This window comes from Brachybacterium netajii (SeqCode) (assembly GCF_054114245.1).
The window spans coordinates 1-109,357 of the sequence record NZ_JBSYXB010000009.1 but is presented as its reverse complement, the minus strand read 5'-3'; the positions used below and the strand labels follow the sequence as shown (position 1 = coordinate 109,357).

General features: G+C 72.5%; 112 protein-coding genes, 5 pseudogenes and 1 other annotated feature (1 of these 118 cut by a window edge). Of the genes and pseudogenes, 66 read left to right on the top strand and 51 right to left on the bottom strand.

Annotated features, from left to right (window positions below):
* Together pheT and pheS are read right to left on the bottom strand one after the other, a co-directional pair.
* A protein-coding gene (gene pheT, locus ACXET9_RS14455) for a phenylalanine--tRNA ligase subunit beta (protein ID WP_457887385.1) crosses the window boundary here: on the bottom strand, positions 1-1,420 show its 5' portion. It extends 1,181 nt beyond the left edge of the window; only the first 1,420 of its 2,601 coding nucleotides appear in the window; its start codon is at positions 1,418-1,420; its stop codon lies beyond the left edge, outside the window.
* 1 nt (position 1,421) lies between these two features.
* Positions 1,422-2,549 (bottom strand): phenylalanine--tRNA ligase subunit alpha, encoded by a 1,128-nt coding sequence (gene pheS, locus ACXET9_RS14450; protein ID WP_457887384.1) that lies wholly within the window; start codon positions 2,547-2,549, stop codon positions 1,422-1,424.
* Positions 2,550-2,783: 234 nt separating this feature from the next.
* Between pheS and ACXET9_RS14445 the strand changes: the two genes are divergently transcribed.
* Both ACXET9_RS14445 and ACXET9_RS14440 read left to right on the top strand, forming a co-directional pair.
* Complete coding sequence (locus ACXET9_RS14445; protein ID WP_457887383.1) at positions 2,784-3,884, top strand: S-(hydroxymethyl)mycothiol dehydrogenase; 1,101 nt, start codon at positions 2,784-2,786, stop codon at positions 3,882-3,884.
* Positions 3,881-4,501 (top strand): MBL fold metallo-hydrolase, encoded by a 621-nt coding sequence (locus ACXET9_RS14440; RefSeq protein ID WP_457887382.1) that lies wholly within the window; start codon positions 3,881-3,883, stop codon positions 4,499-4,501. The genes ACXET9_RS14445 and ACXET9_RS14440 overlap by 4 nt, the downstream gene beginning before the upstream one ends.
* A 114-nt stretch (positions 4,502-4,615) precedes the next feature.
* Here ACXET9_RS14440 and ACXET9_RS14435 read toward each other — a convergent pair whose 3' ends face one another.
* Both ACXET9_RS14435 and ACXET9_RS14430 read right to left on the bottom strand, forming a co-directional pair.
* Complete coding sequence (locus ACXET9_RS14435; RefSeq protein ID WP_457887381.1) at positions 4,616-5,644, bottom strand: hypothetical protein; 1,029 nt, start codon at positions 5,642-5,644, stop codon at positions 4,616-4,618.
* A gap of 46 nt (positions 5,645-5,690) precedes the next feature.
* Positions 5,691-6,344, bottom strand: coding sequence for a DUF6318 family protein (locus ACXET9_RS14430; RefSeq protein ID WP_457887380.1), 654 nt, complete (start codon positions 6,342-6,344; stop codon positions 5,691-5,693).
* Between the two features lie 107 nt (positions 6,345-6,451).
* On the opposite strand from ACXET9_RS14430, the gene ACXET9_RS14425 reads away from it, so the two are divergent.
* Complete coding sequence (locus ACXET9_RS14425) at positions 6,452-8,251, top strand: DUF222 domain-containing protein (RefSeq protein ID WP_457887379.1); 1,800 nt, start codon at positions 6,452-6,454, stop codon at positions 8,249-8,251.
* Here the strand turns inward: ACXET9_RS14425 and ACXET9_RS14420 are convergent.
* The 5 genes from ACXET9_RS14420 to infC all read right to left on the bottom strand — a co-directional run bounded on the left by ACXET9_RS14420 (position 8,167) and on the right by infC (position 12,392).
* Positions 8,167-10,203, bottom strand: a complete 2,037-nt coding sequence (locus tag ACXET9_RS14420) for a cytochrome c oxidase assembly protein (protein WP_457887378.1) — start codon at positions 10,201-10,203, stop codon at positions 8,167-8,169. The two genes, ACXET9_RS14425 and ACXET9_RS14420, sit on opposite strands and share 85 nt — an antisense overlap.
* Positions 10,200-11,072, bottom strand: a complete 873-nt coding sequence (locus ACXET9_RS14415) for a TrmH family RNA methyltransferase (protein WP_457887377.1) — start codon at positions 11,070-11,072, stop codon at positions 10,200-10,202. Before ACXET9_RS14415 ends, ACXET9_RS14420 begins: the two co-directional genes overlap by 4 nt.
* 16 nt (positions 11,073-11,088) lie before the next feature.
* The gene (gene rplT / locus ACXET9_RS14410; protein ID WP_457887376.1) at positions 11,089-11,469 is read right to left on the bottom strand and encodes a 50S ribosomal protein L20; all 381 of its coding nucleotides are present in this window, start codon (positions 11,467-11,469) and stop codon (positions 11,089-11,091) included.
* A 61-nt stretch (positions 11,470-11,530) separates the two neighbouring features.
* Positions 11,531-11,725 carry a 50S ribosomal protein L35 gene (gene rpmI, locus ACXET9_RS14405; RefSeq protein WP_457887375.1) on the bottom strand — a complete coding sequence of 65 codons (195 nt, stop codon included), beginning with the start codon at positions 11,723-11,725 and terminating at the stop codon, positions 11,531-11,533.
* A 58-nt stretch (positions 11,726-11,783) separates the two neighbouring features.
* Positions 11,784-12,392 (bottom strand): translation initiation factor IF-3, encoded by a 609-nt coding sequence (gene infC / locus ACXET9_RS14400; protein ID WP_457887396.1) that lies wholly within the window; start codon positions 12,390-12,392, stop codon positions 11,784-11,786.
* 356 nt (positions 12,393-12,748) lie between these two features.
* On the opposite strand from infC, the gene ACXET9_RS14395 reads away from it, so the two are divergent.
* A complete protein-coding gene (locus ACXET9_RS14395; protein ID WP_457887374.1) occupies positions 12,749-13,561 on the top strand; it encodes a hypothetical protein in 813 nt (270 codons plus the stop codon).
* Positions 13,562-13,607: 46 nt separating this feature from the next.
* A complete protein-coding gene (locus ACXET9_RS14390) occupies positions 13,608-14,015 on the top strand; it encodes a DUF1844 domain-containing protein (RefSeq protein WP_457887373.1) in 408 nt (135 codons plus the stop codon).
* A 67-nt stretch (positions 14,016-14,082) separates the two neighbouring features.
* Here ACXET9_RS14390 and ACXET9_RS14385 read toward each other — a convergent pair whose 3' ends face one another.
* From ACXET9_RS14385 to ACXET9_RS14355, 7 genes are all read right to left on the bottom strand, one after another.
* Entirely contained in the window at positions 14,083-14,901 is an 819-nt protein-coding gene (locus tag ACXET9_RS14385) for an SseB family protein (RefSeq protein ID WP_457887372.1), read from the bottom strand.
* 4 nt (positions 14,902-14,905) lie between these two features.
* Entirely contained in the window at positions 14,906-15,640 is a 735-nt protein-coding gene (priA, locus tag ACXET9_RS14380; protein ID WP_457887371.1) for a bifunctional 1-(5-phosphoribosyl)-5-((5-phosphoribosylamino)methylideneamino)imidazole-4-carboxamide isomerase/phosphoribosylanthranilate isomerase PriA, read from the bottom strand.
* A 79-nt stretch (positions 15,641-15,719) separates the two neighbouring features.
* Entirely contained in the window at positions 15,720-15,878 is a 159-nt protein-coding gene (locus tag ACXET9_RS14375; RefSeq protein ID WP_457887370.1) for a hypothetical protein, read from the bottom strand.
* On the bottom strand, positions 15,875-16,582 hold the full coding sequence (gene hisH / locus ACXET9_RS14370) for an imidazole glycerol phosphate synthase subunit HisH (RefSeq protein WP_457887369.1): 708 nt from the start codon (positions 16,580-16,582) through the stop codon (positions 15,875-15,877). Before hisH ends, ACXET9_RS14375 begins: the two co-directional genes overlap by 4 nt.
* Positions 16,579-17,181: a hypothetical protein gene (locus tag ACXET9_RS14365; protein WP_457887368.1), complete on the bottom strand. Its 603-nt coding sequence runs from the start codon at positions 17,179-17,181 to the stop codon at positions 16,579-16,581. Before ACXET9_RS14365 ends, hisH begins: the two co-directional genes overlap by 4 nt.
* Positions 17,178-17,831 carry an imidazoleglycerol-phosphate dehydratase HisB gene (gene hisB / locus ACXET9_RS14360; protein WP_457887367.1) on the bottom strand — a complete coding sequence of 218 codons (654 nt, stop codon included), beginning with the start codon at positions 17,829-17,831 and terminating at the stop codon, positions 17,178-17,180. The genes ACXET9_RS14365 and hisB overlap by 4 nt, the downstream gene beginning before the upstream one ends.
* The gene (locus tag ACXET9_RS14355; RefSeq protein WP_457887366.1) at positions 17,828-18,976 is read right to left on the bottom strand and encodes a histidinol-phosphate transaminase; all 1,149 of its coding nucleotides are present in this window, start codon (positions 18,974-18,976) and stop codon (positions 17,828-17,830) included. The genes hisB and ACXET9_RS14355 overlap by 4 nt, the downstream gene beginning before the upstream one ends.
* 146 nt (positions 18,977-19,122) lie before the next feature.
* Between ACXET9_RS14355 and ACXET9_RS14350 the strand changes: the two genes are divergently transcribed.
* On the top strand, positions 19,123-19,710 hold the full coding sequence (locus ACXET9_RS14350) for a DUF3054 domain-containing protein (protein ID WP_457887365.1): 588 nt from the start codon (positions 19,123-19,125) through the stop codon (positions 19,708-19,710).
* A gap of 19 nt (positions 19,711-19,729) precedes the next feature.
* Here the strand turns inward: ACXET9_RS14350 and hisD are convergent, their stop codons facing one another.
* Positions 19,730-21,067: a histidinol dehydrogenase gene (hisD, locus tag ACXET9_RS14345; protein ID WP_457887364.1), complete on the bottom strand. Its 1,338-nt coding sequence runs from the start codon at positions 21,065-21,067 to the stop codon at positions 19,730-19,732.
* Positions 21,068-21,335: 268 nt separating this feature from the next.
* Here hisD and ACXET9_RS14340 point away from each other — a divergent pair, with 268 nt between their 5' ends.
* Entirely contained in the window at positions 21,336-23,564 is a 2,229-nt protein-coding gene (locus tag ACXET9_RS14340; RefSeq protein ID WP_457887363.1) for an NADP-dependent isocitrate dehydrogenase, read from the top strand.
* Positions 23,565-23,670: 106 nt separating this feature from the next.
* Complete coding sequence (locus ACXET9_RS14335; protein WP_457887362.1) at positions 23,671-24,471, top strand: alpha/beta fold hydrolase; 801 nt, start codon at positions 23,671-23,673, stop codon at positions 24,469-24,471.
* Positions 24,472-24,498: 27 nt separating this feature from the next.
* Here ACXET9_RS14335 and ACXET9_RS14330 read toward each other — a convergent pair whose 3' ends face one another.
* The 5 genes from ACXET9_RS14330 to ACXET9_RS14310 all read right to left on the bottom strand — a co-directional run bounded on the left by ACXET9_RS14330 (position 24,499) and on the right by ACXET9_RS14310 (position 29,017).
* On the bottom strand, positions 24,499-25,350 hold the full coding sequence (locus ACXET9_RS14330) for a sulfite exporter TauE/SafE family protein (protein WP_457887361.1): 852 nt from the start codon (positions 25,348-25,350) through the stop codon (positions 24,499-24,501).
* Between the two features lie 151 nt (positions 25,351-25,501).
* Complete coding sequence (locus tag ACXET9_RS14325; RefSeq protein WP_457887360.1) at positions 25,502-26,800, bottom strand: globin domain-containing protein; 1,299 nt, start codon at positions 26,798-26,800, stop codon at positions 25,502-25,504.
* Between the two features lie 185 nt (positions 26,801-26,985).
* Positions 26,986-27,381, bottom strand: a complete 396-nt coding sequence (locus tag ACXET9_RS14320; protein ID WP_457887359.1) for a DUF488 domain-containing protein — start codon at positions 27,379-27,381, stop codon at positions 26,986-26,988.
* 151 nt (positions 27,382-27,532) lie between these two features.
* Entirely contained in the window at positions 27,533-28,030 is a 498-nt protein-coding gene (gene tpx, locus ACXET9_RS14315; protein ID WP_457887358.1) for a thiol peroxidase, read from the bottom strand.
* Positions 28,031-28,114: 84 nt separating this feature from the next.
* On the bottom strand, positions 28,115-29,017 hold the full coding sequence (locus ACXET9_RS14310) for a PPK2 family polyphosphate kinase (RefSeq protein WP_457887357.1): 903 nt from the start codon (positions 29,015-29,017) through the stop codon (positions 28,115-28,117).
* Positions 29,018-29,216: 199 nt separating this feature from the next.
* Here ACXET9_RS14310 and ACXET9_RS14305 point away from each other — a divergent pair, with 199 nt between their 5' ends.
* Together ACXET9_RS14305 and ACXET9_RS14300 are read left to right on the top strand one after the other, a co-directional pair.
* Positions 29,217-31,685: a phosphoketolase family protein gene (locus ACXET9_RS14305; RefSeq protein WP_457887356.1), complete on the top strand. Its 2,469-nt coding sequence runs from the start codon at positions 29,217-29,219 to the stop codon at positions 31,683-31,685.
* 24 nt (positions 31,686-31,709) lie between these two features.
* A complete protein-coding gene (locus ACXET9_RS14300) occupies positions 31,710-32,012 on the top strand; it encodes an acylphosphatase (protein WP_457887355.1) in 303 nt (100 codons plus the stop codon).
* 47 nt (positions 32,013-32,059) lie between these two features.
* Here ACXET9_RS14300 and ACXET9_RS14295 read toward each other — a convergent pair whose 3' ends face one another.
* The gene (locus ACXET9_RS14295) at positions 32,060-33,244 is read right to left on the bottom strand and encodes an MFS transporter (RefSeq protein ID WP_457887354.1); all 1,185 of its coding nucleotides are present in this window, start codon (positions 33,242-33,244) and stop codon (positions 32,060-32,062) included.
* Positions 33,245-33,449: 205 nt separating this feature from the next.
* On the opposite strand from ACXET9_RS14295, the gene ACXET9_RS14290 reads away from it, so the two are divergent.
* Positions 33,450-34,457 (top strand): DUF808 domain-containing protein, encoded by a 1,008-nt coding sequence (locus ACXET9_RS14290; RefSeq protein WP_457887353.1) that lies wholly within the window; start codon positions 33,450-33,452, stop codon positions 34,455-34,457.
* Positions 34,458-34,477: 20 nt separating this feature from the next.
* Here ACXET9_RS14290 and ACXET9_RS14285 read toward each other — a convergent pair whose 3' ends face one another.
* Together ACXET9_RS14285 and ACXET9_RS14280 are read right to left on the bottom strand one after the other, a co-directional pair.
* Positions 34,478-35,155, bottom strand: a complete 678-nt coding sequence (locus tag ACXET9_RS14285; protein ID WP_457887352.1) for an NAD(P)H-binding protein — start codon at positions 35,153-35,155, stop codon at positions 34,478-34,480.
* Between the two features lie 119 nt (positions 35,156-35,274).
* Positions 35,275-35,808 (bottom strand): phosphoribosyltransferase, encoded by a 534-nt coding sequence (locus ACXET9_RS14280; RefSeq protein ID WP_457887351.1) that lies wholly within the window; start codon positions 35,806-35,808, stop codon positions 35,275-35,277.
* Between the two features lie 394 nt (positions 35,809-36,202).
* On the opposite strand from ACXET9_RS14280, the gene ACXET9_RS14275 reads away from it, so the two are divergent.
* Genes ACXET9_RS14275 through ACXET9_RS14260 form a run of 4 tightly spaced genes read left to right on the top strand, consistent with a single transcriptional unit; the run spans position 36,203 to position 40,801 of the window.
* Positions 36,203-36,964: a DeoR/GlpR family DNA-binding transcription regulator gene (locus tag ACXET9_RS14275; protein ID WP_457887350.1), complete on the top strand. Its 762-nt coding sequence runs from the start codon at positions 36,203-36,205 to the stop codon at positions 36,962-36,964.
* A complete protein-coding gene (locus ACXET9_RS14270) occupies positions 36,961-37,926 on the top strand; it encodes a 1-phosphofructokinase family hexose kinase (RefSeq protein ID WP_457887349.1) in 966 nt (321 codons plus the stop codon). Before ACXET9_RS14275 ends, ACXET9_RS14270 begins: the two co-directional genes overlap by 4 nt.
* A 32-nt stretch (positions 37,927-37,958) precedes the next feature.
* Positions 37,959-40,007 (top strand): PTS fructose transporter subunit IIABC, encoded by a 2,049-nt coding sequence (locus ACXET9_RS14265; RefSeq protein WP_457887348.1) that lies wholly within the window; start codon positions 37,959-37,961, stop codon positions 40,005-40,007.
* A 20-nt stretch (positions 40,008-40,027) separates the two neighbouring features.
* The gene (locus ACXET9_RS14260) at positions 40,028-40,801 is read left to right on the top strand and encodes a YwaF family protein (protein WP_457887347.1); all 774 of its coding nucleotides are present in this window, start codon (positions 40,028-40,030) and stop codon (positions 40,799-40,801) included.
* Here the strand turns inward: ACXET9_RS14260 and ACXET9_RS14255 are convergent.
* The gene (locus tag ACXET9_RS14255; RefSeq protein WP_457887346.1) at positions 40,749-44,108 is read right to left on the bottom strand and encodes a GH92 family glycosyl hydrolase; all 3,360 of its coding nucleotides are present in this window, start codon (positions 44,106-44,108) and stop codon (positions 40,749-40,751) included. The genes ACXET9_RS14260 and ACXET9_RS14255 overlap by 53 nt on opposite strands.
* Positions 44,109-44,215: 107 nt before the next feature.
* Between ACXET9_RS14255 and ACXET9_RS14250 the strand changes: the two genes are divergently transcribed.
* The 16 genes and pseudogenes from ACXET9_RS14250 (at position 44,216) to ACXET9_RS14175 (ending at position 60,199) form a co-directional block, all read left to right on the top strand.
* Positions 44,216-44,743 carry a hypothetical protein gene (locus ACXET9_RS14250; RefSeq protein ID WP_457887345.1) on the top strand — a complete coding sequence of 176 codons (528 nt, stop codon included), beginning with the start codon at positions 44,216-44,218 and terminating at the stop codon, positions 44,741-44,743.
* 10 nt (positions 44,744-44,753) lie between these two features.
* On the top strand, positions 44,754-45,428 hold the full coding sequence (locus ACXET9_RS14245; RefSeq protein WP_457887344.1) for a mismatch-specific DNA-glycosylase: 675 nt from the start codon (positions 44,754-44,756) through the stop codon (positions 45,426-45,428).
* Complete coding sequence (locus ACXET9_RS14240; protein WP_457887343.1) at positions 45,425-46,270, top strand: AraC family transcriptional regulator; 846 nt, start codon at positions 45,425-45,427, stop codon at positions 46,268-46,270. Before ACXET9_RS14245 ends, ACXET9_RS14240 begins: the two co-directional genes overlap by 4 nt.
* Positions 46,271-46,539: 269 nt before the next feature.
* The gene (locus tag ACXET9_RS14235; RefSeq protein ID WP_457887342.1) at positions 46,540-47,601 is read left to right on the top strand and encodes an ABC transporter substrate-binding protein; all 1,062 of its coding nucleotides are present in this window, start codon (positions 46,540-46,542) and stop codon (positions 47,599-47,601) included.
* Positions 47,598-48,680: a FecCD family ABC transporter permease gene (locus ACXET9_RS14230; protein ID WP_457887341.1), complete on the top strand. Its 1,083-nt coding sequence runs from the start codon at positions 47,598-47,600 to the stop codon at positions 48,678-48,680. The genes ACXET9_RS14235 and ACXET9_RS14230 overlap by 4 nt, the downstream gene beginning before the upstream one ends.
* Complete coding sequence (locus ACXET9_RS14225) at positions 48,677-49,795, top strand: FecCD family ABC transporter permease (protein WP_457887340.1); 1,119 nt, start codon at positions 48,677-48,679, stop codon at positions 49,793-49,795. The genes ACXET9_RS14230 and ACXET9_RS14225 overlap by 4 nt, the downstream gene beginning before the upstream one ends.
* Entirely contained in the window at positions 49,792-50,598 is an 807-nt protein-coding gene (locus ACXET9_RS14220) for an ABC transporter ATP-binding protein (protein ID WP_457887339.1), read from the top strand. The genes ACXET9_RS14225 and ACXET9_RS14220 overlap by 4 nt, the downstream gene beginning before the upstream one ends.
* 133 nt (positions 50,599-50,731) lie before the next feature.
* Complete coding sequence (locus ACXET9_RS14215; RefSeq protein ID WP_457887338.1) at positions 50,732-51,862, top strand: baeRF2 domain-containing protein; 1,131 nt, start codon at positions 50,732-50,734, stop codon at positions 51,860-51,862.
* A 263-nt stretch (positions 51,863-52,125) separates the two neighbouring features.
* Positions 52,126-53,178, top strand: coding sequence for a TerC/Alx family metal homeostasis membrane protein (locus ACXET9_RS14210; protein WP_457887337.1), 1,053 nt, complete (start codon positions 52,126-52,128; stop codon positions 53,176-53,178).
* An 82-nt stretch (positions 53,179-53,260) separates the two neighbouring features.
* Positions 53,261-53,947 (top strand): annotated as a pseudogene (locus ACXET9_RS14205) (ATP-binding cassette domain-containing protein); the annotation flags it as partial.
* A 26-nt stretch (positions 53,948-53,973) separates the two neighbouring features.
* Positions 53,974-54,771 (top strand): dihydrodipicolinate synthase family protein, encoded by a 798-nt coding sequence (locus ACXET9_RS14200; protein ID WP_457887336.1) that lies wholly within the window; start codon positions 53,974-53,976, stop codon positions 54,769-54,771.
* A 135-nt stretch (positions 54,772-54,906) separates the two neighbouring features.
* A pseudogene (locus ACXET9_RS14195) lies at positions 54,907-55,350 on the top strand (ROK family protein); the annotation flags it as partial.
* A 168-nt stretch (positions 55,351-55,518) separates the two neighbouring features.
* A pseudogene (locus ACXET9_RS14190) lies at positions 55,519-56,218 on the top strand (N-acetylmannosamine-6-phosphate 2-epimerase).
* 224 nt (positions 56,219-56,442) lie between these two features.
* Entirely contained in the window at positions 56,443-57,342 is a 900-nt protein-coding gene (locus ACXET9_RS14185) for a macrolide 2'-phosphotransferase (protein ID WP_457887335.1), read from the top strand.
* A gap of 234 nt (positions 57,343-57,576) precedes the next feature.
* Positions 57,577-58,584 carry a transglycosylase family protein gene (locus ACXET9_RS14180; protein ID WP_457887334.1) on the top strand — a complete coding sequence of 336 codons (1,008 nt, stop codon included), beginning with the start codon at positions 57,577-57,579 and terminating at the stop codon, positions 58,582-58,584.
* A 181-nt stretch (positions 58,585-58,765) separates the two neighbouring features.
* Positions 58,766-60,199, top strand: a complete 1,434-nt coding sequence (locus ACXET9_RS14175) for a hypothetical protein (RefSeq protein ID WP_457887333.1) — start codon at positions 58,766-58,768, stop codon at positions 60,197-60,199.
* Here the strand turns inward: ACXET9_RS14175 and ACXET9_RS14170 are convergent.
* On the bottom strand, positions 60,178-61,470 hold the full coding sequence (locus ACXET9_RS14170; RefSeq protein ID WP_457887332.1) for a condensation domain-containing protein: 1,293 nt from the start codon (positions 61,468-61,470) through the stop codon (positions 60,178-60,180). The genes ACXET9_RS14175 and ACXET9_RS14170 overlap by 22 nt on opposite strands.
* Positions 61,471-61,488: 18 nt before the next feature.
* On the opposite strand from ACXET9_RS14170, the gene ACXET9_RS14165 reads away from it, so the two are divergent.
* The gene (locus tag ACXET9_RS14165) at positions 61,489-62,283 is read left to right on the top strand and encodes an alpha/beta fold hydrolase (RefSeq protein WP_457887331.1); all 795 of its coding nucleotides are present in this window, start codon (positions 61,489-61,491) and stop codon (positions 62,281-62,283) included.
* Here ACXET9_RS14165 and ACXET9_RS14160 read toward each other — a convergent pair.
* Together ACXET9_RS14160 and ACXET9_RS14155 are read right to left on the bottom strand one after the other, a co-directional pair.
* The gene (locus tag ACXET9_RS14160) at positions 62,270-62,749 is read right to left on the bottom strand and encodes a PTS sugar transporter subunit IIA (RefSeq protein WP_457887330.1); all 480 of its coding nucleotides are present in this window, start codon (positions 62,747-62,749) and stop codon (positions 62,270-62,272) included. The two genes, ACXET9_RS14165 and ACXET9_RS14160, sit on opposite strands and share 14 nt — an antisense overlap.
* 113 nt (positions 62,750-62,862) lie before the next feature.
* On the bottom strand, positions 62,863-63,924 hold the full coding sequence (locus ACXET9_RS14155; RefSeq protein WP_457887329.1) for a tellurite resistance/C4-dicarboxylate transporter family protein: 1,062 nt from the start codon (positions 63,922-63,924) through the stop codon (positions 62,863-62,865).
* A gap of 107 nt (positions 63,925-64,031) precedes the next feature.
* Here ACXET9_RS14155 and ACXET9_RS14150 point away from each other — a divergent pair, with 107 nt between their 5' ends.
* Together ACXET9_RS14150 and ACXET9_RS14145 are read left to right on the top strand one after the other, a co-directional pair.
* Positions 64,032-64,832: a helix-turn-helix transcriptional regulator gene (locus ACXET9_RS14150; protein WP_457887328.1), complete on the top strand. Its 801-nt coding sequence runs from the start codon at positions 64,032-64,034 to the stop codon at positions 64,830-64,832.
* A gap of 147 nt (positions 64,833-64,979) precedes the next feature.
* Positions 64,980-65,777 (top strand): VOC family protein, encoded by a 798-nt coding sequence (locus ACXET9_RS14145; RefSeq protein WP_457887327.1) that lies wholly within the window; start codon positions 64,980-64,982, stop codon positions 65,775-65,777.
* A 25-nt stretch (positions 65,778-65,802) separates the two neighbouring features.
* Here ACXET9_RS14145 and ACXET9_RS14140 read toward each other — a convergent pair whose 3' ends face one another.
* Both ACXET9_RS14140 and ACXET9_RS14135 read right to left on the bottom strand, forming a co-directional pair.
* Entirely contained in the window at positions 65,803-68,289 is a 2,487-nt protein-coding gene (locus ACXET9_RS14140; protein WP_457887326.1) for a multicopper oxidase domain-containing protein, read from the bottom strand.
* A gap of 71 nt (positions 68,290-68,360) precedes the next feature.
* The gene (locus ACXET9_RS14135) at positions 68,361-69,065 is read right to left on the bottom strand and encodes a helix-turn-helix transcriptional regulator (RefSeq protein ID WP_457887325.1); all 705 of its coding nucleotides are present in this window, start codon (positions 69,063-69,065) and stop codon (positions 68,361-68,363) included.
* Between the two features lie 88 nt (positions 69,066-69,153).
* Between ACXET9_RS14135 and ACXET9_RS14130 the strand changes: the two genes are divergently transcribed.
* From ACXET9_RS14130 to ACXET9_RS14120, 3 genes are all read left to right on the top strand, one after another.
* The gene (locus ACXET9_RS14130; protein ID WP_457887324.1) at positions 69,154-69,468 is read left to right on the top strand and encodes a DUF2249 domain-containing protein; all 315 of its coding nucleotides are present in this window, start codon (positions 69,154-69,156) and stop codon (positions 69,466-69,468) included.
* Positions 69,469-69,618: 150 nt separating this feature from the next.
* Positions 69,619-71,295: an HNH endonuclease signature motif containing protein gene (locus ACXET9_RS14125; RefSeq protein WP_457887323.1), complete on the top strand. Its 1,677-nt coding sequence runs from the start codon at positions 69,619-69,621 to the stop codon at positions 71,293-71,295.
* 338 nt (positions 71,296-71,633) lie between these two features.
* Complete coding sequence (locus tag ACXET9_RS14120) at positions 71,634-73,094, top strand: MFS transporter (RefSeq protein WP_457887322.1); 1,461 nt, start codon at positions 71,634-71,636, stop codon at positions 73,092-73,094.
* 90 nt (positions 73,095-73,184) lie between these two features.
* On the opposite strand, the gene ACXET9_RS14115 is transcribed toward ACXET9_RS14120, so the two are convergent.
* Positions 73,185-74,834 (bottom strand): ABC-F family ATP-binding cassette domain-containing protein, encoded by a 1,650-nt coding sequence (locus ACXET9_RS14115; protein ID WP_457887321.1) that lies wholly within the window; start codon positions 74,832-74,834, stop codon positions 73,185-73,187.
* 41 nt (positions 74,835-74,875) lie between these two features.
* Positions 74,876-75,706, bottom strand: a complete 831-nt coding sequence (locus ACXET9_RS14110; RefSeq protein WP_457887320.1) for a hypothetical protein — start codon at positions 75,704-75,706, stop codon at positions 74,876-74,878.
* Between the two features lie 217 nt (positions 75,707-75,923).
* On the opposite strand from ACXET9_RS14110, the gene arfB reads away from it, so the two are divergent.
* Together arfB and ACXET9_RS14100 are read left to right on the top strand one after the other, a co-directional pair.
* The gene (arfB, locus tag ACXET9_RS14105; protein WP_457887319.1) at positions 75,924-76,373 is read left to right on the top strand and encodes an alternative ribosome rescue aminoacyl-tRNA hydrolase ArfB; all 450 of its coding nucleotides are present in this window, start codon (positions 75,924-75,926) and stop codon (positions 76,371-76,373) included.
* Between the two features lie 51 nt (positions 76,374-76,424).
* Positions 76,425-77,021, top strand: coding sequence for a 1-acyl-sn-glycerol-3-phosphate acyltransferase (locus ACXET9_RS14100; RefSeq protein WP_457887318.1), 597 nt, complete (start codon positions 76,425-76,427; stop codon positions 77,019-77,021).
* On the opposite strand, the gene ACXET9_RS14095 is transcribed toward ACXET9_RS14100, so the two are convergent.
* Positions 77,018-77,812, bottom strand: a complete 795-nt coding sequence (locus tag ACXET9_RS14095) for a phosphatase PAP2 family protein (protein ID WP_457887317.1) — start codon at positions 77,810-77,812, stop codon at positions 77,018-77,020. The two genes, ACXET9_RS14100 and ACXET9_RS14095, sit on opposite strands and share 4 nt — an antisense overlap.
* Before the next feature lie 125 nt (positions 77,813-77,937).
* The gene (locus ACXET9_RS14090) at positions 77,938-79,245 is read right to left on the bottom strand and encodes an MFS transporter (RefSeq protein WP_457887316.1); all 1,308 of its coding nucleotides are present in this window, start codon (positions 79,243-79,245) and stop codon (positions 77,938-77,940) included.
* Positions 79,246-79,437: 192 nt separating this feature from the next.
* On the opposite strand from ACXET9_RS14090, the gene ACXET9_RS14085 reads away from it, so the two are divergent.
* The 9 genes from ACXET9_RS14085 to ACXET9_RS14045 all read left to right on the top strand — a co-directional run bounded on the left by ACXET9_RS14085 (position 79,438) and on the right by ACXET9_RS14045 (position 87,809).
* Positions 79,438-79,902: a MarR family winged helix-turn-helix transcriptional regulator gene (locus ACXET9_RS14085; protein ID WP_457887315.1), complete on the top strand. Its 465-nt coding sequence runs from the start codon at positions 79,438-79,440 to the stop codon at positions 79,900-79,902.
* A 50-nt stretch (positions 79,903-79,952) separates the two neighbouring features.
* A complete protein-coding gene (locus ACXET9_RS14080; protein WP_457887314.1) occupies positions 79,953-80,633 on the top strand; it encodes a TetR/AcrR family transcriptional regulator in 681 nt (226 codons plus the stop codon).
* Positions 80,634-80,820: 187 nt separating this feature from the next.
* Complete coding sequence (locus tag ACXET9_RS14075; protein ID WP_457887313.1) at positions 80,821-81,297, top strand: VOC family protein; 477 nt, start codon at positions 80,821-80,823, stop codon at positions 81,295-81,297.
* Between the two features lie 28 nt (positions 81,298-81,325).
* The gene (locus tag ACXET9_RS14070; RefSeq protein WP_457887312.1) at positions 81,326-81,808 is read left to right on the top strand and encodes a phage tail protein; all 483 of its coding nucleotides are present in this window, start codon (positions 81,326-81,328) and stop codon (positions 81,806-81,808) included.
* A gap of 186 nt (positions 81,809-81,994) precedes the next feature.
* Positions 81,995-84,172: a choline BCCT transporter BetT gene (betT, locus tag ACXET9_RS14065; protein WP_457887311.1), complete on the top strand. Its 2,178-nt coding sequence runs from the start codon at positions 81,995-81,997 to the stop codon at positions 84,170-84,172.
* Positions 84,165-85,646, top strand: coding sequence for an aldehyde dehydrogenase family protein (locus ACXET9_RS14060; protein ID WP_457887309.1), 1,482 nt, complete (start codon positions 84,165-84,167; stop codon positions 85,644-85,646). Before betT ends, ACXET9_RS14060 begins: the two co-directional genes overlap by 8 nt.
* 53 nt (positions 85,647-85,699) lie before the next feature.
* Positions 85,700-87,319 (top strand): GMC family oxidoreductase, encoded by a 1,620-nt coding sequence (locus tag ACXET9_RS14055; protein ID WP_457887308.1) that lies wholly within the window; start codon positions 85,700-85,702, stop codon positions 87,317-87,319.
* 104 nt (positions 87,320-87,423) lie between these two features.
* Positions 87,424-87,603 carry a hypothetical protein gene (locus ACXET9_RS14050; protein ID WP_457887307.1) on the top strand — a complete coding sequence of 60 codons (180 nt, stop codon included), beginning with the start codon at positions 87,424-87,426 and terminating at the stop codon, positions 87,601-87,603.
* A 50-nt stretch (positions 87,604-87,653) separates the two neighbouring features.
* Positions 87,654-87,809, top strand: coding sequence for a hypothetical protein (locus ACXET9_RS14045; RefSeq protein WP_457887306.1), 156 nt, complete (start codon positions 87,654-87,656; stop codon positions 87,807-87,809).
* 96 nt (positions 87,810-87,905) lie between these two features.
* On the opposite strand, the gene ACXET9_RS14040 is transcribed toward ACXET9_RS14045, so the two are convergent.
* The 4 genes from ACXET9_RS14040 to ACXET9_RS14025 form a co-directional block, all read right to left on the bottom strand.
* Positions 87,906-88,067, bottom strand: a complete 162-nt coding sequence (locus tag ACXET9_RS14040) for a carboxymuconolactone decarboxylase family protein (RefSeq protein ID WP_457887305.1) — start codon at positions 88,065-88,067, stop codon at positions 87,906-87,908.
* 111 nt (positions 88,068-88,178) lie between these two features.
* The gene (locus tag ACXET9_RS14035) at positions 88,179-88,457 is read right to left on the bottom strand and encodes a VOC family protein (RefSeq protein ID WP_457887304.1); all 279 of its coding nucleotides are present in this window, start codon (positions 88,455-88,457) and stop codon (positions 88,179-88,181) included.
* Positions 88,458-88,528: 71 nt separating this feature from the next.
* Positions 88,529-88,813: a putative quinol monooxygenase gene (locus tag ACXET9_RS14030; protein ID WP_457887303.1), complete on the bottom strand. Its 285-nt coding sequence runs from the start codon at positions 88,811-88,813 to the stop codon at positions 88,529-88,531.
* 101 nt (positions 88,814-88,914) lie between these two features.
* Positions 88,915-89,589: a cation transporter gene (locus ACXET9_RS14025; protein ID WP_457887302.1), complete on the bottom strand. Its 675-nt coding sequence runs from the start codon at positions 89,587-89,589 to the stop codon at positions 88,915-88,917.
* Positions 89,590-89,710: 121 nt separating this feature from the next.
* Between ACXET9_RS14025 and ACXET9_RS14020 the strand changes: the two genes are divergently transcribed.
* From ACXET9_RS14020 to ACXET9_RS13995, 6 genes and pseudogenes are all read left to right on the top strand, one after another.
* Positions 89,711-90,100: a barstar family protein gene (locus ACXET9_RS14020; RefSeq protein WP_457887301.1), complete on the top strand. Its 390-nt coding sequence runs from the start codon at positions 89,711-89,713 to the stop codon at positions 90,098-90,100.
* Between the two features lie 210 nt (positions 90,101-90,310).
* Positions 90,311-90,445, top strand: a pseudogene (locus ACXET9_RS14015) (hypothetical protein); the annotation flags it as partial.
* Positions 90,446-90,546: 101 nt separating this feature from the next.
* On the top strand, positions 90,547-90,798 hold the full coding sequence (locus ACXET9_RS14010) for a hypothetical protein (RefSeq protein WP_457887300.1): 252 nt from the start codon (positions 90,547-90,549) through the stop codon (positions 90,796-90,798).
* 225 nt (positions 90,799-91,023) lie between these two features.
* Positions 91,024-91,659 (top strand): hypothetical protein, encoded by a 636-nt coding sequence (locus tag ACXET9_RS14005; RefSeq protein ID WP_457887298.1) that lies wholly within the window; start codon positions 91,024-91,026, stop codon positions 91,657-91,659.
* The gene (locus ACXET9_RS14000; RefSeq protein ID WP_457887296.1) at positions 91,656-92,093 is read left to right on the top strand and encodes a hypothetical protein; all 438 of its coding nucleotides are present in this window, start codon (positions 91,656-91,658) and stop codon (positions 92,091-92,093) included. Before ACXET9_RS14005 ends, ACXET9_RS14000 begins: the two co-directional genes overlap by 4 nt.
* A complete protein-coding gene (locus ACXET9_RS13995; RefSeq protein WP_457887295.1) occupies positions 92,090-92,401 on the top strand; it encodes a winged helix-turn-helix domain-containing protein in 312 nt (103 codons plus the stop codon). The genes ACXET9_RS14000 and ACXET9_RS13995 overlap by 4 nt, the downstream gene beginning before the upstream one ends.
* 73 nt (positions 92,402-92,474) lie before the next feature.
* On the opposite strand, the gene ACXET9_RS13990 is transcribed toward ACXET9_RS13995, so the two are convergent.
* Together ACXET9_RS13990 and ACXET9_RS13985 are read right to left on the bottom strand one after the other, a co-directional pair.
* Positions 92,475-93,032, bottom strand: a complete 558-nt coding sequence (locus ACXET9_RS13990) for a hypothetical protein (protein ID WP_457887294.1) — start codon at positions 93,030-93,032, stop codon at positions 92,475-92,477.
* A 9-nt stretch (positions 93,033-93,041) separates the two neighbouring features.
* Positions 93,042-93,821, bottom strand: a complete 780-nt coding sequence (locus ACXET9_RS13985; protein ID WP_457887293.1) for a phosphotransferase — start codon at positions 93,819-93,821, stop codon at positions 93,042-93,044.
* 265 nt (positions 93,822-94,086) lie between these two features.
* Between ACXET9_RS13985 and ACXET9_RS13980 the strand changes: the two genes are divergently transcribed.
* Both ACXET9_RS13980 and ACXET9_RS13975 read left to right on the top strand, forming a co-directional pair.
* On the top strand, positions 94,087-95,325 hold the full coding sequence (locus ACXET9_RS13980; protein WP_457887292.1) for a hypothetical protein: 1,239 nt from the start codon (positions 94,087-94,089) through the stop codon (positions 95,323-95,325).
* Positions 95,326-95,406: 81 nt separating this feature from the next.
* Complete coding sequence (locus tag ACXET9_RS13975) at positions 95,407-96,063, top strand: dihydrofolate reductase family protein (protein WP_457887291.1); 657 nt, start codon at positions 95,407-95,409, stop codon at positions 96,061-96,063.
* A 90-nt stretch (positions 96,064-96,153) separates the two neighbouring features.
* Here the strand turns inward: ACXET9_RS13975 and ACXET9_RS13970 are convergent, their stop codons facing one another.
* A complete protein-coding gene (locus ACXET9_RS13970; RefSeq protein WP_457887289.1) occupies positions 96,154-96,450 on the bottom strand; it encodes an immunity protein Imm33 domain-containing protein in 297 nt (98 codons plus the stop codon).
* Between the two features lie 205 nt (positions 96,451-96,655).
* Between ACXET9_RS13970 and ACXET9_RS13965 the strand changes: the two genes are divergently transcribed.
* From ACXET9_RS13965 to ACXET9_RS13940, 6 genes are all read left to right on the top strand, one after another.
* Entirely contained in the window at positions 96,656-97,201 is a 546-nt protein-coding gene (locus ACXET9_RS13965) for a hypothetical protein (RefSeq protein WP_457887288.1), read from the top strand.
* 176 nt (positions 97,202-97,377) lie between these two features.
* The gene (locus tag ACXET9_RS13960) at positions 97,378-98,298 is read left to right on the top strand and encodes an alpha/beta fold hydrolase (protein ID WP_457887287.1); all 921 of its coding nucleotides are present in this window, start codon (positions 97,378-97,380) and stop codon (positions 98,296-98,298) included.
* A 36-nt stretch (positions 98,299-98,334) separates the two neighbouring features.
* Positions 98,335-99,042, top strand: a complete 708-nt coding sequence (locus tag ACXET9_RS13955; protein ID WP_457887286.1) for a histidine phosphatase family protein — start codon at positions 98,335-98,337, stop codon at positions 99,040-99,042.
* A gap of 9 nt (positions 99,043-99,051) precedes the next feature.
* Positions 99,052-99,624 carry a DUF3090 domain-containing protein gene (locus ACXET9_RS13950; protein ID WP_457887285.1) on the top strand — a complete coding sequence of 191 codons (573 nt, stop codon included), beginning with the start codon at positions 99,052-99,054 and terminating at the stop codon, positions 99,622-99,624.
* Positions 99,624-100,391 (top strand): SCO1664 family protein, encoded by a 768-nt coding sequence (locus ACXET9_RS13945; RefSeq protein ID WP_457887284.1) that lies wholly within the window; start codon positions 99,624-99,626, stop codon positions 100,389-100,391. The genes ACXET9_RS13950 and ACXET9_RS13945 overlap by 1 nt, the downstream gene beginning before the upstream one ends.
* A 62-nt stretch (positions 100,392-100,453) precedes the next feature.
* Entirely contained in the window at positions 100,454-100,795 is a 342-nt protein-coding gene (locus ACXET9_RS13940; protein WP_457887283.1) for a YciI family protein, read from the top strand.
* A 138-nt stretch (positions 100,796-100,933) separates the two neighbouring features.
* Here the strand turns inward: ACXET9_RS13940 and ACXET9_RS13935 are convergent, their stop codons facing one another.
* Positions 100,934-101,128 (bottom strand): hypothetical protein, encoded by a 195-nt coding sequence (locus tag ACXET9_RS13935; RefSeq protein WP_457887281.1) that lies wholly within the window; start codon positions 101,126-101,128, stop codon positions 100,934-100,936.
* A gap of 194 nt (positions 101,129-101,322) precedes the next feature.
* Here ACXET9_RS13935 and ACXET9_RS13930 point away from each other — a divergent pair, with 194 nt between their 5' ends.
* Positions 101,323-101,673 carry a hypothetical protein gene (locus ACXET9_RS13930; RefSeq protein ID WP_457887280.1) on the top strand — a complete coding sequence of 117 codons (351 nt, stop codon included), beginning with the start codon at positions 101,323-101,325 and terminating at the stop codon, positions 101,671-101,673.
* 27 nt (positions 101,674-101,700) lie between these two features.
* Here the strand turns inward: ACXET9_RS13930 and ACXET9_RS13925 are convergent, their stop codons facing one another.
* On the bottom strand, positions 101,701-102,132 hold the full coding sequence (locus ACXET9_RS13925) for a GNAT family N-acetyltransferase (RefSeq protein ID WP_457887395.1): 432 nt from the start codon (positions 102,130-102,132) through the stop codon (positions 101,701-101,703).
* A gap of 159 nt (positions 102,133-102,291) precedes the next feature.
* On the opposite strand from ACXET9_RS13925, the gene ACXET9_RS13920 reads away from it, so the two are divergent.
* A complete protein-coding gene (locus ACXET9_RS13920) occupies positions 102,292-102,585 on the top strand; it encodes a DUF4287 domain-containing protein (protein WP_457887279.1) in 294 nt (97 codons plus the stop codon).
* Positions 102,586-102,624: 39 nt separating this feature from the next.
* Here ACXET9_RS13920 and ACXET9_RS13915 read toward each other — a convergent pair whose 3' ends face one another.
* Together ACXET9_RS13915 and ACXET9_RS13910 are read right to left on the bottom strand one after the other, a co-directional pair.
* Positions 102,625-103,146 (bottom strand): AAA family ATPase, encoded by a 522-nt coding sequence (locus ACXET9_RS13915; protein ID WP_457887278.1) that lies wholly within the window; start codon positions 103,144-103,146, stop codon positions 102,625-102,627.
* 175 nt (positions 103,147-103,321) lie between these two features.
* Positions 103,322-103,960 (bottom strand): winged helix-turn-helix transcriptional regulator, encoded by a 639-nt coding sequence (locus tag ACXET9_RS13910; RefSeq protein WP_457887277.1) that lies wholly within the window; start codon positions 103,958-103,960, stop codon positions 103,322-103,324.
* Positions 103,961-104,043: 83 nt separating this feature from the next.
* Here ACXET9_RS13910 and ACXET9_RS13905 point away from each other — a divergent pair, with 83 nt between their 5' ends.
* Together ACXET9_RS13905 and ACXET9_RS13900 are read left to right on the top strand one after the other, a co-directional pair.
* Positions 104,044-104,883 (top strand): alpha/beta fold hydrolase, encoded by an 840-nt coding sequence (locus tag ACXET9_RS13905; protein WP_457887275.1) that lies wholly within the window; start codon positions 104,044-104,046, stop codon positions 104,881-104,883.
* A gap of 128 nt (positions 104,884-105,011) precedes the next feature.
* Positions 105,012-105,920, top strand: coding sequence for an alpha/beta hydrolase (locus tag ACXET9_RS13900; RefSeq protein ID WP_457887274.1), 909 nt, complete (start codon positions 105,012-105,014; stop codon positions 105,918-105,920).
* Between the two features lie 92 nt (positions 105,921-106,012).
* Here the strand turns inward: ACXET9_RS13900 and ACXET9_RS13895 are convergent.
* The 5 genes and pseudogenes from ACXET9_RS13895 to ACXET9_RS13875 form a co-directional block, all read right to left on the bottom strand.
* Positions 106,013-106,210 (bottom strand): annotated as a pseudogene (locus tag ACXET9_RS13895) (AAA family ATPase); the annotation flags it as partial.
* Positions 106,211-106,428: 218 nt separating this feature from the next.
* Positions 106,429-107,301 carry a carbohydrate kinase family protein gene (locus tag ACXET9_RS13890; protein ID WP_457887273.1) on the bottom strand — a complete coding sequence of 291 codons (873 nt, stop codon included), beginning with the start codon at positions 107,299-107,301 and terminating at the stop codon, positions 106,429-106,431.
* A gap of 4 nt (positions 107,302-107,305) precedes the next feature.
* Entirely contained in the window at positions 107,306-107,641 is a 336-nt protein-coding gene (locus ACXET9_RS13885; RefSeq protein WP_457887272.1) for a hypothetical protein, read from the bottom strand.
* 230 nt (positions 107,642-107,871) lie between these two features.
* On the bottom strand, positions 107,872-108,075 hold the full coding sequence (locus tag ACXET9_RS13880) for a hypothetical protein (RefSeq protein WP_457887271.1): 204 nt from the start codon (positions 108,073-108,075) through the stop codon (positions 107,872-107,874).
* A gap of 59 nt (positions 108,076-108,134) precedes the next feature.
* A protein-coding gene (locus ACXET9_RS13875; protein WP_457887270.1) for an IS3 family transposase occupies positions 108,135-109,357 on the bottom strand; the annotation gives its coding sequence in 2 pieces (ribosomal slippage) (positions 108,135-109,096 and positions 109,096-109,357; 1,224 coding nt annotated over the 2 pieces). This gene is flagged as partial in the annotation.
* Positions 108,975-109,103: a sequence feature (AL1L pseudoknot), on the bottom strand. Its footprint overlaps the gene before it by 129 nt.

The following is a 109,357-nucleotide window of genomic DNA, read 5'->3' as shown; positions in this document are numbered from 1 at the left end:
CGATGGTCTCGAGGGCGCCGCGGACCTGGTCCTCGGTGTACGCGATGCCGACGACGCGCTCGGCGTCGGCGACGGGGAAGCGGATCGGCTCGCGCTCGGCGACCGCGCCCTCGTCCGTCCAGCGCTCGGAGATCGTGCCGCCGCCGTGCTCGACGATCAGCTCGGCCGCTCGGCGGACCGCCGCGGGCGGGAGCTGCGGGTCGACGCCGCGCTCGAAGCGCTTGGAGGCCTCCGAGGGCAGACGGTGACGGCGCGCGGTGCGGGCGATCGAGATCTGCTGGAAGGTCGCGGCCTCGAGGATGATGCTCGTGGTCGCGTCCGTGACCTCGGTGTCGGCGCCGCCCATGACGCCGGCGATGCCCAGCACGCGATCGCCGTCGGGACCGCCGCAGTCGGCGATCAGGAGGTCCTCGGGATGGAGGGTGCGCTCGACGTCGTCGAGGGTCGTGAGGGTCTCGCCGGCGCGCGCGCGGCGCACGACGATCGGCGCGACGATCTTCTCGGCGTCGTAGGCGTGCAGCGGCTGCCCGAGGTCGAGCATCACGTAGTTCGTGACGTCGACGATCAGCGAGATCGGGCGCATGCCCGCGAGGGTCAGGCGACGGGCCATCCAGCGCGGGGTCTGCGCCGTCGGATCCACGCCGCTGACCTCGAGCGCTACGAAGCGCGTGCAGCCCTCGCCGCCGCGGATCGGGGCGTCGTCGCGCAGCTGGACCGGCACCCCGGCGCCCGTCGGCGCGGGGACCGCGACGGCTGCGACCGGATCGGCGAAGGCCGCGCCCGTCGCATGCGCGTACTCGCGGGCGACGCCGCGCATCGAGAAGCAGTAGCCGCGGTCCGGGGTCACGTTGATCTCGACGACCTCGTCGCCGAGGCCCAGCAGCGCGATCGCGTCGTCGCCCGGCTCCGCCGTCAAGCCCTCGGCGTGCCCGCGGCCGATCACGATGATGCCGTCCTCGCCGGCCGGATCCGCACCCAGGTCCAGCTCCTCGCCGGAGCAGATCATGCCGTCGGACTTGTGCCCGTAGGTCTTGCGGGCGGCGATCGCGAAGTCGCCCGGCAGCACGGTGCCCGGCAGCGAGACGACGACCAGATCGCCCTCGACGAAGTTGTGGGCGCCGCAGATGATGCCGCGGCTCGGGCGCTCCTCGCCGGGCTGCGGATCCTTCGGATCGTCGAGCTCGTGGTTGTGCTCGGGGCCGACGTCGACGCGGCACCAGTTGATGGTCTTGCCGTTCTTCTGCGGCTCCTTGACCAGATCCAGCACGCGGCCGACGACGAGCGGTCCCGTCACCTGCGCGCCATGGATCGCCTCCTCCTCGAGGCCGATGCGGGAGAGGTCGGTGGCGATCTGCAGGGCGGACTGCTCCGCGTCGATCTCGACGTGCTCGCCGAGCCACGTCAGGGGAATGCGGGGCATCTCAGATCTCCGTCCCGTAGTGCTGGGAGAAGCGGACGTCGCCCTCCACGATGTCGTGCATGTCGGGCACGCCGTTGCGCAGCATGAGGATCCGCTCGATCCCCAGGCCGAAGGCGAAGCCCTGGTACTCCTCCGGATCCACGCCGGCCGAGCGCAGCACGGCCGGGTTGACCATGCCGCAGCCGCCCATCTCGATCCAGCCGGTGCCGCCGCACACCCGGCAGGCCGGGTCCGCGTCGTGGTCGAGCCCGAGGCGGGCGTCGCAGGCGAAGCAGCGGAAGTCCATCTCCGCGCTCGGCTCCGTGAACGGGAAGTAGCTCGGGCGCAGGCGCGTGATCGGGGTGCCGCCGAACAGGGCGGCCGCGATCGCGTCGAGGGTCCCGACGAGGTTCGCCATCGTCAGGCCCTTGTCGATCGCGAGGCCCTCCACCTGCGAGAACACCGGAGTGTGGGTCGCGTCGAGCTCATCGGTGCGGTACACGGTCCCGGGGCACGCGATGTACAGCGGCACGCCGCGCTCGAGGAGCGCGCGGGCCTGCACCGGCGAGGTGTGCGTGCGCAGCACCTGACCGGAGCCCTCGCCGCCGTCCGGACCGGCGACGTAGAAGGTGTCCTGCATCTGGCGCGCGGGATGATCCGCGTCGAAGTTCAGGGCGTCGAAGTTGAACCACTCCGCCTCGATCTCCGGGCCCTCGGCGATCTCCCAGCCCATCGCGACGAACACATCGGAGATGCGGTCCTGCAGCGTCGTCAGCGGATGGGCGGCGCCGCGCGGACGGCGGTCCGTCGGGAGCGTCACGTCGACGGTCTCGGCGGCCAGCGCGGCCTCCTCCTCGGCGGCGGCGAGCTCCTTCTGGCGGGCGCCGAGCGCCTGCTGGACGCGGCCCTTGCCATGGCCCACCAGCTTGCCGGCCGCAGCCTTCTGCTCCTTGGGGAGGTCCTTGATGGCGCGGTTCGCCGTCGACAGGACGCTCGCATCGCCGACATGGGCGATGCGGACGGCCTTCAGCTCATCGGTCGTCGCGGCGGCGGCGATCGCGACCAGCGCGGCGTCGACGGCGGCGGTGATCGCCGCCTCGTCGATCTCGGGCGTCCCGGCGGCGCCGGGGGCGGGTGATGTCTCGGACACAGGTATCGCTTTCGTCCTCGCGGTCAGGGGGTGCTGCAGGGGTGCCGCGGCGCGCTCTCGACAGCGGCGCGGCCACCGCGACCCATTCTAGGAGGGTCCCGTCGAGCCCCGGACTCCCCTGGGGATCCCGGCCCGCCGCGCGGAGGCCCGCCCGATCCGCCCCGAGCCGTTCGGGAGACCCCTAGGCTGGTCTTCAGGCCGGTACGGTCCTCTCGTCGTCCCTAAGGAGTTCCCATGCCCACCACGGTGAAGGGCGTCGTCGCCCTCGCTGAGAAGCAGCCCGCCGAGCTCGTGGACGTCGTCGTCCCCGACCCCGGTCCGCACGACGTCATCGTCACGATCGACTCCTGCGGGGTCTGCCACACCGACCTCGCCTACCGCGACGGCGGCATCACCGACGAGTTCCCCTTCCTCCTCGGCCACGAGGCCGCAGGGCGCGTCGCCGAGATCGGCGAGGCCGTCACCCACGTCGAGGTCGGCGACTACGTCGTCCTGAACTGGCGAGCCGTCTGCGGCGAATGCCGCGCCTGCCGCAAGGGCGTCCCGCAGTACTGCTTCGCCACGCACAACGCGTCCAAGAAGATGACTCTCGCCGACGGCACCGAGCTCGTGCCCGCCCTCGGCATCGGCGCCTTCATCGAGCGCACCATCGTCCACGAGGGCCAGTGCACCAAGGTCTCCGAGGACGCCCCGGCGGAGGTCGTCGGCCTCCTCGGCTGCGGCGTCATGGCCGGCCTCGGCGCCGCCATGAACACCGGCCAGGTCCAGCGCGGCGAGACCGTCGCCGTCATCGGCCTCGGCGGCGTCGGCTGCGCCGCGATCGCGGGCGCGAAGCTCGCAGGCGCCACCACCATCATCGGCCTCGACCTCGACGAGAAGAAGTTCGCGGCGGCGACCGACCTCGGCGCCACCCACACGGTCTCCACCGCCGGCCTCTCCCCGCAGGAGGCGGCCGCGAAGATCCAGGAGCTCACCGGGGGCGTCGGCGCCGACGTCGTGGTCGACGCCGTCGGCATCCCGCAGACCTACGAGACCGCGTTCTACGGCCGCGACCTCGCCGGCCGCGTCGTCCTCGTCGGCGTGCCCCGCCCCGGTGTCGAGCTGACGCTCCCCCTGCTCGACGTGTTCGGCCGCGGCGGCGCGCTGAAGTCCTCCTGGTACGGCGACTGCCTGCCCGAGCGGGACTTCCCCTATCTCACCGACCTCTATCTCCAGGGCCGCCTCCCCCTCGACCGGTTCGTCACCGGGCACACCGACCTCGCCGGTGTCGACGAGGCCCTCTCCTCCCTCCACGACGGCACCACCCTGCGCACCGTGGCGGTGATCAGCCGATGACCGCCCGCGTCGATCACGCCGTCGCCGCCGGCACCTTCAGCCTCGATGGGGAGACCTTCGACGTCGAGAACAACATCTGGGTGCTCGGCGACGACGAGCAGTGCGTCGTCTTCGACGCCCCTCATGACGTGGAGGCGGTCACGGCTCTCGTCGGCGACCGTGAGTGCGTCGGCATCCTCCTGACCCATGCCCACGACGACCATGTGCGCATGGCGCCGGAGCTGGCTGAGGCCCTCGAGGCCCCGCTGCTGCTGAACCCGGCCGACCGCGAGGTCTGGGCCCTCACCCACGGCGAGCTCCCCTGGGATGCCGACGTCGAGGACTCCGACATGTTCCGCATCGCCGGCCTCGACATCGAGGCGATCCACACCCCGGGCCATTCCCCCGGTGCGACCTGCTACTACGTCGAGGACCTCGGCGTCCTCTTCAGCGGCGACACCCTGTTCGAGGGCGGGCCGGGCGCCACCGGACGCTCCTTCTCCTCCCGGGAGACCATCGAGGAGTCGATCCGCGAGCGCCTGTTCGTTCTCCCCGCCGAAACCGTCGTGCACACGGGCCATGGCCCGGACACGACCATCGGTGCGGAGAAGGAGCGGGCGACGGGCGACTGGCTCTGATCGCCGCAGTCATCCGAGACTGAGTCCGAGGAGGTCTTCTCCTCGCCGACGGAGGGACCGGCGCGCCGAGTGCGCGTCGGTCCCTCCGTCTCTCCGTCTGTGCGCGGGGTGGCGTCAGATGGTCCGCTGCTCCGCCTCGGGGTCGAGCGGGCCCTCCGTGTCCGGCGTCCGTGCCGGGATCCACGGGTCCGCCTCCTCGTCCACCGGCACATCCCCATCCACCAGCCGCGACTCGAACGACTTCGAGAAGATCGCCACCGGATCCGAGGCCACCTCGATCGTCCCCACGATGTCCTGCCACTCCCCGCCATCGACCGAGAACTGCCCCGCGAACGTCGTCGTCAGCTCGATGTCATACCACCCCTCATACCGGTACTCCGACGACACCGCCTCCGACGGGAACGGCTCCCCCGGATCCGACGTCACGATCGACGACCCATCCCCCAGATCCCACCGGAACTCCACCGGCATCGCCCGCACCCGCACCGGCACCCCCAACAGCTCCGTCTCCAGCACCTGCGTCCGCGTCTCCGCATACAGCACCACCACCATGTTCACCGGAACCCACCCCACCTCCGGCCCCGCATGCGCCACCAACCCCTCCACCGGCAACCGCGCAAAATCCTCCTGCGACACCGAGATCACGATCGGCACGCCATCCGCATCGACAGGGACACCCACCGGGATGCATCCGTAGCCGGTCGTCGTGGTCACACCGTCGACGAGATTCACGTTCTCGTATTCGACGGATTGCATGCCGTCGTTGCCCGCATCCCGCGGAGCACCCGTCGCATCGGCGATGCTCACGACGATGTCACCGTTCGCGATCGAATAGTCAATACCCTGCTCGCACGCATCAGCCTCAGACGAGCAAAGCTGAGAACCTCCACCCGAGCCGGTGCAGGAATAGACGGTCTGATTCTCGAGCGCGATGGTCCGAGTGAAGTCGGTGAGGGCGGTCACGATCTCGCTGGCAGATTGAGGCGTGCTAGACGGCGCCTGCACCACGCAATCAACCTTCTGCCCAGAGGTGACTTCATATCCCGCATCGCCCTTGGCGACAGTCGTTCCATTTTCACTACAGGCCCCTCCAGGTTCTCCATGCGCAGTTTCCGCCAAAAAAACCAAGTGCAAGCCGAGCATTAGCACAACTATTACAAGCCTGGAAGCCCTGCGCGCGACGCTCGCATCACGCTTCATAAGCAGAGATGTACATGCCAACAACTTTCCACCCTCCCCCCTCCCAGGCCATCCCTGCCCCGACCCCAATGTCTCCCCGCGCTACATCAATGGTCCCACCTGACTCTAGATCAGGCTCGACATGCGGAGAAACATAGACACCATAACTGACAACAACATCCTCCTCCCCTCCGGTAACTTCCGAGGAGATACCATCATCCTTCTCCGCAATATCCACTGAAGACCAATACTCCCCTTGCGCCGAGTACGCCTTGATCAGGTCAACATTCGAAGCGCATCCGGTACACGTATCCGTATAGAGCCCCTCGATCTCTTCCGACTCGCCCGTCTGATACCCCCAGAACATGAGCGCGACGAAGTACCGCAGAGCCTGCTCCGCCCCCTCCGGCGTGTTCTCATCCATGCCGGCATAGTCCGCCGGGTCCGGGGCAGGAATGTCGACAGCAACGGCCGTCCCGTCGTCCGGCGCTTCGGTCCCCTCGTCGTCGGAGGCTCCACCGTCGTCGGACGCCCCTCCGCCGCCTCCGAGTGCGATCGTGGATGGCGGGTCGGTGATCGGTCCGTCGGTCGCGTCGCCGCAGGCGGCGAGGCCGAGGGCGAGGACCGCCGCGGCGGCGGTGCGGGTGAGGAGTCGGCGGGTCATCGGCGACCTTTCCGTTCGGGCGAGGGATTCCCGGCACCGTAGCGGCGCTCGTCGACCGGCCGCTACGGGGTCAAGCGGATTGTGGACAACCGTCGTGGCGCTCGGCGATGGTCGCCGCATCTCTCGGGGACCGGCCTGTGCACTCCTCCCCATCGCGAGTTCTGCACAGCCTGGCCCCTGTCCTGCATCCGGTGCCTGCTGTGCACCTACCGTTCTCGACATGCGGCGGGCCAGGAGGGAACAGCCCGACTGGACGCCGCCGAGAGATCACACGTCGAGGGGAGCGAGGAAAGCCGATGTCCACGAGCGCTGTCGTCCCTCCTCTGCTCCTGGCAGCGTCCAGCCCGGATGCGTCGGAGGCCCTGCGTCGGGCTCGTTCTCGGTCTGGCCGGGCACCCGCGTCGAGTCGTCGGCCCGTCGGCCTCGGGCAGACAGAGCCCGCGGATGCTCTCGCCGCCCTCTGGGAGGATTGCAGCGTGGCGTCCTCACGGCTCGCCGCCCGCTACCGCCATGTGGTGGCGTGCTCGCAGGACCCTCGCGGTGAGGACACCGACGCCGATCGCGCGGCGGTCGAGGTCATCCACGTCTCCGCCGCGCTGCGCTGCACGCGGGAGCAGGCGGAGAAGCTGATCCGCGACGCCCACCGGGTCTCTGCGACGCTCCCACGCAGTCTGGAACGCCTGGAAGCGGGCGATCTGCCGGTGACCTGGTTCGAGCGGGTCCTCGCACGCACTGCCGCGCTCGAGGACAGCGCGGCAGGCGAGGTCGACGGTGCGCTCGGAGACGTCGACCTGCAGATGAGTCCCGACGCGTTCTACCGCCTTCTCGGCCATCTGGTGACCGCCGCGGAGGCGCGCAGCGAGGTCCCGGAGCGTCTCCGACCGGAGGCCCGTCGTCGGGTCGTGCTGGATCCGCCCGGAACCGATGGGACGGCATGCCTTCGCGTGATCGGCCCGATCCCGGAGATCCTCGACCTCAGCCACCGGCTGGATGCGGCCGCTCACGCAGTGCAGAATGCCCAGCGGTCGGCCCTGGCAGCCGGTGACGAGGTGCCCTGCGATCCGGATGGTCAGGTCGCGGGGACCGGCGAGGTGCGGTCGATCGCCGCCCAGCGCTATGCCGTGCTCCTCCATGCCGCGCTGGCGACCGGTCCTGTGGAGGTTCCCCGGTCGCGGTACCGCCTGAACGTGACGGTCCCCTTCATGACGCTCGCCGGCCTCTCGGAGGCCCCGGCGATGCTGGAGGGGACCGTGCCGATCCCCGCGGAGATGGCCCGTGAGCTCGCCGCCGGCGAGGACACCTGGTATCGGGTGCTCACCGATCCCTGCTCCGGGCGCTTCCTGCCGCTTCCGGCCCAGCGCTACCGTCCGACGCCGTCGATGGCTGAGCATCTCCGGCTGCGGCACCCGACATGCGCCGTGCCCGGCTGCAGCCGGCACGTCCTCTCGCTCTCCGAGATCGACCACATCGAGGAATGGGATCCGCAGGATCCGGAGTCCGGCGGGAGGACCTCCGTCGAGAACCTCCACGACCTGTGCCGCGAGCATCACCGGCTCAAGACAGCGGGACTGCTCGACCCGGAGCGGGACGATGACGCCGGCCGCACCTGGTGGGAGATCTCGGATCTGGTGCTCGTCATGCAGGAGGATGCGACGGACCTCGCCACCGCGCAGGTCGTCGCCGAGATGAACGCGGCGTGGGAGAGCTTCCGGGCCGTGGCGGCTGCGCGCGCCGCCGGCGCTGAGAGGCATCGGGAGGACCGCCCGGCGCCCGATATCTCGCCATCGACGTCCTCGGCCCCAGCGGCGGGGCCCCGCGAGGATCAGGTCCGGTCTGGCTCCGCGCTCGGCCCTGCCCCGGTGCCGGCGTCCGCCGTCGGCTCGGCCTCTGACCCCTCGCCGCCCTGAAGGCTCGCGAGGTAGGCGTTGTAGGCCTCGAGCTCCGCCTCGCCGTCGCGGTCCGCCTTACGGTCCCACTGGGCGGCGCGGCGGTCCTCGGAGCGCATCCAGCCCCATGCGACCAGCAGTGCGTACAGGACGGTCGGAATCTCGGAGACGGCCCACATGATCGAGCCGCCGCGCACCTGGATCAGCTGGAGCCGCTCGACGCTGTACATCCCGAGTTCGAGGTACCAGTCCTCGGCGACCAGCCAGACCGCCGAGACCAGGGCGATCCCGAAGAAGGCGTGGAAGGCGAGGGTGACCAGCAGCGTGATGAGCTTCAGCGCCGGGTTGATGGGCTTGGTGGAGGGATCCACCCCGATCAGCACCCAGGCGAAGAGGTAGCCGGCCAGCAAGAAGTGCACCGTCATCAGCACGTGCCCGGTGTGGTGGCGCATCGCCATCTCGAACAGCGGCGTGAAGTAGAAGATGACGAGGGATCCCGCGAAGATCAGCCCGGCCATCGGCGGGGACGAGATGACGCGCGAGTACCCGGAATGGAGTGCCGCGAGCACCCATTCGCGCAGGCCACGGGAGCCGTCGGTGCGAGGGGCGCAGGCGCGGGACAGCAGCGTGACGGGGCCGCCGAGGACCCACAGGGGCGGGACGATCATCATCATCGCCATGTGCTGGACCATGTGGGCGTCGAAGCGGAAGCGTCCCCAGGCGGCGGCGCCGCCGCTCATCACCCAGGCGAGCGCGAAGCAGCCGGCGACCCACAGCACGGCCCGGATGATCGGCCAGTCGTCGCCGCGCCGACGCAGTCGCACGACCCCGGCGATGTAGAGGCCCGCCATGGTCGCTGCGATCAGCATCGCCACCCAGTCGGGCTGGACGACGGTGAACATGGTCGCCGGGGAGAAATCCCGTGCGGGCGGGAGGAAGCCGACGAGCGAGAGGATCTTCAGGTCTCCCACCGCAGGGATCTCCTGCGCCACCGGCGGGGCGGTGCGCCCCAGCGCGATCGAGGCGCCGATGACGACCGCCATGATCACGCCCTCGGTGAGGGCGAGGTGGCGGAAGCGGATGCGATCTCCGAGACGGCGCCGCTGCAGGGCGCCGAGGACGGCGAGGACGACGAGACCCACCGCCTTCAGCAGCACGATGCGGCCGTAGCCGGTGGTGACGAGCTGCGACAGGGCGGACATCCGGATCGTCGCGCTGATCAGGCCGCTCACCGCGAGCGCCACGACGGCCGCGAGCGCCCAGGGCGAGAAGCGGCGGATCGTGGTCGCCAGCTGGTCGTCGGTCAGCCGGGGGGCGAGGAGGCCGATCATCAGCAGGCCGCCCGCCCAGACCGTCACCCCGAGGAGGTGGACGGCCAGGGCGTTGACCGCGTTGGTGTGATCGAGGCTGGCTCCGGCATGGCCTGCCAGTCCGAGCATCGCCGTCCCGAGGCCGGCGAAGGCGAGGCCCCAGGCGGCGAGGACCGTCGACCGGGCGAGTGCGGAGAGGAGTGCCGAGATCCCCGCGACGATCGCGATCGTGAGCTGGAGCGTGCCGAGCTCGGTCCCCATGGCGACGTCCCAGGGGTCCAGGGCGGAGCCGGAGCCGGTGGCCTCGAGCCCGCCGAGCGGGATCTGGGCGAGGGAGGCCAGCGCCCAGAGCAGCGCTCCGGCGGCGGCTGTCCGCACGGCGCGTCCTCGACCGCCGCGGAGCGAGGTCCCCTCCTTCCGCGAGGGCCCCGGCAGGAGCAGCACCGCGGTCCCGCCGCCGCCGATCGCGAGCAGCAGACCGAGGTGGTGCAGCGCCCGGACGACCGGGATGCCCCAGGTGACCAGGGGCGAGGCGGGGACGAGGGCGTTCGGGGCCGCGGCCCCGCTCGCGAGGATGCCGATCAGCGCGGAGACCGCGCTGAGGATCAGCAGCCCGGGGACGATGAGGAGGGTCGTCCGGGCCGCCAGGGGGCGGGTGGTCACGCAGGGCTCCTTCGCCGGCGCAGCGTCTCGAACAGGCAGACCGTCGCGGCCGTGTGCACGTTCAGCGATTCGGCGCGTCCCGCGAGGGGGATGCGGACGGTCAGGGGCGCGGCGGCGAGGGTGTCCTCGTCGAGTCCGCGCGCTTCGTTGCCCATGATCCAGGCGATGCGCTCGGGCAGATCGGCCTCGAACAGATCGGTGTCGGCGTAGCCGCTGGTGGCTGCCGCGATGATGCGGTGCGAGGCGAGGGCGTCCAGGAGGCCGGGGGCGTCGGCCCCGGTGAGGACGGGGAGATGGAACAGGCTTCCCGCGCTGGCGCGGACCGCCTTCGGGGAGAAGGGATCGGCGCTGGTGCGGGTGAGCACGACGAGGTCCGCGCCGGACGCGTCGGCCGTGCGGATGAGGGTGCCGACGTTCCCGGGATCCCTCACCTCGTGCAGCACGAGGATCGAGGCGGGGCGGTCGGGGGCGAGGGAGTCCAGGGCTGCGGCGATCGTGCTCGCGGAGTCGGGCTCGGGGAGGAGCCCGACGGCGACGGCGCCCTGCGGGCTGACGGACTCGCCGGCCTCGGCTCCTCCGCCCTCGCGGGTCATGGCACGCAGGATCGCCTCGTCGACCGTGCGGGCGCGGAGCCCTCCGGCGGCGGCGAGCTCGGCGAGCTCGGGATGGTCGGCGTCGGCGCGTTCGGTCAGGAACAGTTCGTCGACGAGGCCGGGACGCTGCTCGAGGAGGGAGCGCACGGACTGCGGTCCCTCGACGCGGAAGCGCCCCTGCTTCCGACGCGCGGAGCGCCCGGACAGTGCAGCGATCCGTCGCACCCGCTCGGAGCGGGGCGAGGTGATCGGAGACTGGTCCGGGCGCTCGTGCATCGCTGGTGCCGCGATGTCAGACTGCCGGGGCGTTGACGTCCTCGGGCAGGGCGTTCTTCGCGACCTCGACGAGGGCGGCGAAGGCCGGGGCGTCGTTCACGGCGAGCTCGGCGAGCATGCGACGGTCGACCTCGACACCCGCGAGGCCGAGGCCCTGGATGAAGCGGTTGTAGGTCATGCCGTTGGCGCGAGCCGCAGCGTTGATGCGCTGGATCCACAGGCGACGGAAGTCGTTCTTGCGGACCTTGCGGTCGCGGTAGTTGTAGGTGGCCGAGTGGAGGATCTGCTCCTTGGCCTTGCGGTACAGGCGCGAGCGCTGTCCACGGTAACCGCTGGCCTGCTCGAGGACCTCTCGACGCTTCTTCTGGGCGTTGACTGCCCGCTTCACGCGTGCCACGTGATTCTCCTTCGCTGGTTATGAGTTCGGTGGTGCGGGAACTCTCATCCCGCGAGGGGGCTCAGCGGCCCAGGAGCTTCTTGACGCGCTTGACGTCGGCCTTGGCGACGGAGGTGTCGTTGCCGAGACGGCGCTTGCGGGACGAGCTCTTGTGCTCGAGCAGGTGACGAGCGTTCGCCTTCTCCCGCATGAGCTTGCCGGACCCGGTCACGCGGACGCGCTTCTTGGTGCCCGAGTGGGTCTTGTTCTTCGGCATCAGCCTGTTCTCCTTCGTGAGTGGGATCGGGAGCCGTCGCGATGGACGCGACGGGCGATCAGGACTGGGTGTCGCCCTCGGGCGCCGATGCCTCGGCGCTCTCGACGGGCGCGGGGGCCTCGGCCGCGGGAGCGGACTCGGCACGCTTGGCGGCGGCCTTCTCGGCGTCCGACCGGCGCTTGCGCGCCTCGGCCATGGCCTGGGCCTTCTTCTTGTGCGGACCGAGGACCATCACCATGTTGCGACCGTCCTGGCGGGGGTGCGACTCGACGAAGCCGAATTCCGCGACGTCCTCCGCCATGCGGCCGAGCAGCTTGATGCCCATCTCGGGACGGGACTGCTCACGGCCGCGGAAGCGGATGATGACCTTGCACTTGTCGCCGCCGGCGAGGAACTTCTCGACGTTGCGACGCTTGGTCTCGTAGTCGTGCTTGTCGATCTTCAGGCCCATCCGGATTTCCTTCTGGACGGTGTTGGCCTGGTTCTTCCGCGCCTCGCGGGCCTTCATGTTGGCTTCGTACTTGTACTTGCCGTAATCCATGAGGCGGCAGACGGGAGGATTAGCGCCCGGAGCGACCTCGACGAGATCGAGATCCGCCTCCTGGGCGAGACGCAGGGCGTCCTCGACCCGGACGATCCCGACCTGTTCGCCGTTGGGACCGACCAGGAGGACCTTGGGGACCCTGATCTGACCGTTGATGCGCTGTTCGCTGATGGTGGCTCCTCACCTCGGTTATCGACGTCGACATGACGAAAGGCCCCCGCTCATGCGGAGGCCCCGGAGCAGAGGGCACCGAGGTGCCGCCCGGATCCTCGGATCCGTCTGCGCTGCTGACCCGACGACCCGCGGGCCGTGAGGTGGGAGGGACTCCACTTGAGGAACGGTGACGCCGGCACCGGCGGGAGCCGGGCGACGGATCGCTGAACGATTCGACATGTTCCGGTCGACTACTCTAGCAGGAGCGGCGGGTTCCTCCAGGTGATCTCCGTCGCCTGCGGCACGGCGATCGGCGAGGAGCACGGGTGGACGACACGGGCGATGGGGTCTCGGCCCCTCAGGATCCCCTGGACACGATCCCCGATCCCCCCGCCGATGCGGTCCCCGAGCACACCCCGTCGCCGCGGATGACCACGGCTCGCGCCGTCCTGCGTCCCGTCCCGGACGGGTTCCCGTCCCCTCCCCCGGCACCGCTCCGCCGGCGTCCCGATGCCCCGGCGCCGACGGCCGTCGCGTCGCGCCGCACGCGCGGGCCCCTGGTCGCCGCGCTCTCCGTCGCCGCCGCCCTCGTGCTCGCAGCAGGGATCGGCGGAGGAGTGCTCGCCTACCGCCTCCTGGCCCCGTCCTCCGACGCCTCCGTGCCCGACGCGGGCGCCCCGGGCACGAGCGAGGAGGCCGATGCCGCCTCCGACGGGACCCGCCGCGACGGCGCGACCGCCGCCGCCGGGACGGCCGCGACCTCCGTGCGGATCGGCGACGTGACCGTCCGCGAGATCTCCGTGGAGACGGGGCTCGCGTCCGTCGGCGAGGGCAGCGGCGAGGTCACGGCGCAGGGCGAGCTCGTGGTCGTGACCGTGGAGGTCGCCAACCGCGGCCTGGAGCCCGCGGTGCTCCACGACCCGCTGCGCCTCGTGACCGCCGACGGCGACGTGCACGACGCCGATCCAATCGCCGGCGACGCCCTCGACTCCCCGACGCGCACCCATGGCACCGTCGCAGAGGGCTCCTCGGACAGCTTCCACGCGGTGTTCGACATCGATCCCGGTGCCGTACCCGTCGCGGTGCAGGTCGATCTCGGCAGCGCCATCGGCGAGGGCACTCTCGAACTCGCTCCCTGAGCTCCCACCACCGCAGACCTCCCCCATCCCCCAGAGAGAAGGACAGATGACCACCACCGACCCCCAGCACCCCGACCCCCAGCACCCCGATCACGAGGCGTCCGCGGAGCATGAGGCGGCCGCGGCCGCCGAGGCCCTGCGCGACATCGCCGATGTGTCCGCCGTCGAGATCATCACCACGGCCTGCGTGCATCTCATGAGCGCCGCCGCCGTGAAGACGGGCCTCGCCGAGGACGAGGCCGAGGGCGGATATCAGGACCTCGCGGAGGCGCGGAAGCTCATCACGGCGCTCGCCGGGCTCGTCACGGCCGCCTCCCCGGAGATCGGCAACGAGCATGCGCGATCCCTGCGCGACGGCCTGCGCTCCCTGCAGCTGGCGTTCGCCGAGGCGCTGCCCTTCCCGGATGCACCGGGAGAGGCCCCCGGCGAGAAGTACACCGGCCGGGTGAGCTGACCCCGCCACGGCGACGGGCCGGTCGACCGGCCCGCGGACCGGCCTCTCGACCGGCCCGTCGACCGGGTCAGCGCCCGAGCGTGAGCTTCAGGGAGGTGACACGGTCGGCGACCAGCATCGAGGCGCCGAGGCGTGCGCTGAGCTCGGCGACGACCTGCTGGACCGCGGGCGCATCGAGGCCCTCGGCGAGCCGCACGAGGAGATCGACCTCGGTGCGCTGCCCGGGCCGGGCGATGAGCTCGAAGACGGGGGCGATGCCCTCGGCGATCGTCCGCAGCTCGGCGGCGAGCTCCGGGTCCTCGTGCGGCGGGATCCACTCGCGTCCCTGCGCGAGCGCCCACAGCACGGAGCGCTGCAGGATGATCGCGCCCTCGTCGGAGGCGGGGTCCAGCACGAGCTGGGTGATGCCCTCCTGGACGGCTGCCTGCGCGGCCTGGGCGGCGGGCGTGGGCACAGGGCGCGCCTTCGGCTGCCAGCGGGCGAGCTCCGCGACGGCGGTGAACACCGGCAGGGTGCGGGAGCCGTCGGGCGCGGTGATCGAGACCATCGCCATGTCGGCGCCGTTGTCGCCGGTGAGGCCGTGGGCGGTGGTGCCAGTCTCCGTGGCCACGGCCATGATCGGAACGAGCAGGCGCGCGCCCGCGATCGCGGCCGCGAGACCGCGCCGGTAGGGATCCTCGCCGGCGCGGTGGGCGCGGAGCGCCTCGGCGACGGCCGGCGGCGCCGCGCCGTCGTCGCCCGGGAAGGGGCTGACGGTGTAGTCGCGCCCCTTCCAGGGGACGCCGGCGGTGTCCGTCAGCGGGGACTTCTCGACGAAGTGCGCGGGCAGCGCACGGCCGACGCCGTCGGCGCCGCCCGTGCTCCGTCCTGCCTGTCCCTCGCTCATGCGGTCACGCCCGTCCGGCGACGTCCAGCGCCTCGGGCAGGGTGAACGCCCCCGCGTACAGCGCCTTGCCGACGATCGCGCCCTCGACGCCGGAGGCGACGAGCTGGCGCAGCGCCCGCAGGTCGTCGAGCGAGGAGATGCCGCCGGAGGCGACGACCTTGGCCTCGGTGCGCTCGCACACCTGGCGCAGCAGGTCGACGTTGGGGCCGCGGAGGGTGCCGTCCTTGGTGACGTCGGTGACGACGTAGCGCTGGCAGCCGGCCTCGTCGAGGCGCTCGAGGGTCTCCCAGAGGTCGCCGCCGTCGCGGGTCCAGCCACGGGCGGCGAGGGTCGTGCCGCGCACGTCCAGGCCCACCGCGATGCGGTCGCCGTGCTCGGCGATGACCTCGGCGGTCCAGTCGGGGTTCTCGAGGGCGGCGGTGCCGAGGTTGACGCGTCGGCATCCGGTGGCGAGGGCGCCGGCGAGGGACTCGTCGTCGCGGATCCCGCCGGAGAGCTCGACGTTCATGTCGACGGCGGCGACGACCTCGGCCAGCAGCGGCGCGTTGCTGCCGCGACCGAAGGCGGCGTCGAGGTCGACCAGGTGCAGCCAGCTCGCGCCGCCCTCCTGGAAGGTCAGGGCGGCGTCGAGCGGCGCGCCGTAGGCGGTCTCGGTGCCGGCCTCGCCCTGGACCAGGCGCACGGCCTGGCCGCCCTGGACGTCGACGGCGGGCAGGAGCTCGAGGATGGGGGTGGTCATGGTGCGTCTCCAGGGGTCTGTGCGCGCGGCGGCGCGGAAGCGGGATGCGGGGGTCGGCCCGGTCGTCGGGCCCGAGGGGTCAGCTGGTCTGGATGCGCCAGATCGCGACGCCGACGCAGAGGAGGCCGACGAGCGCGAGCGCGGCGATCGACCACCACGGCTTCTTCTGGCGGAAGAACGACCAGGCGCCTCCGACCAGCATGAAGCCGGCGAACAGCATGATGAAGGCGAGGATCACCGGGTGCCCCCGTCGCCGCGGCGCGGGAGGGTCCCGAGCCAGTTGCGCAGGAGCCGGGCGCCGGCATCCCCGGACTTCTCGGGATGGAACTGGGTCGCGGTCAGCGCGCCGTTCTCGACGGCGGCGACGAACCGGTCGCCCCCGTGCTCGGACCAGGTCACCAGCGGCGGCGTCATGGGGCCGATGGCCTCCATCTCCCAGGTCCGGGCGCCGTAGGAGTGCACGAAGTAGAAGCGCTCGTCCTCGATGCCGTCGAGCAGCCGCGTCCCCGCGGGCGCCTCGACGGTGTTCCAGCCCATGTGGGGGACGACGTCGGCCTCGAGGCGCGTGACCTCGCCGGGCCACTGGGCGAGGCCGCGGGAGCGGACGCCGTGCTCGGTGCCCGCGTCGAACATGATCTGCAGGCCCACGCAGATGCCCAGGACGGGCAGCCCGCCGGCGAGGCGGCGTTCGATGATGCGGTCGCCGCCGACGGCGAGGACCTGCTGGATGGTGGCCTCGTAGGCGCCGACGCCGGGGACGACGAGCCCGTCGGCCGCGAGCGCGCGCTCGCGGTCCGCGGTCAGCTCGACGTCCGCGCCGGCCGCCTCGAGGGCGCGCACGACGGAGCGGACGTTGCCGGAGCCGTGGTCCAGGACCACGACGGACGCGGCGCCACGATCAGCCGCCGTGCCGGTGCTGCTTCCCTCGGGCGTCGTCGTCATCGCTTCCTCCTCCTCGAGACCCACTTCAGGGCCTCGGCGCGGGTCAGGGCGGCGGGATCGTGCCCCTCGCCGACCTCGTCGAGCCCGACGGCGCCGAGCAGCAGCTGCTCGACGACGTCGTCGACGGCGCCGAGGACGATCGCCGGGGAGACGTCCTCCCCGCGCTCGCCGTTGCGGTACCGGGTGGCGGTCATGCGGTCGCCCTGGCGCCAGAACAGCACGATGCCGGCGCGCTGGAGGGCGGTCGAGGTGATCGCGGCGAGATCATGCGCGAGCTGCTCGGAGTGCGGCCCGACGGCGACGGCGCCCATGTCGGTGTCGACGGTCCGGGTCCCCGCGGGGATGTCGAGCCCGTCGGTGCGGCCCTCGACGCCGAGGCGGATCGCGCCGGCGAGGGACTGCGCGGTCGCGACGGAGGTCGCGACGACGGCGATCGCCGGCTCGGCCGCGCCGCCGGTCTCCTCGGAGGCGGCGGAGAGGACGTCGTCGACGGTCAGCGGGGCGTCGGTGAGGTCGAGGCCCTCCATCATCCGCGCGAACTCGGCGTCGATGTCGTCGCCTCCGGGCTCCTCGCCCCCGGGACGGTCGACGGTGCTCACAGGGCGCCCTTGGTGGAGGGCACGTCGAGGACGCGCTCGTCGTAGGCGCAGGCGGCGCGCAGTGCGCGGGCGAGGGCCTTGAACTGCGCCTCCACCACGTGGTGGGGGTCGCGGCCCTCGATCAGCCGGATGTGCAGGCAGATCGCGGCGTGGTGGGCGATCGACTCGAAGACGTGGCGGGTGAGGGACCCGGTGAAGTGCCCGCCGATGAGGTGCAGGGCCTGGGCCTCGCTCTCGCCGCTGTGCACGCAGTAGGGGCGGCCGGAGAGGTCCACGACCGCCTGCGCGAGGGACTCGTCCAGCGGGACGAGGGCGTCGCCGAAGCGGGCGATGCCCTTCTTGTCGCCGAGCGCCTCGCGGAGCGCCTGGCCGATCACGATGGCGGTGTCCTCGACGGTGTGGTGGGCGTCGATGTGGGTGTCGCCGGTGGCCTTGACCGTGAGGTCGAAGCGGGCGTGGGTGCCGAGCGCCGTGAGCATGTGGTCGTAGAACGGGACGGTCGTGGAGATGTCCACGACGCCGGTGCCGTCGACGTCGAGGGTGACCTCGACGGTGGACTCGCGGGTGCTGCGGCGGATCGTCGCGACGCGGCGCCGGCGCTCGGGGCCTGGCGTGCTGGCGGCGGGAACGGTGCTGTCGATGTCTGTCATCGGGGGTCGACCTCCTCGAGGGCGGAACGGAAGGCGGTGTTGTCCTCTGGCGTGCCGATCGACACCCGCAGCCACGGCGCGGGGCCGACCTCGCGGATCAGGACCCCGCGGTCGAGCAGGCCCTGCCAGACGCGGTGCCGGTCGGAGGTGTCCAGCGGCTGAAAGAAGACGAAGTTGGCGTCCGAGGGGGCGGTCAGGTGGCCCCGGTCGGTCAGGTGGGCGACGAGGGCGTCGCGCTCGGCCCGCAGCGCGGCGACCTGGGCGAGCAGCTCTCCGCGGTGGGCGAGCGCCGTGCGGGCGACGGCCTGCGTGACGGCCGAGAGATGGTAGGGCAGGCGCACGACGCGCAGCCCGTCGACGATCCCGGGATCGGCGACGAGATAGCCGATGCGGCCGCCGGCGAGCGCGAAGGCCTTGGACATGGTGCGGGTGACCACGAGGTTCGGGAACTCGCCCAGCAGCTCGAGGGCGCTGGGGACGCCTTCGCGGCGGAACTCGCCGTAGGCCTCGTCGACCACGAGCATGCCGCCGGTCGGCGCGAGCGCCTCGGCGGCGGTGCGCACGAGCGCCGGATCGAGGGCGGTGCCGGTGGGATTGTTCGGGCTCGTGAGCACGACGATGTCGGGGGCGTGCTCGGCGATGGCGGCGAGCAGGTCATCCTTCGTGAGGGCGAAGTCCGGGGCGGGACCGCGGTCGGCCGACGCCCAGGTCGTGAAGGTGTCGCGCGCGTACTCGGGGTACATCGAGTAGTGGGGGGCGAAGCCCAGGGCGGTGCGGCCCGGCCCGCCGAACGCGAGCATCAGCTGGTGCATGACCTCGTTGGACCCGTTGGCGGCCCAGACCGCCTCGACGGGCGGCGCCGCGATGCCGGACTCCTCGGCGAGATAGTCCGCGAGGTCCGCGCGCAGGGCCGTGAACTCGCGGTCCGGATACCGGTTCAGCGCGGAGGCGGCCTCCGCGACGGCGCGGCCGAGGTCCGCGGCGAGCGCCGCGGAGGGACCGAAGGGGTTCTCGTTGACGTTCAGGAGGTGCGGGACGTCGATCTGCGGAGCGCCGTAGGGCTCGACGCCGGCCAGGTCGGACCGACGTGCGGGCAGGCCGGGGCGGCGGGCCGCTCCGGTCTCGAGAGGGCTGGGATCGGGCATGCCCCCATCGTAGAGGTCCGCGCCTGCGTGCGATCGCGCGCCCGACCCCCGGGACGCGCGCGACCCGGGCCGCACGCACTGTGACCTCTGTCGGGACCGGTGCCAGCGCCGACTCCTCCCAGCCCGCCCCCGTTAGCCTGGGGATCATGTTCCGTTCCCTGGGCGCCCTCGTCGCCGACCTCCTCGCCGTGCTGCTCTTCGTCGCGATCGGCCTGATCCAGCACGGCACCGAGCTGACGGTCGAGAACATCGTCCTGGTGGGCTGGCCGTTCGCGGTGGGCGTGCTGCTCGGGCATCTGGCGATCCGCGCGTGGCGCTTCCCGTTCCGCCTGTGGCCGCACGGGGTGTTCGTGTGGGCGATCACGCTGTGCGCGTCGATGGCGATCCGCACCCTCTTCAGCGCGGGCACGGAGGTCTCCTTCGTGATCGTCGCCGCGGTCGTCACGCTGGTGCTGATGGCCGGTTGGCGCGCGGTCGCGCTGTGGGTCACCCGCGCCGAGCGCCGGGAGGAGAACGCCGCTCGGAAGGCCGAGCGCGCCGAGCGCCGCGCGCGGCGGGCTGCGCTGAAGGAGGCCCGTGAGCGGGCGAAGGCCGGCCGCGTCGCGACCGCCGTCCCGACCTCGCTCGAGGACGCCGCGGACACGTCCGACACAGCCGACGCTGCTGACACGGCCGACGCCGCCGCTCCCGCCTCCGCCGCTTCCGGGGAGAGCTCCGCCGACCGGTCGGAGTGACCGGCCGACGGGCGCCGACTCAGCGCTCGAAGCGGATGTCGATCGCCGCGCCGTGCGCGGGCAGGTCCTCGGCGGCGGCGAGCGTCGTCGCTGCGCCGCGGGCGGTCTCGAGCGCGTCCCGGTCGTAGTCGATGACGTGGATGCCGCGCAGGAAGGTCTGCACGCCGAGGCCGCCGTCGAAGCGGGCGTTGCCGCCCGTGGGCAGCACGTGGTTGGACCCGGCGGCGTAGTCGCCGAGGCTCACGGGCGCGTAGGAGCCGACGAACACGGCGCCCGCGTTGGTGACCCGGGCGGCGACGGCGGCGGCATCGGCGGTCTGGATCTCGAGGTGCTCGGCGCCGTAGGCGTCGACGACGGCGAGGCCCTGCTCGAGGTCGTCGACGAGGACGACACCGCTCTGCGGGCCGCGCAGCGCGGTGGTGATGCGCTCGGCGTGGCGGGCGCCGGGGACCTGCGCGGCGAGCTCGGCCTCGACCGCGGCGACGAGCTCGACGGAGTCGGTGACCAGGACGCTCGCGGCCATCGGGTCGTGCTCGGCCTGGGAGATGAGGTCGGCGGCGACGTACGCGGGGTGCGCGCTCGCGTCCGCGAGGACCGCGATCTCCGTGGGACCGGCCTCCGCGTCGATGCCGACCGTGCCGCGCACGATGCGCTTGGCGGCGGCGACGTAGACGTTCCCGGGCCCGGTGACGAGGTCGACGGGATCCAGTCCGCGGCCGTCGCCGAGGTCGTCGGCCCCGTGGGCGAGCAGGGCGATGGCCTGGGCGCCGCCGGCGGCGACGACCTCGGTCACGCCGAGCAGCTCGCAGGCCGCGAGGATCGTGGGGTGCGGGAGGCCGCCGAAGTCCTTCTGCGGCGGGGAGGCGAGGACGATCTCGGAGACGCCGGCGACCTGAGCGGGCACGACGTTCATGACGACGGAGCTGGGCAGCACGGCGCGGCCGCCGGGGACGTAGAGGCCGACGCGGCGCACGGGCACCCAGCGCTGGGTGACGGTGCCGCCGGGCACGACCTGGACCGCGTCGTCGCCGCGGCGCTGGGCGGTGTCGACGGCGCGCACGCGCTCGATGGCCTGCTCGAGGGCCGCACGGATGGCGGGGTCGAGCTCGGCGAGCGCTTGCGTCAGGGCCTCGCGGGGCACGCGCAGCTGCTCGGGACGGATCCCGTCGAAGCGCTCGGAGGCGTCGCGGACGGCCTCGGCGCCGCGCGCGGCGACGTCCTCGACGACGGGGCGGACGGCATGGACCGCGGCCTCCACGTCGATCTCGGCCCGGGGCAGGGCGGCAGCGAGCTCGGCGCTGCTGAGGCGGCGCTCGCGGAGGTCGAGGACGGTGAGGAGGCGATCGGTGTCGGACATGCCCTCCAGTCTAGGAGCGGCGGCGCCGCGCCCCGCTCGGCGCCCGACCGTCGGACGAGCCGCGCCCGGCCGTCGGACGATCGGCGCGCGCGCTCGCTCTCCCGCGCCCGCGCGCCCGCGTCCCTCCCCTCGCCCGCGCCCCGCCCCCGCGCCCGGGGCGGTCCCGTACCGTGGTGCCGTCCGGATCCTGACCGGAGGCCACCGTCGGCCTCCGATAGTCTTGACGTCAAGACAAATGCCGCACCGACCCGAGGGAGCCCCGCGAAACATGGCGCGCATCATCTACACCCACACCGACGAGGCGCCGATGCTGGCCACGGCCTCGTTCCTGCCGATCCTGGAGGCGTTCTCGCGCACTGCCGGGGTCGACGTCGTCTCGCGCGACATCTCGCTCGCCGGACGCATCGTGGCGACCTTCTCCGACCTCCTCCCCGAGGACCAGCGCGAGGCCGACGCCCTCGCCGAGCTCGGCGAGCTGGCGAAGTCCCCCGAGGCCAACATCATCAAGCTGCCGAACATCTCGGCCTCCGTCCCGCAGCTGAAGGCCGCGATCGCCGAGCTGCAGGAGCGCGGCATCGCCCTCCCGGACTACCCCGAGAGCCCCGCGACCCCGGAGGAGGAGGACGTCCGCGCGCGCTACGACGCCGTCAAGGGCTCCGCCGTGAACCCGGTGCTGCGCGAGGGCAACTCGGACCGCCGCGCCCCGCTCGCGGTGAAGAACTTCGCCAAGGCGCACCCGCATCGCATGGGCGCCTGGAGCGCCGACTCGAAGACCTCCGTCGCCACGATGGACGGCGACGACTTCCGCGCGAACGAGCAGTCCGTCGTGCTCGCCGCCGACGACGTCCTCTCCATCGTGCACGTCGCGGCCGACGGCACCGAGACGCCGCTGAAGGCCTCGCTTCCCGTCCTCGCCGGCGAGGTCGTCGACTCCACGGTCCTCCGCGCGGAGGCGCTGGACGCCTTCCTGCGCGCGCAGGTCGCCGCCGCGAAGGAGCAGGGCGTCCTGTTCTCCGTGCACCTGAAGGCCACGATGATGAAGGTCTCCGACCCGATCATCTTCGGCCACGCCGTGCGCGCGTTCTTCCCGACCCTCTTCGCGCAGCACGGCGACGTGCTGGCCGCGGCGGGCCTCTCCCCGAACAACGGCCTGGGCGGCATCCTCTCCGGCGTCGAGGGCCTCGAGGACTCGGTCCGCGAGGGCGTCCGCGCCGCGATCGCGCAGGATCTCGCCGACGGCCCGGCGATCGCCATGGTCAACTCCGACAAGGGCATCACGAACCTGCACGTCCCCTCCGACGTCATCGTCGACGCGTCCATGCCGGCGATGATCCGCACCTCGGGCCACATGTGGGATGCCGACGGCGCCGAGCGCGACACCCTCGCGGTCATCCCCGACTCCTCCTACGCGGGCGTCTACCAGGCGACGATCGAGGACTGCCAGACGCACGGCGCCTTCGATCCGACGACGATGGGCACCGTCCCGAACGTCGGCCTCATGGCGCAGAAGGCCGAGGAGTACGGCTCCCACGACAAGACCTTCGAGATCCGGGCCGACGGCCGGGTCGAGGTCCGCGACGCCTCGGGCGCCGTGCTCATGTCCCATGACGTCGCCCTCGGCGACATCTTCCGCGCCTGCCAGGCGAAGGACGCCCCGATTCGCGACTGGGTGCAGCTCGCGGTGCGCCGCTCGCGCCTGTCCGGCATGCCCGCCGTGTTCTGGCTCGACGAGTCCCGCGCCCACGACCGCAACCTCATCGCCAAGGTCGAGGCCTACCTCGCCGAGGAGGACACCGAGGGCCTGGACATCCGGATCCTGAACCCGGTCGAGGCGACGAAGCACACCCTCGAGCGCGTCCGCCGCGGCGAGGACACCATCTCGGTGACCGGCAACGTGCTGCGCGACTACCTCACGGACCTCTTCCCGATCATGGAGCTCGGCACGAGCGCCAAGATGCTCTCCGTCGTGCCGCTCATGGCCGGCGGCGGCCTCTTCGAGACCGGTGCGGGCGGCTCCGCCCCCAAGCACGTGCAGCAGCTGGTGGAGGAGGACTACCTGCGCTGGGACAGCCTCGGCGAGTTCCTCGCCCTCGCCGAGTCGCTGCGCCATCTCGCCCGCACGGCCGACAACGCCCGCGCCGCGGTCCTCGCCGACGCCCTCGACCGTGCGACCGAGACCCTGCTGAACACGGGCAAGTCCCCGCAGCGCAAGCTCGGCTCGATCGACAACCGCGGCAGCCACTTCTACCTCGCCCTGTACTGGGCGCAGGAGCTGGCCCAGCAGACCGAGGACACGGAGCTGCAGGCGGCGTTCGTGCCGATCGCGAAGGAGCTCACCGAGGGCGAGGAGACCATCGCCGCGGAGCTGCTGGCCGTGCAGGGCTCCCCCGCGGACATCGGCGGCTACTACCGCCCGGACCCGGTGAAGGTCGCGGCCGTCATGCGCCCGTCGGCCACCTTCAACCGCCTCCTCGAGGAGATCTCCTCCGCGCTCTGATCAGCGCATCCGACGCCGGTCCGACCCGCTCCCGCGGGACGGGCCGGCGTCGGCGTCCCCCCCCCGTCAGCCCGCCCGCAGATCAGCCCGCCCGAGGAGCCCGCCCGTGCCCGTCATCCCCTCCCCCGTCGACGGCGTCGGCCTGCGCGCCGACGTGACCGGGCGAGGGCCCGCCCTGGTGCTGCTGCACGGCTCGGTCCTCTCCCGCGCGATCTGGCGCGGGCTCGGCTACCTCGCCCCGCTCGCCGAGGAGCACACGGTGGTGCGGGTCGACCTGCGCGGCCACGGCGGATCCGGGAAGCCCCACGACCCCGCCGCCTACACCCAGGAGGTGTTCGTCCGGGACCTGTTCGCCGTGCTCGACGCCCTGGGGATCGAGCAGGCGGCGCTGCTCGGCTACTCGCTGGGCGCCCGCATCGCCCTCAGCGCGGCCCTCGACTCCCCCGGCCGGGTGCGCCGCCTCGTGAGCCTGGGCGGCTCGGCGTCCGCGCAGCGCGGCGCCGTCGACCAGGTGTTCTTCCCCGGGGTCATCGACGCCGTGCGGGAGGGCGGGGACGACGGCGGGATGGAGGCCTTCTGCACCGGCCAGGGCCTCGGACCGGACACCGAGGGCCGACGCGCCCGCGCGACCCGCACCGCCTTCCTCGCCGCGGATCCGCTCGCCGTCGCCGCCCTGCTGGAGGCGACCGACGGCACCCCGGCGGTGCCCGACGAGGCGCTCGCCGGCTGCACGGTCCCGTCGCTGTGGATGGCCGGGGACCGCGACTCGCCGCGCTTCGCGGAGTCCCGTCGCGCCGCCTCCCTCATGCCCGACGCCGAGTTCGTCCCGCTGCCGGGCCGCGACCACGGTGGGACGCTCTGGCCCGCCGACGAGGTCCTCGCGCACGTCCTGCCGTTCCTGCGCTGAGCGCGCGGGTCCTGCGCGTGCGGCGCCTCAGAGCACCTGCCGGGCGAGCGCGAACAGCGCGACCGCGACGATGATCCCGCGCAGCAGCCATTCGGGCATCCGCTTGGCCAGGTGCGCACCGAAGTAGCCGCCGACGAGCGCTCCGACGGCGATGGCCGCCGTGGCGACCCAGACGATCTCCGCGCCGAAGGCGAGATGCGCCACGAGGTAGACGAGGGCCGCGGCGGCGTTGACCACCAGGCTCGCGAGGTTCTTGACGTGGTTGACCTTGCCCATGGGCTTGCCGGTGAAGGTGCCGAGCACGCCGAGGTAGAGGATCCCCTGGGCGGCGGTGAAGTAGCCGCCGTAGACCGAGGCCGCGCCCATGGCACCGATCAGCGCGGGCGAGCGGTACGGGCTGCGCTCCCGGCCGTCTCCGGCGTCGGCGCCTCCGGTGTCGGCGTCTCCGGTGTCGGCGTCTCCGATGCCCGCCCGTCGCGCGTCCCGCCTCTCCTGGCGCTCGCGCAGCAGTGCGACGACCTTCTTCTGGGAGACGACCATGACCAGTGCGACGACGATGAGGATCGGGACGACGACGTCCAGCGCGTCCGACGGCGAGAGCAGCAGCAGGATCGAACCGAGCATCGCGAAGACGGCGGTGGTGAGCAGGAGCGGCCGCAGGGCACGGCCCTCGGCGGCGATCTCGCGGCGGAAGCCGACCACCGAGCCGATGGTGGAGAAGAGGATGCCGATGGTGTTGGTCCGCACCGCGGTGCCCGGGGGGACGCCGAGGGCGAGGAGCACCGGCAGCGTGAGCAGCGACCCGGATCCGACGGCCGCGTTGATCGCTCCGGCCAGGGTCCCCATCACCAGCAGCACCAGCAGCGACTGCAGCTCCACGCGCTCTCCTCGTCCTCGTCATCGGCCTCGGCCCTCGCAGGACCGGGCGCCCACAGTAGTCGGGCGCGCACGCATCACGGCGCCCGCCCCGGGGATCGGGAAGGGCGCCGTGACGGATGCCGTGACCGGTGCCGCGACGGATGCCGCAGCGTCAGGCGGGCAGCAGCCAGTCGTTCGGAGAGAACAGCTCGTAGTGCACGCGCTCCTCGTCGGCCCCGGCGGCGCGCAGCTGGTCCCGCAGATCCTGCAGGAAGCCGCTGCCGCCGCAGAGGTAGATCTCGGCGTCCTCGGGCAGCGGGATGCCGTCGAGCGCCATCCGGCCCTCGTGCACGCTGATCCGGGGGTCGATGGCGCCTCCGGGCAGGTGCTCCTCGGAGGTGGTCCGGAACCACAGGTCGAGCTGGGAGTTCGTGTGCGCGGGCAGTCCGGCGACGGAGCGGGCGAGCTCGTCGACGAGGGCGGCGTCGCGGGCGTCCGCGTCGGCGTGCAGGACGATCGCGCGGCGACCGCGCTGATGCACGGCCAGGTGCCGGAGCATGCCGAGGATCGGCGTCGCCCCGATGCCGGCGGAGACGAGCACGACGGGCGCCTCGGAGTCGATGTCGAGGGCGAGGTCGCCGTACGGCAGGGTGACCTGGAGGCGGTCCCCGACGGCCGCGTTCTCGTGCAGCCAGGTGGAGACCTCGCCCTGCGGGTCGCCGTCAGCCGCGTCGACGCGGCGCACGGAGATCCGCCAGCGTCCGCCGCCGGAGACGTCGGACAGGGAGTACTGGCGCAGCTGGCGGGCCCCGTCGGGCAGGCGCACGCCGACGGTGATGTACTGCCCGGGCACGAAGTCCGGGAGCGCCGCGGCGCCGGCCGGGGCGATCAGCTCGAAGCTCGCCACGTCGCTGCTCTCCTCGACGCGCGCCGCCACGACGGCCTCCCGGAAGACGTCGCCGGGCTCGACGCCGGCGCCGGCGTAGAGGTCCTTCTCGAAGGAGATGAGGGTCTCGGCCATGTGCCAGTAGACGGCGGACCAGGCCGCGGCGACGGGCTCGGTGACGGCCTCGCCGAGGACCTCGCCGATCGCGGCCATGAGGTGCTCGTGCACGATGCCGTACTGCTCCTCGACGATGCCGAGGGAGGCGTGCTTGTGGCCGATGCGTCCGAGCATCTCGCGGGGGCTCGGGCCCTCGGGGGTCACGAGGATCGTCGCGTAGCTGGCGACGGAGGCGGCGAGCGCCTTCTGCTGCGCGCCCTGCGCCTGGTTCCCGCGGTTGAAGGTGTCGGCGAGCAGCTCGGGCCGGGCGGTGAACATGCGGCGGTAGAAGGTCGCGGCGATCGCGGCGATGTTCGCGCCGACGGCGGGGAGCGTCGCGCGGACGGTCTCCTCGTGCTCGGGGCTCAATCGGGTGTCGGGGTCGAGACGGGGCTGAGGGAGCCGAGCTGCGGAGACGTCCACGGTCATGGGTGGGTCCTTCCTGATCTCTTCCGGGGGGCCGCGACGAGGTGACGCCGTGACACCACCACGGTAGGAAGGGACGCGGAACCGCCGGTGGACCTAGGTCCCGCCCGCTCCGCCGCCGCACGTCCGACGGATATCCGACGGATGTCCGACAGACGTCGGCAGACATCAGTGCAGGTCAGCACGATTCAGCACCTGTCCTGGCCACTCTCAGCGTCACGCAGGGCCTGCTGCAGCACCTGCGCATGGTTCTGCTCGACATCCTTCGTCGCGAACAGCAGCGTGAGCCTGGAGACACCGTCCGCCTTCGCGCGCTCGAGCAGGGCTGCGGCCGCCCCGCTCTCGTCGAGCTCGCGCCGGTACCGCCCGGCGAACTCCGCGAAGCCGAGCTCGCCGGAGTGGTAGGCGCGCCGCAGCTCCGGGGAGGGGGTCGCGTCCTTGTCCCATTCGTCGTAGGCCAGGCGCTCCTTCTTCACCCCGCGCGGCCACAGCCGGTCCACGAGCACCCGTCGCTGCCCGTCGGCCGAGCCTCCGTCGTCGAGCACGTCGTGCACGCGCTCCAGGTCGATCTCGATGCTGCTCATCCCGGTCTCTCCTCGCCGTCCTCGTCGTGCTCGGTTCCTGCGTCGTGCTCGGTCCCTGCATCACCTCCGGATGCGCGAGGACCCGGCAGCGGTGCACGCTGCCGGGTCCTGTGCCGGGCGGCGCCTCTGATGCGGGGCGCCGGGCGGTCGATCAGGCCAGGGCGGCCTGCGCGGCCTCGTAGTCGGGCTCGTCGGTGGTCTCGCCGACCTGCTGGGTGTGGATGATCGTGCCGTCGGCGTCGGCGACGACGACCGTGCGCGAGAGCAGACCCTGGAGGGGGCCGTCGGCCATGGTCACGCCGTAATCCGCGCCGAAGGTGGAGCGGAAGGCGGAGGCCGTGACGACGTTCTCGATGCCCTCGGCGCCGCAGAAGCGGGCCTGGGCGAAGGGCAGGTCCGCCGAGACGCACACGACGACGGTGTTCTCGAGCCCGGCGGCGAGCTCGTTGAACTTCCGCACGCTCATCGCGCAGGTGCCGGTGTCGACCGACGGGAAGATGTTCAGGACCACGCGCTTGCCGGCGAGGGACTCGGAGGTGACGGAGCCGAGGTCGGCGCCGACGAGATCGAAGGCCGGGAGGGCCGTGCCGGTCGCGGGGAGCTCGCCGACGGTGGAGACGGGGTTGCCATGGAGAGTGATCGAAGCCATGCCCCCATAGTGGCCCTCACCAGCGCCGAGGACAAGCCGGGGTCCCTCACCGGCCCACACCGCCGCCTCGCTGCGGCCCCCGCGTCACTCCATCGTCGCGCTCAGCAGACGGGTCTGCTCCTCGACGTCGAAGTCGGCGGCCGGCCACTGCGGGTCGATCCGCTGGAGGGCGTCGGCGAGCAGCTGCTGGACGGCGATGCGGGCGTACCACTTGCGGTCGGCGGGGACGACGGTCCACGGGGCGGCCTCGGTGGAGGTGGCGGCGAGGGCGTTGTCGTAGGCGTCGACGTACTCGTCCCAGTGCCGGCGCTCCTCGACGTCGCCGGGGTTGAACTTCCAGTGCTTGTCGGGCCGCTCGAGCCGTTCCATGAGCCGCTCCCCCTGCTCCTCGCGGGAGATCCGGAGCATGACCTTGACGATCTCGGTGCCGCCGTCGACGAGCTCCTGCTCGAAGGCGACGATGGCCTCGCAGCGGCGGCGGATCTCCGCCTCGTCGGCCCAGCCGTGGACCCGATGGATGAGGACGTCCTCGTAGTGGGAGCGGTCGAAGACCGCGATCATCCCCGGGGCGGGCGCGTGGGGCCGGATCCGCCAGAGGAAGTCGTGGGCCTTCTCCTCGTCGGTCGGGGCCTTGAACGCGGTGATGGACACGCCCTGCGGGTCGACGCTGCCGACGACGTGGCGCATGATCCCGCCCTTGCCGGAGGTGTCCATGCCCTGCACGACCAGCAGCACGCTGCGGCCCTCCCCGGTGGGACGGCTCGCCGCCCACAGCCGCTCCTGGAGCTCGTCCACGGGTGCGTCGAGGTCGATGAGGCGCTGCTTGCCCGCGGACTTGCCGCCGTCGAAGCCGGGAGTGGAGCGGGGATCGATGTCGGCGACGGTGCCGGTCCATCCGGGCGGAATCAGGACGCCGCGCGGGGCGTCGTCCCGGAGATGCGCGGCGAGGATGTCGGCGGGGTCTGCGGACCGTGGGTGCTGAGCCATCGGCACACGATATCGGCGCCCCGCCCTCGAGGGCCATGCTTCGGGCGATCCCGCGGCGCGCGCTCCCGCCCCCCCCCGACGGCGGATCACGTCCCGATCACGATCGGCGGGCCGTAGGACCTTCCGGACGGCGAACACCGCCCGTACCGTGTGAGCCATGACACCGAGACCCGGTGCCGTCGACCTCCAGGAAGGCGTCATGACCTCTGTTCCCGTCTGGCCCCACGGTCCCTCCAGCACCCCCACCGACGACGACCTCGCCGCGATCCACGCGTGGTGGCGGGCCGCGAACTACCTGTCCGTCGGGCAGATCTACCTGCTCGCGAACCCGCTGCTGCGCGAGCCCCTGCAGCGCGACCACGTGAAGCCCCGCCTGCTGGGCCACTGGGGCACCACCCCGGGCCTGACCTTCCTCTACGCGCATGCGAACCGCGCGATCTCGCAGCGCGGGCTGAAGGCCATGTACGTCACGGGCCCCGGCCACGGCGGTCCCGGCCTGGTGGCCGCGAGCTACCTCGAGGGCACCTACACCGAGACGTACCCGGCGATCACGCACGACGACGACGGACTGCGCCGCCTGTTCACGCAGTTCTCCTTCCCCGGCGGCATCCCCTCGCACGTCGCCCCGGAGACGCCCGGCTCGATCCATGAGGGCGGCGAGCTCGGCTACGCCCTCTCGCACGCCTACGGCGCCATGCTCGACCGGCCCGACGAGATCGCCTTCACGGTGGTCGGCGACGGCGAGGCCGAGACCGGTCCGCTGGCGACCTCGTGGCACTCCAACAAGTTCATCAACCCGCTGACCGACGGCGTGGTCCTGCCGATCCTGCACCTGAACGGCTACAAGATCGCGAACCCGACCGTCCTCGCCCGCATCGGCGACGACGAGCTCGAGGCCCTCATGCGGGGCTACGGCCACACGCCGCTGTTCTTCCGCGGCGGCTTCGACGACGAGGACCCGATGGAGGCGCATCGCCGCTTCGCCGCCGTCCTCGACGAGGCCCTCGACATGATCGCCGACATCAAGGCCGGCGCCCGCGCGGACGCCGAGGCGGGCCGCGAGACCGAGCGTCCGGCCTGGCCGATGATCGTGTTCCGCACCCCGAAGGGCTGGACCGGCCCGAAGACGATCGACGGCAAGGTCACCGAGGGCTCGTGGCGCTCGCACCAGGTGCCGCTCGCGAGCGCCCGCGACACCGACGAGCATCTCGCGGACCTCGACGCCTGGCTGCGCTCGTACCGTCCGGAGGAGCTGTTCGACGAGTCCGGCGCGCTGCGGCCTGAGATCTCGGCGGCGGCCCCGCAGGGCGATCTGCGCATGTCGGCGAACCCGTCGACGAACGGCGGCGCGGTGCTGAAGGCGCTCCGTCTGCCGGACTTCCGCGACTACGCGGTCGACGTCCCCTCGCCCGGCGCCTCGACCGCCGAGGCGACCCGCGTGCTGGGGACCTGGCTCAAGGACGTGGTCGACGAGAACCCGGACAACTTCCGGATCTTCGGGCCCGACGAGACGGCCTCGAACCGTCTGCAGGCGGTCTACGACGTCACGGCGAAGCAGTGGAACGCGGACTTCGAGGAGCATGACCGCAGCGAGCATCTGGCCCGTTCGGGTCGCGTCATGGAGATGCTCTCGGAGCATCAGTGCGAGGGCTGGCTCGAGGGCTACCTGCTCACCGGCCGCCACGGCCTGTTCTCCTCCTACGAGGCGTTCATCCACATCGTCGACTCGATGGTCAACCAGCACGCCAAGTGGCTGAAGGTCACCAACGAGATCGAGTGGCGACGCCCGATCGCCTCGCTGAACTACCTGCTGAGCTCGCACGTCTGGCGCCAGGACCACAACGGCTTCTCGCATCAGGATCCCGGCTTCATCGACCACATGGTCAACAAGAAGGCCGAGATCGTCCGCGTCTACCTGCCGCCGGACGCGAACACGCTGCTGTCGGTCTACGACCACTGCCTGCGCTCGCGCCAGTACGTCAACGTGGTCGTCGCCGGCAAGCAGCCCAACCCGAACTGGCTGACGATGGACGAGGCGATCGTCCACTGCACGCGCGGCCTGGGCATCTGGGACTGGGCCGGCACGGAGGTCGACGGCGAGGAGCCCGACGTCGTCCTCGCCGCCGCCGGCGACATCCCCACGATCGAGATCCTCGCGGCCGCGCAGATCCTGCGCGAGGAGGTCCCGGACCTCCGCGTCCGCGTGGTCAACGTCGTGGACCTGATGCGCCTCCAGGACGACACCGAGCATCCCCACGGACTGTCCGAGAAGGACTTCGACGGGATCTTCGGCGAGGACATCCCGGTGGTCTTCGCCTACCACGGCTACCCGTGGCTGATCCACCGCCTGGCCTACCGCCACGACCGCAACTCCCGCATCCACGTGCGCGGATACAAGGAGGAGGGCACCACGACGACGCCCTTCGACATGCTGATGCGCAACGACACCGACCGCTTCCACCTGGTCATGGACGTGATCGACCGGGTCGACGGCCTCGGCACCCGGTACGCGGGACTGCGCCAGCGGATGGCCGACGAGCGGATCCGCGCCCGCGCCTACGCCTACGCGCACGGCGAGGACGTCCCCGAGATCGCGGGCTGGACCTGGGGCGACGCCGAGGCGGAGTCCGATGCGGCGGTCCTCGCCACCGGCGGCGACAACGAATGAGCGGCGTCGGATGAACGGCGACGCATGAGCAGAGACGACGCCCTGCGCCGGGTCGTGCGGGTGCACGGCCGGGTGCAGGGCGTCGGCTTCCGCTGGGCGACCGCCCGGGAGGCGGAGCGGCGCGGACTCGTCGGGACCGTGCGGAACCTGCTCGACGGCACGGTCGAGGCCGACGTCGAGGGGCCGTCCGCGGCCGTGACCGCGATGCTCGCCTGGCTCGAGCAGGGACCGCCGTCGGCCCGCGTGGAGCGGACCGTCGTGACCGCGGCGGAGCCTCGCGGCGCACCGCAGGACCAGGGTCGGGGGCAGGGCTTCCGGATCCTCTAGCCTCCTGCCCCGCGCCCATCCCGAGACGGCCGAGGCCGCGCGCGTCGTCACCGACGAGGAGCGGCGGGCGGAGTCGTGAGGGCGTAGCGGGCGACGAGCACGGTCGCGCCGAGGGCGAGCAGCACGGAGACCGTGAGCATGCCGGTGCGGCCGGCGAGCTCGAGCAGCAGCCCGCCGAGCGCCGCACCGAGGGCGATCGCCAGGTTGAAGGCGCCGCTGTTCAGCGCGGTCCCCTCCTCGACGCGACCGTCGGCCTCGGAGTCGACGAAGGACTGCACGGTCACCGAGGCGGCGCCCGCGAACAGTCCCCAGACGGGCATGAGCAGCAGCGCCGCGAGCGGGCTGCGCAGCAGCAGCGCCACGGCGAGCAGGGACAGGCCGAGCCCCGCCGCGACGACGAGCACCGCGGTCGGCGCGCCCCGGCGGCGGATCACGGGCGCGATCGCGAAGTTCCCGATCAGCCCGGCCACCCCGAAGGCGAGCAGCATCCCCCCGGTGCTCGTCAGCGGCACCCCGGCCCCGGTGAGCAGCGGACTGACATAGCTGTAGGTGACGAACTGCCCCACTACGAGCAGCAGCGTCAGCGCCACCGCGTGCCGGACCCCGCGGTCGCGGGCCGCGGCGAGCATCCGGGCCGGGGTGACGGGGGCGGCGGTGGGCACCGGGCGCACGAGCAGGGCGATCACCACGGCCATGACCAGGGCGGCGCCGCCGACCACGGCGAAGGCCTCCCGCCAGCCCAGGTGGGTGCCGATCCAGGCGGCGAGCGGTACGCCCAGCACGAGCGCCCCGCCGGTGCCGGAGAAGGCGAGGGTCAGCGCGGCGGCGTGCTGGTGCGGGGCGACCTGCCCGACCGCGACGATCGGCAGCACGGCCCAGTACAGCCCGATCGCTGCGCCGGCGAGCACCCGTCCCAGCAGCAGCACCGCGAAGCTCGGGGCGAGCACGGAGACGACGGCGGAGGCCGTGACGCACAGCAGCGCGAGGACGAGCACGAGCCGACGGTCCAGTCCGCGGGCGAGAACCGGGGTGGCCATGGCGACGACCGCGGCGAGCACCCCGGGCACGGTGACGGCGAGGCCGCCCACCGAGGGGCTCACCCCGAGGTCGGGGGCCATGACGCCGAGCACCCCGATGGGCAGCTCCTCGATCGTGATGAGCACGAAGATCCCCACCGCGAGGGCGGCCACGGCCGCCCAGCGGGCGGTGCCCGTGCCGTTCTCCTCGGTCATGCTCTCCTGCTCCCGGTCCTGCTCTCGATGCTGCTCGTGCCCGAGCGCGTGCTCTCGCTCGTGCCGCAGGCGACCCTATCGGCCGCACGCCGCCGGCGGGCGAGCACGGCGGGCGACCGCGGCGGCCGACCACTTATTCTGTGTGCCCGAGCCGCGCGCGACCCGTCGCCGCGCGCCGTGGACGACATCCTGAGGGGGACCCCGCATGGCCGGAGGACTGGCAGCACTGCTCGACGACGTGGCCGCGATCGCGAGGCTCGCCGCGGCGAGCGCCGACGACGTGGCCGCCGCGAGCGCGAAGGCGAGTGCGAAGGCGGCGGGCGTCGTCGTCGACGACGCGGCGGTGACCCCGCAGTACGTGCGCGGGATCGAGCCGAAGCGGGAGCTGCCGATCATCTGGCGGATCGCCCGCGGCTCGCTGATCAACAAGCTCCTGATCATCCTGCCGGTGGCCCTGCTGCTGTCGTGGCTGGCGCCCTGGCTGCTGACGCCGATCCTCATGCTCGGCGGCACCTATCTCTGCTTCGAGGGCGCCGAGAAGATCTGGGAGCTGCTGCACGGCGGCCATGCGGAGGAGGACCGTCCGGCCGCGGAGCAGGGGCCCGCGGCGGAGAAGCGCATCGTCGGCGGCGCCGTCCGCACCGATCTGATCCTCTCGGCGGAGATCATGGTGATCTCGCTGAACGAGGTCGCCGACCAGCCGCTGGCCATGCGCGCCGCGATCCTCGTGGTGATCGGCGTGCTGATGACGGTGCTCGTCTACGGCGCGGTCGGCCTGCTGGTGAAGATGGACGACGTGGGCCTGCACATGGCCGGTCGCGAGTCCGCCGCCTCCCGCCGCGTCGGCGAGGGCCTCGTGCGGGCGATGCCGAAGGTCATGACCGTGATCAGCTATGTCGGCATGGTCGCGATGCTGTGGGTCGGCGGGCACATCCTGCTGACGGGCGTGCATGAGCTCGGTGCCGCGCAGCCCTACGGGCTGGTCCACCATCTGGCGGAGCTGGCGGGGGGCGTGGCCGTCGTCGGCGGGGCGCTCGCCTGGCTCGTGGAGACCTTCTTCTCGCTCCTGCTGGGCGTCCTGTGGGGCGCGGTCGTCCTCGCCGTCGTGCACGTGCTCCCGTTCGGCGCGAAGGACCACGGCACGGAGGACCACGGCGCGGAGGCGCACGCCGGCACGACGGAGGGCGCCGACCGTCCGGTCGACGCCCCCTGAGGTCGTGCGCGGGCCGAGGATCAGCGGGCGAGCGCCTCGGCGATCGGGACCTCGCCCGCGTTGAAGCCGAGGAACCGGCCGACGACGTCCTCGCGGCCGACGGTCTCGGCGATCACCGCGGCGACGTCGGCGCGCGGCACCGTCGCGGAGGCGACGTCGGTCGCGGCGAAGCCGCCCTCGGCGTCGAGCAGGTCGACGAGCTCGACGCGTCCGGTCCCCTCCTCGAGGGTGAGGCCGCTGGGGCCGAGGATCGTCCAGTCCAGACCGCTCTCGCGCAGGTGCGCGTCGGCCGCGGCCTTCGCCTCGGCGTAGGCGTGGAACGAGCTGGCGGGGTCGATGCCGTGGTCGGGGCGGGCCCCGAAGTAGCTGACCATGACGAAGCGGCGGGCGCCGACGCGGCCGGCCGCGTCGATCGCGGCGATCGCCGCATCGCGGTCGACGGCGCGCGTGCGCTCCGGGTTCCCGCCGCCGGCGCCGGCCGACCACACGACGGCGTCGGCCCCGGTCAGCAGACGGTCCCAGCCCGCGGCGTCGAGGGACTCCGCGTCCTCGACGAGGGCCCGGGCCCCGGTCGCCTCGACCTCGGCCGCATGCCCGGGATCGCGGATCACCGCGGTGACGCGGTGCCCCTGCTGCACCAGCAGCGGCTCCGCGAGCAGCGCGACCTTGCCATGTCCTCCGATGATGATGATGTCCATGCATCCCATGCTGTCACCGTCGGGCGCTCTGCGGGGCGGGCCCTCTGCGCGGACAGCGAAAACGGGCCGATCCGGTCAGCGAGACCGGGGCGGCCTGTTCAGCCTGTTCCGCCCGTCGATCAGGCGTCGGTCGCCGCGGAGCCCTCGTCGGCCGGGGTCACCGGCTGCTCGGCCGACCAGGGGAAGACGATCCACTCGTCGGTGCGGCGCCACACGTAGTCGGGCGAGACGACGGAGGCGGACTTGGCGTAGAGGACGGCGCTGCGCGCGTCGGCGCCCTGCTCGCGCAGGAGGTCGAGGACGAGGGCGAGGGTGCGCCCGGAGTCGGCCACGTCGTCGACGACGAGGAGGCGCTTGCCGCGGAGGGACTCGGTGTCGAGCATCGGGGCGAGCAGCACGGGGTCCGGGAGGGTCTCGTGGACGTCGGTGTAGAACTCGACGTTGATCGCGTCGGCGAGCTTGAGGCCGAGGGCGTAGGCGAGCGAGCCGGCCGGCAGGAGGCCGCCGCGGGCGACGGCGATCACGATCTCCGGGTCGAAGCGCGAGTCCGCGATGGTCTGGGCGAGCTCGCGGGACGCCGTGCCGAACAGGTCCCAGCTGAGCACCTCCTTGACCTGCAGGTCGGAGGAATCAGCATGGAAGGCCTGGGACATCGCAACTCCTGGGGGCGCGTCGAGCGGGGTGCCGGTCGGACGGACGAGCGGTCGTACGGGCGGACGATCGGCCGGACGCCCGGACCGACGAACAGAGGTCCCCGATGCTACCGCCGCGCCGAGGGGCCGGGGAGGGCTCCGGGACGCACGACGGGTCACAGCGAGCCCCGCACGACCCCACGCCTTCCCACAACAAGCCACAGCGAACAACAGAAGATCTGCGCAGGCCACCGGGGTTCCCCTCATAAACCCACACCATTCCTGCCTGTTTCTGTTGCTCTTTGTTGGTTTCCCGTCTATCGTGGAGCCACGCAGCCACCGCGCGGCCCCGGCCCCTCCGGGATCCCCGCCTCCGGCGACGCGGTCAGACTCCGATGATGAAGGCAGGGCCGACATGTTCGCCGAGCAGCGCCAACGCCATATCCTCGACTCCCTCGAGAGCGATCACCGCGTCGCGGTCGCCGAGCTCGCCGAGCGCTTCGGCGTCGCGGCCGAGACGGTCCGCCGCGACCTCGACGAGCTCCAGCGGCGCGACCTCCTGGTCCGCGTCCACGGCGGCGCCGTCGTCCGCCGCAGCGCGGTCCTCGAGCCCGATCTCACGAGCCGCCACGGGACGAACCCCGAGATCAAGAAGCGCATCGGCGAGGCCGCGGCGGACTTCCTCCCCACGGATCCCGAGACTGCGCTGCTGCTGGACGCCGGCTCCTCGGTCAGCGCACTGGTCCCCCGCATCGGCGGCCGCACCGGCACCGTGGTCACCCACTCCCTCGACATCGCCCAGGCCGTGCTGCAGCTCGGCGGCCCCCAGGTGCACCTGCTGCCGGGGCGCCTGCGACCGGGCACCGGGGCCGCCGTCGGCGCCGCGACCGTCGACGCGGCCCGGATGCTGCGCCCCGACGTGGCCTTCCTCGGCTGCAACGGCTACGACGAGGAGTCCCTGTACACGCCGGATCCCGAGGAGGGCGCGGTGAAGTCCGCCTTCGCCGCCCGCGCCGCGCTGCGCGTGGTCCTCGCGGACTCCTCCAAGGCCCGCGCCCACCGCCTGGTGGCCTTCGCCGCCATCGCCGACGTGGACGTGCTGGTCACCGACGACGGCATCCCGCCGGACCTGCGCGAGGCCCTCGTCGAGTCCGGGGTGGAGGTCGTGCTGGCATGATCCTCACGCTGACCCCGAACCCCTCGCTCGACCGGACCGTCGAGCTGGCCGTGGACCTCGTCCCCGGCGGCGTCCACCGCATCGTCTCCGACACCGTCCAGGTCGGCGGCAAGGGCGTGAACGTCGCCCTCGGCCTCGCCCGCGCCGGGGCCCGCACGCTGGCCGTCGTCCCCGTCGGACCGTCGGACCCCTTCCTCGCGCTCCTCGAGCGCACCGGCGTCCCGCACCGCACGAGCGCGGTCGCCGGGCGGGTGCGCACGAACCTCGCCGTCGTGGACCCCTCGGGCACCACCACGAAGATCAATGAGCCGGGGACCGCGATCTCGGCCGACGAGCTCCTCGCCCTCGAGGCGACCCTCGACGGCGCCGTCTCCGACGGGGACCTCGTGATGGCCTCCGGCTCCCTCGCCCCGGGGATGCCGACGGACTGGTACGCGCATCTGGTCTCCTCGCTGCACCGGCGCGGCGCGGCCGTCGGCGTCGACACCTCCGACGCCCCGCTGGTGGCCCTCGCGGAGGCCTGGCGCGCGGACCCGTCGGCCGCCCCCGATCTCATCAAGCCCAACGCCGAGGAGCTCGGCCAGCTGGCCGGCCTCGACGGCGTCGCCCTCGAGCGCTCCGCCGAGGAGGGCGACCTGACGCGCGTCGCCGAGGCGGCCCGCGCGCTCGTCGCGCAGGGCGTCGGCGCGGTCCTGGTGACCCTCGGCGCGGCGGGCGGCCTGCTCGCGACCGCCGAGGGCGCCTGGGCCTGCCCCGCCGAGTCCGGCCCCGTGCGCTCGACCGTCGGCGCCGGCGACTCGGCCGCCGCCGGCTATCTCGCCGGCCGCGAGCTCGGCGAGAGCGAGCCCGAGCGGCTCGCCCGCGCCGTCGCGTACGGCACCGCCGCCGTCGCCCTCCCCGGCACCACGATCCCCTCCCCCGAGCAGGTGCGACCGCGGCCCCGCGTCGTGCGCGCGCTCTGACTCGCCCCGCATCACCAGTGAAGGAGCTGGCCATGTCATCACCCCTCATCTCCGCGGACCTCGTCCGCCTCGACGTCGCCCCCGCAGGCGGCAAGGACGCCGTGATCGGCCAGATGGCCGACCTGATCGCAGCGACCGGGCGCTCCGAGCGCGACGGCCTCGAAGCGGGCCTGCTGGCCCGCGAGGAGTCCTTCGCGACCGGCATGCCCGGGGGCTTCGCGATCCCCCACTGCCGCGTCGAGGCCGTGCACGAGGCCGCTCTCGGCCTGCTGCGCCTGAGCGAGCCCGTCGACTTCGGCGCCCCCGACGGCCCGGCCGACGTGATCATCGGGATCACGGCCCCGGCCGGCACCGACGACCAGCACCTGAAGCTCCTCGCCCAGCTCTCCCGCGCGCTCATCCGCCCGGCCTTCCTGGCCTCGCTGCGCGCCGCCGAGACCCCGGCCGAGGCCGCGGCCCTGGTGATGGAGGTCCTCGACCCCGCCGAGATCGGCCTCGCCCCCGCCGAGACCGCGCCCGCCGGCACCGCCGCCGCGGCCGCGACCGGTGCCGCCGCGCCCGCCTCCTCGACCGGCCCGGTGCTGCTGGCGATCACCTCCTGCCCCACCGGCATCGCCCACACCTACATGGCCGCCGAGGCGCTCGAGAACGCCGCGAAGGACAAGGGCGTCGAGCTGCACGTCGAGACGCAGGGCTCGGGCGGGATCACCCCGTTCACGGCCGAGCAGATCGAGCGGGCCGACGCGCTCATCGTCGCCGCCGACGTCAACATCTCCGGCCGCGACCGCTTCGCGGGCCTCCCGATCGTCGAGCACCCGGTCAAGCGCGCGATCTCCCACGGGCCCGAGATGATCGACGAGGCCGTCGCCGCGGCCTCGGATCCCTCGGCCCGGCGGGTGCCGGCGGCGTCCGCCTCCGCGGGCGCGTCCTCCGGCTCCTCCGCGGACTCCTCCTCGGCGCCCTGGCCCAAGCGGATCCAGGCGGCGGTCATGACGGGCGTGTCCTACATGATCCCGTTCGTCGCCGCCGGCGGTCTGCTGATGGCGCTGGGCTTCCTGCTCGGCGGCTTCGACGTCGCCTTCGTCGCGCAGGACGTCGCCACCGGCTCCTCGCTGACGGACCTGCCCGGCCAGGTCGCCTACGACGGCGCCACCGGGCAGATGCTGACCGAGCGCTCGGGACTGCTGCTGTACCTCGGCGCGGTCGCCTTCACCATCGGCAACCTGGGCATGGGCTTCCTGGTCGCGGCCCTGTCGGGCTACATCGCCTTCGGCCTCGCCGGCCGTCCGGGCATCGCCCCCGGCTTCATCGGCGGCGCGATCTCCGTGGCCGTCGGCGCCGGCTTCCTCGGCGGCCTGGTCACGGGCCTGCTGGCGGGTCTGATCGCCCTGTGGCTGACGACCTTCGCACCGCCGCGCTGGCTCGCGGGCCTCATGCCGGTGGTGATCATCCCGCTGGTGACCTCCGCCGTCGTCGGCGGGGCCATGCTGCTGGTGCTCGGCCGACCGCTCGCCTGGGTGATGACCGCCCTGCAGGATGCGCTGACCAGCATGAGCGGCACCTCCGCGATCGTGCTGGGCATCGTGCTCGGCCTGATGATGTGCCTGGACCTCGGCGGTCCGGTCAACAAGGCCGCCTACCTGTTCGCCACCGCGGGCCTCTCGCAGGGCACCGAGGCGTCCTTCCAGATCATGGCCGCGGTCATGGCCTCCGGCATGGTGCCGCCGCTGGCGATGGCCCTGTCGACCGTGGTGCGCAAGCGCCTGTACTCGCCGGTCGAGCGCGAGAACGGCGCGACCGCCTGGCTGCTCGGCGCGGCCTTCATCTCCGAGGGCGCGATCCCCTTCGCGGCCGCGGATCCGCTGCGCGTGATCCCGTCGATGATGGCGGGCGGCGCGGTCACCGGCGGCCTGATCATGGCCTTCGGCGTCGGCTCGCAGGCCCCGCACGGCGGCGTGTTCGTCCTCTTCGCCATCAGCCCGATCTGGGGCTACCTGCTGGCGATCGTCCTCGGCACCCTGGTCGCGGCCGCCGCGGTCACCGCCGCGAAGTCGTTCGGACGCCGCCCCGTCGCCGCCTGAACCGCGTACCCTCCTGATCCATGGAGGGCGACCGCATCGGGCACATGGAGTCCTACGGGCTCGTCCATCTGTCGATGCTGGTCCTGATCGCCCTGGCCGCGATCGTCCTGCTGCGCTGGTCGCGGCGGGGCGATCCGGCCGGGGTCGATCGCGTCCTGCGCATCGTCGGCTGGGCGCTGCTGGCGAACTCCGCGCTGTGGACCCTGTGGGGCTTCGCGCCCTGGGCGTGGGACATCGACGAGTCCCTCCCGCTGCACTACTCGGACGCCCTGCGCTTCCTGGTCCCGATCGCGCTGATCACGCGCTCCCGCTGGTCGACGACGCTCGTGCACTACTGGGGCCTCACGCTGAACATGATGTCCGTGCTGACCCCGGACCTGAACTACTTCGTGCTCCCGCCGCTCGAGTTCGCCGAGTACTGGATCGCCCACGGCGGGGCGCTGCTCGCGGCGATCGTGCTGACCTGGGGCCGCGGCTTCCGTCCCACCTGGGGAGCCTTCGGCCTCGCCTACGCCGCGACGCTCCTGTGGTCGGCCGTCGCCATGATCGGCAACCTGCTGACGGGCGCGAACTACGGCTACCTGAACCATGCGCCCGACGGCCCGAGCCTGCTGGACGTCATGGGCCCCTGGCCGGTCTACCTGCTGGTCGAGATGGTCGCGGTCGCAGTCGTGTGGGCGCTCATGACGCTGCCGTGGACGCTCCGCCGTCCGCCCGCCCCGCTCGCGCCCGCGGCCCCGCTCATGCCAGGAGCTCGACCTCGGCCAGGCGCAGGGGACCGTCGGCCGCGGTGACGACGAGGCGATGGTGCCGGCAGGCCGACGGCCGCGCGATCGCGAAGGGCCGGGTCTGACGCCGCCAGGGGAACTCCTGGCCGTCGCGCTCGTCGAGCACGCGCCAGCTCGCCCCGTCGTCGGACCCCTCGAGCCGCCAGGCGACGGGATCGCCGCCGACGACGCTCCCCGAGGTCAGGGTCAGGAAGCGGGCGGTCGCGGGCTCCTCGAGCACGGGCAGGCCGATCACGGCGGACGCCCCCGGCCAGGTCCGCTCGGTGCGGGAGTCGTCGTCGCGCAGCGGGTCCGACGGGTCCGCGCCGAGCAGGTCCCGCAGCGGCCGCGGCCGACCGCCGGGCGGGGTCGGCGAGGACGGCACCTCGCCCCAGCGCCCCGCATCCTGCGCCACGGTGCCGACGCGCACGCGGACCTCGCCGCGCAGCGCGCTGCGGTCGATCGCCGAGGAGCGATGCTCCCGGCCGCCGACCTCGAGCCCGAGGATCCGCCGGTCGTCGGGGTCCTCGATGCGCTCCTCCCCGTCGGTCGCGGCGTCCTCCTCGGCCGCAGCGTCCCCGCCGTCGGCGGCGATCGTCTCCGCGACGATCGTGAACGCCTCCCCGCCGAGGGGCCGCACCTCGGCCCGCGGGAACAGCGGCGCGACCAGGTGGTAGCGGCCGGTCGCGAGCTGCAGCGGGTAGAGGCCGAGCGCGGTGAGGATCCACCAGGCGCTCATCTCGCCGTTGTCCTCGTCCCCGGGGTAGCCCTGGCCGATCTGCTCGCCGACGAACAGCCGCCGCCGCGCCTCGTGCACGATCCGCGAGGCCCGCTCGGGCGCCCCGACGTGGTGGAAGAGGAAGGGGATGTGGTGCGCCGGCTGGTTCGAGAGCGCGAGCTGGCCCATCCGCATCTCGCGGGCCTCGATCATCTCGTGCAGGACGCTGTCGTAGGTGCCGGGCCGGTCGGCGCGCTCGGGCGTCGCCAGGTACTCCTCGAGCCGCTCCCGCAGAGCCTCGCGGCCGCCGTGGAGGGCGGCGAGGCCCTCGGGGTCGTGCGGCACGAGGAAGGCGAAGGTCCAGGCGTTGGTCTCGGTGTAGTCCCCGCCCCAGGCGAGCGGGTCGAAGTCCGCCGACGCGCCCGCCCCTGCCGCCGCATCGGGCGACCAAGCATCGGCCACCGCGTCGTCGGCCGCCGCATCGGCGCGTCGGCCGCGGAAGAAGCCCGTGCCCTCGTCGAACAGCAGCGCGTAGCCCGCGGAGCGGGCGCGCAGATACGCGGCCTCCTCGCGGAGCCGGGCACGGAGCGCGGGGGCGGTCCCCTCGGCGCCGGCGATCGCCTCGGCCTGGACGGCGAGCGCGGCGTCGTTGATGCAGGCCTCGAGCGACCAGGACACCGATTCGGGGATCTCCGCGTCGACGGCGCCGGTGAAGACGGCGCGCTCGTTGCCGCGGCGCCCGACCTCGGACTGCGTCGGCGCGGTCGTCGCATTCCGCAGCCCCGACAGATAGGCCGAGAGCGGGTCGGGCAGGGTCACGCCCTGCGCCTGGAGGTCGGCGAAGGCGACGTCGCTGCTGGTGCCGGTCATGCAGTCGGCGTAGCCGGGGGCGGACCAGCGGGCGATCCAGCCGCCCTCGCGGAACTGCTGGACGAAGCCGTCGGCGAGCTCCGCGGCGAGCTCGGGGTACAGCAGCGCGTAGGCCGGCCAGGCGGTGCGGTAGGTGTCCCAGAAGCCGTGGTCGACGTACATCCGGCCGGGGCGGATCTGCGCGTTGGTGCGGATCCGCGTGGCCTCGCCCTTGGTGGGGAGCACCGGGCTGGCGTGGACGGGCTGGGGGCGCTGCGGCGTGCCGGCGTCCTCCCAGTGCGAGGACGGGTAGAGGTTCAGACGGTAGAGGCTGCCGTAGAGCGTGCGGCGCTGCGGGGCGCTCGCCCCGTCGGCGCGCAGCACGCCGAGCCGCTCGGCCCAGAGCTGGTGGGCGGCGGCGCGCACCTGGGCGAGGCTGCGGCCGCGCAGCTCCCGCTGCAGGGTCCGACGCGCCTGCGTGTCGCCGATGAGGCTGGTCGCGAAGCGCAGCGTGACCTGCTCGGTGCCGTCGGGGAAGCGCAGCAGGGCGGCGCCCGGCGTCGAGCCGCGGGCGGGGCCGACCTCGACCGGGTTCGGCTCCGCGCGGCCCCGGAGGAACAGGCGGGTGCTGCCCTCGGCGCGGACGTACCCCTGCTCGGGACCGGAGTCCACGAACCCGGACAGCTCCCCGTCGAGGACCGCGCCCGCGGCCTCGATCCGCGAGTGCTCGTCGACGCCCTCGATCAGCAGGTGAGGTCCGCGCGTGCCGGGCGGGAAGACGACCTCGATGATCCCGCCGTGGTCCGTGGGCGCGACCCGGATCCGGGTCCCGTCGGCGAGGCGCACGGCGTAGCGGTCGGGGCGCGCGGTCTCCTCCGCATGGTCGAAGGCGACGGCGCGGCCGACGGGCGAGGCATCGGGGTCCGCCCCGCGCAGCGGCATCACGACGAGCTGCCCGCGATCCCCCATCCACGGGCTCGGCTGATGGGTCAGGGCGATCCCCTGCAGGTGCGGCAGGCTCCGACCGTCGGCTCCGCCGACGACGCGGTTCGCCCGGTGGTGCTCGTAGAGCCACCGCCGCGTGCGGGCGTCGGTGACCGGGGTGAGCTTCGCGAAGCCGTTCGGCAGCGCGGTGATCGGCAGCGTGTTCCCCCGCGAGAGGTCCCCCGAGGAGTGGGTGCCGCGACGGGTGTCGACCCAGGCGACGAGGTCCTCGGGGTCGGGCTCGGGCTCGCCCGGGCCGAGATAGGGGCCGTCGATCCATCCGTCGACCTCCGCCGCGCGGCCCGCGCGGGGTGCGGAGGCGTCAGCGGACGCGGCGTCGGGCGCGGGCGCATCGCCGACGAGCAGGACCTCGACGACGACGCGGCCGACGACCGCCTCGAGCGGGATCTGCACGTCGTTCCACTGGTCGGCGTGGAGGATGCGGGCCGCCCCGAGCCCGCGGGCGGTCGCCCGGGTGCCGTGCTGGTCCCGCGGGTCGTGATCGGAGAGGAAGGTGCCGTCGTCCAGCAGCAGATCGACGCAGACATGGGTCGCACCCCAGGTCAGCGCCGTGTCGAGCCGCGGGTGCACGAAGGTGCGCAGAACATCCCCGCGGGTGATCCGTCGGCCCCGGAGGTCCTCGAGGCCCGCGAGCACCGGCAGCGTGCCGCGCTGCCGGGCACCGGCCCGGAAGCGATACCTCAGAGCGCTCGCCGCGCGGTATCCCGTCCCGTCCGCGCTGGTGGGAGAGCCGATAGGACCCGGGGCGGCGGTGACGATCATGCGCGCCAGAATATCGCCCGCGCTCTCGGCCGAGGCGCGGGCGCAGATGCGCATCCGCACCGGATGCGGAATACTGCGAGGTCATCGACCATCCCGGGGGAGGGATCATGGCGTACGCACAGAGCATGCCGCAGGGGCGGGGCCCAGCGCCGAGGGGCGCCGCGAACGGGCCGGCGCGCCCGAAGCGGCCGCTGTGGCAGTGGATCGTGGTGGCGGGCGTCGCCCTGCTGGGGCTGCTGATCGTCCTGATCGTCGCGGCGATCGTGCTGTGGCAGATCCTCATGCGCGGCAACCCGCAGGACACCCTCGACGACTACTACTCCTCCCTGTCCCAGGGCGACTGCGACCTCTTCCAGGAGTCCACGACGCGGGACTTCCGCGATGCGACCGGGCTGTCGGACTGCAGCATCTTCGAGGCCGCGACCTCCGGTGTCACCGACATCGACTACGAGGTCACCGACCGCGTCAACCGCTCGGGCTACGCGATCTTCTACGTCACCGAGGCCTACAGCGACGACGGCGTGCGGGTCGAGGTGCCGCTGCGCTACTACGTCGAGCGCACCGACGGCCAGTGGGATCTCGCGGGCATCGAGCTCGTGGATCCGACCCAGCCGGACCCGATCACCGGCCGGTGAGCGCGAGGAGATGAGCACAGGTCCGCGTCGTCCCTCCCCGCTCGGCGGGGAGCGGCCCACCCGGGCCGACCTGCAGCGCTTCGCCGTCCCGGATCCCGATGCGATCGACGACGTCCTGCCCGGTCCCGGCGATCCGCCGCTGCGGCTGCTGATGGTCGGGATCAACCCGGGTCTGTGGACCGCCGCGGTGAACGCGCCCTTCGCGCATCCGGGCAACCGCTTCTGGCCCTCGCTCCACCGCGCCGGCCTGACCTCGCGCCGCGTCGACGCCTCCCGCGGCCTCGATCCGGTCGACGAGGCGGATCTCCACGCCCGCGGGCTGGGGGTCACGAACCTGATCGGGCGGGCGACCGCGCGGGCCGACGAGCTCTCCCGCGAGGAGCTGCGGGAGGCGGGCGCCCTGCTGCCGCCGCGGGTCGCCGCGCTGCGGCCCGCGGTCGTCGCGATCGTCGGCATCACCGCCTTCCGCACGGCCTTCGGGCGCCCGAAGGCCCGTCTCGGGCGGCAGGAGCGCGGCGAGATCGCGCCCTGGCCGGAGGACACGGTGCTGTGGGTCGTCCCGCAGCCCTCGGGGCTGAACGCCCATGCGACCGTCGACACCCTCGCCGCGACCTGGCGCGAGGTCGCGGCCGACGCCGGCATCGTCCCCGATCCCCCCGCGTCCGCAGGCCCCGACGCCCCGTGACCACGCCCGGTCCCCCGCGGCGCGCCGCCTCGCGCTGGTCCGAGGAGGTCGCCGCGGCCCGCGGCGCCGTCCGCCGCGAGCTGCCGACCTACTCGGCGGGGAGCATGGACATCCCCTCGACGATCCTCGGCGGCCAGGAGGTCCTCGCGGAGGACACCTACTGGGCCGATCATGCCCATCCCACGCATGAGCTGATCTGGAACGAGCGCGGCGCCTCGACCGCGACCACCGGCTCCCGGGTGTGGACGATCGCGCCGGCCGTCGGCCTCTGGCTCCCCGCGGGGACCGTGCACAGCGGCTTCACCCCGGCGGGCACGTGGCAGCGCTCCGCCCAGCTCTCCCCCGCCCGCACGACGCCGCTCGCGGACTCCCCCGTCGCCGTCGTCATCACCGACCTGCTGCGGCTGCTGCTGGACCGGCTCATCACCGAGGACCTGCCCTCCCGCTCCCGCGCGCTCACCGAGGACATGGTGCTGGACGTGATGGCGCCCTCCGCGCACCCGCTGCTGCTCCCGGTCCCCGAGAGCGCGCTGCTCGCCCCGATCGTCGACGCGCTCGGCGAGGATCCCGCCGACGCCGCCTCCCTCGAGCAGTGGGCGGCGCGCCTCGCCGTGAGCCCCCGCACCCTCACCCGCGCCTTCGAGGCGGAGACCGGGATGACCTTCCGCGCCTGGGTCGCGACCGCCCGCGCGCAGCACGCCGTCACGCTGCTGAGCTCGGGCCTGGCGATCGACGAGGTCGCCGACGCCGTCGGCTACCGCTCGGCGAGCGCCTTCACGACCGCGTTCCGCCGCGTCACGGGCCTCACCCCGGGGCAGTTCCGCCGCTCCAGCACCCGCTGACCACACCACCTCCCTGTCCGTTCCGCGCAAGGCACTGTCCAGATCGCGCGATTGCGCACAATCCTTCGGTTGCCTATTTTGGTGAGGCAATCCTTAGGCACGCATCGGAGCGGCACGGTGGCAGCACGTCGACCGTCGGGCCCCGCCCTCCGACGCCGGCCCCCGGGCCCTCCGTCGCGGACGCCGGGATCGCACCCCGACCCCCGGCACGCGACCGTCGTGCCGCCCTGCGTCCGGCGCGAGCGCGCCGGCCGTCCCGAAAGGCCGACATGCCCCGCTTCTCCCGCCGCACCTTCGCCGGCTCCGCCTCCGCCGCCGCGCTCGCCGCCGTCCTCGCGGCCTGCTCCAGCTCCGACGGCGCGTCCTCCTCCTCGAGCGGCGCGGGCGCCTCCGACGGCGGCACCGGCAGCGGCTCCTCGGGCGCGACGACCGTCGAGCACGCCTTCGGCACCACCGAGATCCCCGCGAACCCGGAGCGGATCACGACCGTGGCGTGGGCCAACCATGAGGTCCCCCTCGCCCTCGGCGTCGTGCCGCAGGGCATGGCGGCCGCGAACTTCGGCGACGACGACGGCGACGGCCTGCTGCCCTGGGTCGCCGACCGGCTCGAGGAGCTGGGCGCCGACGTGCCCGTGCTGTTCGACGAATCCGACGGCATCGACTTCGAGGGCGTCGCCGACACCTCCCCCCAGGTCATCCTCGCCGCCTATTCGGGCCTCACGCAGGAGGACTACGACACCCTCACCGAGATCGCCCCGACGATCCCCTTCCCGGAGACCGCCTGGGGCACCTCCTGGCGGGACATGATCACCGCGAACGCCGCGGGCATGGACCGCGCCGACGAGGGCGCGGCGCTGATCGTCGACCTCGAGGCGCAGATCGCCGAGGCCGCCGCCGCGCATCCCGCGATCGCGGGGAAGAACGTCATGTTCCTGACGCACGTGGACACGACCGACCTCTCGCAGGTCAGCTTCTACACGGCGCACGACACCCGCACGCAGTTCTTCGAGGACCTCGGCATGAGCATCGCCCCGAGCGTCGTCGCCGCGTCCGCGGACACCGAGGAGTTCTCGGCGACGGTCAGCGCCGAGCAGGCCGACGCCTTCTCCGACGTCGAGATCATCGTGACCTACGGCGACGAGGCCCTCATCGCCGCCCTCGAGGCCGACCCGCTGCTCTCGCAGATGCCCGCCGTGATCGACGGCGCGATCGTCGCCCTGCCCTCCGACGGCCCCATCGGCACCGCCGCGAATCCCACGCCGCTGGCGATCCCGTACATCCTCGAGGACTACCTCGACCTCCTCGACGGCGCCGCGAGCGCCTCCGCGTGACCTCCGCTCCCGCTGCCCCCGCCGCTCCCGCCGCTCCCGCCGACGCGCCGGCGGCCCCCGGGAGGACCGTCGCCGCGCTGCGACGGTCATCCCGGGGCCGCGCGCTGAGCCTGCTGGCGTGCGTGCTGGTGCTGCTCGCGCTCCTGCTGCTGTCGATCGTCGTCGGATCCCGGCAGATCACGGCGCAGGACGTGCTCGCGGCCCTCGGGGGCTCGACCGAGGGCTTCGGCCCGGCCGCCGTCGCCAAGCGCATCCCGCGCACGCTGCTCGCGGCGGTCACGGGCGCGGCGCTGGGGATCTCCGGCGCGGTGATGCAGGGCGTCACGCGGAACCCGCTCGCCGATCCCGGCATCCTCGGGATCAGCACGGGAGCCTCGCTGGCCGTGGTCATCGGCATCGCCTCCTTCGGGCTCACGGTCTCGACGTCCTACGTGTGGACGGCGATCGCGGGCGCCGCGGCGACCGCCGTGCTGGTGTACGGGCTGGGCTCCCTCGGCCAGGGCGGGGCGACGCCCCTGAAGCTCGCCCTCGCGGGCGCTGCCGCCTCGGCGGCGCTGACCTCGTTCATCGCGGCGATCGTGCTGCCGCGCTCGGACATCGGCGACAGCGTGCGCTCCTGGCAGATCGGCGGCGTCGGCGGCGGCACCTACGCGGCGATCGCGCAGATCGGCCCGTTCCTCGCCGTCGGCACGCTCCTGTGCCTGCTGAGCGCTCGCGGGCTGAACACGCTCGCGCTCGGCGACGAGGCCGCCGCGGGGCTGGGCGAGCGGGTGGCGGTCACGCGCGCAGTGGCCGCGCTGGGGGCGGTCGTCCTGTGCGGGGCGTCGACCGCGGTCACGGGTCCGATCGGCTTCGTCGGCCTCGTCGTGCCCCATGCCTGCCGGATCCTGGTGGGCTCGGACCATCGCTGGCTGCTGCCCTTCTCTGCCGTGACGGGGGCGGCGCTGCTGATCGCGGCGGACGTCGTCGGCCGCGTCGTCGCCCGTCCGTCGGAGCTCGACGTCGGCATCATCACCGCCCTGATCGGGGCCCCCGTCTTCATCGCCATCGTGCGCCGACGGAAGCTGAGCTCGCTGTGAGCGCCGCGACCGCCCCTCCCGCGGAGCGCGCGCCGTCCGCCGCCGCGCGGTCCCGCGCCGCGGAGACTGCGGCCGCCTCTGCGCGGCCCGCGACCCTGCGCTCCGTCGCCTCCGGCCGTCGGCATCGCCGACGGCGCACGGCGCTGGTCGTCGCGGTGCTGGTCCTCGCCGTCGTCGTCCTGTGGAGCGTCTCGCTGCTGGTGGGCCGGACCGTCTACACCCCGGCCGAGGTGATCGCCGTGATCGCCGGGCAGGACGTGCCCGGGGCGAGCTTCACCGTGGGCCGGCTGCGGCTGCGGCGCGCGACCCTCGGGGTCCTCGCGGGGCTCTGCTTCGGGATCGGCGGGGCGACCTTCCAGTCCATGCTGCGCAATCCGCTCGCGAGCCCCGACATCATCGGCATCTCCTCGGGGGCGAGCGCGGCGGCGGCCTTCGCCATCGTGGTCCTGGGCCTGTCGGGCACGGCGGTGTCGCTGATCGCGATCATCGCGGGCCTCGCGGTCGCAGGCGTGATCTTCCTGCTGTCGCGCCGCGGGGCCGCCGCGTCCACGCGGCTGATCCTCGTGGGCATCGGCATCTCGGCGATGCTGCAGAGCATGATCGACTGGGTGCTGCGGGGCGCGGGCCAGTGGGATCTGCAGGAGGCGATGCGCTGGCTCACGGGCAGCCTGAACAACTCCTCCTGGCAGCAGACGATCCCGGTCGCTCTCGCGCTCCTCGTGCTCGCCCCGATCCTGCTCTCGCGCACCGCGGACCTCCGGGCCATGCAGCTCGGCGACGATGCGGCGCAGGCGCTGGGCGTGCGCACCGACCGCTCCCGCGGCGTCCTGGTGATCTGCGCGGTCGCGCTGATTGCCTTCGCGACCGCCGCCTGCGGCCCGATCGCCTTCGTCGCCTTCCTCGCGGGGCCGATCGCCGGCCGGCTCCTCGGGCCGGGCTCCTCGCCGCTGCTCCCGGCCGGGCTCGTCGGCGCCGTGCTGGTGCTCGCCGCCGACCTCCTGGGCCAGTACGCGACCGGGACCCGCTATCCGGTGGGCGTGGTGACCGGCGTGCTCGGCGCCCCCTACCTGCTGTTCCTCATCGTCCGCACGAACCGCCGGGGAGGCTCCCTGTGACCGTCGACCACACCCTCGTCGCCGAGGACCTCACCGTCGGCTACGACGACCGCTCCGTGATCCGGGGCCTGGACCTCGAGCTGGTCCCGGGGCGGATCACGGCGATCGTCGGCGCGAACGCCTGCGGGAAGTCCACGCTGCTGCGCTCGCTCTCGCGCCTGCTGACCCCGCGGGAGGGTCGCGTCCTGCTGAACGGGGAGCAGGTCCATCGGATGCCCGCGAAGCGCCTCGCGCGCCTGCTCGGCCTCCTCCCTCAGTCGCCGATCACCCCCGAGGGCATCACGGTCGCCGATCTCGTGGGCCGCGGGCGCCATCCGCATCAGGGCCTGCTGCGGCGCTGGGGCGCGGCCGACGACGAGGCCGTGGCCGCCGCGCTCGACGCGACCCGCACGGCGGAGCTCGCCGACCGGCCCGTGGACGAGCTCTCCGGCGGGCAGCGGCAGCGGGTGTGGATCGCCATGGCGCTCGCGCAGGACACCGATCTGCTGCTCCTGGACGAGCCGACGACCTTCCTCGACGTCGCCCACCAGATCGAGGTGCTCGACCTGCTCGCCGACCTCAACGCGTCCCGCGGCATCACCGTCGTCATGGTCCTGCACGATCTGAACCTCGCGGCCCGCTACAGCGACCAGCTCGTCATGATCGCCGACGGCGGCGTCCACAGCGCCGGCGCCCCCGCCGAGGTGCTCACCGAGGAGGCCGTCCGGGAGGTGTTCGGGCTGACCAGCCGCATCATCGCGGACCCTCTCAGCGGGCTCCCGCTGGTGCTCCCGATCGGTCGGCACCGGGTCGCCGCGCCCTGATCCCGACGGCCCCGACGACCCCGGGAACCTCCTTGCGGCGCCCCGCCGGGCGTGCCATGGTGGGGCGACCCCGCGGCACCGAGGCCGGTCCTGGTCTCGATCGACCCGCATCGAGCACGCAGGAGGTCAATCCGTGAAGCTGCCCTGGCTCAAGCCCGTCCTGGATCATCCCGGTCCCCTCACCACCGTCCATCTGGACACCACCCGGGAGGATGCCCGGGCCGCCGCCGACCTGGGGACCCGCTGGTCCCTGCTGCGCACGGCCCTCGCGGCCGACGGCGCCCCCGCCGCCCTGCTCGACGAGATCGAGGAGTCGGTGCTCGCGCCCCCGGGCATCGGCGGCCGCCACGGGCGCACGATCATCGCCGCCGACGACGGGATCCTCGTGGACCGGGTCCTGCCGGTGCCCCCGCAGGAGGAGTCCGCGGTCCGCGGCGAGCACGCGCGCCTGGTGCCGCTGGTGCGGCTGACGACGCATGCGGTGCCTCAGCTGCTGGTCCTCGTCGATCGCGCGGGAGCGGATCTGCGCCTGCGGGCGCCGGAGGATCCGGCGCTCCCCGGTTCCGCCGGGTCCGGCGGCGAGGCCCTGGGCGCGGACGCCCGCGTCGACGGCGGGCACGACGAGCTCCACAAGGCCGCCCTCGGCGGCGGCCGCCACGGCTGGCGGGTCAGCAACGCGGAGGCCCGCGTCGAGGACTCCTGGGAGCGCAACGCCGACGCGGTCGCCGCGACCGTCGACCGCGTGGTCCGCGAGCGGTCCCCGGAGATGGTGCTGCTCAGCGGCGACGTCCGCGCCGTCGGCCTGCTCCGCGCGGCGCTCGGGCAGGAGTCCCGCGATCGCCTCGTGGAGGTCTCCGGCGGGGTCCGCGGCACGGCGCCGCTGACGGAGTCCTTCCGCGCGACGGTCGCGGCGGAGACCGACGCCTTCGTCGATCGCCGCGAGCGGGAGCTCGGCGAGCGCTTCCGCGAGAGCCAGCGGCGCGACGGCGCCTCCGTCGGCGGGGCCGACGAGACCGCCGCCGCCCTGGGACGCGGTCAGGTCGAGGAGCTGCTGCTGGTCACCGATCGCGAGCCCGCTCGGATCGAGGAGCTGCTGCGCCTCGCCCTGGCGACCGACGCCGGGATCACGGCCCTGCGACCGGGGGTCGCGGAGCTCCCCGAGGGCGTCGGCGCGCTGCTGCGCTGGCGCGACGGCGCGACCCCGTCGAACCGCGTCGGCTCGATGAGCGGGGACTCCCGGCGCGAGGACCCCGTCACCGCCTGAGCCCCGCGCGACGGGTTCGACCAGCACGAACGGCAGGGACGGGATGCCCCGACGGGCATCCCGTCCCTGCTGGCGCCCAGCGGACGCCCACCGGGCGTCCAGGGTCGCGGGCATAGACTGCCGACGACAACGGGGGAGTATCCGTCCGCCCTGCGCACGTCACCACGAGGACCGCCGACGGTCCTCCGGGCGCAGGGGCCCGGCCCGGGAGCGGCCGGGCGGAGAGACCCGGGTCAGTCTCCTCGACCCCCGAAGGCAGAATCATGACGGTTACTCCCCTGATCTGGATCCTGACGCTCGTCGTCATCGCCGGCCTGCTGGCGTTCGACTACGTCTTCCACGTGCGCAAGGCGCACATCCCGTCGATGCGCGAGGCGACCGTCTGGTCGGTCGTCTACGTCGGCATCGCCCTGCTCTTCGGTCTCCTCGTGCTGCTGTTCGGCGGCGTCGACATGGGGACCGAGTACTTCGCCGGCTACATCACCGAGAAGGCGCTCTCGGTCGACAACCTCTTCGTCTTCCTCGTGATCATGACGTCCTTCGCGGTGCCGCGCGAGGACCAGCAGAAGGTGCTGCTGTTCGGCATCACCTTCGCGATCGTCGCCCGCACGGCGCTGATCCTGGTGGGCGCGACCGTCCTCGAGCACTTCGCCTGGGCCTTCTACCTCTTCGGCCTGTTCCTGCTGCTGACCGCCGGGAACCTGCTCAAGGGCGACGACGACAAGGACGAGGCCGACAACCTCATCATCCGGATCGCCCGCCGGATCCTCCCCACCACCGACCGGTACGACGGCGATCGGCTGTTCACGCGGGTCGACGGGCGCCGGGTCATGACCCCGATGCTGCTGGTGATGGTCGCGATCGGCGGCACCGACGTGCTGTTCGCGCTGGACTCCATCCCCGCGATCTTCGGCCTCACGCAGAACACCTACATCGTGTTCACGGCGACCGTGTTCTCGCTGCTGGGCCTGCGGCAGCTGTACTTCCTGCTCGACGGCCTGCTCGACCGCCTCGTCTACCTGTCCTACGGCCTCGCCGCGATCCTCGGCTTCATCGGCGTGAAGCTGATCCTCCACGCCCTGCACGAGAACAGCGTGCCCTTCATCAACGGCGGCGAGCCGGTGTCCGTGATCGAGGTGAGCACGGGGGTCTCGCTGATCGTGATCGTCGCGGTCCTCGCGGTCACCGTGGTCGCCTCGCTGCTGAGTCCGAAGGGCCGGGCGAAGGCGGCGTCGGCCCTCGAGCAGAAGGCTGACGAGCGGGCGGCCGCGGAGCAGCAGACCGTGGAGCAGGCGACCGGCCGCGAGCGCGGCTGACGCCCCGCCGTCAGCGCTGGGCGGCCTCGAGCGCGCGCTCGAGCGGCGCGTAGTGGGCGCGGACGGCGTCGGCGTAGGCGGCGGCGTCTCCGTGTCGGTCTCGCGCGGGCAGGTGCTCGGCATCGTCGGCGAGTCCGGCTCCGGCAAGTCGACCCTCGCCCGGGTGATGACGGGCCTGCAGCCGGTGACCGGCGGGCGGGTCCTGTTCCAGGGCGCTCCCCGGGGCCGCTCGCGGGCGGCGCGCCGGACCCTCGGCCGCACCGTCTCCGTCGTCTTCCAGGACCCGGCGACGGCGCTGAACCCGCGCCTGGTCGTCCGCGAGGCCCTCATGGATCCGCTGCGGGTCCACGGCATCGGCACCGAGGAGCAGCGCCTGGCGACGGTCACCGATCTGGTGCACCGGGTGGGCCTGCCGACCTCCGCCCTGGACGTGCTGCCCCGGCAGATCTCCGGCGGCCAGCGCCAGCACGTGGCGATCGCCCGCGCCCTCGCGCTGCAGCCCGACGTGATCGTCGCCGACGAGCCGACGAGCGCGCTCGACGTGTCCGTCCGCGCCCAGGTCCTGAACCTGCTGATGGACCTCGAGGCCGAGCTCGGCCTGGGCCTGGTGTTCATCTCGCACGACATCTCGACCGTCCGCTTCGTCTCCGACGACATCCTCGTCATGAACCGCGGGAGGTCCGTCGAGCACGCGAGCGCCGAGCAGGTCTTCGCCGGCGCCGACGACCCCTACACCCGTTCCCTCCTCGCGGCCGCGCCCACGCTGCTGCGACCCCCGATCCGAAGGACTCCCCCATGTCTGCCCCCCAGAACGCTTCCCGGCCCGCCGCTCCGTCCGCGCCTCGCCCCGTCACCGGCGTCGACGGGATCTTCGCCCTCGGCTCCTCCGGCGAGGTCGCCTTCCACGACGACGCGCTGCGCGACCAGGTGCTCGAGGCCGTCACCGGCGCGGTCGCCGGCCAGGTGCCCGTCCTCGCGGGCGTCATCGACATGGAGACCAACCGCGTCCTGACCCATCTGCGCGCCGCCGAGCGGCACGACGTCGACGGGATCGTCGCGACCGCGCCCTTCTACGCGATCACCGGGCCCGACGAGCTCATGGCCCACTTCCGGGCGATCGCCGCCGCCTCCTCGGTGCCGGTGCGGGCGTACGGCATCCCCGTGTGCGTGCACCTGAAGCTGGGCCTCGGCCAGATCATGGAGCTCGCCGCCGAGGGCGCCCTCGCGGGCGTGAAGGACTCCAGCGGCGACGACGTCGCCTATCTCGCGGGCGCCGACGGCTCCGTGCCGGGCCTGGGCAACGTGGACCCCGCCGGCTACGTGCGCATGCATGCCGCGGCCGTCGCCGAGGACTGGGCGACGGTGCGCCGCGAGCAGGACCGCCTGGCTGCGCTGTTCGAGATCGTCTTCGCGCCGACGGGCAAGGTCGGTCCAGCGGCCGGCGTCGGCGCCTTCAAGACGGCGCTGCGCGAGCTCGGCGTGTTCTCCTCCAACGCCATGTCGGTGCCGATGACCCCGATCAAGGGGGAGGCCGTGGACCGCGTCCGCGGGATCCTCGAGGCCGCCAAGCTGCTGGGCTCCGCCGGTGCCTGAGCTCGTCCTCGCCCTCGACATCGGGGGGACGAAGATCGCGGGCGCCCTCGCGGCGGTCCCTGCGGGCTCGGCGACGGTCCCCGAGATCGTCGCCGAGCGCACCGTCCCGACCCCGCGTCCTCCGGGGCGCGGGCGGTGGTGGCGAGCGCCCTCGCCCTCGCCGAGGAGCTCGCGGATGAGGGTGCGCAGGGCGGCGTCGGCGGTGCTGCGCGCCCCGTCGCCGTCGGCCTCTCCACCGCGGGCGTCGTCGACGCCGCGCGCGGACGCATCACCCATGCGACCGCCTCGCTCCCCGGCTGGGCCGGCACGGAGCTGACAGCGGCGTTCACCGAGCGCCTGGGCCTGCCGGCCCGCGCGCTGAACGACGTGCACGCGCACGGCCTCGGCGAGGCCCGCTTCGGCCTCGGCCGCGAGCACTCCTCGCTGCTGCTGGTCGCCGTCGGCACCGGCATCGGCGGAGCGCACGTCGTCGACGGGATCCCGCTGACGGGCGCGCGCGGGGCCTCCGGGCACATCGGCCACGTGAGCGTTCCCGAGGCCGTGGGCATCCCCTGCCCCTGCGGTCGCGGCGGCCATCTCGAGGGCCTGGCCCGGACCGCCTGCCGCACCGCGGGCCTCGCGACGGGCCGCGTGCTCGGCTCGCTGCTGAATGTGCTGGACGTCGACGTCATCGCCCTGGCCGGCGGCGTCGTCGGCGCCTCTCCGCTGTGGCGGGAGGCCCTCGCGGAGGGCATGGCCCGCGAGACCATGGGCGCGATCGCCGCGACCCGTGTCCTCGACGCCCTCGAGGGCACGCTGATCGTCTCCTGCCAGGCCTATCCCGGCGAGCCGATGCGCGATCCCCGCACCATGGCGCAGGTCGCCGCCGCGGTCCAGGCCGGCGGTGCCTCGGCGGTCCGAGCACAGGGCCTCGGCGACATCCGGCAGGTGCGGGACGCGGTCGACGTGCCCGTCATCGGCATCTGGAAGGACGGCGAGGAGGGCGTGTTCATAACGCCCGCCCTCGAGCATGCGCTCGCGGTGATCGACGCCGGGGCCGACGTCCTCGCCCTCGACGGCACGCTGCGTCCGCGGCCCGACGGGCTCACCCTCGCCGAGACCGTCGCGGGGATCCGTGCGCGCTCCGAGGTGCCGATCATGGCCGACTGCGACAGCCTCGAGTCCGCCCTCGCCGCCGCCGACCTCGGCATCGAGATCATCGGCACGACCCTCGCCGGCTACACGGACGCGCGCGAGCGGACCGTCGGCCCGGACCTGGCGCTCCTCGGCGAGCTCTCGGGGCGCCTGCCCACGAGCTCCGTCCTGGTCGCCGAGGGCCGCGTGCACTCCCCCGCGCAGGCCGCGGCCGCCCGCGCCGCCGGCGCCTTCGCGGTCGTCGTCGGCACCCCGATCACGCATCCGACGATGCATCACCGGCTGGTTCCGCGAGGCCGTCGCCGGGGCGTGAGAGCCGCAGCGGCGTGAGGGCCGCCCTCAGCGCATCATCACGGCCGTCGTCTCACGGCGGCGCGCGCGATCGCCCTGGCCTCGGGGGCGATCATGATCGGCCTCGGCCTCGTGGCGGAGACGGTGATGGAGACGGGGTGAGCCATGACGAGCAGGAGCAGCGGCCCGATCGCACGGGGCGAAAACAGGTGGCGAGACCGAAGGGCCGTCTGGGATGGTGGGCCCATGGACACGTCGATGCCGCCGACCCCGCTGGACCTCGCCGCCGAGCACGGATTGCATCTGGAGCCCTCATCGCTGCGCTTCGAGGAGATGGGACTGGACTTCCGGATCGCCTTCGCCCGCGACGCGGACGGCCGGGACTGGGTGCTGCGGATCCCGCGCCGCCCCGACGCCTCCGAACGGGCGGAGGTCGAGGCGCGTCTGCTGGCTTTCATCGGTCCCCGTCTGGACGTCGCAGTGCCGGACTGGCGCATCCGCAGCGATCGTCTGATCGCCTATCCGCTGCTCCCCGGGGAGCCGGGCCTGACCGTCGGCGCCGATGGCGGAGTCTCCTGGCGGGTGGACATGGCCTCCGCGGAGTACGCGCGCTCGCTCGCGGAGGTACTCGCGCAGCTGCACGCCCTGGATGCCGACATGGCCGCCGCGACGGGGATCCCCCGCCGCGGCGCCGCCGAGGAGCGGGAGCGACGACGCTCGGACCTCGAGCGGGTCGCCTCCGCCTTCGAGATCTCCCCTGCCCTGCGGGAGAGCTGGGAGGCATGGCTCGCCGACGATGGACTGTGGCCGGAGCTCGCGGTGCCGACGCATGGTGAGGTCTACCCCGCCCACACCCTCGTCGAGGGCGGCCGCATCACGGCGGTGATCGACTGGACGACGGCGGCCGTCGGCGATCCGGCTCGGGACCTCCAGTTCCACTGCGCGAGCGCCCCGGAGGAGAGCTTCACCGCGCTCCTCGAGCACTATCGGGAGCTCGGCGGCGAGCCGGGGGACCGAATCGTCGACCGCTGCCGGGCGCTGTTCTCGGCGAGTCCGCTCGAGTACGGGCTCTATGCCCTGGAGACGGGCGACCCCGCGCATCGGGAGGCGGCCGCGGCGGCGCTGAATCCGCCCGCCGAGACGTGAGCACGCCCCTCCCCTCGCGATTCATCCCGCCGTCGTCCAGAGCGCATCATGCCCATATCCAGGGCATTCGCAGGTACGTGACCGTTTTGTGACCTACGGAGCACGGGAGTTCAAGCCTCGGTCAAGGTCTGCCCTTTCGGCTTGAGGTGCCCCCGGGGCACGGTCCTAGCGTGGCCGTCGCACGTCCCGCGGATCCGATCTCCGGGTCCCACGAACGAACGAAGGAGCGCTTCCATGTCGCCTCTGAACCACTCGAGCAGCGTCCGCACCGCGCCCATGACCTCCGCCGTCCGCCGCTCCGCCCTGCTGCTGGCCGGCGGCGCGATGGTCGCCTCCGGGATGATGGCTCTGACCACCACCTCCGCCCAGGCCGCCGACGGCTGGGACGCCGTCGCCGCCTGCGAGTCCGGGGGCGACTGGTCGATCAACACCGGCAACGGCTACTACGGCGGCCTGCAGTTCTCGCAGTCCACCTGGGAGGCCTACGGCGGCACCCAGTACGCCTCGCGCGCCGACCTCGCCACCAAGTCGCAGCAGATCGCCATCGCCGAGAAGGTCCTCGCCGGCCAGGGCGCGGGCGCCTGGCCCAACTGCGGCTCGGCCCTCAGCGGCGGCGCCGACACCTCGGCCTCCGCCGACAGCTCCAGCGGCTCGTCGTCCTCGAGCGACAGCTCCTCGTCGAGCTCGAGCAGCGACTCGTCGTCGTCCGAGTCCTCCTCGTCCTCCTCGAGCTCGTCGTCCTCGAGCTCGTCCTCGAGCAGCTCCTCCCGCTCGGAGTCGCGCTCCGAGCCCCAGGGCGACTGGAGCTGCGACGGCGACGGCATCGCCGACAACTGCGACGAGAACGGCTTCACCATCGAGAAAGAGACCTCGTCCTCCTCCTCGAGCAGCTCCGACGAGTCCTCGTCGAGCTCGTCCTCCAGCTCGTCGTCCACCGGCTCCTCGAGCACCTCCTCGAGCGCGGCCGGCATGGCCGTCGCCGGGACCCTCGATGTCGACGGCATCGCGGGCCCGAAGACCATCTCCGCGCTGCAGGACTGGCTCGACATCGACCAGACCGGCGAGCTCGACGAGGCCACGATCCTCGCGATCCAGGCCTGGGTCGGCGCCGAGCAGGACGGCATCGTCGGCCCGGAGACCATCGCGGGCATCCAGCACGAGGTGGGTGCTCCGCAGAACGGCGCCGACGAGCTCGACGCGCAGAGCACCAAGGTGCTGCAGGCGTTCCTCAACCTCTACTGAGCCGCCTCGCCCTCTTCCCGCCGCGGCTGTCCCCAGCCGCCGCACCGCCGCCGGGCGGTCGGCCGATCCGTCGGCCGGCCGTTCGGCGGTTTTCCGCTCTTTCGGGGCTCCCGCCTGCTACGTTGCGGTCACGGCGCGGCCCGTCCGGCGGTCGCGCCAGCCGACGAGGGCAGGAGCAGCGATGAGGCTGAGCACCGAGGGACCGATCCTGGTCGATGAGCAGGGCAGGCAGCGCGTCCTGCACGGCATCTCCCTGGTGGCCGCGGGCAGACCGGGCGGCCGCGACGCCGCCGCCTTCCGGGGGGACTGGTCCGACGAGGATCTCGCGCGCCTGGCCGCGATCGGTCTGGACGCCGTCCGGCTGGGCGTGGTGTGGGCGGCGGTCGAGCCCGTCCCCGGCCGCTACGACGAGGAGCATCTCGGCGGGATCCGCGAGCAGCTGGACCGCCTGCACACCGCCGGCCTGGCGGTCGTGCTCACCGGGCATCAGGACCTCTACTCCCAGCGCTTCGGCGCGGGCGCCCCCGACTGGGCGACCCTGACCCGCGAGACCTATGCGGCACCCGGCCCGCAGGACGGCCCGGGCCTCTCCTCCGCGGCCGTCCAGGAGTCCTGGGACGCCTTCTGGGCCGACGCCCCGGGCGATGACGGCACCGGTATCCGCACCCGCTTCGCGGCCATGTGGGGCGAGATCGCGGCCCGCTTCGGCGACCATCCGGCCGTCGTCGGCTACGACATCCTCCACGATCCGGCCCCCGGCTCCGTCCGGGAGCAGCTGCTGTCGCTGCTGCAGGGCTCCTTCGCGGACATCACCCGGCAGCACCCGGATGAGGTCGGCGAGGCCTTCGCCGACCCGGACCGTCGGCCCGCGCAGCTCGACCGCCTCCAGGATCCGGCCGTCCACCGCCGTCTCGGCGACGATCTCGCGCCGGCCCTGGCACCCTTCGAGCGGGGCCCCGTCCACGATCTCTACGCCGATGCGGTGCCGCGGATCCGGGAGCACGATCCCGCGGGCCTGATCCTGCGCGAGCATTCGCGGATGTCGAGCATCGGCGTCCCGGCCGAGATCATCCCGCTGCCCGACGACTCCTGGGCCTACTCCCCGCACGGCCAGGACCTCGTCCTCGGCCCCTGGGAGACGGATCAGCACGACGCCGTCGAGGATCGGCGCTCGGTGACCGCCTTCGAGCGCGCCGCCGAGACCGGCGAGCGGCTCGGCGTGCCCGTCGTCGTCGGCGCCTGGGGCGCCTTCGGCGAGCGCGAGGGCGTGGCCGCCCGGGCCGACGAGCAGCTGGACCTCTTCGACCGCTCCGCCTGGAGCTGGTTCTACTGGCGCTGGGAGGAGGGCTTCGCGACCTCGGAGGCGGCCGAGCGGCTGCGTCGTCCGCGACCGGTGGCGATCGCCGGCCGGGACCTGCGCAGCGGCGTCTCGGCAGGCGGCAGCTGGAAGGCCGCCTGGACCGGCCGTGCGGGCGAGGCCCCCAGCGAGCTGTGGATCCCCGAGGAGCTCGACATCGAGCTGCGGGTCGACGGCGAGCGCGCGGAGCTCGTGCGCGACGGCGCCCGGGTGACGATCCCGGCCGCCGACGGCGATCACCGGCTGCGGGTGTCCTGAGCGGCGGCGTCCCGCATGCCGAGCACGAGCGCGTCGAGCCAGCGGCCCGCGCCGTCGCGGGCCTCCGTCGTGTCCGGGTAGCGGCAGCGCAGGTGCACGCCGGCGCCGTCGAGCACGAACCACAGCATGACGCCGTCGGTCGGGATCGCGGCGCTGACGAACCGGGCCCGCAGTCCGATGTCGTCGATCTGCACGGGGAGTCGTCGCAGGTCCAGCCAGGACAGCGCGAACATCCCGGGCGTCTCGGGCATGCCGCCCCAGGGCTCGAGGACGTCCGCGAGGGGCCAGGATCCCAGGGCGATGGCCTCCTTCACGGCCGCGGCGGCCGCGCGCGGCGACGGGTCGTCCGCTTCGAGCACCGAGTTGGTGATGAACCAGCCGACGCTGTCGTGCCACATCGGGTCGTAGCGGCTGTGCACGGGGAAGACGACGCGCAGCGGCGCGTCGGCCAGGTCGCGGACGACGCGCGTCATCAGGGAGATCGTCAGGGCGAGGGGCGAGACGCCCTCCGCGCGGGCGCGGGCGGTGTAGGCCTCGGTGCCGGCGACGTCCAGGACGTCCCGCACCTCGACCCGCTCGGGTCGCATCCCGTCCCCGCCGAGGGGGAACGGGAAGCGCGGCATCGCGTCGCCGCCCGCCGCCAGGATCTCCCGCCAGCGGCGGCGCACCTCCTCGGGCGCGGGCTCCCGCTCTGCGAGGGCGCGGGTGTGCTGGGCGAAGGCGGGCGGGGCGGGCGGCAGCTCCGCCGCGGTCCCGTCGAGCTCGGCGAGCAGGTCGCGGGCGATCACCAACAGGGACCACATGTCCAGGTGCGCGTGGTCGGAGCCGATCACCGCCGTCGGCTCCGTAGCAGAGCCGATCAGGCACAGCCGGTGGGACGGGCGCGAGAAGGGTCGGCAGGAGGCGTCGAGGAGCCGCTGCAGCGCGTCCTCCATGGCCTCGCCGGCGCCGACCTCGTGCTCGGTCCAGCGTCCGTCGGCGATCTCGGCCTCCTCGAGCCGCACGCCGTCGGTCCCCGGGGAGAGCACGGTGCGGAGCGTCCCGTGGCGGGCGATCACCGCTGACCAGGCGCGGGCGAGCCGCTCGGGGTCGAGGGGCGCGGGCAGGCGCAGGCTGAGCGCCATCCAGCTGCCGGCGCGGTCGCCGATCTCGGCGTGGCGCCGCTGATCGAAGGAGAGAGGCAGCTCGCGGCCGGTGGGGACCGCCGCGGTCTCGTAGCTGAGCAGGGGGCCGAAGGGCAGGCGCAGATGGGAGACGTGCGTCAGGCGCATGGCGGTACCCTAGCGCGCATGACCAGCTTCGCCGTGCCCGGCGCGGTGCTCGACACCGAGCTCAGCGACGAGGGCGGGCGCCCGGTGGTCCAGCTCCACGGCCTGACCTCGAGCCGCGCGTCGGATCGCGTCCTCGACCTCGATCTGGGGCGCGGCCTCTCCGGGACCCGCCTGCTGCGCTACGACGCCCGCGGCCATGGACGCTCGACGGGTCGTCCGGTGCCCGCGGACTTCACCTGGGAGGCCCTCGCCTCGGATCTGCTCCGGCTGCTCGAGGATCGATTCCCCGGCGAGCAGGTGCACGGCGTCGGGCCGTCGATGGGCTGCGCGACGCTGCTGCATGCCGCGGTGCGGGAGCCCGAGCGCTTCAGCGGGCTCACGCTCCTGCTCCCGCCGACGGCATGGGAGGGCCGCCGCGCGCAGGCCGACGCCTACCTGCGTCGCGCCGACCTGGTGGAGCGCCACGGGCTGGAGCGTCTCCTGGCGGAGGACCGGCGGGCGCCGCGCCCGCCGGCGACCGTCGGCACCCCGGACATCGATCCGGACATCTCGCCGACGCTCCTGCCCTCGGCCTATCGAGGGGCGGCGCGGAGCGACCTCCCGGCGCCGGAGCGGATCGCCGCTCTCCGCCTGCCGGTGACGATCCTGGCCTGGACCGGGGACTCCGGGCACCCGGTCTCGACCGCCCGTGCGCTCGCCACGCTGCTCCCCGACGCCCGTGCGGAGATCGCCGAGCGTCCGGAGCAGGTCGCCGCCTGGCCGAAGCGGCTGCGCGACGACGTCGCGGGTCGCCCCGCGGTCAGCGGGGGCTGATCTCGAGGACGGCCTCGCCGGGGCCCGCGTCGAGCCGCGGGCCCTCGATCTCGGCGCCGGCGGCGTTGGTCACGACGACGGGGGTCACGAGCGAGGGCACGCGCGCGCGGATCGCCTCGAGGTCGACCTCGAGGAGCACCTGACCGGCCTCGACCCGGTCGCCGACCTCGACGCGGGCGGCGAAGCCCTCACCGGCGAGCGCGACGGTGCCGAGGCCGACATGCACGAGCACCTCGACGTCGTCGTCGGAGCGCACGGCGACGGTGTGGCGGGAGGCCTCGGGGATCAGCACGACGGTCCCGCCGATGGGCGCGAGGATCGTCCCGTCGGCCGGTTCCACGGCGAAGCCGGGGCCGACCTGGCCGCGCGAGAAGACCTCGTCGGGGACGTCCGCGAGCGGGAGCAGGGTCCCGGCGACGGGCGAGAGGACCGGAAGGGCGGGCTTCTTCTTGGCGAGTCCGAACATGACATCTCCTTCCCGGGCGTCCACCCGGGTCCGTGGGGCTGCATCGGCAGTGCGATCGGGTCCACTGTGGGAGATGCGGGCCCTCCGGGTCGCGCGATTGCCGCGCGTGGCCCTCAGGACGTTCCTCTCTCCGGCACGCCCCGAACCCCCCGCACGAGGGTCACGACGAGCCCGGCCCCGACGAGCAGCCAGGCGAGGATCGCGATCCCGAGGAACGCGGTGCCGACGCTCTCGATGACGGGCAGGTGCTCGACGGAGCCGAGCCGCATCGAGGCCACGGAGAACATCCCCAGCGGGAACACCATGGACCACAGCGCGGGCGTGTACCGCAGCGGCACCCGGCGGATCGCGTGCCGCCAGAATCCGGCGCCGACGAGCATCGGGATCAGCCAGGCGGCGAAGCACCAGAAGATCACGACGGTCCCGCCGATGAGGGCCCGCGCCGCGTCGACCATCGGCGTCGAGTCCATCGCGTACACGCCCGCGCCGGCGACGACGGCGATCGCGAGCGCCCCCATCGCCACCCAGTACGGCGGTTCGAACTCCTCGGGCGTGATGCCGAAGTGCACGATCCGGAGGATCACGAGGAGGGCGATGCCGACGTACAGCAGGGTCCCCACCGACCAGGAGAGGACGGCGAGGATCCCGACGAGCGAGGACCAGCCCGGGATCAGCGGCTGCGCCGCGGCGAGGCCGACGGCGAGGGATTGCGAGGCCACGGACCAGATGAACCAGGTGCCGTTGGCGCGTGCGAGGATCGGCCGGCCGTCGCGCATCATCAGCACCTGCCAGGGCAGCACGTACCCGAGGACGAACCACACGGCGGCGCCGACGACGAGCAGCGCGAGCGCCGTCCGATGCCAGGTCGTCCCCAGCAGGCCGACGGCTAGCACGTCGGTGCCCGCGACGAGCGTGAAGGAGGAGAAGGCGACCGCGGGGCTGCGCAGGTCCGCCCGCACCCGTTCCGGATGCCGCACGAGCCGCAGCGCGGAGAGCACCAGCAGGACCGCGTAGGCGACCAGCGCGATCACCAGCAGGATCCGCCAGAGCACCGGGATCCCGGCCTCCCGCACGCCGATGCCGACGATCCCGGTCGCCATCACGAGCGCGAAGGATCCGGGCGGGAGGTCGGCGATCGCATCGTCGATGCGGCGGGCGAGGGTGGGAGCGGGCACCCGCCCATTGTGGACCGGCGCGGGAGGCCGGCGCGGGAGGCCGGCGCAGGTCGGGTGCGAGCGCTGGGCGGTGGCGTCCGACGGACCCCCTCCCTACACTCGACCGGGTGAGCGCGATCACGCCGCCCGGGCCGGCCCGGGTCCGCCGCGATCCCGAGGGCCCTGCCGGGTCCTGGGACGGGATGCTGCGCCTCGCGCGCGAGCGGCCCGTCGGCCTCGAGGTCGCGGATCTCGCGGCGGCCGCCGGCTACAGCCCCTTCCACTTCGCACGGCTGTTCCGCGCACGGCGGGGCATCAGCCCCGGCCAGCACCTCACCGCCCTGCGGATCGATGCCGCCGAGCGCCTGCTGCTCGAGGAGGACATGCCGGTCATCGACGTGGCGACGGCCGTCGGCTTCGACTCGCTGTCGAGCTTCTCGCGGCGCTTCCGCAGCACCGTCGGCATCCCGCCCGGTGCGCTGCGGCGCCTGGCCGACAAGATCGCCGACCGTCCGCCGCGCCCCTTCCGCCTGCTGCCCTCCGACGAGGCCCGGGTGAGAGTGCGCCTCGAGCTCCCGCCGTCCGTCGGCCGCCGGGGCGATGCCTCGGTGTGGATCGGCTGGTACCCGCAGCCCGCGGCGTTCGGCCTCCCGGCCGCGGGCGTCCTGGTCCGCGGCGTCGAGGAGGTCGCCCTGCCCCTCTGCCCGGGGGCGCCGTTCCTGCTGGGATTCGCGGTCCCCGCGCACGCCGACGCCCGGGATCTGCTGGCGCCCGACGACCCCGTCGTCGCCGTCCATCCGGTGCCGCTCGCCGCACCGCCGGCGGGTGGAGCGGCTGACGAGCCCGCGGAGGTGGTCCTGCGCTTCGGGGCCCTGCCGCCGGAGCAGGCGGTGCCCGTGCTGTCCGCGCTGCCCTCCCTGTCCCGCTGACCCTCCGCCTTCGCCGACCCGATGAGCAGGCCGGATGCTGCTGCGCAGGATCGGACAATCCCCCATCGCCGCCTCCTCCTAGCGTGGAGTGCGACGCGGCCCGCCGGGCCCGTGACCGCAGGAGGAGCCATGACCTCAGGAGGAATCATGCCCCGCAGCACAGGAACCCCGACCTGGATCGACGCATCCGTCCAGGATCTCGACGCCGCGCAGGCCTTCTACTCGGGCCTGTTCGGCTGGACCTTCGAGGATGCCGGCGAGGAGTTCGGCCACTACCGGATCATCCGCAACGGCGATGCGCTCGTCGGCGGCATGATGGCCGCGGCCGGGATCCCGGATCAGTCCGGCGAGCCGGTCCCCTCCGCCTGGGGCGTCTATCTCACGGCCGACGACGTCGCCGCTCGGGTCGCGCGCGCCTCGGCCGCGGGCGCGACCGTGCTGTTCGAGCCGATGGACGTGGGCCCGCTGGGGCGGATGGCCGTCCTGCTGGATGCGACGGGCGCGCTCATCGGCCTGTGGGAGGCGGGCGAGATGGACGGCTACGAGTTCACCGGCGCCCCCGGCTCACCGGTGTGGTTCGAGCTCATGACCCACCGCTTCGACGACGCCTCCGCGTTCTACACGGAGGTCGTCGACGCCCGCCTCGCGCCGATGGGCGAGACGGAGCCCATGGAGGATGGCCCCCGCTACGCCACCAACGGCACGGGCGACGAGGCCAGCTGGGGCCTGTGCGACGCCACCGGGATCATGCCCGAGGAGGCCACCGGCTGGCGGATGTACATCGGGGTGGCCTCGAGCGAGGCCGCTCTCGCGCGGGTCCGCGAGCTAGGCGGTACCGTCCTCGACGGGCCGATCGACTCCCCCTTCGGCCGCATCGCGACGGTCGCCGATCCGGAGGGCGCGACCTTCCAGCTGTGCGCGATGAGCGAGGCCGTCCCGGACTGATCGGCGGCGCCCCTCGCCCTCGCTCTCACCCGCCCTCTCCCCCGGAGGAGGAGACCTCGAGGAGCCCGTGGGCTCCGCGCTCGGCGTCCCGCATCAGATGCGAGACGAAGGGATAGGTCCCCTCCTCCGGGAGCACGAGCTCGACGAACCCGCCCTGGGCGGGCTGCAGCGCGAGGGCCTGCGATCCGCTGTCCTCCGAACGCTCGAGGAGGTAGGCGCCCTCGCTCCAGACCGTGTCGAACTGTCCGCCGATGACATGGAAGCTGCTCGCGCGCTCGATCCCGGCGTCGAGCACCCAGAAGCGGACGCGCTCCCCGGCGACCGCGGTCAGCGGCTCCTCGTCGTACTGGTTCGCCCGCCCGTTGAACACCACGAGATCGGGCTCCCCGGCGGCGACGGCGTCGGCATCGACCTCGCCCGCCCCGTCGGTCTCGTCCGTCTCGTCAGACAGGTAGTGCTCCCCCTGGACGAGCACGTAGCTGCGGTCGACCTCCGGGAGGTCCTCGGGCTCGATGACGACGGCGCCGTACATGCCGGCGGCGATATGGGTGCTCATCGGCATCGTCGCGCAGTGATACATCCAGATCCCGGCCCGGTCGGCGGTGAAGGTGTAGACGAGGCTCTCGCCGGGGGCGATCGTCCGCATCGGCTCGTCGGGCGCGAGCGATCCGGCATGGAAGTCGATCGAGTGCCCCATGGTCCCGGAGTTGATCAGGGTGACGACGAAGGTGTCGCCGACCCGTCCGTGGAGGACGGGCCCGGGGACGCTCCCAGCGAAGGTCCAGACGGTCTGCGTCCGACCGGGCGCCACCTCCATGGTCTGCTCGATGATCTCGAGGGTGACCTCGCGGGTCGTCGGCCCGTCGGCCTCCGGCAGCGGCTCGAGCACCGCGTCGTAGGCGGCGGACTCCAGGGAGGCGCCAGAATCCATGTCGGCGTCGGAGTCCATGTCGGAATGCCCTGCATGATCGGTCGCTTCGGCCTGTCCCGCCTCCGCGTCGCCGACGACGATCTGCAGCACCATCCCGTGCTGCCGATGCCCGGCGACCGAGCACCAGCCCTCGGTGCCCGCCGTGATCACCCCGGCGTCGAGCTCGGCCGTGGCGCCGGGGGCGAGCCGTCCGGTGCTCTGCCCGGTCGCGAGCACCAGGTCATGGGTCTGCGCCGCATCCGTGTTGGCGACCTCGATGATCAGGTGCGTCCCGGGCTCGACCGTGATCGTCGACGGCGTGAAGCGCATATCGGCCGCCTCGACGGTCACCCGCTGCACCGGCGCATCGCTCACGGCGACGGTCCCGTCGGCCGTTCCGCCGACGCCCGGGATCCCGACGCCCGGGATCCCGACGAGCGCGGACGCCACCACGCACACCAGCAGCGCGGCCCCGGCGATCGCGCCGGCCCGTCGGCCGCCGAGGCGCGACGCCTCGTCGGACCGGCGGGTCGCCGTCCGCTCCCTCTCCCGCTCCCGCTCCCGCGGACGCGGCGGACCGAGGATCGCGCTGGTCAGCGCCGTGAGGACGAAGACCAGCAGGGCGATCACCCCGAGCACGCCGCCGATCTCCCAGGCGGGCGACCAGCCGAGGGCGTCGCCCAGCCAGAGCCGGATCAGGAGGCTCAGCTGCAGCAGTCCGAGCGGGACCCAGAACGCCGGACGGTACGGGAGGGCGATGCGCAGCACCGCCGGGAGGATCGTGGTGGCGTGGGCCATGATCATCGACATCGTGTAGCCGAGGAACACGGCGTGGACGACGGCGTCGTAGGCGCTCCCCTGCGGTGCGCCGACGAGCAGGAGCGCGGAGGCCACGAGCAGCCAGCCGTATCCAGCGAGGATCGCGGCCGCCATGTAGCGGGTCGCCCCGGCGGTGCGGATCGTGCGTCGGGCGACGTCGTGCCGCACGAGCCAGAGGACCATGGCCAGCAGCGCGACCCCGAGCGCCACGGCCCCGAGATCCGGCGCGACCAGGCCGATCAGGAGGGCGAGGACGACGCCCGCGCCGTGCAGGAGGATGCGTCGGCCGGCCGACGCCCCCAGCGTGATGCGTGCGAGCTCGACCCGCTCGGCGGCGATCGTCAGCACCACGAATCCGATCAGCCAGGGCAGGACCTGGTCGAACGGCGCCCCGACGAGCCAGCGCACGGCTCCGGCGCAGGCGAGTCCCGCCCCGGCGAGCTGGGTGAGCAGCGCGTCGTCGTGCTGGCGCCGCCACAGCGGCACGTACAGGACGGTGAACGCGGCCGTCCCGGCAACCAGCATCGCCTTGCCCACGACGAGCGGGACCGGCTCGAGGAGCAGGGCGATCGCTCCGGCGCCGAGCAGTCCGGGCGCGAGGAAGCCGTACCAGCGCGCGAGCGCGGTCGCCCGCTCGAGGGCGACGAGCGTCCCGACGAACCCGATGACCAGCAGCATCCCGTGGACGATGGGCAGCCGGTCCGTCGTCACCGGGGCGGGGAGCCCGAGCAGGAGCAGCGCCGCATCGAGCCCGGCGAGCAGCGCCAGTCCCGCCGGCAGCATCCATGCCAGACGCGGCGACGGTCCGCGCCGCGGGGGCGGTGTCGTGCCGGTCGTGCTGCTGCGGGCGCCGTTCATGCCGTGGCCCGCAGATGCAGGGCGCAGCGGCCGGGACCGGCGAAGGGCTGCAGGTCGACGCGCTCGCCCGGATCGGAGCCGAGGTGCTCGAGGACGCCGTCGACCATGCCGCGGTGCACGGCGCAGACGACCTCAGTGCTGCGGGTCGCGGCCTCGAGCAGCGGGCAGCGGCGCAGCGCGATCTCCTCCCCGGTGTCCTCCGGGTCGAATCCCTGGTCCGCCATCACGGCGATGACCGCGCGCCGCTCGTCGGGCGGAGCCGACGCCCCTTCGGGCTCGGGCTCGGGCTCGAGGCCGGCGGCGAGCTGCCGCCCCCACCGGCGTCCGGCATCGCGCGCGATCTCGGCGGGCTCCGGGCAGGCCTCGGCGAGGGCCTCGGCGAGCGTGCCGGCGAGCTCCGCATAGGCCGACGACGACTCCGCGCGCACGGGCCGCCACAGCCAGGCGGGACGACCGCGCCCCTCGGCCGGCGCCGGCCCGCGCGCGACGTACCCGTCCTCGAGGAGCTGGCCGAGATGACCGCGGACGGTGTTCTCGTGCAGCCCGGAGGAGCGCACGAGCGCAGCGAGCGACACCGGCGCGCGCTGCGCCTCCACCAGGCGCAGGATCAGCTCCCGCGAGGAGCTGTGGCGCCGCCCGGTGGACGCCGACCGCCGCGGACCGACCTCGCCGGGCTCCCGGATGACCACGTTATTTTCCACGGGATGAAGTGTAATATATTCAGCATTGCGTCGCCCCTGGCGGCGCCCGCCCGATCCCCGACCTTCACCCCTTGAACCAGGAGAAGCCATGGCAGACATCGAGATCCAGACCTCGCGCGACGAGGTCGTCAACCAGAAGCCCTCGCAGGGCTGCGCCTGCGGCGAGCACGACGAGACCCTCCCCGAGCTCGACGTGCAGACCATCCCGCACGCCATCCGCCACGCGGCGATCTTCGGCGCGATCGAGTCCCTGGCCCTCGAGGCGGGACTGATCATCTCGGCGACCCACGACCCGGTCCCGCTGCTCCTGCAGCTGCAGGCGAAGCACGGCGACGCCTTCTCGACCGAGTACCGCGAGCGCGGCCCCGAGCGCTGGCGGATCCTGGTGCGTCGCGCGCGCTGACCACCCCTTCGCGCCGCCCCCAGCCGGCGATGATCACGAAGAGGTCACTATTTGTGACATCTCTTGTCAGATTCGAACATAGGTTCTATTCTGAGGGAATCATCGCAGGTCGAGGGGCGGCCTGCGCGAGGGGGAACGGGAGGGGCGGCCATGCTCACGACATCCGACGGCATCTCGGCGCGTCCCGTGGAATCCGTCTTCGGGCCCGGGATCCTCGACCAGATCCAGGCGCGCGCCGAGACCGCCGCGCGCATCCTGCGCGGACAGGACGAGAAGGAGCGGGAGCAGGCCGACAGCGAGGAGCCCACCTCCCGCGGCGACCGCCCGCCCCGTCGGACGGTCCGGGCGCGCCGCCCGCTGGATCCCGCGGACTTCGCGGCGAACTCCCATGTCGACCCCGACTGCTACGAGGTGCTGATCGCGCAGGATCTCTTCGCGACCCATCATGGGGAGGCCCTCTCCTACGTCATGCGCCTGCGCCGGATGGCGCAGCTCTGGGACGAGGACTCCGTCGACGGCGACCTCAACGCGATCCTCCTGGCCGACGCCCGCCGCACCACGATCCCGCGCGCTTCGCGGATGATGCGCGACGCCTATCGCGCCGTCTGCCATCTGCATCGCGTGCTCGAGCGGATGGAGAAGGGCCATCTGCCGGTCGAGTGGTTCGAGATCCTGCTCCGCCGCACCCGCGGGCTCGAGGACGACGAGATCGCCATCGTCGACGAGTACGTCGCCGACTGGGACCTCGCGAACATCCCGATCACCCGGTTCCTGCGCGAGCTCTCGATCCTCCTCGCCTGGTTCCGCAAGCACTCCGACTCCTCGCCCTTCGAGAAGCGCTCGGTCGAGGTCGTCATCGACCCGTCCGACGACGGCACCGCCTGCCTCATGGTGACCGGGCCGATCCACGAGATCCTCAGCGTGTCCCGCCGCCTCGACGTGGCCGCGCGCGCCGTCCAGCGCCAGCAGCGCCACGCCGTCGTCGAGGGCGAGCCCATCCCCTTCGACCTCGACGGCGAGGCGGAGCGCAGCGGACGACGCCTGCCGCTGTCGAAGATCCGCTACGCGATCCTCACCGGCACAGTCCTCGAGACCCCCGGTGTGGAGGTCGACGGGAGCCGGTTCCGGATGGAGGTCGTCGTCCCGATGATGAGCATGCTCGGCCTGTCGGACGCTCCCGGTCTGATCGACGGCACCATCCCGATCCCCGCCTCCCTCGCCCGCGAGATCGCGGCCGACGAGCCCACCTGGTACCGGATCCTCACCGACCCCGCGACCGGCGAGTTCCTGCCGCTCCCGGCGGACCGCTACACGCCGACGAAGCAGATGGCCGAGTTCCTGCGCCTGCGCAATCCTCTCTGCGCGGTGCCCGGCTGCACCCGCAGCGTCGGCACCTTCGGCGAGATGGACCATATCGAGGAGTTCGATCATCGCCATCCTGAACGCGGAGGGCCGACGAGCATCGAGAACCTCCACCGGCTCTGCGGACACCACCACCAGCTGAAGACCTTCGGACTGATCGACATCGAACGGAACCCGGACGGCACCTCCACCTGGATCGTCGGCACTCACCGGATCGAGGATGTCGAGGACTCCTGCGACCTGCTCACCCCGGAGCTCGCCGCGGACCTGATGCGCTCCTGGGAGGATCTCGTCGAGCGCCGCTTCGACCGCGAGCTGCGGGCGATCCGTCATGCCTATCCGGACGCCGAGCCCTCGGACCTGCTGCGCCTCCTCGAGAAGCACGCCGACGACCCGCTCCCCGACCCGCCGGAACCGCGCCCGGAGCGGGAGCTCGCGCTCGCCGCCGGACCGCCCCCGTTCTAGACGAGGAGACCGGCCTGCTGGGCAGCAGGCCGATGGCAACGGATGGCCACCACCGCCCGCCCGGAGCGCAACAGGCGGCAACCGGCATCAGCACATTGCAGTCGATCCGTCCTGGTCACAGGCACTTCACCCCTGCGTCGACGGCGCACGTCACTGGCAACAGCACCTGCAACACTCGGCAATCCGGGCTTGTTGATTGAATCCCGGAGCAGACTCCTGCCACCTGGTCCTCAAGGATCGCAGCGGACCGGGTCCCTGGCACGACGAACGCCCTCCCCTCCCCCTGGGGATGCCGACGACGCGTGCCCGGCCTCAACGACGAGACAGGAGTGCGCACGATGAGCACCGCCGCAGCACCGGCCCCCGTGGCCGACGACCAGAAGGGCACGCGGCCCTTCGGGCTCCGCGACAAGATCGGGTACATGTTCGGGGACTTCGGGAACGACTTCACGTTCATCCTGCAGTCCACGTTCTTCCTGATCTTCTACACCAACGTGATGGGCATCCACCCCGCCCACGTCGGCACGCTGCTGTTCGGCGCGCGCATCCTCGACGCCTTCACCGACGTCGGCGCCGGCCGCCTCATCGACGTCCTGAAGCCGGGCCGTGCGGGCCGCTTCAAGCCCTGGATCCTCCGCGGCGCCGTCCCCGTCGCCGTCGCCGCGATCCTCATGTTCCTGCCGATCTTCCAGGACGCCGACTACGGCGCCCGCCTGGCCTGGATGATCATCACCTACGTGCTGTGGGGCTCGGTCACCTACACCGTCGTGAACATCCCCTACGGCTCGATGGCCTCGGTCATCTCCGGCAAGCCCGAGGACCGCGCCTCGCTGTCGGTCTTCCGCTCCCTCGGCGCGACCCTCGCGAACCTGTTCATCTCCGTGATCCTGCCGCTCGTGGTCTACATCAACGTCGACGGCGTCTCGCAGCTCTCCTCCACCCGCATGATGCTCGCGGCCATCGCCTGCGGCATCCTCGCGGTCGTCTGCTACGCCATGTGCTACGCGAACGTCATCGAGCGCGTCCAGACGCCGCCGAAGCCGAAGGGCGAGCGGATGGGCATCGGCACCATGCTCGGCACGCTCGTCTCCAACCGCGCCCTGACCGGCCTGATCGCCGCGGCGCTCGTCATGCTCGTCGGCATGATGCTGCAGATGGGCATGGTCTCGTACACCTTCAACGAGTACTTCAACAACGGCCGTCTGCTCTCCGCCGCGAACTTCGTGGGCCTCCTCCCGACCCTGCTGATGGTCCCCTTCGGCACGGCCCTCGCCAAGCGGTTCGGCAAGCGCGAGGTCGGCGTCGTCGGCATGGCCCTGGCCCTGGTGTCCGGCATCCTGCTGTTCGTCGTCCACACCGACAGCCCGTACGTGTTCATGGTCGGCTTCGCCTTCATGCAGCTGGGCCTCGCCGCGCTGAACGTCCTGATCTGGGCGTTCATCACCGATGTGATCGACTTCCAGGAGATCCGCACCGGCGAGCGCAACGACGCCACCGTCTACGCGACCTACTCGTGGGCCCGCAAGCTCGGCCAGGCTCTGGCCGGCGGCCTCTCCGGCTGGGCCCTCGGCTGGATCGGCTACGTCTCCGCGACCTCCGGCGAGAGCGTCGTGCAGACCCAGTCCGTGCTCGACGGCATCTACACGCTGACCACCCTGGTCCCCGCGCTCCTGCTCGGCCTCGCCGGCGTCATCCTCGTCACCTGGTACCCGCTCTCGAAGAAGCGGATCGACGAGAACGTCGCCACCCTCGAGAAGCGCCGCATCGCCGCCGGCATCCCGACCGGCACCGACGACTGATCCGACGACCGAGACGCCGATCGATTCCATCGTCCCGACCGACGCCCGACGGGGCGGAGCCGCAGCCGCGGTTCCGCCCCGTTGGGCATGTCAGGCGTCGGTGACGCGACCGGCCTCGACGTGCCAGCGGCGGTCCACGTGCACGGCGTCGAGCATCCGACGGTCGTGCGTGACGAGCAGCAGCGTGCCCTCGTAGCTCTCGAGGGCCTGCTCCAGCTGCTCGATCGCCGGGAGGTCCAGGTGGTTCGTCGGCTCGTCGAGGACGAGGACGTTCACGCCCCGGGCCTGGAGCAGCGCGAGCGCCGCACGGGTGCGCTCGCCCGGTGACAGCTCGGCGGCGGGCCGGCCGACGTGATCCGCCTTGAGGGCGAACTTCGCGAGCAGCGTGCGCACGTCGGCCGGCGGCAGCTCGGGGACGAGGTCCCCGAAGGCCTCCGCGAGCGGCCGGTCACCCACGAGCAGCGAACGGGCCTGGTCGATCTCGCCGATCGCGACGGAGGCGCCGAGCGAGGCGGAGCCCACGTCGGGCTCGATCCGCCCGAGCAGGAGCCGCAGCAGGGTCGACTTGCCGGCACCGTTGGGGCCCGTGATGCCGATCCGCTCTCCCCCGTCGACCTGGAGCGACACGGGGCCGAGGGTGAAGCCGCCCTGGCGGACCACCGCGCCGGAGAGGGTCGCGACGACGCTGCTGGAGCGGGGCGCGGCCCCGATCGTGAACTGCAGCTGCCACTCCTTGCGCGGCTCCTCGACCTCCTCGAGGCGGGCGATGCGGGACTCCATCTGCCGCACCTTCTGGGCCTGCTTCTCGCTGGACTCGCTCTGCGCGCGGCGCCGGATCCTGTCGTTGTCGGGGCTCTTCCGCATGGCGTTGCGGACCCCCTGGCTGGACCATTCGCGCTGGGTGCGGGCCCGGGCGACGAGGTCGGCCTTCTTCTCGGCGAACTCCTCGTACTGCTCGCGGGCATGGCGGCGCACGGTCGCCCGCTCCTCGAGGAAGGCGTCGTAGCCGCCGCCGTAGAGCCGATGGGAGCGCTGGACGAGGTCGAGCTCGAGCACCTCGGTGACGCAGCGGGAGAGGAACTCGCGATCATGGCTGATGACGACGGCGCCGCCCCGCAGCCCCTGCACGAACGCCTCGAGGCGCGCGAGGCCGTCGAGGTCGAGGTCGTTGGTGGGCTCGTCCAGCAGCACGATGTCGAAGCGGGACAGCAGCAGCGCGGCGAGGCCGACGCGCGCGGCCTGCCCACCGGACAGCGAGGTCATCGCCAGCGCGTCGACGTCGGTGCCGGGGATGTCGAGGCCGAGCTCGGCGAGGACCGCGGGGATGCGGTCCTCGAGATCGGCGGCGCCGCTCGCGAGCCAGTGCTCGAGCGCGGCGGCATAGGCGTCGGCGGCACCCGCGTCCGGTCCCGCGAGCGCCTCGGCGGCCGCGTCCATCGCGCGGGTCGCCGCCGCGCAGCCCGTGCGCCGGGCGATGTAGGCGCCGACGGACTCGCCGGCGACCCGCTCGTGCTCCTGCGGGAGGTGGCCGACGAACGCGTCCGACGGGCTGCGCGTGAGACTCCCCGACAACGGGGCGTCGGCCCCGGCGAGCAGTCGCAGCAGGGTCGACTTCCCGGCGCCGTTGGCGCCGACGATCCCGAGGACGTCACCGGGGCCGACGGTCAGGTCGATCCCCTCGAACAGGATCCGGTGGCCGTAGCCGCCGGCGAGGCCGTGGGCGACGAGAGTAGCGGTCATCGGAGAATCCTCCCACCGCCGGCGGTCGCCCGGGGCAGGGGTCAGGAGGTGCCGTAGGACGGGTAGAGGCCGTGACCGCCGTCGTAGGCGTAGGGGCCGCCGCCATTGAAGTACCAGATGCCGTCGGTCCAGCTGCCGACCGGGGTGCGGTACGTGCCGAGGTTGGTGCCGCCGGTCGTGGTCGCCGTGATGTCGACCTCCGAGCGCCAGTAGATGCGATTCGGGTTGCCGGGGTTGATGTAGACGCCGGGGTCGCCGATCCAGGGGAAGGGGATGCTGGCGTTGAGGGCGAACCAGATCGTCGCGCCGGGCGGAAGCGACACGTTCGTCAGGGTGAAGTACGCCGGGTCGTTGCGGAGGTAGACCGCGGTCCAGGCGTAGTTGCCGGTGTTCTGCGTGAAACTCGGCGCAGCCGCCCCGACCGTCCACGAGGACGCGCCGCCGATGCTGCCGCCGCCGGTGCCGCCGAGGTCCTGGGTGCTCCAGTTGCTGAACGCGTCGGCGTCGCCGCCCTGGCCCGCCTGGTTCCACATGCGGGGGAAGGTGAAGTCGATGCGCAGGGAGCCGGTGAACGATCCGTCGCCGGTGTTCGTGACCGAGAAGGCGCGACGGAAGTCGGTGTACGGCGAAACAGGAGAGGGGGTGGAACCGGGGATGAAGGAGCTGCCGGTCGAGTTGAGGCCTTCGGCACCGCCTAGGGCGTTGACGGAGAGGTCGGTCAGCGGGTCGATGGGCGGGCTGGCGGCGATGGCCGGCGCCGCGGTGGCGACGGCGAGCGTGGGGGCGGCCCACGCGGCGGCGGCGAGCACGCCGCGCCGGGGGACTCGGGACGCCTTCGGCGGCGTGTTCTCCTGACGGACTGCAGTTTCCACGGTGACCCTCTCCTCGGAAGATTTCAACACTATCTAACACCCGAGTTCCCGCAAGAACTTGCATTTCGTCCCGTTGGTCACTTGCGTGACTTGCATCACCCTCTAGGCGGCGGATCGCTCGTCAGCGTCCCACACCCCCGACCCGACAGGCCTTCGTCTTGCATATCACTGCAAGTACTGCAGCCGCCTATCCGGGCACCTCTGGGAGACTCGTCCCATGCCCCCTCTGCACGATATCCGCATCGCTCCGGGCCCCGGGGCGCCGCGCGGACTGGTCGTGCCCGGGGACGAGCTCGTCGAGCGCTTCTCGCACGCCTCGGGCCCCGGCGGACAGGGCGTCAACACCGCCGACTCGCGGGTCCAGCTTAGCCTCGACCTGGGGACGACATCGGCCCTCGACGAGGCGCAGCGCGCGCGGGCGCTCGCGGCGCTCGCCCCACGGCTCGCCGGGACCGTGCTGACGGTCGCCTCCGCCGAGCAGCGGGCGCAGCGGCGCAACCGGATCGCTGCGCGGGAACGGCTCGCTGAGATGCTGCGCGAGGCCGTCGCGCCGCCCGTGCCCCGTCGGCCGACGAAGCCCACCCGCGGATCACAGCGGCGCCGGCTCGCCGCCAAGAAGCAGCGCGGCGAGACCAAGCGGAACCGCCGGCGGCCGCCGCTCGACTGAAGCACTCGACGACCATGTCGATCGCACCGCCGGACTGGCTATGCTGACCTCGTGCTACGACGCCTGCTCTCTCGCGCGTTCTGGTCGCTGAGTCGCTGGCGCCTCGCCACCGAACCTCACCCCGGACGCCCCACCGTGCTCATCGGTGCGCCCCACACCTCCAACGGCGACTTCGCGCTCATGCTCGGGATCGCCTGGACGCTGGGCATCGACATCCGCTGGCTGGGGAAGCACACGCTGTTCACCGGCTGGCGCGGACCGATCATGCGGGCCCTCGGCGGGATCCCGGTGGACCGCTCGAATCCGAGCCGCGTCGTCGCCGACGCGGTCGCGCGGATCCAGGCGGGCAAGGTCTTCTCCCTCGTCGTCACGCCGGACGGCACCCGCAGCGGCAACACGCACTGGAAGTCGGGCTTCTACCGCATCGCCCGCGCGACCGGCATGCCCGTGACCCTCGGCTACGTCGACCGCACCACGATGACCACGGGCCTCGGACCGACGTTCGCGCTGACCGGCGACGTGAGCGCCGATATGGACCGGATCCGCGCCTTCTACGCCGACAAGGCCGGCATGAACCCCGAGCGCCGGGTCGAGCCGCGCCTGCGCGAAGAAGACGAGGACCGGGACGAGACGGAGACGAGCCGCTAGCGGCGCAGCGAGCAGTCGGCGGACAGGACGCAGGTGTCCGGGGCGCCGATCAGGCGATCGAGCTGGCGCAGCAGCGCGCGACGGTCGAGGTCGGTGATCAGCCGCAGGAAGAAGCCGCCGGCGAGGATGCCGCCGATGAGGTCGCTCGTCCAGTGCCATCCCAGCAGGAACGACACCGTCACCGAGTTCACGGCGAGGAGGGCGACGCCCGCGGTGAGCAGGCGGATCGTGCGATCGGCGACGCCCGAGTAGCGGGCGATGAGATAGGCGCCCATGCCGTAGATGAGGATCGACTCGGCCGCATGGCCCGAGGGGAAGCTGATGCCCTTCGAGCCCGCCGCGAGGAAGCCCGCGGCGAAGAAGTCGGGGTCGTGGCGGTAGCTGACGCCGCGCGCGGTGATCACCTTCAGTCCGCCGACGCCGAGATAGAACGCGGCCTCCGCGCACAGGGCCAGCACGATCGGTCGCCAGGAGCGCCGTCGTCGGGCGAGGACGATCGCGATCGCCGCGAGGACCGGCAGGCAGACCGCCTGGCCGGCGATCCGATCCAGGACGTTCTGCGCGAACCACACGAGGTCCGGGGCGAGACGACGCAGCCAGCGCTCGGCCAGCAGCACGTCGACCCGCTGGAAGGGGCCGGCCGCCACCAGGAACAGCGCCACGAAGGCGATCCCGAGGGCCCGGGCGGAGGTCAGACGGGCGATCCAGCCCTTGCTCGGGGCTTCGAGCCGCTCGCGTGCGAGGGTGGCATCGATCCCGGGAACAGGGGAGATCCGTGTGTCTGCAGCCATCGGCAGACCACTCTAGGGTCGGCTCCCAGGCGCATCCCAGCCCCGGAGGGATACGTCACGGACGGCACATCGTGTCGTAATACTCCTGTGACCAGCGGCGATGCCGCCCCCTGTTCACCGCCGCGTCACGCGACGGCCGTGAGCTCGTCAGCGTCCGACGCGTTGAGCGCCGCGGCGCGGGCGAGCCGACGATCCCCCTCATGGCGCCCGTGGACGCCGTGGTAGAGGATCGCGGCGAGCACGATCACGACGGCGAGCCCGCCGAACATCGCGCCGTAGCCGGCGACGGTGACGACCACGCCGAGCAGCACCGGGCCGAGACCGATCCCGAGATCCGCGAGCAGCAGCAGGGTCGAGATGCCGGTGCCGAGTTCGTGCTCGTCGACGGCGCTCACGGCGATCGCCTGCGCGGCCGGCATGAGCGTCCCGTAGCCGAGGCCCGTCAGGACGCCGGCGACGACCACCTGCCAGTCCTCCCCCGCGACCGCGAGCAGCACGAGGGCGGCAACGAACATCAGCAGGCCGAAGTAGACCACGAGGTTGTCGCCGCGGGCGTCCTGCGCGCGCCCCAGCACGAAGCGCATGCAGAACATCGAGATCGCGTAGGCGACGAAGAAGAAGCTCGCGCCGGCCACCAGGTCCCGCTCCTCCGAATAGGCGTTGAGGAAGGTGATCACGCCGGCATAGCTGAGGCCGACGAGCACCATGAACAGCCCGATCGGGACGACCCGCGGATGCAGGATGCTGCGCACCGCGAAGGCCGGGCGCGCCGCGGCGGCGGCGCCCGTCGGACGAGACGCGCGAGAGGCGTCCTCGCGGATGAACAGTCCCAGCAGGAGGCCGACGACGGCCGTCGCGAGAGCGGTCCAGAAGAGGATGGCGTAGGAGAAGGAGCCGACGATCGCCAGGCCCAGGGCCGGGCCGAGCGCCGCGGCGAGGGTCGTGCCGAGCGCGAGATAGCCGGTGCCCTCGGCACGCCGGGCCGCGGGGATCCCGCGCTGGACGATCGCCATGATCGCGGTGCTCGCGAAGGCGTAGCTGAAGCCGTGGACGATGCGCACGGCGATCAGCAGGGCCAGCGATCCCGCGGGCAGGTAGAGCGCGCACATGAGCGTCGCGACGACGAGCGCCACCACCATGACCCGGCGGCTGCCGAAGCGGTCGACCATGTAGCCGGAGAGGAGGCGCGCGACCGTCGCGCCGACGACGAAGGCGCTCGAGGCGAAGCCGCCGGCGGCGTCCGAGGCCGCGAACTCGCGGACCGCGTAGAGCGCCATCGTCGTGACGAGGAAGTAGAAGGTGAGGTACTGGAAGAAGTTCGCCCCCCAGGCGATCGCGAAGGTGGGGGTGATCAGGCGCGACGCCGGGGGCCCTCCCGTCGCCGTCGCCCCGCCCGTCGCCCCGTCCGTCGTGGGCGCGCTCTGCGCTGCCATCGGATCCCTGCCTCTCCCCGGCTCCCGCCGACCTCGATTTGTATGATGCAAACGTACGCCCGACCGTTTGCATCATGCAAACGTGCGGGTGGGTACGCTCTGTCACGTCGGCGGCGCCCCTGCGGTCGCCGACGGGCAGGATCGACCGCACAGAATCCACCGGGCAGGACCGACAGGACGGGAGAGGACCGGATGACCGACGTCAGCGCCTCCGAGGTGCTCGCCTACGAGCAGATGCTCCTGTCGCGCTACGCGATGCACAACACGATTTCCACCGTGCGCTCCCCCGAGATCGACCGCAGCGCCGCCGTGCTGCTCGCGCGGCTGGAGTCCTCGCCCCCGATGTCCGTCGCCGAGCTCTCCGAGGCCTTCAGCCTCGACGTCTCGACCGTCCACCGGCAGGTCGCCGCCGCGATCCGCGCCGGGCTCATCGAACGCATCCCCGACCCCGACGGCGGCACCGCCCGCAAGCACCGCCCCACCGAGGAGGGCCGACGACGGTTCGCCCGCGAGATCGCCGACCGCGCCGCCCTCTTCGAGCGCGTCACCGCGCACTGGACCGAGGAGGAGCTCGACGCCTTCGTCGGCGCCCTGCGCCGCTTCAACGAGGACCTCGAGGAGTACCGCGGGACCCCCTGGCCCCGGCCCGAGCGGTAGCCGGCGCATCCCCGCGCGCTCCGCGTTCCCCGTCGGCGTAGGATCCTTACATGCGTAAGATCCAGGATGGGGCCGGGCCGGACAGCCGCTCAGACGGGCGATCGGGCAACCGGTCCGGCAGCCGATCCACGCAGCGGCTGCGCGAGGCGACGCTGCGGCTCCTCGACGAGCGCGGCCCCGAGAGCGTGACGATCACCGAGATCGTCACCGAGGCCGGGGTCACCCGCCCCACCTTCTACGCCGCCTTCGGGGACCTCCCCACCGCCTTCGCCGACGCCGCCCTCAGCCGCCTCGAGGACGCCTTCGCGGGGATGACCCTCGCCTCCGACCTGCCCGAGGCCGAGCGCGCCGACGCGATGGCCGCGGCGTTCACGGCCATCCTGCACCGCCTCGACCAGCACGCCGCCTTCTTCGCCGCCGCCCTGCACGGGCCGGGCGGCGTCGAGGTCCACGAGCGCATCGTCGGCTTCCTCGCCGAGCGCGTGCGCGAGACCTCGCCCCTGGCCCCCGCGATCGAGGAGGGGCCGCTGCCGCTCGCGACGACCTCGACCGCGCTCGCCGCCGCCATCGTCTGGACGATCCGCGTCTGGCTCGACGACCCCGCGCGCTCCTCCGTCGAGGAGATCGCCGTCCTGCTGCGGGACCTCGTGCTGCACGCCGTCATCGGGGGCCTCGGCGGGCCTCAGGAAGGTCCTCAGCCGGCGGAGTCCTCCGGCGCCGAGGAGGCCTGATCCCGGGAGCGGATCACGCGGGCGGGGACGACGTCGCAGCGGAACGGAGGCTGCATGAGCCTCCGCTCACCGTTGCCGTCATCCCGTCGTCGGGTCCGCAGGATCGGACACATCTGCCGTGCCGCGGGCTCCTACGGTGAGAGGACGACGAGCCGTCGGGTCCGTCCCGAGCAGTGAGGACCGCATCATGACCACCGTGAGCACCTGCCTCTGGTTCGACGGCCGCATCGACGAGGCCGCCGCGTTCTACACCTCCCTCGTGCCCGGCTCCCGCATCGTCGGACGCGCGGTCTACGAGTCCGGCGGCGGCGCGCCCGACGGGCCCGACATGACCGGTCAGCCGCTCACCGTCGACATCGAGCTCGGCGGCATCCCGTACACCCTGCTCAACGGCGGTCCCGCGTTCCCGCTCTCCGAGGCCGCCTCGATCGTGCTCACCGTGCAGACGCAGGACGAGGTCGACGCGCTGTGGGACGCCCTCATCGCCGACGGCGGCGCCCCCTCGCAGTGCGGCTGGTGCCGCGACCGCTTCGGCCTGTCCTGGCAGGTCGTGCCGCAGCGGCTGAACGAGCTGCTGACCGGACCGCACGCCGAGGCCGTCACGCGGGAGCTGATGACCCAGACCAAGCTCGACATCGCGCGCCTCGAGGCCGCCGCGGCGTAGCCTCGGCGCACCGACCCCAGGAGGACGCATGCCCGCCCAGCCCGTCTCGTTCACCGACGTCTCCGCCGAGGGCCTCGAGTCCTCCCCCGTCGTCGACGCCCTCGCGGGACTGCGCGCCAACGAGGCGCGCTACTTCTCGACGAAGTACAAGCACATCTTCACCACGATGCCCGCGGCGGAGGCGCCCGCGACCCTCGCCTGGGTCGAGGAGATCCTCCGCTCCGAGCGCGAGATCGTGCCCACCTCCCCCGCGCTCGAGGTGAGCATCAGCGAGGTCGACGGGATCTTCTGGGTCCACGTCTTCTACGAGTCCGGGCTCGCGCTGAACGTGCTGTGGACCCGGGAGGACGGCGGCAAGCGCGCCGTCGGCTTCAAGCTCTCCGAGGGCATGGAGGTCCCGCCCGAGCTCTCCGCCTTCAAGTTCGCCCGTCAGCGCTCGAAGCTCGCCGGCGAGATCCGCGGCTCCTACTTCGTCATCAAGGGAGAGCACCCGCTGCCCGTCGGGCTCTGAGCGCCTGGCGGACGTGACCGGTCCCTCGGCTTCCTCCGGCTGACTGGTCAATCCGACAATCCGATCCTATGGTCGAGGCCGGTCGGCGGTCGGGGACGATGCTCCTCGTCCGCCGTGCCGGATCTCCCCACGGGCCTGCCGCGCCGCGGCCGGGCCCGTTCCCGTGCGTCGACCGAGAGGATCGTGATGGCCCAGGCCTCGCCCGCCCCTGCCGACCAGGAGGTCGGAGGTGATCGGTCTGGCCGCTCCCGGGTCAACTGGCCGGTCTTCCTCGGCACCTCGGTGATCATCGTCGGCTTCGTGCTGTTCGCCGCGATCTGGCCCGACGCGGCCGAGACGGCGATCTTCGGGTCGATGGGCTGGATCGCGACGAACTTCGGCTGGTACTACGTCGCGACCGCCACGCTCGTGGTCGTCTTCGTGCTGCTGGTCGCGTTCTCGCGCGTGGGCCGCACCCGTATGGGCCCGGACCACTCGGTGCCGAAGTACAACGTCTTCACCTGGGCGGCGATGCTCTTCGCCGCCGGCATCGGCGTGGACCTGATGTTCTTCGGGATCTCCGGACCGGCCACGAACCTGCTCACCCCGCCGGAGGGCGTCCCCAGGTCCGACGACGCCGCCCGGATGGCGACGATCTGGACGATCTTCCACTACGGCATCCCCGGCTGGGCGATGTACGCCCTGATGGGCATGGCCTTCGGCCTGTTCGCGTACCGCTACCACCTGCCGCTGTCAATCCGCTCCGCGCTCGCACCGATCTTCGGCCGGCGCATCCACGGCGCCGTCGGCCACGCCGCCGAGATCGGCGCGACGATCGGCACGATCTTCGGGATCTCCGTGTCCCTCGGCATCGGCGTCGTGTTCCTGAACTTCGGTCTCACCGCCCTGTTCGGGATCCCCTCCTCGATCGGGGTGCAGATCTCGCTGATGGGCCTCGCCGTGCTCATCACGATCATCTCGACCGTCTCCGGGGTGGACAAGGGCATCCGCCGCCTCTCCGAGCTCAACGTGCTCCTGGCGATCGTGCTGATGCTGTGGGTGCTGATCTCCGGGGAGACCCACCAGCTGCTCAACGCCCTCGTGCAGAACATCGGCGACTTCTTCTCCCGCTTCCCCGGGATGATGATGAACACCTTCGCCTACACCGACGGCGCCCCCGACTATCCCGCGGACCAGTGGATGGCGGACTGGACCCTGTTCTTCTGGGCCTGGTGGATCGCATGGGCGCCCTTCGTCAGCCTGTTCCTGGCGCGGATCTCCCGCGGACGCACGCTGCGCGAGTTCGTCGTCGGCGTGCTGCTGATCCCCTTCTCGTTCATCCTGCTGTGGGTATCGATCTTCGGGAACGCGGCGCTGAGCTTCGCGGGCGACAGCGACTTCATCGAGCTCGCCGCGAACCAGCCGGAGTCCGGCTTCTTCAACCTGCTCGAGCAGTACCCGGGCGCGGTGTTCACCGTGTCCCTCGCCCTGGTGACGGGACTGTTCTTCTACGTCACCTCCGCGGACTCCGGCTCGCTGGTGATGGCGAACATGACCTCGAAGGCGCAGACCACCGACTCCGACGGCCCACCCTGGCTGCGCATCGTGTGGGCCGTGATCACCGGCGCCCTCACCCTGGTGATGCTGTTCATCGACGGCGTCTACACGCTCCAGGCGGCGACCGTGATCGTCGGCCTGCCGCTGTCGGTCCTCGTGTACCTGGTGATGTTCAGCCTGTGGAAGGTGCTGCGCACCGAGCAGATGGACGCCGACGCCCGCATGGCGGCGCTGCCCGGCGTGCTCACCAGCCGGGTCCGCAGCGGCGAGCCGCAGGACCGCCTCCCCTGGAAGCAGCGGCTCCAGCGCCGCATGTCCTACGCCGACGAGGCGAAGGCCCGCCGCTTCGTCGAGACCGTCGCCGCCCCCGCCGTCGAGGAGGTCGCCGGCGAGCTGCGCCGCCTCGGGGCCGACGTCGCCTGCCATCGTGGCGAGCACCCCGACAGCGGCGTGCCCTATGTCGACCTCGTGGTCTCCTTCCCGGAGGCGGAGGACTTCAAGTACCAGGCCTACCCGGTCGCCTACGCGGTGCCGAGCTTCGCCGCGAATCTCTCGACCGTGCGCGACGTCTACTACCGCATCGAGATCTTCTCGCGGACCGGATCGCGCGGCCGCGACATCATGGATTGCACGAAGGAGCAGGTCATCAGCGATGTCCTGGACTCCTACGACGCTCACATCATGTACTTGACGATGAGCGACGACATCGGCACCGCGACCGGCACCATCCCGGTCACGGCGCCCGACACGTGGGACGACGCCGACCACGTCGACCCTGAGACGACAGAGACGACCGCGACGACCGCGACGAAGGAGCATCATGACTGAGACCCCTGCGACCCTGTTCATCGACGGCGCGTGGACGGCGTCCTCCACCGGCGAGACCCGCACGATCCTCTGCCCCGCCGACGGCACCGCGGTGGGCACCGTCTCCGAGGCGAGCACCGAGGACGTCGAGCGCGCGATCCTCGCCGCGCGCGCCGCCTTCGAGCGACGCGAATGGGCCGACACCCCGGCCGCGAAGCGCGGCGACTTCCTGCTGCGGGTCGCGGACCGGCTCGCCGAGCGCAAGGACGAGTTCGCCCGCGCCGAGGCCCTCGACACCGGCAAGCGCCTCGTCGAGGCCGAGGGCGATATGGACGACATCGCCGCCTGCTTCCGCTACTTCGGGAAGATCGCGGACCAGGACCCGGGCCGGCTCGTCGACGCGGGCGACCCGTCCGTCATCTCCCGCGTGGTGCGCGAGCCGATCGGCGTGTGCGGCATGATCACGCCCTGGAACTTCCCGCTGCTGCAGGCCTCGTGGAAGATCGCCCCGGCGCTCGCGGCGGGCAACGCCTTCGTCATCAAGCCGGCGGAGCTCACCCCGCACACCACGATCCTCATGATGCAGGTGCTCGAGGACCTGGGTCTCCCCCGCGGCGTCGCGAACCTCGTCCTCGGCGACGGCGCGACCGTCGGCGCCCCGCTGTCGAGCCATCCCGAGATCGACCTGGTGTCCTTCACCGGCGGTCTCGTGACCGGGCGCCGGATCGCCGAGTCCGCCGCGAGCGGCATCACGAAGGTCGCCCTCGAGCTCGGCGGGAAGAACCCCAACATCGTCTTCGCCGACGCCGACTACGAGGCCGCGCTCGACAACGCCCTGAACGCGGGCTTCCTCGACTCGGGCCTGGTGTGCTCCGCGGGGACGCGGCTGATCGTGCACGAGTCGATCGCCGAGCGCTTCGTCGACGACCTCGTCACCCGCGCCGAGGGCATCGTCATGGGCGGCCCCTTCGACGAGAAGGCCGAGACCGGTCCGCTGATCTCCGCGGCGCACCGCGACAAGGTCACCGACTACGTGAGGCGCGGCATCGAGGCCGGGGCGCGACTGCGCACCGGCGGGCACTGGGGCGGCCCCGAGCACGAGCAGGGCTTCTTCTATGCGCCGACGGTGCTGGACCGCTGCACCGCCGAGAACCCGGCCGTGATCGAGGAGGGCTTCGGTCCGGTCATCACGGTGGAGACCTTCGCGACCGAGGAGGAGGCGATCGCGATCGGCAACGACACCGAGTACGGCCTCGCCGGCGCCGTGTGGACCTCCGACGCGGGCACCGCGAACCGGGTCTCGCGCCGGCTGCGCCACGGCACGATCTGGATCAACGACTACCACCCCTACCTGCCGCAGGCGGAGTGGGGCGGCTTCAAGAAGTCCGGCGTCGGCCGCGAGCTCGGCCCCACGGGTCTCGAGGAGTACACCGAGACCAAGCACATCTACGAGAACACCGAGCCCGCCGTCTCCGGCTGGTTCCCCCGCAAGTGATCGATCCGGTCGAGCCGCCCCGACCCGACCCGACCCGAGAGGACGCAGCACCCATGACCGTGCACACCCCCGGCCCTGACACCCCCGCCTCCGAGAATCCCGTCTCCGAGAACCCGATCGCCGAGTTCGACTACCTGATCGTCGGCGGAGGCTCCGCCGGCGCGGCCCTCGCCGCCCGCCTGAGCGAGGACCCGAGCATCGAGGTCGCCCTCCTCGAGGCCGGCCCCTCCGACCTCGAGCACCAGGAGGTGCTGGAGCTCAAGCGCTGGCCCGAGCTGCTGGAGTCCGGCCTCGACTGGGACTACCCGATCGAGCCGCAGGAGAACGGCAACTCCTTCATGCGCCATGCCCGCGCGAAGGTGCTCGGCGGCTGCTCCTCGCACAACTCCTGCATCGCCTTCCACCCGCCGGCCGAGGACATGGACCTGTGGGAGCAGCTCGGCGCCGAGGGCTGGAACGCCGCGACGATCCTGCCGCTCATCGCCCGCCTGGAGACGAACAGGGACCGCACCGGCGAGGGCCACGGCACCGACGGGCCCGTGCACCTGATGGACGTCCCGCCGGAGGACCCCGTCGGCGTCGCCCTCCTCGACGCCTGCGAGCAGGCGGGCATCCCGCGGGCCCGCTTCAACGACTTCGAGACCGTCGTCGACGGCGCGAACTGGTTCCAGGTGAACCGTCAGCCCGACGGCACCCGCGCCTCCTCCTCCGTCTCCTACCTCCACCCGAACCTCGAGCGGGAGAACCTGCACGTCCTCACGAGCCTGCAGGTCATGCGGGTGCTCTTCGACGGCGAGCAGCGCGCGACGGGCGTGGAGTACATCGACAACGCCTTCGACCGCTCCTCGATCATGCACGCGCGCCGCGAGGTGATCCTCTCGGCCGGGGCGATCGACTCCCCGAAGCTGCTGATGCTCTCGGGCATCGGCCCCGCCGACCACCTGCGCGAGGTCGGCATCGAGGTGCGGGTCGACTCCCCCGGCGTCGGCTCGAACCTGCAGGACCACCCCGAGGCGGTCATCTCCTGGGAGTCCACGCAGAAGATGACCCGCGAGTCCACCCAGTGGTGGGAGATCGGGATCTTCGCCGCCACCGAGGAGGGCCTGGACCTGCCCGACCTGATGATGCACTACGGCTCGGTCCCCTTCGACATGCACACCCGCCGCCATGGCTACCCGACCTCCCCGGAGTCCTTCGCCCTGACCCCGAACGTCACCCACGCCCGCTCCCGCGGCACCGTGCGGCTGCGCTCGATCGACTACCGCGACAAGCCGAAGGTCGACCCGCGCTACTTCACCGACGAGGAGGGCCACGACATGCGCGTCGCCGTCGCCGGGATCCGCAGGGCCCGGGAGATCGTCGCTCAGCCCGGGATGGACGCCTTCCGCGGCCGCGAGCTGTTCCCGGGCGAGGACGTGCAGACCGACGAGGAGATCGCCGACTACGTCTCCAAGACCCACAACACCGTCTACCACCCCGCGGGCACGGTGCGCATGGGCGCGGCCGACGACGACATGTCGCCGCTGGACCCGCAGCTGCGGGTCAAGGGCGTCACCGGCCTGCGCGTCGTGGACGGCTCGGTCATGCCGCAGCTCGTCGCGGTGAACCCGAACATCACCACGATGCTGATCGGCGAGCGCGCCGCCGACCTCATCCGGGGCGCGCAGGACTGAGTCCCGCGCACTCGTCCGACGGCTGACGACCGACGCCCGACGCCCGGCACCCGTTCATGGGTGCCGGGCGCCGGCGTGCCCGGCCGGGGCGGGGCGAGGTCCTCGTGTTCCTGGCTCTGATGATCGTCCTGCAGCTCGCGGGCTCGCTGCTGTTCCCGGATCGATGGACGGGAGCGCAGGGAGTGCTGCAGGCCGTCGGCGCATCGCTGATCGCCGCCGCCGTGTACTACGGGGTGATCCGCGTGCTGGTCGGTGCCTCCGAGGACCGCTCCTGGAGGAGCTGATCGACGCGATCCTCGAGCGCTCCCTCGCCCTGCAGGCGCAGGACCGGGGCATGGCGCAGATCTTCGCCCGCCGTCACGGGCGCCCGGCGGCGTACGACGAGGCCCGGGACCGGGTGGCGCCGCTGGCGAACCGGGTCGCGGAACGGGCGCTGGAGGCGGGCTCCGGGCCGACGGCCACGCTTCCGCGCTGCCCGTCCCGCCCCTGACCACCGAGCAGACGCACACGCTCCTGCGGCCCCTGTGGAGCGACGTCGGCCCCGGACGGAAGGACGCGCGATGACCGCCGCGGCACCGTCGGAGGATCAGCCGTCGGCGTAGATCTCCTTCGCACAGCGGAACGCGGCCCAGGCCTTGGGCCAGCCCGCGTAGAAGGCCGCGTGGGTGAGGACCTCGGCCATCTCCTCGGCGGTGACGCCGTTGCCCTTCGCCCGCTCGATGTGGTGCTGCAGCGAGCTGTCGAGCACGCCCGGGGATGAACCGTACCGGCGCCAGCCGGGCGCAGGCATCCGAGACGACGTCCTGCCGGCCCGCCGACGGGAGGCGCGGTGCGCGGGGCGACCTGCGCGATGGGCCGCTCAGGCGGCGGGCTCCGCGGCGGGCTTCATCCAGAACGGCGAGTAGTGGTAGCCGTCGGGGTCGTCGAACTGGCGCTGATACATGAACGGATAGTCGTCGGTGTCGCCGACGCTCGCGTACGCCTCACGGCCGCTGAGCATGACGAGCTGGCCGTCGGCGATCTCGAAGCAGGCGACCTCCGGGCCGGAGAACTCGGGGCGCGGGGTCCAGCCGAGGGCTGTGTAGAAGGCGATCGACCGCTCGACGCTGTCGACGGGGCAGGTGATGAAGAGGCTCATGGCGCCCCATGCTTCTCCTGCCCTCGGTCAGGGTCAACGCTCCGCCTGACAGGAGCCGGGCGGGCGGGAGTTCAGGCGTCGTCGGCGTCGCCGATCGTGTAGTCGCGGGCGATCCCGGCGGTGACGCTCCCCCACTCGCTCGCCCGGACGCGCGCCTGATGCGCGTCGAAGGCCGCCCGATCCGCGAACCTCTCGGACACGGTCCACACCAGCGGGTCCTCCGTCGGCTCGACCGTGAAGCGCAGGCATCCGGCCTCCGAGCGCGTCAGCTCGACGTGCCGCGGCAGCTGCGCGCGCACGACGGCGGCCTCGTCCTCGGTCGCGCAGATCAGTCGGCCGTCCAGCGTGATGCTCATGCCCACAGTCTTCCGGACGCGGGCCGACGGCCGCCGTGCTGTCCGACACCCAGGGCCGACGCTCGGGGCCGACGCTCGGGGCCGACGCTCGGGGCCGACGATCAGTCGATCTCCTCGCCGGCGAGGGCCTTCGCCGCCAGCCGCTCCTCCTCGCTGACCTCCCACACCTCATGCGCGGCGTGCACGGCGAGCAGGATGATGCCGCAGCCCAGGACGAGGTCCGGCCACCCGGATCCCGTGCGCAGCGTCACCAGGGCCATGACGATGATGGCGGCGTTGACCAGCACGTCGTTGCGGGCCGAGAGGAAGGCCGCCCGTCCGAGCGACCCGCCATGCCGTCGGACGCGGGAGATGATCACCGCGCTCGCGCCGTTGACGAGGATCGCTCCGACGGAGGCGAGGACGACGGGCAGCGCCTCCGGGACCGCGGGCTCGAGGACCCGCTGGACGGCCTCGCTCGCGGCGACAGCCGCCGGCACGAGGATCAGCATCGCCAGGATCTTGCCCATGACGGCCCGTCGCGCCGCCGCCCAGCCGAGCGCGACGAGGATCAGCAGGTTGATGGAGGTGTCCTCGAGGAAGTCGACGCTATCGGCGAGCAGGGCCACCGACCCCGCACGGAGCGCGACGACGAACTCGACCCCGAAGTACCCGAGGTTCAGGAGCGCGACCGCGAGCACGGCGCGCCGCACGCGTCGGGCGTCGAAGGCGGCGATCGGATCGCGCAGCCCCTCGTCGCCGTTCGCCGTCTCGCCGGGCTCCTCCGTCGCGACCATCCCGGCTCCTCTCGTCCCGTCGGTCGTCGGCGCGCCGGCAGGCGCCCGCGGCCGGGCTCGGCGACGCCGGGCTCGCGACCGAGGATAGGGGCTCCCCGCGGCGGTGTGAGACGGTGACCCCATGCCCGACTATCGGATCGACGGCACGCGGATCGACACGATCGGCGACCTCTACGACCAGTTCGACCGCGAGTTCATGCGCGAGGAGGACTGGCGCATGGGCGCGAGCCTGGACGCGCTCGACGACGTGCTCTACGGGCTCGACGCGCGGACGAGCAGCGGGGACCCCGCCGTCGTCGTCTGGCACGACCACGCCCGCAGCCGGGAGGCGCTCGGGGTCGCGGCGACCGAGCGCTGGCTGCTGGACAAGCTCGACCGGCCCGGCACCTTCGACACGACCCGTTTCCGGGCCGACCTCGACGCCCTCCGCGCGGGCACCGGCCGGACCTACTTCGACATCGTCCTCGAGGTCTTCGCCGACCATCCGCTCGTCGATCTCCGCCTCGCGTAGCGGGCGCGCCGGGCCCCGCGCGGCACCGGACCGAACGGAGACCGGACCGAGCGGAGGCCGGACCGAGCGGAGGCCGGACCGAGCGGAGGCCGGACCGAGCGGAGGCGCCACGGATGTTCATCCGCCGTTCCTCCGGCAGTCCAGCAGGATGATCGAGCATCGGGGGATCACTCAGAGCACACCGCGCGCGAGCAGACCGTCGACCTCCGGATCTCGGACCACCAGATCCTCGTCCGCTCCCGTCCCTACGACGAGGAGCTCACCCAGTGGGGCGACGGCAACGTCGGCCAGGGCGCGGTCCTCCACCTCGACACCCTCCTCTTCGACCCGCTGCCCGACGAGGACTTCGGCGCCTTCGTGCACCTCGTGCACGCCGAGGCCTTCACCCCGACCCCCTCGCGGCGCGCAGCATCGTCGCCCCCTTCACCGTCGTCGACCCCGCCGCGGTGGAGGTCGCCTCGTCATCGGAGGAGTTCCCCGCCGAGATCGGCCTCGCCGCCGGCACCTACGACGTGCACTTCGAGATCTGCGACGGCTTCGACGACGACGAGGATGAGGTCGACGAGGACGAGGAGGAGTCGGAGGTCTACTACCGCTTCACCTTCGTCCCGGCCGCGGAGCCCGGCTCCCCGCGCTTCCTCCTCGACGACCCGTGGGGCGGCGAAGAGGGCCTCGCCCTGCAGAACGGTCGCTTCTGAGCACCTGTTGAGCGCCTTCGCAGAGCATGCCTCCGCGCTGCGGCAATGAGGACGGGGGTCCGGCCGACGACGGCCGGACCCCCGTCGGCGCCTCGCCGTCCCCGTCCGGCGCTGCCGTCGCATCCCGCCCGCCCGTCGCGCCCGTCCGTCGCGCCCGTCCGTCGCGCCCGTCCGTCGCGCCCGCACCCTTCCGAGGCGGTCGACCGCGATCCTGCACTGCCGCCCATGAGCGATCTGGACGCCGTGGAAGCAGGGATCTGGGCGCGCCTCACCCCCTTTCGGGATGAGCTCGAGGAGGCGACCGTCTACGGCATGCCTTCGCTGCGCCGGCCCGGCACCGGCGCTCACGACTGCTTCGCGGCCGTGAAGCGCAACGCGAAGAAGGTGAGCCTCTACGCGATCGCGATGGACGCCTGGCCCGAGGTGCTCGCGGAGTCCTCGCCCGGCTCTACGTGCCGTCCCGCGAGCACTACGCGGGCAGCTGACCGGCCAGCGGGCCGCGCCGACGGACACGACGGCCGGATCGGCATCCCGACCGGATCGATCTCGACAAGTACTTGCGGTAGTGGAAAGTACTTGTTAGCGTCGTTCCCACGACGCCCCACCGGACGAAGGAACGACACCATGAACACCACCGCCGCCCCCACCGAGACCGCCACGCTCCAGCGCAGCCTCTCCCGGGCCTGGATCGGCCCCGCCGCCGGCATCGCCTGCATGATCGTGCTGTTCGTCGTCGGCCTCGCCACCGACAACCTGATGCTGACCATCATGGCGTCCACCATGGCCGGTGTGCTCGGCTCCATCTGGGCCGCGCTCTACGGCTCCCTGCGCCGCAAGCTCACCCAGGCGCAGCAGCGATGACCGGCACCGCCGGCCACGGGCCGACCCCCGAGGAGGCGCAGGCGCTCCTCGCCCGAGCCGCCCAGGCCGAATCCACGACCAGGACGGGGGCGAGCTGGCCCCAGATCGCCGGACTGCTGGGCCTCGGCGCCGCATCGTCGCTCGCGCTCCCCGCCATCGCCTTCGCGCCGACCGAGATGCTCGCCCTCCCGCTGACCCTCATGATCCTGTGGATCACGGCCTCGATCGTCTTCATGACCGTGTTCAGCCGCTCCGTCAAGCGCGGCTTCGGGAAGCGCTGGATCACCGCGATCGTCGCCTGGGGGATCCTGTGGACCATCGGCATCGTCGGCACGACGACGGTGTTCGCCGGGCAGATCTGGTTCCTCGCCATCATGAGCGGCCTGCTGACCGCCCTCACGCTGGTCGGCGCCTGGATCGAGGCCGCGCGATGACCGCCGAGCACGCCCGTCATCAGCTCGTCGAGTCGCTGACCCATCCGGTCCGCTTCTCGCTCGTCGCCGCCCTCAACGCCGTCGACAACGCCGACTTCGCCACGATCCGGGACCAGCTGCAGGTCAGCGACTCCGTGCTCAGCCGTCAGGCCTCGCAGCTCGAGGCCCTCGGCATCGTCGCCATCACCAAGGGATACGTCGGCAAGCGCCCCCGGACCTGGCTCAGCCTGACGCCGCAGGGCCGCGCCCAATGGGCCTCCCACCTCGCCGCCCTGCAGGCCATCGCCAGCGGCTCCATGCCGCAGTGATGCCCGTCGGGCGGCGGGGCGCCGACGCCGATCCCGCCGCCGACACCGACGACGTCGCCGCCGACTTGGTGCGTCAGAGGTGCTCGTAGATCCCGGCCCACCGACCGGGGAAGCGGGCCCTCAGCGCATTCCGGAACTCATCGTGCTGGTCGACGAGCTCCATCGTGATCGCCAGAGTCGCCGCCGCGGCTCCGCGATCCAGATCCCAGCGGTCCAGCGGCGCGGTCGCGCCGCAGGCGGAGCAGACGAGCTCGGGCGCGACGCGGTGCCGCCACCAGGCGTCGAGCGCCTCGCCGAGCACGCCGTCGCCGTCGAACCCCAGCAGGTGCCGGCAGCGCGGGCAGCCGGCGCCCTCCATCGCCTCGGACCCGTGGTACATCCGCCAGGAGTCGCGCACCGTCACGTGGTCCTCGTGGCGCCCCTCCCGCAGGGACCGTGCCATGCGCTCCAGCCGCGGCCCGTAGCGGTCGGCCGGCACAGCGTCCTCGCCCGCGCCGAGCCAGTCGACGAGGCCCTCCGCCTCGACGGTCCAGCCCTCGGCGCGCAGCCACTCCCGCAGCTCGCGAGACAGCCTCCCCACGTTCTCGGAGGTGGCCTCGAGGTAGACCAGGTGGTACCGCTGATCGCTCATGCGGTGAGCCTAGGCCCCCGAGGGAGAGGTCCCGAGGGAGATCGCGTCGGCCCATACGGCCTCATGCCGCTCCACGAACCGGCCGACGGCGCTCCAATGCTCCCCGTGACCGGCGACGAACATCGTCCCCCACGGCTCGACCCCGTCACGATGGGCGTCGCGGAGCATCGCGTGCATCGCCCACGTGCGTCGGACGAGCGTCGGCGCGAGCACGGACCGCATCGCGGAGTCCGCCCGATACCCGTCGACGAACGCGCGCAGCGCGAGCGCGGCGTCGGCCGGATCGGCGGACGCATCGTTGAGCGTGAAGGCCTGCGCGGAGTACGCCAGATCCCACAGTCGCGTGCTCGCCGCCGCGCCGTCCCAGTCGATGAACGTCCACCGCTCCCCGACGACGAGGTTCCACGGTGTGAGGTCCCCGTGGCAGACCAGGTCCGGCGCCGGCACGGGCAGGAGCGCCCGGCCCAGGCCCAGCGCATCGGCGTCGAGCCCCTCGCTCGCATCGTGGATGGCGCGGACCATCGATCCGACGGTCGCGAGCTGCGCACGGCTCAGCGGCGGGGCATCCATCGCGAGGACGCCGTCGACGTACTCGGTGACCATCCGGCCACGATCGTCCCGCCCCTGAGGCGCGGGGAGATCGATGCCGCGCTCCCGCAGGATCCGCATGTACTCGAGCACGCCCGAGGCCCCGTCGGACCACGGCTTGCGGACGGTGCCGCCGACGCGGACGACCCCCGCGGTCGCGTTGCCGCCCGACAGGACCTCCTCGTCCTCGCTGCCCGTCATCGGGAGCTCGACCACGGGTCGAGGACCGTGACGTCAAGCGGTGCGACAGCGAGCAGTGCGACATCCTCGGCATTGCGTGTCACGGCGGTCATCCCATGAACAGTAGCGGTCGCCGCGATGTGCGCACCGCTCGGAGCCGTCCCCTCGGACGCGTGTCCGACGTACTCGGCATCATGGACTCGATCGCGCTGCGGCGTGATGAGGTGGACCGACGGTGCGGTGGATCGACAGGATCACCGAGGCGATGAAGGCGAGGCCGATAGCGATGGACCCCATCGAGGATGCGCTCGGAGCGGCTCTCGGCACCGAGCGCGCCGAGCAGCTGCTGACAACCTTCGACGCCCACACGAATCAGCCGAACGCGGTCAAGGGCGCCGCGAAGAGGCCCAGCGACCCTGAGCTCGAGGCGACGCTGCTCCGGGTCATCACCGCCGCCTCCCCTCAGGACCTCGACGAAGCGCTGGACTCCATCGCGATGTGGGGCCTCCTGGCGCTCGCGGCCCGCGCCGACGCCACCGTCCTCGACGACCTTCCGGAAGGTCGGTCGGCGAGCCCCAAGGTGGCCACCATCCGGCGATCAGCCGCGCGGCATCGGAAGGCTCTGGCCGTCGCCAGCATGCGGCCTGCCGCCGACGTCGCAGAGTTGACCGTTCGCGGGGTGACGCCGCCGGCGAAGGTCTCGGAGGTCGCGGCATGGTTGACGACGCACTCGGATCCCGACCCCGCGGTCCTCGCGCCCACGACCGGCCAGCGTGCCACGGCGCGCCGTGCAGCGCTGCGGGCGCTCGGCACCCTGGCGACACCGGCCGCGCTCGCGGTCCTCGCGCAGTACGCGACCGATCGCCACACCGATGCCGACCTCGCCGAACTTTATCGGGCCTGGGCTCGCTTCGACCGTCGCGAGTTCGCCGCCGCGATGTTCGGTCCCGCCGCCGCGGACCTCAGACTCGGAGGGTGCTCGACGATCGAGGGCATCGGCGCGGTGGAGGGGCTCCGGGGTCTCAGCGTCATCCTCGACGAACAGGCCGATCTGGCACCGCTCGCAGAATGCACCGACCTGCGCCGCCTCCAGATCCTGGCCACGGTCGACTCCGGCCTGACCAGCATCTCGCCGATCACCCGGCTGCTGCATCTGACGGACCTCGAGCTCACCGGAACGACCCGAGGTGCTGACCTGAGTCAGCTGGCAGACACCCCGGTCGAGCGAATGACGCTGGCCCTCGACGGTGCCGAGGGGTCGTTCCTCGCGGAGATGCCGCGCCTGCGATGGCTCGCGCTCTCCGGCGAGCGCGAGGAGGACCCCGCGCTCGGCTCCCGCATCGCATCCGACCCGTCGTCCGCGGATCCCGCCCTGACCGGCGTGATCCTCACGATCGTCCGCAGGGGCGTGACCGTCGTGCTGCATCAGCACGAGGGCTGGGTGCCGGCCTTCATGGCGAACGCTCCCCGCGACATCACCGTGGACACCATCAACGGCAGCCCGCGGCTCCGACTCGCCCGATAGGCGTCCCCGACCGATCCCTTGCGACCGATCCGCCGTCGGGCGTACGGTCCGGCCACCAGCCGCACTCCCCTGGAGGCACCCATGGCACGGGTCCGGGTCCACAACTTCTCGATCTCCCTCGACGGCTTCGGCACGGGCGAGGGCCTCACAGTCCAGGCGCCGTTCGGGCACGCCGGCGAGCGCCTGCACGCGTGGATGCTCGCGACGCGGACCTGGCACCGGGCGGTCGCGGAGCCCGGCGGCTCGACCGGCGTCGACGACATCTTCGCGCTGCAGAACGACATCGGCATCGGCGCGGAGATCATGGGACGCGGGAAGTTCAGCGCCTCGCACGGACCGTGGGAGGGGCTCAGCACGGAGGACGAATGGCGCGGATGGTGGGGACCGAGCCCGCCGTTCCACTCCCCCGTGTACGTGCTCACGCATCATCCGCGGCCGTCCCTCGAGATGGAGGGCGGCACCGCCTTCCACTTCGTCGACGCGACCCCGCAGAAGGCGCTCGTCCTCGCCCGGGAAGCGGCGGGCGAGCGGGACGTGCGGATCGGCGGCGGAGTGTCGGTGCTGCGGGACTCTCTCGCGGCGGGCCTCGTCGACACCGCTCACATCGTGCAGACACCGATCCTGCTGGGCCGTGGGGAGCGGCTGTGGGACGGTCTCGAGTGGCTCGAGGAGCTCTGCTCGATCGAGGCCGTGAGCTCACCCAGCGGCGTCGTGCATCTCCTGCTCAGCCGGCGGTGAGCCGGTCGGGGCCGGCGTCGAGCCGTTCGGGGCCGACGACTCGGAGGTTCGTCGGCCGGGAGTGCGTCGGCCCATCGGCCGACGACGTCCTCACGGCTCGAGCCACACGTCCACGTAGCCGTCCGCGTCGATGATGAAGCGCGCGCCCGGTGGCAGGCGCAGGTACGGCAGGACGATCGGCAGCAGCTCGGGCAGGTGCTCGAGGTGCACCGGCTGGTAGAAGTCCGCGGCCTCGGAGTACTCGCCGCAGTGCAGGAACCAGCTGACGTCATCGCCCTCCTCGAGAGCGATGCGCGTCCCATAGACGGGGGTCGCGCCGATGCTCGAGAGGGCGAGGGCGACCTTCGGCTCCGGGACGGTCTCGGCGAGGCCGAACCGTCGGCACACTTCTCGCTGCAGGTCAGCGATCTGCTCGGTCTCTGGCCGGTCGGGCTGGGAGTCGGATATCGGAGCAGACCTCCAGGATGCGGCGAGGGGGACGGCGTCATCCTCGCACGGCCTCTCCGTCCCGGTGACGAGGCCCGGTCTCCCGAGTTCTGACAGACTCGACGACGCGATCACCGAGGGCGGGACAGGACAGGGAAGGACGACGATGGGACGAGCGAGAGTCGATCGGCTCTACGAGCAGTTCCGACGCACAGGATCGGTGACGGTGATGGCCAGCGTGCTCAAGGGGACGGCGTCGATGGTGGGGATGATCCTGATGGCGGCGCTCGGCGCGGGCATGTACGCCGGAGCACTCTTCGACGGCGACGCCGGGACGTTCAAGGCCTGGGGCAGCCTGATCCTGGTCCCGTTCGCCCTGTCGGGGGCCGTGGCGACGGCATGGCCCATGATCCGTCGTCGTCAGCTGCACCTCACCCCCGTCGGGCTCGAGGTCACCTCCATGCGAGGAGGGCGACGGGTTCGCATGCTCGGTCTGCGTTGGCGGGAGATCGAGCACATCGAGTTCCACACCAACACCAGTGGAGAGAGCACCCGGACGTACGTCCGGATGCATCTGGTCCCCGGAGCCGGCCAGGGGTCGGGGATGGACGCGCCGCACGGCTATATCGATCTGCCCAGCGGATTCACCCTGTCCGTGAAGGCCCTCGCCGCGCTGATGGAAGGGATCCGCAGCACGATGGCGCAGAGGTAGGCGCGGCGGAGGCCCACCTCTCCGGCCGGAGAGTCCACCGCCCGGGTCCCGGAGGCCTTCACACTCGCACCGGAGTTCCGTAGGCTCCGGCTCGACGGCGCGGCCGCCGAACCCGCGTCCGGGCCCATGTCCTGACGCCCGCCCTCACGAACCCCGCGAGGAGGGATCCGCCCGCTATGACCGCTCTCATCCCGCCCGGTGCCGACGCGCGCCACGTCGACACCGCCGCCGGGCGTCTGCGCGTCCTCCACGGCGGCGCCCCTCGCCAGGAGCGGGTGCCGACGGTGCTCCTGCACGGCGGCGGCACCGACAGCGCCGCGATCTCCTGGTACCGGCTGATCGCACGGCTCGGACAGGAGCGCGAGGTCTGGGCGATCGACATGCCCGGCTTCGGCGGGAGCATCGACGTGCCGCCCGTCGGCGGGCCGCGCGCCCTCGCCGCGGTCGTGGCCGAGGCGATGGAGCAGCTCGGGGTCACCCGCGCCGTCGTGCTCGGCATCTCGATGGGCGGCGACGTGGCGCTCCACCTCGCCCTCGAGCATCCGGAGCAGGTCTCCGGCCTCGTGCTCATCGGCTCCGGCGGGCTGGCGCCCCGCGTCGGCGGGCGCGCGACCCACACCGGCGCCTGGCTCGCCGCGCAGCTGCCCGATGCGCTGCTGCTCCCCGCGGGACGGTTCGCGAACCGCTTCGCCCGCACCGCGATCCGTTCCCTCGTCGCGGACCCGTCGACGCTCCCCAACGAGGTGGTCGAGGAGTTCGTGCGGACGGCCCGCGATCCGCGGGGCGTGCTCGGGTACGCCCGCTACAACCAGGCGACCCTGGCGCGCCACGGCCTGCTCAACGACCTCCGCGGCGTGGTCGAGCGGATCGCCGTGCCGACGCTGCTGGTCCACGGCGAGGAGGACCCGATCGTCGATCCCGTCGGGTCGCGGACCGCCGCTGAGCGGATGCCCCGGGCCGAGCTCGTGATGGTGCCGGGCTGCGGGCACTGGGCGCAGCTCGAAGCGCACGATCGCTTCCTCGAGGCGGCGCTGACGTTCCTCACCGCGGTCGACGTCCGCGGAGCGTCGTCGGACGCGCGGCCCCAGCTCTCGTAGGTCTCGACCCAAGGGGCGCGCGGCTAGGCTGGAGGCATGGCGACGGTTCTCCTCGTGCGGCACGGTCGCACCACGGCCAATGCGACAGGGCTCCTGGCGGGTCGGACCCCCGGCGTGAGCCTGGACGATGCGGGACGCGACCAGGCGGCGCGGACCGCGGACAGGATCGTGGCCGTTCCCGTGGCCAAGGTGGTCTCGAGCCCTCTCGATCGCTGCCTGGAGACCGCCCAGGCCATCACCGATCGGCAGGCGGGCGCACCGTCCTCGTCGGTCGACGCGGAGATCACGGAGTGCGACTACGGGACGTGGCAGGGCCGCCAGCTCACGGAGCTCGCCAAGGAGGAGCTGTGGCGGACCGTGCAGGCGCAGCCGTCGGCCGTCACCTTCCCTGGCGGGGAATCCATGGCAGGGATGCAGGCCAGAGCGGTCGCGGCGATCAGGCGTCACGACGCCGCCGTCGCGGCCGAGCACGGCCCGGGCGCGATATGGGTGGCGGTGAGCCACGGCGACATCATCAAGTCGGTCCTGGCCGATGCGCTCGGCATGCACCTGGACATGTTCCAGCGGCTCGAGGTCGGACCGGCCTCGGTGTCGATCGTGTCCTACGGGGCCGCCAGGCCGAGGGTGCTCGCGACCAACACCGACGCCGGGGACCTGTCCTGGCTCGCGCGGAGCGTCCCTGCCGGAGATGCACCGGTCGGCGGCGGGGCAGGCACCTCCGCCACCGCCAGCTCGGACGCCTAGGATCGGATCATGACCGACGTGCCCGCACAAACTCATGAGTTCGACTGGCCGGACCGGGTCGTCATCGGGACGGTCGGGCGACCGGGATCTCGCACGTTCTACCTCCAGGCCCGCACCGGGTCGCGGATCGTGAGCATCGCCCTCGAGAAGGAGCAGTCGGCCCTGCTCGCGCTGAAGATCGACGAGATCCTCGACCGGCTCCGCGAGGTCGAGGGCAATCGCTACAGCGTGCCCACCAGCACCCCCGTCGAGCTCGTCGACAACGATCCGCTCGACCACGTCGACGAGCAGTTCCGCGCCGGAACCCTCGGGATCGGCTGGGACCCCACCACCGCGCAGGTGATCATCGAGGCGCACCCGCTGCCCGCCGAGGCCGAGGCCGAGGAATTCGACGGGTACGACGGGTACGACGAGGCACCTGCGGAGGACTCCGAGATGCTGCGAGTGAAGATGCCCGTCGGCACCGCCCGCGCGTTCACCCAGCGCACCCGCGAGGTCGTGGATGCCGGGCGACCCCTGTGCACGCTCTGCGGCCATCCCATCGACCCCGATGGTCACGTCTGCATCATTCCCGAGTCCTGATGCCCGACACGGATCTGGCGACCGGCGAGCTGGTGCTCACCGGTCGCCTCACCACGGCGTCGAACGCGACGTTCCTGGCCGGCATCGGCGACGCGGCGGTCGTCTACAAGCCCGTGGCGGGCGAAGCCCCGCTCTGGGACTTCCCCGGCGGCACCCTGGCGCACCGGGAGATCGCCTCCTATCTGGTCTCCGAGGCCCTCGGCTGGGACGTCGTGCCGCGCACCTGGCTGCGCGACGGCCCGCTCGGAAAAGGGATGGTCCAGCTCTGGCAGGAGCAGGACCCCGCCCAGCACCCCGTGGACCTGGTCGCGACGGACGACGTGCCCGCCACGGGCTGGCGGAGCGTCCTCGAGGGACTCGACGAGGACGGGCAGAGGATCACCCTGGCCCATGAGGACACTCCCGCGCTGCGCCGCATGACGGTGTTCGACGCGATCGTCAACAACGCCGACCGCAAGGGCGACCACATCCTCGCCATGCCGGGCGGACACCGCTTCGGCGTCGACCACGGGCTCACCTTTCATCACGAGGACAAGCTGCGCACGGTCCTCTGGGGGTGGCTCGGCGAGGCGCTGCGTGCCGAGGAGCTGGACGGCATCGACCGCATCGCCGACGCTCTGGACGGCGAGCTCGGCCGAGACCTCGCGAAGCTGCTCCGCCCCGAGGAGCTCGAGGCGCTCGCCGCGCGCTGCACCCGGCTGCGGGCCGACGGATGCTTCCCGGCCCCGAGCGGAGTGATGCCCGCGGTGCCGTGGCCGCTGTTCTGAGAGTTCTCGCCGTGCTACGTTTCGCACCCGACATCCACCTGTCGACCTCGAGAGGCCCGACCATGGCGCAGTACATAATCTACTTCAACCAGCAGTGGGTGGGCGACCACAGCCCGGAGTGGTTCGCGGAGCGGGGCCCTCTCGCCAAAGCTGTCGTGCAGGACATGCAGGATGCCGGGGTGCTGGTGTTCGCCGCGGGCGTCGACGAGGACGTCGATGCCGCGATCACCGCCGATGACACCGGAGGCACGCTGGAGTTCCGCGAGGGACTGCACACGCCGGACGAGCAGTACATCGGCGGGCTGACCATCGTGAATGTCGCTGATGACGAGCACGCGAGGATGTGGGGCGGCCGGATCGCCGAAGCATGCGGATGGCCTCAGCAGATCCGACGGGTCTACTGAATCACCCACGAGCCGCGCCGCGAGCGCGGCCTGGATCTCGCGAGTCTGCTCCGCCCCGAGGAGTTCGCCGAGCGCAGCGCCCGGCGATGCGCTCGACGCTCCGATATCCCGTCGTGGTCCGGGGGCGCAGGAGCTCGATCAGCGCCACGGGCGACCGAGCTCGTCCGCACGCTCCATCAGCGCAGCGATCTCCTCCGGCGTCACACCGGTCAGGACAGGCAGGTCGTCCGCGACGGCCGGGTCCGTGTGGTGCTTCGCGATGAACAGGCCCTGCCGGAGGATGAACATCTCCTCGGGCGTCACGATGAAGGCTCCGTGCTCGTCCCTGCGCATGTCGATCTCCTCTCGCCGCCCGAGGCGCCGGTCCTCCGCCGAGCCCCGGGGTAGACGTCCCTCAGCGTACGAGAGCATGCCGGCGACGCCGGAGGAAGCGGTGGCGCGGCGGCCCGTTCCTCTGAGGTGCTGTCATCGTGTCCGGTTCCCGCGGCCACGACCGTGAGGGACGCAGAGAGGACACCGGAGACGTGATGACCGATATGCCGATCCAGGCTGCGCTGGACGCTGCGCTCGGGGCCGAACGGTCCGAGCAGCTGCTGACAGCGCTCGACAACTACTCGAACCAGCCCAACGCCATCAAGGGCGCGGCGAAGAGGGAGAGCGACCCCGAGGTCGAGGCGGCGGCGCATGCCGTGTTCGCCGCGGCCTCGCCGGAGGACATCGACCTCGAGCTCGACACGATCGGGATGTGGGGTCTGCTCACGCTCGCCGCGCGGGCGGACGCCACGATCCTCGACGCGCTGCCCGAGGACCGGAGGGACTCCCCGAAGGTCGCCTCGAACCGTCGGGCGGCGCTGAAGCACCATCGCGCCGGAGCCTGAGCGCTCCGGGAGGACGGGGCGCCCGGATCAGCCGCGTCGTCCGGGCGGGGCTCCGCCGACGGCGCGCAGCTCGGCAGCCGGCCTCATGAGGTAGACGTCGATCGGGTCCTCGCTCACGCGGGTGAAGCCGTGCCGCTCGTACAGGCGACGGGCGGGACTCCCCTGGAGGACGTTCAGTCGGAAGGGCGCTCCCGCGGTGTCCGTGTGCAGGATCTGCGCGAGGACCCGACCGCCCATGCCCCGTCCCTGCTGCGCGGGGTCGAGGTAGAAGTGCTCGATCCACACCCCGTCCGCCTCCGGTCGCACCGCGACCAGGCCGACGTCCTCCCCGGCGACCTGGATGACCCGGGTGTGCGCCGGGGTGAACGCGTCGAGGAAGCGCTGCCGCACGCGGTGCGGGTCGTAGCGCCCGAGCCGCTCGAGATCGGTCCGCATGACCACCGCTCGGAGCTCGGCCATCCAGGGCGCATCGGCGATGCTGCTCGGTCGGAAGGTCGGCTCCGGGATCACGCGGCGAGACTATCCGCGTGCCGGGGGTGGGGTCTTGCGCTCCCGCGGTGCGGGACAGCACTCTGGGGTGCGGGTGCTGATCGGCGCTCGGTGAGCGAGGGGGATCCCATGTCATTCCAGGCCTATCTGGACGCCATCGAGAAGAAGACCGGCCTGACGCCGCGGCAGCTGGTCGAGATCGCGCAGGAGAAGGGCCTCGACCAGCCGGGCACGAAGGCCGGCGAGATCCTCGCGTGGCTCAAGGACGACTACGACCTGGGACGCGGCCACGGCATGGCTCTCGTCCACGTCATCCAGAAGGGACCGACGATCAGCAGCAAGCACGTCGGAACGGAGGGCGTGCATCGGGACGAGTCCGAGACGCTCTGGCTCGACGGGGTCGCGACCAAGCCCACGAGCTGACGCGCTCCCCCGGGGCGGGGCGTCGCGGTCGATCCCGCGTCAGCGCCTGCCGAACCGCGCCGCGAGGAGCTCCGCGATCTCGTCGGCCGTCCGTCCGCCCGTGTCGACCTGCACGACGGCATCGGTCCACGCGGCATAGTCGGAGCGTCGGCGCTGCACGTCCTCCCAGGTCGGCTCGCCCACGTGCTCGAGGCCCCGGACCCTGCCCCGGAGCCTCCGTCGATGCTCGGCCGCGTCCGAGAGCACGAGGTGCACGAACGCGATCCCGGCACCTGTCCGTGCCGCGGCGGCACGCCAGGTCTGCCGCGCCTCGTCGCTGTCGTTCACCGCATCGACGACGACGTCGTGGCCGAGCCGGAGGTTCAGCTCGGCCATCGCTCGCGTCGCCTCGTAGGCGGCGACCCCGACCTCCCAGCCACGCGGCAGACCGCAGGCGAGGAGCGCGTCCTCGACCGCGTCGATGGACAGGTGGACCGACGCCGTCCGCGCCGCGAGGATCTCGGCGACGCTCGTCTTCCCGACCCCCGGGAGGCCGGAGAGCACGACCAGGCGCCCGCTCATCCGAGCGCCCGTGACGTGATCGTCGCGACCCGCTCCCCCGGGACGCCTTCGATGAGGACCGCCCTCGAGCGGGTCGGTGCGATCGCGTCCGCGGTGGTCACCGATCCGTCCCTCCTCCCCTGCGGCGCCGCGTGACGCGGAGGACCACAACGCCTCCGCGGATCCGCTCCTCCCCTCATTCTCTGACCGACGCATCGAGCGGGACATGGAATGCGCGGACGAACTCCTCGACCAACGACGTCGGCCCCTCGCAGTCGATGCCGCCGGAGCTCAGCGCCGCGTCGACGTCACCATCGGCGAGCAGGCGACGCATCCCCGGGCCGCCGAGGTGGAGATCCGGATCGGGCGACGTCCCCTCGGCGACGCTGACACCGGTCTCCCCCACTCTCGCGGTCGCCACGGCGGGTCCGACCGTCACCTCGACGCTGAACGGCTCGACCGTCGTGTCGGTGCGAGCTGCCAGCAGGGCAGCGGCCAGAGAGCTGTCCGTGGGTCGCTCGCCCTCCCGCGGGGCATCCATCCGCCGCGCCCCCCACCGGCCGATCGCGAGGAGGATCGGCTCGAGGTCCCGCCCGTAGTCACTGAGCTGATAGACGACGCCGCGGTCCGCGACGGCGCGCTCGACCACCTCGGCCCGTTCGAGGTCGCCGAGTCGCGTGGTCAGGATGTTGGAGGGGATGCCCGGGATCCCCGTCCTGAGCTCGTTGAAGCGTTTCGGGCCGACGAGCAGATCGCGCAGGATCACCAGCGTCCACCGCTCGCCGAGGACCTCGGCGGCCCTGGCCAGGCCACAGTACTGACCATAGGTCTTCATGGTTGACAGCCTAGGATCGGCAGTTCACTATCACAAGTGCAGTTGTTTTTCTGAACCTCCCAGCCGACGACGAGAAGGCCGCGATGACGACGTACGAGACGAACGGCGTGAGGCTCGGGGCCGAGCACTTCGGGGATCCCGCCACCCCGCTGCTCCTGTGCGCAGGAGGCACCACCATGCTGTCCTGGCCCGACGAGCTCTGCACAGCCCTCGCGCAGGGCGGCCGGCACGTCGTGCGCTACGACCTGCGAGATTCCGGCACCTCGACCACCATCGACCCTCAGAATCCGGCATACACGCTGCGGGATCTCGCCGCAGATGCCGTGGGTCTCGCCCGCGCCCTCGACGACCGGCCCGCCCACCTGGCGGGCATCGGGGTCGGAGGCCTGGTCGCCCAGGTCGCCGCCCTCGATCATCCGGACGCCTTCTCGGCACTGACCCTCGTCGGGACACGACCGGTCGCCCCTGGGCCCGTCGACGCAGATCTGCCCGACCACGACACGGCGACGATGGCTCGGCTGTTCTCCCGCCGCAAGCCCGACTGGTCCGATCGCAGCGCGGTGGCGGAGTACGCGGCAGGCGGCGCCGATATCCTCGGCGACGACCCCGCGGCCGCCTCGTCGCTCGCCGCACGCGTATGGGACCGCACTCCGGGCGCGCAGCCCGCTGTGCACATGGCGAATCAGCTGGGGATGACGTTCTCCAGGCTCGACTGCCGACCCCGCTGGCGGGAGCGTCTCGCCGACCTCGCCCTGCCTGCGCTCGTGGTGCACGGACGTCGCGATCCGTTCTTCCCCGTCGGCAACGGTGAAGCCCTTGCGCGAGAGATCCCCGGCGCACACCTCCTGGTGCTCGAGGACGCGTCGAGGGCGATCCCCGACGCGGCCACGGCCGAGGTCGCGGCGGCGATGCTGAGCCTGTGACGAGCCCCCGCTCGACGTGTCGCGACCCTCGGCGCGCGCCGGTCTTCCCCGATCCGTCGGGCGGCGTTATCCTCGGCGCCGAGCGCGGAAACCGCGTTCCCCCGGCCCATCATCCGAATGGAGAGCTCATGACCATGGCCTCGACCCCCAGCAGTGAACCCGCAGTGCCCGAGAAACACGGGATGACGCCGATCGCGGTCCCCGCACAGCCGGACGCCATCGAGCTCGGAACCGGACCGATGCCGGGCGGCTCAGCACCGGAGACCTGGCACAGCGAGTACGGCAGCGTGTTCGCCCGCAACGTCGGCGTCGCCACGCTCACGCCGTTCCTGCCTGATCCGGCCACGGCGACGGGCACCGCCGTGATCGTGGCGCCGGGCGGAGGGTTCATGTCCTTGTCTATGGAGAACGAGGGGTGGGATGTGGCGCGCGCGCTCGCGGATCGCGGTGTCGCCGCCTTCGTGCTGAAGTACCGGCTCAAGCCCACCCCGGAGCATCTCGACGACTTCGCCTCAGCGATCAGGGAGATGCTGGCCGTACCGATCCCCTCTCACCGGCACGACCCAGCCACCGCGCTCGGCGCCCTGGACCCGCAGATCGCCGATGCCCGCGCAGCATTCGCCCTCGTGCGCAGCCGAGCGGCCGAGTGGGCGATCGATCCCGAGCGGGTCGGCATGGTCGGCTTCTCCGCCGGCGCCATGCTCACCGTCGCCACCGCTCTCGTCGGCGAGGAGGCGAAGCCCGCCTTCATCGGCGACATCTACGGGCCGCTCACCGCGTTCGAGGTGCCCGACGATGCGCCGCCGCTGTTTATCGCGCTCGCCGCGGACGACGGCCTGATGGACCCGAGCGGGTTCCCCCTGGTGGAGAGCTGGCGCGCTGCCGGGCGGCCCGTGGAGCTCCACTTCTACGAGCGGGGCGGGCACGGATTCGGCATGTACCCGAAGGAGACGACCAGCACCGGGTGGTTCGAGTCCTTCGCCAGCTGGATGCGGATGCACGGCCTGCTCGAGCATTCTGGGGCGACGTCCGCCTGAGGCGACCTGCTCCTGCGAGACGCCGACCGGACGCCGGGGCTCCACCCCGATCCCTGGTGCGGAGTCGCAGCTCCCGCTCTCTCGTCCGTGAGCTCGAGGTGCACCACGTCGAGCCGTGCGCCCGTGCGCGACGCCGCGGTCCGCCAGGTCTGCCGAGCATCCTCGCTGTCGTTCACCGCATCGACGACGACATCGTGTCCGAGGCGGAGGTTCTGTTCGGCTATCGCGCGAGCCGCTTCGTACGCAGCGACCCCGACCTCCCAGCCTCGCGGTAGACCGCAGGCGAGGATCGATGCGCTGCCGCGCCGACATGCTCACCACCGAAACCCCCGAGAACAACAGCCGGCTCCTCATGACCGCCTGACCCAAAAGCCACCACTCAAAGGGACTTGACCCAGACCACTCTAGGTGCGCGGAGAGGGCACCCCACAGCCCCAGAGGTATACGTCACGAACGGCAGAATATGCCGTAGTACGTCTGTGACCAGCACGTTCTGAGGGTCGAGAGCTCATCCCTCGGCTCGGAGCGCGGGATGCAGATGCTCGCCCTCGATCGCGACCCGCGCCTGCGCGGCCGCGGCGGAGAGCGCGGAGGGGATGCTCTGTCCGCGCAGCGTCGCCGCCAGCAGACCGGCCATGAAGGCATCGCCGGCGCCGTTGGTGTCCACGACCTCGGCCGGCACCGCTGAGACCTCATGCCGCGTCCCGTCGGCCTCCAGGGCGATCGCGCCCTGCGCGCCGAGGGTGCAGACCGCGAGTCGAGGACCGCGTGCGACGCAGGAGGCGAGCAGCGCCCAGGCGTCGTCGGTCGCATCGGCGTTCATCAGCACGACCTCGGCGGCCCGTAGGAAGGGCTCATGGAACGCCGCGGCGCCGTCGTAGTCGTGCAGGTCGGTCCAGATGCTGGGGCGGCGCGGGGAGCGCTCGAGATCCCGGAGCACGGCGAACCCGAGCTCCGAGAGGTCCAGCACGGCGACGTCGGCCGCGAGCGCCGACGCGGCGGCGGAGGAGACGTCGTCGGCCGACGGGGCCGACGGGGTCGCGACGTACAGGGAGACCCGCCCGTCCCGCGCCATGAGGTTCACATGCCTCTCGGTGCGCTCGCTCCCGACCGCACGCAGATCGACACCGGCACCGATCAGCAGCGCGGCGATCCGCCCGCCGTCCTCGTCGGCGCCGAGCGGCGCATGGAGCACCGTAGGGACGCCGAGAGCGGCGAGATGCGCCGCCTTGCCGGCCGACGTGCCGCCGACGGTGTGCCAGGCGCTCTCGGCGAACTGCATGTGCGGGACCGGTTCGGGAAGGCGGTCCAGGGAGATCAGGTGGTTCCAGGAGGCGGGACCGCAGACGACGACATGCGGGACCGGGTCAGGGGTGCTCATCGGACTATTGAACCCCATCACGGGAGGCGAGGATGCGGAAGCGTCTCTGCGTGACACGGATCGGACGGTCCGCGTCGATCGCGAGCAGGCGCTCGGCCTCGAGATCGCGCACGATGCGCTCCGAGGAGACCTCCGGATACTGGGGATCGGTGCCGAACCACTCGTGGATCTCCTCGGCGTCGGCGCCGTCGACCTGCTGGGTGAGCAGACGACCTCCGGGGGCCAGGACCCGAGCGATCTCGCGCGGATCGATCGCCTCATGGCGGGACATGACCAGGTCGACCGACTCATCGGCGACGTGCATCGGCTCGCCGGCGTCGTCGTCCATGGAGGAGTCCATGGCGGCATCATCCCACGCGCCCGCGCCATGACTCCGAGGGCCCTGGGGCACCACTGCACTGCCCGCGGACGCGGCCCCGGCAGGGCCCGAGGACGATCGTCGCGAGCTCCTGCGATCCGCCATAGCGCGGGCACTCGAACTCCACGGCGTCGCCACGGCTGGGAACGCATGCACGCCTCACCAGGCCAGACCGGTCTCAGGGCTACGGACCCTCACCGCGCATGGCCGACTCAGCTGCCTCTCCGCTGGTCATCCAGCACCTGTTCCATCTCATCCGAAACCTCGTCCAGGAGGACCTGGAAACCGGGCTCCTCGAGGGGGAAGTGGCCGCAGCCAGGAAGCATCACGACCCGGGTCTTGCCGCGAAGCCGACCAAGGTAGTCGAGGCTGAGCTCCGGCATAGTCCAACGATCCTCGACCGGATGCAACAGCACGACCGGTGGTCCTTGGTGTTGCTCGGGTGGAATAGTCGGACTGAATCGCCCCGGGTTTGTTAGAGGCTCGCAAGTGCCGCGTCGGCGGGTGCCGGTGCGGGGTGGTTGTGATGGTAGGTGTCCTCGAGCTCGACGGGCGGGATCATGCCGATCTCGCCGTGAAGTCGCCGGTGATTGAACCAGTCGATGTATTCCGCGGTCGCGATCTCGAGGTCGTCGATGTTCTTCCAGGGCCCGCGGTTGCGGACCAGTTCAGCCTTGAACAGCGAGTTGAAGGCCTCGGCCAGGGCATTGTCATACGAGTCGCCGGTGGAGCCGACCGAGGCGGCCGCGCCGGCCTCAGCAAGACGCTCGGTGTAGCGGATGGCGACGTACTGAACGCCCCTATCGCTGTGGTGCGTGAGCCCGAAGGCGGCCTGGCCTGCGTGATCGCGGGTCCAGATGCCCATCTCGAGCGCGTCCAGCGCGAGGTTCGTCCGCAGCGACTTCGACAGCTGCCAGCCGACCACGCGGCGGGAGAACACATCGATGACGAACGCGGCATACACCCAGCCGGCGAAGGTGCGGCAGTAGGTGAAGTCCGCGACCCACAACTGGTTCGGAGCGGTCGCGGTGAAGTCACGTTCGACCAGGTCAGGACGATTATCCGGGCCACGACCGGAGATCGTGGTGCGCGGGCCCTTGGCCCGGCTGACCCCTCGCAACCCCGCGCCGCGCATGAGCCGCTCGACCGTGCAACGCGCGATGACGACGCCCTCGCGGCGCAGCTGGGCGTGGACCTTCTTCGCCCCGTAGACGCCGAAGTTCGCCGCATGGGCCCGGTGGATCTCGACCAGCAGTTCCTCGTCGCGTAGTGCTCGCTTCGAGGGTGGGCGGGTCTTGAACGCGTAGTACGTGCTCGGCGCGATCTGCGTGCCCGCTGCGGTCAGCGTTCGACAGATCGGCTCGACGCCGAACTCATGCCTGCACTTGTCGATGTACTCCACGATCAACGCTGTGGGCGGTCGAGCTCCGCCGCGAAAAAAGCCGAGGCTGACCTCAGGATCGAGTTCGCCCTGCGCAGCTCACGCACTTCCTTCTCCAGCTCGACCAGGCGCTGGGACTCGCTGGTCGTGGTCCCGGGACGGTGCCCCTCGTCAACCTCGGCCTGCACGACCCAGTTCCTCAGAGTCTCAGGATTGATCCCGAGCTGCTCGCCCACACGGCGAAACGTCCCCGACCTCGTCGATGGATCGCGCCGTGACTGAACTGCCATCCTCGTGGCTCTCTCCCGAAGCTCGTC

What these genes read in the sequence shown, in the direction of transcription:
- ACXET9_RS14445 (WP_457887383.1), top strand. Translation starts at nt 2,784, where the DNA reads ATGCCCACCACGGTGAAGGGCGTCGTCGCCCTCGCTGAGAAGCAGCCC.
- ACXET9_RS14440 (WP_457887382.1), top strand. Translation starts at nt 3,881, where the DNA reads ATGACCGCCCGCGTCGATCACGCCGTCGCCGCCGGCACCTTCAGCCTC.
- ACXET9_RS14435 (WP_457887381.1), bottom strand. Translation starts at nt 5,644, where the DNA reads ATGCTCGGCTTGCACTTGGTTTTTTTGGCGGAAACTGCGCATGGAGAA.
- ACXET9_RS14430 (WP_457887380.1), bottom strand. Translation starts at nt 6,344, where the DNA reads ATGACCCGCCGACTCCTCACCCGCACCGCCGCCGCGGCGGTCCTCGCC.
- ACXET9_RS14425 (WP_457887379.1), top strand. Translation starts at nt 6,452, where the DNA reads ATGGTCGCCGCATCTCTCGGGGACCGGCCTGTGCACTCCTCCCCATCG.
- ACXET9_RS14415 (WP_457887377.1), bottom strand. Translation starts at nt 11,072, where the DNA reads ATGCACGAGCGCCCGGACCAGTCTCCGATCACCTCGCCCCGCTCCGAG.
- rpmI (WP_457887375.1), bottom strand. Translation starts at nt 11,725, where the DNA reads ATGCCGAAGAACAAGACCCACTCGGGCACCAAGAAGCGCGTCCGCGTG.
- ACXET9_RS14390 (WP_457887373.1), top strand. Translation starts at nt 13,608, where the DNA reads ATGACCACCACCGACCCCCAGCACCCCGACCCCCAGCACCCCGATCAC.
- ACXET9_RS14385 (WP_457887372.1), bottom strand. Translation starts at nt 14,901, where the DNA reads ATGAGCGAGGGACAGGCAGGACGGAGCACGGGCGGCGCCGACGGCGTC.
- priA (WP_457887371.1), bottom strand. Translation starts at nt 15,640, where the DNA reads ATGACCACCCCCATCCTCGAGCTCCTGCCCGCCGTCGACGTCCAGGGC.
- hisH (WP_457887369.1), bottom strand. Translation starts at nt 16,582, where the DNA reads ATGACGACGACGCCCGAGGGAAGCAGCACCGGCACGGCGGCTGATCGT.
- hisB (WP_457887367.1), bottom strand. Translation starts at nt 17,831, where the DNA reads ATGACAGACATCGACAGCACCGTTCCCGCCGCCAGCACGCCAGGCCCC.
- ACXET9_RS14355 (WP_457887366.1), bottom strand. Translation starts at nt 18,976, where the DNA reads ATGCCCGATCCCAGCCCTCTCGAGACCGGAGCGGCCCGCCGCCCCGGC.
- ACXET9_RS14350 (WP_457887365.1), top strand. Translation starts at nt 19,123, where the DNA reads ATGTTCCGTTCCCTGGGCGCCCTCGTCGCCGACCTCCTCGCCGTGCTG.
- hisD (WP_457887364.1), bottom strand. Translation starts at nt 21,067, where the DNA reads ATGTCCGACACCGATCGCCTCCTCACCGTCCTCGACCTCCGCGAGCGC.
- ACXET9_RS14340 (WP_457887363.1), top strand. Translation starts at nt 21,336, where the DNA reads ATGGCGCGCATCATCTACACCCACACCGACGAGGCGCCGATGCTGGCC.
- ACXET9_RS14325 (WP_457887360.1), bottom strand. Translation starts at nt 26,800, where the DNA reads ATGACCGTGGACGTCTCCGCAGCTCGGCTCCCTCAGCCCCGTCTCGAC.
- ACXET9_RS14320 (WP_457887359.1), bottom strand. Translation starts at nt 27,381, where the DNA reads ATGAGCAGCATCGAGATCGACCTGGAGCGCGTGCACGACGTGCTCGAC.
- tpx (WP_457887358.1), bottom strand. Translation starts at nt 28,030, where the DNA reads ATGGCTTCGATCACTCTCCATGGCAACCCCGTCTCCACCGTCGGCGAG.
- ACXET9_RS14310 (WP_457887357.1), bottom strand. Translation starts at nt 29,017, where the DNA reads ATGGCTCAGCACCCACGGTCCGCAGACCCCGCCGACATCCTCGCCGCG.
- ACXET9_RS14305 (WP_457887356.1), top strand. Translation starts at nt 29,217, where the DNA reads ATGACCTCTGTTCCCGTCTGGCCCCACGGTCCCTCCAGCACCCCCACC.
- ACXET9_RS14300 (WP_457887355.1), top strand. Translation starts at nt 31,710, where the DNA reads ATGAGCAGAGACGACGCCCTGCGCCGGGTCGTGCGGGTGCACGGCCGG.
- ACXET9_RS14295 (WP_457887354.1), bottom strand. Translation starts at nt 33,244, where the DNA reads ATGACCGAGGAGAACGGCACGGGCACCGCCCGCTGGGCGGCCGTGGCC.
- ACXET9_RS14290 (WP_457887353.1), top strand. Translation starts at nt 33,450, where the DNA reads ATGGCCGGAGGACTGGCAGCACTGCTCGACGACGTGGCCGCGATCGCG.
- ACXET9_RS14285 (WP_457887352.1), bottom strand. Translation starts at nt 35,155, where the DNA reads ATGGACATCATCATCATCGGAGGACATGGCAAGGTCGCGCTGCTCGCG.
- ACXET9_RS14280 (WP_457887351.1), bottom strand. Translation starts at nt 35,808, where the DNA reads ATGTCCCAGGCCTTCCATGCTGATTCCTCCGACCTGCAGGTCAAGGAG.
- ACXET9_RS14275 (WP_457887350.1), top strand. Translation starts at nt 36,203, where the DNA reads ATGTTCGCCGAGCAGCGCCAACGCCATATCCTCGACTCCCTCGAGAGC.
- ACXET9_RS14270 (WP_457887349.1), top strand. Translation starts at nt 36,961, where the DNA reads ATGATCCTCACGCTGACCCCGAACCCCTCGCTCGACCGGACCGTCGAG.
- ACXET9_RS14265 (WP_457887348.1), top strand. Translation starts at nt 37,959, where the DNA reads ATGTCATCACCCCTCATCTCCGCGGACCTCGTCCGCCTCGACGTCGCC.
- ACXET9_RS14260 (WP_457887347.1), top strand. Translation starts at nt 40,028, where the DNA reads ATGGAGGGCGACCGCATCGGGCACATGGAGTCCTACGGGCTCGTCCAT.
- ACXET9_RS14255 (WP_457887346.1), bottom strand. Translation starts at nt 44,108, where the DNA reads ATGATCGTCACCGCCGCCCCGGGTCCTATCGGCTCTCCCACCAGCGCG.
- ACXET9_RS14250 (WP_457887345.1), top strand. Translation starts at nt 44,216, where the DNA reads ATGGCGTACGCACAGAGCATGCCGCAGGGGCGGGGCCCAGCGCCGAGG.
- ACXET9_RS14245 (WP_457887344.1), top strand. Translation starts at nt 44,754, where the DNA reads ATGAGCACAGGTCCGCGTCGTCCCTCCCCGCTCGGCGGGGAGCGGCCC.
- ACXET9_RS14235 (WP_457887342.1), top strand. Translation starts at nt 46,540, where the DNA reads ATGCCCCGCTTCTCCCGCCGCACCTTCGCCGGCTCCGCCTCCGCCGCC.
- ACXET9_RS14210 (WP_457887337.1), top strand. Translation starts at nt 52,126, where the DNA reads ATGACGGTTACTCCCCTGATCTGGATCCTGACGCTCGTCGTCATCGCC.
- ACXET9_RS14200 (WP_457887336.1), top strand. Translation starts at nt 53,974, where the DNA reads ATGTCTGCCCCCCAGAACGCTTCCCGGCCCGCCGCTCCGTCCGCGCCT.
- ACXET9_RS14185 (WP_457887335.1), top strand. Translation starts at nt 56,443, where the DNA reads ATGGACACGTCGATGCCGCCGACCCCGCTGGACCTCGCCGCCGAGCAC.
- ACXET9_RS14180 (WP_457887334.1), top strand. Translation starts at nt 57,577, where the DNA reads ATGTCGCCTCTGAACCACTCGAGCAGCGTCCGCACCGCGCCCATGACC.
- ACXET9_RS14175 (WP_457887333.1), top strand. Translation starts at nt 58,766, where the DNA reads ATGAGGCTGAGCACCGAGGGACCGATCCTGGTCGATGAGCAGGGCAGG.
- ACXET9_RS14170 (WP_457887332.1), bottom strand. Translation starts at nt 61,470, where the DNA reads ATGCGCCTGACGCACGTCTCCCATCTGCGCCTGCCCTTCGGCCCCCTG.
- ACXET9_RS14165 (WP_457887331.1), top strand. Translation starts at nt 61,489, where the DNA reads ATGACCAGCTTCGCCGTGCCCGGCGCGGTGCTCGACACCGAGCTCAGC.
- ACXET9_RS14160 (WP_457887330.1), bottom strand. Translation starts at nt 62,749, where the DNA reads ATGTTCGGACTCGCCAAGAAGAAGCCCGCCCTTCCGGTCCTCTCGCCC.
- ACXET9_RS14145 (WP_457887327.1), top strand. Translation starts at nt 64,980, where the DNA reads ATGCCCCGCAGCACAGGAACCCCGACCTGGATCGACGCATCCGTCCAG.
- ACXET9_RS14140 (WP_457887326.1), bottom strand. Translation starts at nt 68,289, where the DNA reads ATGCTGCCGGCGGGACTGGCGCTGCTCGCCGGGCTCGATGCGGCGCTG.
- ACXET9_RS14130 (WP_457887324.1), top strand. Translation starts at nt 69,154, where the DNA reads ATGGCAGACATCGAGATCCAGACCTCGCGCGACGAGGTCGTCAACCAG.
- ACXET9_RS14125 (WP_457887323.1), top strand. Translation starts at nt 69,619, where the DNA reads ATGCTCACGACATCCGACGGCATCTCGGCGCGTCCCGTGGAATCCGTC.
- ACXET9_RS14120 (WP_457887322.1), top strand. Translation starts at nt 71,634, where the DNA reads ATGAGCACCGCCGCAGCACCGGCCCCCGTGGCCGACGACCAGAAGGGC.
- ACXET9_RS14115 (WP_457887321.1), bottom strand. Translation starts at nt 74,834, where the DNA reads ATGACCGCTACTCTCGTCGCCCACGGCCTCGCCGGCGGCTACGGCCAC.
- arfB (WP_457887319.1), top strand. Translation starts at nt 75,924, where the DNA reads ATGCCCCCTCTGCACGATATCCGCATCGCTCCGGGCCCCGGGGCGCCG.
- ACXET9_RS14095 (WP_457887317.1), bottom strand. Translation starts at nt 77,812, where the DNA reads ATGGCTGCAGACACACGGATCTCCCCTGTTCCCGGGATCGATGCCACC.
- ACXET9_RS14090 (WP_457887316.1), bottom strand. Translation starts at nt 79,245, where the DNA reads ATGGCAGCGCAGAGCGCGCCCACGACGGACGGGGCGACGGGCGGGGCG.
- ACXET9_RS14085 (WP_457887315.1), top strand. Translation starts at nt 79,438, where the DNA reads ATGACCGACGTCAGCGCCTCCGAGGTGCTCGCCTACGAGCAGATGCTC.
- ACXET9_RS14080 (WP_457887314.1), top strand. Translation starts at nt 79,953, where the DNA reads ATGCGTAAGATCCAGGATGGGGCCGGGCCGGACAGCCGCTCAGACGGG.
- ACXET9_RS14075 (WP_457887313.1), top strand. Translation starts at nt 80,821, where the DNA reads ATGACCACCGTGAGCACCTGCCTCTGGTTCGACGGCCGCATCGACGAG.
- ACXET9_RS14070 (WP_457887312.1), top strand. Translation starts at nt 81,326, where the DNA reads ATGCCCGCCCAGCCCGTCTCGTTCACCGACGTCTCCGCCGAGGGCCTC.
- betT (WP_457887311.1), top strand. Translation starts at nt 81,995, where the DNA reads ATGGCCCAGGCCTCGCCCGCCCCTGCCGACCAGGAGGTCGGAGGTGAT.
- ACXET9_RS14060 (WP_457887309.1), top strand. Translation starts at nt 84,165, where the DNA reads ATGACTGAGACCCCTGCGACCCTGTTCATCGACGGCGCGTGGACGGCG.
- ACXET9_RS14055 (WP_457887308.1), top strand. Translation starts at nt 85,700, where the DNA reads ATGACCGTGCACACCCCCGGCCCTGACACCCCCGCCTCCGAGAATCCC.
- ACXET9_RS14045 (WP_457887306.1), top strand. Translation starts at nt 87,654, where the DNA reads ATGGCGCAGATCTTCGCCCGCCGTCACGGGCGCCCGGCGGCGTACGAC.
- ACXET9_RS14035 (WP_457887304.1), bottom strand. Translation starts at nt 88,457, where the DNA reads ATGAGCCTCTTCATCACCTGCCCCGTCGACAGCGTCGAGCGGTCGATC.
- ACXET9_RS14030 (WP_457887303.1), bottom strand. Translation starts at nt 88,813, where the DNA reads ATGAGCATCACGCTGGACGGCCGACTGATCTGCGCGACCGAGGACGAG.
- ACXET9_RS14025 (WP_457887302.1), bottom strand. Translation starts at nt 89,589, where the DNA reads ATGGTCGCGACGGAGGAGCCCGGCGAGACGGCGAACGGCGACGAGGGG.
- ACXET9_RS14020 (WP_457887301.1), top strand. Translation starts at nt 89,711, where the DNA reads ATGCCCGACTATCGGATCGACGGCACGCGGATCGACACGATCGGCGAC.
- ACXET9_RS14005 (WP_457887298.1), top strand. Translation starts at nt 91,024, where the DNA reads ATGAGCGATCTGGACGCCGTGGAAGCAGGGATCTGGGCGCGCCTCACC.
- ACXET9_RS14000 (WP_457887296.1), top strand. Translation starts at nt 91,656, where the DNA reads ATGACCGGCACCGCCGGCCACGGGCCGACCCCCGAGGAGGCGCAGGCG.
- ACXET9_RS13995 (WP_457887295.1), top strand. Translation starts at nt 92,090, where the DNA reads ATGACCGCCGAGCACGCCCGTCATCAGCTCGTCGAGTCGCTGACCCAT.
- ACXET9_RS13990 (WP_457887294.1), bottom strand. Translation starts at nt 93,032, where the DNA reads ATGAGCGATCAGCGGTACCACCTGGTCTACCTCGAGGCCACCTCCGAG.
- ACXET9_RS13985 (WP_457887293.1), bottom strand. Translation starts at nt 93,821, where the DNA reads ATGACGGGCAGCGAGGACGAGGAGGTCCTGTCGGGCGGCAACGCGACC.
- ACXET9_RS13980 (WP_457887292.1), top strand. Translation starts at nt 94,087, where the DNA reads ATGGACCCCATCGAGGATGCGCTCGGAGCGGCTCTCGGCACCGAGCGC.
- ACXET9_RS13975 (WP_457887291.1), top strand. Translation starts at nt 95,407, where the DNA reads ATGGCACGGGTCCGGGTCCACAACTTCTCGATCTCCCTCGACGGCTTC.
- ACXET9_RS13965 (WP_457887288.1), top strand. Translation starts at nt 96,656, where the DNA reads ATGGGACGAGCGAGAGTCGATCGGCTCTACGAGCAGTTCCGACGCACA.
- ACXET9_RS13960 (WP_457887287.1), top strand. Translation starts at nt 97,378, where the DNA reads ATGACCGCTCTCATCCCGCCCGGTGCCGACGCGCGCCACGTCGACACC.
- ACXET9_RS13955 (WP_457887286.1), top strand. Translation starts at nt 98,335, where the DNA reads ATGGCGACGGTTCTCCTCGTGCGGCACGGTCGCACCACGGCCAATGCG.
- ACXET9_RS13950 (WP_457887285.1), top strand. Translation starts at nt 99,052, where the DNA reads ATGACCGACGTGCCCGCACAAACTCATGAGTTCGACTGGCCGGACCGG.
- ACXET9_RS13945 (WP_457887284.1), top strand. Translation starts at nt 99,624, where the DNA reads ATGCCCGACACGGATCTGGCGACCGGCGAGCTGGTGCTCACCGGTCGC.
- ACXET9_RS13940 (WP_457887283.1), top strand. Translation starts at nt 100,454, where the DNA reads ATGGCGCAGTACATAATCTACTTCAACCAGCAGTGGGTGGGCGACCAC.
- ACXET9_RS13935 (WP_457887281.1), bottom strand. Translation starts at nt 101,128, where the DNA reads ATGCGCAGGGACGAGCACGGAGCCTTCATCGTGACGCCCGAGGAGATG.
- ACXET9_RS13930 (WP_457887280.1), top strand. Translation starts at nt 101,323, where the DNA reads ATGACCGATATGCCGATCCAGGCTGCGCTGGACGCTGCGCTCGGGGCC.
- ACXET9_RS13925 (WP_457887395.1), bottom strand. Translation starts at nt 102,132, where the DNA reads ATGGCCGAGCTCCGAGCGGTGGTCATGCGGACCGATCTCGAGCGGCTC.
- ACXET9_RS13920 (WP_457887279.1), top strand. Translation starts at nt 102,292, where the DNA reads ATGTCATTCCAGGCCTATCTGGACGCCATCGAGAAGAAGACCGGCCTG.
- ACXET9_RS13915 (WP_457887278.1), bottom strand. Translation starts at nt 103,146, where the DNA reads ATGAGCGGGCGCCTGGTCGTGCTCTCCGGCCTCCCGGGGGTCGGGAAG.
- ACXET9_RS13910 (WP_457887277.1), bottom strand. Translation starts at nt 103,960, where the DNA reads ATGAAGACCTATGGTCAGTACTGTGGCCTGGCCAGGGCCGCCGAGGTC.
- ACXET9_RS13905 (WP_457887275.1), top strand. Translation starts at nt 104,044, where the DNA reads ATGACGACGTACGAGACGAACGGCGTGAGGCTCGGGGCCGAGCACTTC.
- ACXET9_RS13900 (WP_457887274.1), top strand. Translation starts at nt 105,012, where the DNA reads ATGACCATGGCCTCGACCCCCAGCAGTGAACCCGCAGTGCCCGAGAAA.
- ACXET9_RS13890 (WP_457887273.1), bottom strand. Translation starts at nt 107,301, where the DNA reads ATGAGCACCCCTGACCCGGTCCCGCATGTCGTCGTCTGCGGTCCCGCC.
- ACXET9_RS13885 (WP_457887272.1), bottom strand. Translation starts at nt 107,641, where the DNA reads ATGGACTCCTCCATGGACGACGACGCCGGCGAGCCGATGCACGTCGCC.